We start from the raw sequence: 108260 nt of genomic DNA on the forward strand, positions 1-108260 counted from the left end.
GAACGTTTCCTGCTTCACGGCGTCGACCGCTGCGTAACCGCTTTCCACCGCCTGCACCTTGGCGCCCATGTCTTCCAACAGGGTTTGCACCAGCAACAGGTTGGCCGGGTTGTCGTCCACGCACAGCACCCGTGGCGCACGGCTGGACAACGGCTCACCGGGTTCGCTGCGCGAAGGGCGCGGGCTGATCAGGTCGGCCAGGGAGCGGCGCAACTTGCGCGTACAGGCGGGCTTGGCCTGCAGTTGGCTGTTGGGGTTGGGCACCGATTGGTTGAACAGCATCTGCTCGGTGGTCGGGCACAGCACCAGCACCTTGCAGCCCAGGTGTTCAAGGTCCCACAGGTGTTGGTTGAGGCGCTCGGGCGGAATGTCGTTGGCCGTGACGCCGAGCACCGCCAGGCTGATGGCCTGTTCGGTCTGGTGCGCACTGGTGATGCCGTTGGTCAGGCTTTCCAGGGTATTGAACGGCGTGACTTCCAGGCCGCAGTCTTCCAACTGATGTTGCAGGGCCTGGCGCGCCAGTTCGTGGTTTTCCAGCACGGCCACACGACGCCCCAATAGCGGCGCGGCGGGCAGGTCTTCGACGTCGTCACGGGTCTTGGGCAGGTTCAGGCTGATCCAGAATTCCGAACCTTCACCCGGCGTGCTGTCGACGCCGATTTCGCCGCCCATCTGCTCGATCAATCGCTTGGAAATCACCAGGCCCAAACCGGTGCCGCCGGGCTGGCGCGACAGCGAGTTGTCGGCCTGGCTGAATGCCTGGAACAGGGCGCGCACATCCTGGTTCGACAGGCCAATGCCGGTGTCTTGCACACTGATGCGCAATTGCACGCTGTCTTCCTGCTCGTCCTCGATCATGGCCCGGGCCACAATGGTGCCTTCGCGGGTGAACTTGATCGCATTACTGATCAGGTTGGTCAGGATCTGCTTGAGCCGCAGCGGGTCGCCCACCAACGCCAGGGGCGTGTCGCGGTAAACCAGGCTCACCAATTCGAGCTGCTTGGCATGGGCGGCGGGAGCGAGGATGGTCAAGGTGTCTTGCAGCAAGTCGCGCAGGTTGAAAGGCACGCTGTCGAGCACCAGCTTGCCGGCTTCAATCTTCGAGAAATCGAGGATCTCGTTAATGATGCCCAGCAAGTTATCCGCAGACTTTTCGATAGTGCCCAGGTAGTCCAACTGGCGCGGCGACAGCTCGCTTTTTTGCAACAGGTGAGTAAAGCCGAGGATGCCGTTGAGCGGCGTGCGGATTTCATGGCTCATGTTGGCCAGGAACTCCGACTTGATACGGCTGGCCTCCAGGGCTTCCTTGCGCGCCAGGTCCAGCTCGATGTTCTGGATCTCGATGGTTTCCAGGTTCTGGCGCACGTCTTCGGTGGCCTGGTCGATGCTGTGTTGCAGCTCTTCCTGGGCATTTTGCAGGGTTTCGGCCATGCGGTTGATGCCCGACGCGAGTTGGTCCAGTTCCTGGCTGCCCAAGGGTGGCAGGCGTGTCTCCAGGTTGCCGTCCTTGAGCTGGGTCACGGCTTGCTTGATCTGGCCAATCGGCGAATTGATGGTGCGGCTGATACGCAGGGCGAGGGCGGCGGTGCACATCAGGCCGATGGCGATCAGCAGCAGGCTGGCGAACAGGCTGCGATAGCCGCGCAGCAACATGCCATTGTGGGACAGCTCCACTTCGACCCAACCCAGTAGACGGTCGGCCTCATCGGGAATCAACTCGCCCGCCAGGTTGCGATGGCGGCCAAACACCGGCAGTAGATAGCGAGTGGCGTCATTGCCGGTGCGCTGCAACAGGTGCGAACTGTTGCCGGTGGGCGGCTGGTTAAGCATGGTCGGACCGGCATGGGCCAGGGACGAACGGTCGGGCGCCAGGAACGACACGGCGCGCACATCCGGCTGCTCCAGGGACTGGGTCGCGATGCGCTCCAGCAGGTCGGTGTTCTTATGGCCCAGCGCGGGTGCCACCAAGGGTGCCAATTGCTCGGCGATCATTTCGCCGCGTTGCAGCAGTTGGGTCTGCAACTCCGAGAGCTGCATCCAGGTGAAATAGCCGCCCAACAACAGCGCCATCAGGCTGGTCGGTAATAAGGTCAGCAACAGTACGCGGCCTTTTATCCCCATTCTTCTAAGCACGCCACTCTCCTGCTACCACGTTGTTATCAATGATCCACGCCGGCATCCGGCCCGCGCCACCTGCGCAGTGTAGCCATTTGCACGGTCTGGAATCTTGCAAATTAATGACATGCGGCAATCTTCGGGCCATTCGGCGCCGGGTGGCGATTGCCTGTGAACGTTTAATCTTGAATAATCAGTGATTGAGAATGACTTGCAGACGCTAATGACTCCCGTAGCAGTTGGCCTACCCAGTATCCTGACCATCGAAGACGACCCGGTGTTGGGCGCCTACGTGCACGAGCAGCTTGGCCGCAGCGGCTTCCAGGTGACCTGGTGCCAGAACGGCCAGCAGGGCCTGCAACTGGCCCGCGCCCAGGCCTTCGACCTGGTGCTGATGGACATTCTGCTGCCGGGGCTGGACGGTTTGTCGATCCTCACCCATTTGCGCCAGAGCCACGCCATGCCCGTGATCCTGATGTCGGCCCTGGGCGCTGAAGCCGACCGTATCAGCGGTTTTCGCCTGGGCGCGGACGACTATTTGCCCAAGCCGTTCAGCATGGTTGAACTGTGCGTGCGAATTGAAGCGATCCTGCGCCGCGTTGCCCTGGATCGCCGGCCCGAGCCGCCGCGCGCCTCGGTCCCTGAACATGCCCGGGTGCTGCACTTTGATGATGAACGCTGCGATGTGTCCTGCCAGGACCAGTGGGCCGGGCTCACGCGCAGCGAATACCGCCTTCTGGAAACCCTGCACCGCAATGCCGAAGAAGTCCTCAGCAAAGCCTTCCTGTATCAGCAGGTGTTGCAGCGCGGGTATGCGCCCCATGACCGCAGCCTCGACATGCATGTCAGCCAGATCCGCCGCAAGCTCAAGGCCATCGGTTACATCGAGCGTGAAGTACGCACCGTATGGGGCAAGGGCTACGTGCTGAGCGGTCACGATGAAGGGCTTTGAGCGATTGCCCGGCAGGCACTCGTTGTTCTGGAAGCTGGCCTGTCTGTTGATCGCCTTCTGTTTGCTGATGATCTGGCTCAGTTGGTCCTGGGGCCGCTACATGGAGCAGCAGAGCGCGTACCTGTCGGACAAGTCGCGGGAGATTCTCACTGGCTATGCCGCGGGTGCCGAGCTGGCGTGGAGCACTCAAGGCAGCGCCGGCGTGGACGCCTGGCTGCGGCGGATGGCCGAGCGCGAAAGCACTTGGGTGGGGGTGATCGGTAACGACCTACAGTCCCTGGGCAGCACGCCCTTGAGTGACAAGGAAAGCCAGCGCCTGACGTTTTTGCGCGGATTGGATTGGCCGGTCAGCCGGCATGTCATTGGCCTGCCCTGGATGAAGGTGCCGTTTCCGGTCGACCCTGGCGCGGGGTCGCTGGTGATCGAGCTGCCGCAGCGTTTTATGCCAGGGCGCTATCAACTGTTCTGGCGAGTGGTCACCAATGGTGTGATTCCCGGCCTGTTTACCCTGTTGCTGTGCATCGGCCTCTATCGGCTGTTGATCATGCCCCTCAATCAATTGCGCGAGCAGGCCAATGCCTGGCGTGCGGACCAACTCAATACGCGGATGTCTCGCGATGCCACCAGCCGCCAGGATGAACTGGGCGAGTTGGGCCGCGCCTTTGACCATATGTCCGAACGCTTGCAGGGCACCGTGCGTTTGCAGCAGCAGTTGCTGCGCGATATGTCCCATGAACTGCGCACACCCTTGAGCCGCCTGCGGGTGGCCTGCGACAGTGAGCAAGACCTGGCCAAGCTGCGCGAGCGCCTGGGCCGGGAAATCGACGCCATGCAGCGCCTGGTGGAAGACAGCCTGCAACTGGCGTGGCTCGACAGCGAAACAACGCCGCTGCCCCAGGAAGACATTCAGCTCCAGGCGTTATGGGACATCTTGCGCGAGAACGCGTGTTTTGAAAGCGGTTGGCCCGCATCGCGCTTGCCGTGCCTGTTACCCGCGGACAGTTGGGTACGCGGCAACCTGAATGCACTGGCCCAGGCCCTTGAAAATATCCTGCGCAACGCCATACGCCACTCGCCCACGGGCGGCAGCGTGCAACTCGACGGCTGTCGTGAAGGGGACTATTGGCATATCTGGCTGCAGGACCAGGGCGCTGGGATTGCTGAGGATGATCTGGAGCGCATCTTCGCGCCCTTTACCCGCCTGGACGGCTCGCGGCCCGGCGATGGTGGTTTCGGCCTGGGCCTGAGCATTGCCCGCAACGCCGTGCAGCGCCAGGGCGGTCGCTTATGGGCGGAAAATACCGGGCAGGGCCTGCGGGTGCATTTGCACTTGCTGGCCCGTTAGCGCTCAGCGCCTACGCAGTTTGCGTTTTTTCCACTGGTGCGCCACCCACCAGCGCCAGTACGCCATGGTCAGGCAATAGGCCAAGGCGCCCAATACTACCCCCAATACCACCGAACCCAGCAGGAACGGCTGCCAGAGTGTGCTCAACTGGCCGCTGATCCATTCCCACGTCAGGTTGTCGGGCAAGCTGCGTGGCGGCACATTCATCAACCAGGCGCCGGTCATATAGGTACAGATGAACACCACCGGCATGGTGATGGGGTTGGTCAACCACACCAGGCTGATGGCGATAGGCATATTGCCGCGCACCGAGATCGCGAGCACTGCGGCGAGCAACATCTGCAACGGAATCGGGATAAACGCCGCAAATAAACCCACCGCCATGGCGCGCGCCACGGAGTGCCGGTTCAGGTGCCAGAGGTTGGGGTCATGCAGCAGCGTGCCAAGAAACTGTAATGACTTGTGTTCCCTGATACTGCTGGGATCGGGCATGTACCGTTTGAATAAGCGCCGGGGCATATGGGTTCCAGGTCAATTCGAGGGGCAAGTATGCCCGGATTCTATAAACAGAAAATTCAGACTTTGTGACAAAACATCATAGGCGCTGTCGTTCAGCCGGCTAAGACTGAGTGGATCACGGGAAAAGGATGATCCATGAAGACAGGGATGTTGGCGTTGGCGCTGGGGTTGCTGATGTTGCGTTGGTTGCCGGCCCTGCCGCCCGGCGCCGCGTTATTGGCCATGCTGGTGTTGGCCTTGATGCTGTTGCCTTTTCGGTCCTATCCCTTGGCCTTTTTTCTGGTGGGCTTGAGCTGGGCTTGCTTCAGCGCGCAGCGGGCGTTGGATGATCGACTGCAGCCGGCCCTGGATGGGCAGACTCGTTGGGTGGAGGGGCGTGTGGTCGGTTTGCCCCAGCAGACGGTTACGGGCGTGCGCTTTGAACTGGCCGACGGCCGGTTGCGCAAGGGGCGGCTGCCCAAACGTATCCGCGTGTCCTGGCACGGCGGGCCAGTGGTGAACAGCGGCGAACGCTGGCGCCTGGCGCTGACACTCAAGCGGCCTGCGGGCCTGCTCAATTTTCATGGAGTTGACCACGAAGCCTGGCTGCTGGCCCAGCGTATCGGTGCCACTGCAACGGTAAAAGATGGTGAACGCCTCGCACCGGCCCGCAATGCCTGGCGCGATGCTGTTCGCCAGCGCGTGATGGCGGTGGATGCCCAAGGCCGCGAGGCGGGCTTGGCGGCGTTGGTATTGGGCGACGGTTCCGGCTTGGCGCCTGAGGATTGGCAGGTGTTGCAGGACACGGGCACGGTGCATCTGCTGGTGATTTCCGGGCAGCATATCGGCTTGTTGGCGGGCTTGATCTACGGCTTTGTCGCGGTATTGGCGCGCTATGGTTGCTGGCCACGAACCTGGCCGTGGCTGCCGTGGGCGTGCGGCCTGGCTTTTGGCGCAGCGTTGGGTTATGGCTTGCTGGCGGGGTTTGGCGTGCCGGTGCAGCGGGCCTGTGTGATGGTCGGCCTGGTGTTGCTGTGGCGTCTGCGTTTCCGCCATTTGGGGCTGTGGTGGCCCTTGCTGCTGGCGCTGAACGGCGTGCTGGTGCTGGAGCCCTTGGCCAGCCTGCAGGTAGGGTTCTGGTTATCGTTTGCGGCGGTCGCGGTATTGTTGCTGGCGTTCGGCGGGCGCTTGGGGCCGTGGAGCGTCTGGCAGGCGTGGACCCGGCCCCAGTGGTTGATTGCCATTGGCTTGTTTCCGGTGTTGCTGGTGTTGGGTTTGCCCATCAGCCTCAGCGCACCGGTGGCCAATCTGTTTGCCGTGCCGTGGATCAGCCTGGTGGTGCTGCCCCTGGCGCTGCTGGGCACGGCGTTGTTGTGGGTGCCGCTGGCGGGGGAAGCTGTGCTGTGGCTGGCCGGCGGCGCGCTGGACGGATTGTTCAAGGGCCTGGCGCTGCCGGCCGGGCAATTGCCGGCCCGGGTGCCGCCCGAGGTGCCGCTGGCGTATTGGCTGGTCAGCCTGATGGGCGCAGTGGTGTTACTGCTGCCCAAAGGGGTGCCGTTCCGGGTGTTGGGCTGGCCCATGTTGTTGATGGCCGTTTTCCCGCCCCGGGAGTGGGTGCCCCACGGACAGGTCGATGTGGTGCAACTGGATGTCGGCCAGGGGCAGGCACTGATCCTGCGCACCCGCCATCACACCTTGCTCTACGATGCCGGGCCGCGCTCGGGGCCTGTCGACCTCGGCGCGCGCGTCGTGTTGCCGTCGTTGAAAAAACTCGGGGTAGGGCAGTTGGACATGATGCTGCTCAGCCATGCCGACGCCGATCACGCCGGTGGTGCGGCAGCAGTGGCTCGGGGGCTGCCCGTCAAACGCGTGGTGGGCGGCGAAACCGAGGGCTTGCCAGCCTTTCTCGCCACCCAGCCCTGTACCAGCGGCGAACGATGGGAATGGGATGGTGTGTCGTTTGAACTGTGGCAGTGGGCGGGTGGGCTTGAGGGCAATCCGAGGTCGTGCGTGCTGCACGTCCAGGCCAATGGCGAACGCCTGCTGCTCACCGGCGACATTGATCGCGCTGCCGAACAGGCGTTTCTGGCATCCCCGCTGGCGGTTCCGACCGACTGGCTGCAGGCCCCGCACCATGGCAGCCGAAGTTCTTCGTCCTGGCCTTTCGTACAACGGTTGGCGCCCACCTCTGTGCTGATTTCCCGCGGTCGCAGCAATACGTTTGGCCATCCTCATCCGCAGGTCCTCGAACGCTACCAAGCACTGGGCAGCCGGGTGTATGACAGCGCCGAACAGGGCGCTGTGCGCCTGCGCCTGGGGGCGTTTGTGCCTGCGACGGTTGCGCGCAGCGAACGTCGTTTCTGGCGCGAACCGTTACCGTAATCAGGCGTTGCCAAGGTCTCGAACCGCGACAGACGGACCTGTAGCCGGTGAACCCTTCTGTTGACCCTATATGGTAAAGTGGCGCACTTTTTCGAGGGGACATTCACTGTGTGGGAATTGGTCAAATCCGGCGGCTGGATGATGTTGCCGATCATTCTGAGCTCCATCGTCGCACTCGGCATCGTCGCCGAACGCCTGTGGACCCTGCGCGCCAGTCGCGTCACCCCCGAGCACTTGCTGGGGCAGGTCTGGGGCTGGATCAAGAACAAGCAGCTCGACAAGCAAAAGCTCAAAGAGCTGCGTGCCAATTCGCCACTGGGTGAAATCCTCGCCGCCGGCCTGGCCAATTCCAAGCATGGTCGCGAGATCATGAAGGAGTGCATCGAAGAGGCGGCCGCCCGGGTTATTCATGAACTGGAACGCTACATCAACGCCCTCGGCACTATCGCCGCCATGGCGCCGTTGCTCGGTTTGCTCGGCACGGTCCTGGGCATGATCGATATCTTCAGCGCGTTCACGGGCTCGGGCATGACCACCAACGCGTCGGTATTGGCCGGGGGCATTTCCAAGGCCCTGATCACCACTGCTGCGGGCTTGATGGTGGGTATCCCTTCGGTGTTTTTCCACCGTTTCCTGCAGCGGCGCATTGATGAGCTGGTGGTCGGTATGGAACAGGAAGCCATCAAGCTGGTAGAAGTGGTGCAGGGCGACCGTGATGTAGACCTGGTCGAGGGCAAAGCGTGAAATTTCGCCGTAAGCAACGGGAAAATGTTGATATCAATCTCGCGTCGTTGATCGACGTGGTGTTTATCCTGCTGCTGTTCTTTGTCGTGACCACCACCTTCACCCGGGAAACCCAGTTGCGTGTCGACCTGCCTGAAGCGGTGAGTGGCTCGCCTGCCGAAGACCAGCAAGTCAAGCAGCTGGACATCGCTATCAGCGCCGAAGGGGTGTTTTCGGTGAATAACCAGTTGCTGGAGAAAAATGACCTTGCCAGCCTGATGGAGGCGTTGCAGAAGGAGTCTGGTGGCGACACCCAGTTGCCGCTGTCCATCAGCGCCGATGGCAAAACCCCACACCAGGCCGTGATCACCGCCATGGACGCTGCCGGCAAGCTCGGTTTCAGCCATTTGCGCATGACCACCGTCGAGGCGGCGAGCGCGCCCTGATGGCCATCTCCGACCGTTTACTCAAGGCATGGTACGAAGGTCATCCAGCACTAATGTTGCTGCGACCGCTGGAATCGTTGTATCGCCGTGTGGTTCAACGTAAGCGTGCGCGCTTCGTGGCGGGCGAGGGCGAGATTTATCAGTCGTCTGTGCCAGTGATCGTGGTGGGCAATATTACGGTGGGAGGCACCGGCAAGACGCCGTTGATCTTGTGGTTGATCGAGCACTGCCGCCGCAGCGGTTTGCGCGTAGGAGTGGTCAGTCGAGGCTACGGTGCCAAGCCGCCGCAGCTGCCGTGGCGTGTGGAGGCCGGCCACAGTGCCGAGGTGGCCGGTGATGAACCCTTGCTGATCGTGCAGCGCAGCGGTGTACCGCTGATGATCGATCCTGATCGCAGTCGTGCGGTAAAGGCACTGCTGGCCAGTGAACCCCTGGACCTGATCCTCTCCGATGATGGCCTGCAGCATTACCGCCTGGCTCGCGATCTTGAACTGGTGCTGATCGATGCCGCCCGCGGCCTCGGCAACCGCCGGTGCCTACCAGCCGGGCCGTTGCGTGAACCGGTGGATCGTCTGAAGAGTGTGGACGGGGTACTTTATAACGGTGCCGTTTCGGACCGTGAAGATGGCTTTGCCTTTCGCCTGCTGCCCACAGCGCTGGTCAACCTGCACAGCGGCGAGCGCCAGCCGGTCACCTACTTTGCGCAGGGCCAGCAGGTGCATGCGGTGGCCGGCATAGGTAACCCGCAACGTTTCTTCAATACCCTTGAAACGCTACACTGGCAGCCGCTACCCCATGCTTTTGCCGACCACGCGCCCTACAGCGCCGAGGTCTTGAATTTTACCCCGTCATTGCCGCTGGTCATGACCGAAAAGGACGCGGTGAAGTGCCGCGCCTTTGCCCAGCCCGACTGGTGGTACCTTGCGGTGGATGCGGTACCGTCGCCGGCGTTCGTCGCCTGGTTCGACATGCAGTTGATGCGTCTGCTGCCCAACCGTCTCTTGCCTTAAAACGCTTCTTTCCAGGAAACACTCATGGACACCAAACTGCTCGATATCCTCGCTTGCCCGATCTGCAAAGGCCCGCTCAAGCTCAGCGCCGACAAAACTGAGCTGATCAGCAAAGGTGCCGGCCTGGCTTACCCTATCCGTGACGGCATCCCGGTCATGCTCGAAAGCGAAGCCCGTACTCTGACCACCGATGAGCGCCTGGATAAATGACCACCGCCTTTACCGTTGTCATTCCCTCGCGCTATGCCTCGACGCGCCTGCCGGGCAAGCCGCTGCAAATGATCGGCACCAAGCCGATGATCCAGCTGGTGTGGGAACAAGCGTGCAAGAGCAGCGCCGAACGGGTGGTGGTGGCCACCGACGACCCGCGCATCATCGAGGCGTGCAAAGGTTTTGGTGCCGAAGCGGTCCTGACCCGCGAAGACCATAACTCCGGTACTGATCGCCTGGCCGAAGTCGCTACTCAGCTGGGTCTGGCACCCGACGCGATCGTAGTGAATGTGCAGGGTGACGAGCCATTGATACCGCCGAGTGTCATCGATCAGGTCGCTGCCAACCTCGCGGCCCATGGCGAGGCGCGTATGGCGACCCTGGCCGAACCGATCGAAGACATCGAGACGCTGTTCAACCCGAATGTGGTGAAAGTGGTCAGCGACATCAACGGCCTGGCACTGACGTTCAGTCGCTCCACCTTGCCGTGGGCGCGGGATGCCTTTGCCAAGAATCGCGACGTGTTGCCGGAGGGCGTGCCATATCGCCGCCATATCGGCATCTATGCCTACCGCGCCGGTTTTCTGCACGACTTCGTCAGCTGGGGCCCGTGCTGGCTGGAAAATACCGAGTCCCTGGAGCAACTGCGTGCCCTCTGGCACGGCGTGCGTATCCACGTGGGCGATGCGTTGGAAGCACCGCCAGCCGGTGTCGACACCCAGGAAGACCTCGAACGCGTCCGTCGCCTGCTGGGCGCCTGATGGAAGTTCTGTTTGTATGCCTGGGCAATATCTGCCGCTCGCCAACTGCTGAAGGTATCTTGCGCCATAAGTTGCGTGAAGCAGGCTTGGCTGGCCAGATTGAGGTGGCGTCTGCTGGCACCGGGGAATGGCATGTCGGCAACCCGCCGGACCAGCGCAGCCAACGGGCGGCGCTGGCGCGAGGTTATGATTTGTCGAGCCAGCGTGCCCAGCAGGTTTCCCGCGCGGACTTTGCCCGCTATGACCTGATCCTGGCCATGGACAGCAGCAACCTGCGCAACCTCAAGGCCATGCAGCCGGGGCAGGGCAAGGCGGAGCTGGATTTATTCCTGCGTCGCTTTGATGGCGAAGTGGACGAGGTGCCAGACCCTTACTATGAAGGTGAGCAAGGTTTCGAACGGGTCCTGGACCTGATCGAGCGCGCCTGTGACTTATTGGTGATCGAATTGAAGGGGCGGTTATGACCTTGCAAGTGCGTGCGCAGGTATCGCTCAAGCCATTCAACAGCTTTGGCATCGATGTGAGCGCGCAATTATTTGCCGAGGCCCACAGTGATGCTGACGTGCGCGCGGCCATCGCCTATGCCGCCGCACAGGCGGTGCCGTTGCTGGTGATTGGAGGCGGCAGCAATTTGCTGTTGACCCAGGATGTTCCGGCGCTGGTGTTGCGTATGGCGACACAAGGCATTCGCGTGCTGAGCGACGATGGCACGCGCGTGGTGGTCGAAGCCGAAGCGGGCGAAGCCTGGCATCCGTTTGTGCTGTGGACGCTTGAGCACGGCTTCTGCGGCCTGGAAAACCTCAGCCTGATCCCGGGCACTGTCGGCGCCGCGCCGATGCAGAACATCGGTGCCTATGGCGTAGAGATCAAGGATGTGTTTGCCGGCCTCACCGCCTTGGATCGCCAGACGGGCGAACTGCGGGACTTCAGCCTGGACGAATGCAACTTTGCCTACCGTGACAGCCTGTTCAAGCACGAAGTCGGGCGCTGGCTGATCTTGCGGGTACGCTTTTCCCTTAGCCGCGCCAGTCACCTGAAACTCGACTACGGCCCGGTGCAACAGCGTCTGGTCGCGCAGGGCATCACCCACGCCACGCCAAGCGATGTGAGCCGCGCGATCTGCAGCATTCGCCGCGAGAAACTGCCAGACCCGGCAGAGCTGGGCAATGCGGGCAGCTTCTTCAAGAATCCGCTGGTACCCCAAGCCTTGGCTGTTGAGCTGCAAAGACAGTATCCGGACCTGGTGGCCTACCCTCAGGCCGACGGCCAAATGAAACTCGCCGCCGGCTGGCTGATCGACAAAGCCGGTTGGAAGGGGTTCCGGGAGGGCGATGCGGGCGTGCACAAGCTGCAAGCGCTGGTGCTGGTCAACTACGGCACCGCCACCGGGCAGGAGATTGCCCAGCTGGCGCTACGCATCCAGCAAGATATCTTCAAGCGCTTCAAGGTCGAGCTGGAAATGGAACCCAATCAGTACTGAGCTATCGGGCCTGAAAATGAAAATGCCCCGTATCTCGCGATACGGGGCATTTTTTATTGCGTTGGCTGATCAGTCGTCGCGGCTCATGATGCCGAAGATCTGCAACAGGCTGATGAACAGGTTGTAGATCGACACATACAGGCTGATGGTCGCCATGATGTAGTTACGCTCACCGCCGTGGATGATGGCGCTGGTCTGGAACAGGATGCACACCGAGGAAAACAGCACAAAACCCGCGCTGATCGCCAATTGCAGGCCGCTGATCTGGAAGAACATGCTGGCCACCACCGCCGCCAGCAGCACGAAGAAGCCTGCGGTGATGAAACCACCCAGGAAGCTCATGTCCTTACGGCTGATCAGCACGTAGGCCGAAAGACCACCAAACACCAGGGCGGTCATGGCAAACGCCGAACTGACCACTTCAGCACCGCCGGCCATGCCCAGGTAACGGTTGAGGATCGGGCCGAGGATGAAACCCATGAAACCGGTCAAGGCAAACGCCGACACCAGGCCCCAGGCCGAGTCACGCAGCTTGTTGGTCAGGAAGAACAGACCGTAGAAGCCGATCAACACGACAAAGATATTCGGGTAGCCGACGCGCATCTGCTGGGCCACGTAAGCCATCACGCCGCTGAATGCGAGGGTAAGGGCGAGCAAGCCGTAGGTGTTGCGCAACACGCGGCTGACTTCAAGCTGCTCAGCCTGCGCGTTGCCATTCACTGCGTAATTCTGTTCGCGCATGGCGACACTCCTTCAGTTTTGAAACGTTCAGTCGCAAAGATCATAACAGACGCCTTGTAACAAGCGATGCAGAGAGTTTGACAGTGTGTTTCATTCGGGTATTATGGCGCCCGCTGACACGGGATGGGCTACTATAATCCTGTGATGCACAAGGGAAATTGGCAGAGTGGTTGAATGCACCGGTCTTGAAAACCGGCGGACGTTAATAGCGTCTCCAGGGTTCGAATCCCTGGTTTCCCGCCAAGATTTACACGAAAGCCTCGCGAAAGCGGGGCTTTTGCGTTTCTGGGGGTTGTCTCAGAAAAATCTCTACAGCCTGATCGTTTCCGCATCATTTCCGGCAGTTTCCGCAACCTAGTGCTGATCGCGGTCAGCGCGTCGGCTTCACAATCTCCCCAACACGACGGTAAACCGTTTCGGTTATCCGCTTGTCCGTATGCCCCAGCAGGCGGCTTGCATCGCCCAGATCCAGGATCTCACTGGCTGCTTTCGGGCGGATGTCACGGAACTGAAACTGTCGAATACTGGATGCAAGAACACCGTCGCCTGCCTCTCTGGCGATGGCGATTGCTTTGTCGCGAGCATCGTCAAAGCGTAACCGGAGCATGTGCTTAGTCACCTGCCTGCCGTCTTCCGTGACTATCAGGTAAGGGTTTCGCACGCCGCGGGAGCGCCTTTGCTCTATCAGCCTTGCAACCAAGGCGCCTAGGTCATTGAGTGCGCCGGCAGCGGTCAGGCGAATGCGTAGCTTCTTCGATGTCTTGCCCTGGGATACCTGCAGGAATTCGTTCACGGCGTCCGCCTCACGCATCGACAGCGTATCCGCCGGGCGCTGGGCAGTCAGGTAGGCCAGGTCCATCGCGTCACGCAGTTCCGAGGCTGCTACCGCATACACGGCGCCCCAAATTTCCTCGGTGGCGTAGAAGTCACGCGGCACCTCTTTGTTCTTGCGCACGCCGGCGGCGGGGTTGTTTTCTGTGAGCCCCCACTCCCGCGCAATGTTGTAGATGTGGGACAGCAGGGATATCTCCCTATTGGCCCGAACCTTGGCAGTCCGGCTGTCTCGGTACTGCGCGATGATCTGTGGCGAAACCGCATCAATGGGAGCGTCGTTGAAAGCCTTGCGAAGCTGTTTAAGGCTCAGCAGGTTGTCACTCTGCGTCTTGAGCTTCTTGCCTGGGATGATCTCCCGCTCGTAACGATCAAACACCTGGGTCAGCAGGGCGTTCTTCTTCGGTGCCGGCTTGCAATCAAGCTTTGCCCATTCAGCCTTGGCGATATCCAAATCACCCCCGAGCGGGATTTCCACCCGCTTCCCGTCTTCATTCCTCCCGTCGTAGTAATAGCCAACCCACTCTTTGCCACCCTTCAGCGTGCGTACGCGCCGAATCATTCGCGGCGGCAGGTCCCTGTTTGCCGCCTTTTTCGCTCGCATCTTTTTATCCTACCCGTGACAAGTCCAGCGACCAGGCTTCGGCCGCAACGTTTTCTGCTGAGGGTTTTACGCCTGCCAGCTTCATCCGGGCGTACACCCGGCCCACAACCGGCCTGCGCGCCCGGGTCAGCACGTATTTCCATCCATTCAGGTTGAGCCACGCGATCTGGCGCGAGGGGATCATATAGCCAGTGATGGCGGCGATTTCTTCTTCGGCAAGGGTTTCGCTTTGCATTTCCATGGTGTGCACCTCTATGCCTCTGGTTTGTCGAGTGAGCCCGCAGGCCGCGCTGTCTTGATGATTTGGATTGCCAGGCCGAAGGAGGTCAGCAGCCAGGCGCATGTGCCGGTGAAGGCGTAGAGCAGTGCCTCGTTGGTGCCTGTGCCAACAAGGTCAGGCCCAGCCCAGAAGAACCAGCCGAGGGTTCCTACCAGGTACAACAGGGCGCCCAGTACAGTCAGGGTGAGTTTCATAGCGAACATGGGGGGTGTCCTAGCCGCGCTGGGGCGGCGCATAGGGGATTGGAGTGATAGCTTTCTGCCTATCTTTCAAACAGGACCGAAGCGGTGTACAAAAGGGTTCAACTTAGTTCGTGATGAGGCATGGACGTGTCACACAACTTCGATGCTCCGATAGCGCACGCTTACCGGGGCCACGTGATGTTTCTCAAGTTCGACTGGCGTCGCCCGAACGACCAGAGCCCTGTTGCCGCAAAGATCATTGAGCCAGCACCCATCAATGGCTTGGGTGAGGTTGCAGCAAAGTTGGAAGGCCCTTGGCCTGACTATCCGGCAGCGCTTGATGACGCGATGGCGGCAGCTGAACGATGGATCGATAGTCAGTTGCCGTGACTTCGCTCACAGGCAGGCATGTAGGGGGATTGGGGTTAGGGGTAGTTTTTGCTGATTCGGGCGGCGATGGCTTCGAGCTCTTCGGCCATGTACCACATGTCGTTGTTGTCGCGGCGTGACACGACCAAGGAGCGCTGAACGTTGCGCCCCACGAGGATTGCGATAGCAAGGCGGACTAGGGAAGCCTCGAGCTTTCGCCGGATGAAGCCTTCGCGCAGGATCATCATCGTGGCCCCTTGTAGATGAAGACGTAGGCGAACCAGAGGGTGGCGATCATCAGTAGTCCTCCCAATTTAAGCCCTGGATGTATACGTTCGGGATTGTCACTGCCGCTTCCGGTAAGACGCTTTCTGCCTGGCCATCGCCGAAGTACCCGATTGCCGCTTGGGCCCGCTCCATTGACAGACGAGCGTGTCGCAGCTGCCAGGCTTTGCGTGCCTTGTAAGAGCGCAGTGCCAGCGCCTTGTCGGTGTAGGCGAATCGACGGCCCCAGTTGCCACCGTCTTTCAGCACGCGCTTTCTGCGCTTCTTAATCGCCTCAGCGGTCCAGCTGTATTGCGGGCCTTTGACCAGGTCGCAGGTATGGGTATCGCCAATGTAGAAACACTGCGCGGTTTCGCCGATCACCTGATAGGTGATGCAGTGCACCTCCAGGCCTTCCGGTCCAATGGTGTCGATATAGCGGTAGTGGTCCGGCCAGGCTTTTTCGATTTCTTCAGGCATGACTTCGTCCTTGCCGCCATAGCGGCTATCAAATTCATAGAGGGGAGAGGTATCGTTGCCTCCTTAGAAATGGAGGTGAGATGTGGTCGTACACGGAATTGAATACCGTTTTTGCCGTGCCTCAAGCATCGTCGAAGGTCACGATGGCTTGGCTTTAGAGTGCTGGGAAGGTGATAGAACGCAGATGTTCGAGATCTTTCGGAATGACGAAACGCTGCGCTTTGAAGTAAGCCTCTTTGAGCAAAGTGTTCCCCTAGAACTACTTGAGTACGCAGTAAAAATTGCCAGGGATAGCCTTGGAGACTTTTGCCCGTACCCGTGATGAGGTGTCCTTGCCGCTATAGCGGCTGACTTTGAAGGGGAGGGACAGCCGATAACCGTTGCTGTAACGTGACCAGCTTACAAAAACAGATTTGAAAGGAAGGCATCTGTGGATCTTTCGAAAATTTTACCGTGGCTTGCGTTGGTTTTTGGGTTTTCCGGCTGGTTTAAAGTTTTTTTAGACCATCTCTCGAATAAGCCAAAAATTGCTGGGCAAATAATTAATGTCTTTAGAGGTAGGGCCGATTTAGGCGGAGGGATTGCCACAACATTCGTCACGTACCCATACATACACAACTTACGTAAAAATTCGATGCATATACTAGATTATCGGTTGAGAGTCGAAATTGAAGGCGTATGGGTTGGAGTTGAACGGGTTTATGGTATTGAAAATGCACCATCCTTTACATTTACAACTATTGAAGGGGACCCCGTTGAGGTTCCTGAGTTTTCAAAAAAGCTTATCTACAAAAAAGACTCTCCCGTGCAACACGGTGTGCCTTTGCACGGGTGGTTGGTATTTGCCGGGGAAATAGAATTTTACGAAAAAAGGATAACGTCCTATGAGCTTACTTGTATTGATGTTAATAAAGTTGAGCATACGATAAGAACGAAAACCGATCACATGAACGATTTGCTGATGGTCCAGTTTGCCGAAATTCGTGATGCTCACATGTTTCGTCGCTGAGTCCAGGACCAAGCTGTCAGCAAGGACGCTTTTGGTTCTTCTAGCTGATTTTGAATATCACTCATAATTTCCCTCGTTACCAGATCATGGGCATCCACAACGGTCATGCCGAGCTTCTCGGCGATCAGCACTTCCAGCTTTGCGCCCTTTGAATTCTCCCAGCCGGGCATGGTGGCCACGGTGTCGCAGTCCATCAGGGCGGTAATGTCGCGGCGCATACAGTCGGTCCACGTTCCGCCTTCCGGGTTGATCTCGGCGGGGTTGGTGACTGTGTGGCCGATGGCGCGCAGGCTGGCGGTCATGCTGTGGAAGGTGGGGAAGTTCAGGCCGGGCAAGCCGCTCATGGGCCCGCTGAGATAAATTCGTTTCACGGGGAGTCCTTGCCGGGCCATGCCCGGGCGGTGGAGTGAGTTCAGTTTTCAAGCTATGGACTGGCAGCAGCGCGAGCTGAGATGATCACAATCTTTAGGGCGAGATCCGCAGTGATGGAGAGAAGAACGGTAGGGATTATTTTGGCTGCTGGATTGGCACTACTCGTTGGAAAGGGGGGGCTCGATAGCAAAAACAACCCGAACCCAGCTAGTAACCCGAGCTATGTAGCTGCCGAGACCAAGGCTGCACCTGCACCCGCTCCAGTAAGCCAGGCAGTTGAGGCTACAAAGGCAGAAGATTCAAAGTTTAGTTACGACCTTTCCAATGCCCATAGCAGTCGGAATCTCAGCAAGGCTGATCTCGCTTGGCATGCTTTAAATACCTACGGCTGGGACTGCTCAGAAGTTATCGCTGAGAAACAGCCACCCGCTGAAAAATACTCGGTGATTACTTGCTCCAGCGGGTTGAAGCTGCGGGTCTACAGGCGAAGTGATGCACATCCCATCATCCGCAACATGAAAGATGATTATGAGTGAAGCTGCCTCAGAAGGCGCCTGCCTATCCAGCGAACCACGGTGACGGCCTTGCTGTTGCCGATCGCCTTGTAGCGGGGCCCGTCCGGGCATTCGCTTGCAGGCTTTCCGCGCCAGGGGATCAGAGTGTAGTCGTCGGCCATGCCCTGGAGCCGTTCGCACTCGCGTGGAGTGGAGCGCCGAATACTGGAATTTGAGAGGATATGTGGAGTGCCGCCCGGGTCTGGTGCGTGAGCACCCGCTTGAATGGTGTGAGTGAGTTCACCAGTCAGCGCGACGTTGCGAACATCGATACCGTGCACCAGGAATGTTTCGGTTTCAATATCAAGCCGGCTGTCCTTGGCGGTGAGCGTAGCGGCTCGCTCTATAGATCCGCCCAGGCTATGCCCGCCAAATGCAGGGATGCCCCCGACCATATCGACCGCCGGCCCTTCATCGCCTTCGCAGTTCGGGCAACCGTACTGCCCTAAGGATTCGGCGTAGACATATCCACATCCACACTGGAGCGCAGGGCCGAAAGGAGCTGTTCCGGTAACATCTTGCCCCTCACCTCGGCGCGGCGCAGTATCCCTGCGCACGCCTTCTCGCTCAAAAAGTACCTCGGTGGGATCGAACTCGTCTCGAGCACTTGCGACAACGAACACACGACGGCGTCGTTGGGCCAGGCCGAAATATTGGGCGTCCAGGACCCGCCACGCGATTGTTCTTTTGGGTCCATACACACAACCAGCGTCCTGCCATTTTTTCCCTGAAGGCTGCAGCTCGCAGTCTTCCCCAGCAAGCGCGCCAAGAAAGCATCCGAAGGCGTTCCCTTTGTCGCTAAGGACGCCGGGGACGTTCTCCCAGGTAAGGATGCACTCAGGCTATCCTCTTGCGGTTCGAACATGGTCAATTGCATCTGCTAACTCCACGAGTTTGATTGTTAGTTGCCCTCGCTCACCACCGAGACCCGCTCGCATACCGGCAACGCTGAAGTCCTGACAGGGGGTTCCGCCGACCAGCGCGTCCGGCGCCGGGATCTTGCCTGCTAGCACCAGGGCGGCCAGCTTGGTCATGTCGCCGTGGTTCGGCACGTCGGAGTAGTGGTGGGCCAGGACCGCCGAGGGGAACGGCTCTATCTCGGCGAACCAGGCGGCCTTCATGCCCAGCGGGTGCCACGCTTGTGTCGCGGCCTCGATGCCGCTGCACACAGAGCCATAGGTGATTTCAGGCATGGCGTTATCCTCGCCGGCTGGCGCTGTTCAGTGATATGGGGTATTACGGGTGACCGGCATGGAGCCGGATCAAGGAGCGGATATGCCAAGCGTTGAAACATTCAGTGATGAAAGCCAAGGCCATCAGTTCGACATTGAGGTGCGACACCACACGAACGGGTTCACTTATCAGCTCAGAATTCCAGGCCTGCCGCCAATCCGACCTGGCGACCAACTGTTTGCCTCGCTGGATAAGGCCAGGCAGAACGCGCGCGAGCAAGCCTGGGGCCTTATTGACCAGCTAGTGAAATCTCAGCGGTAAGCAATGTCTCAGGACGAGGCGCGCTTGAGCTGTTCGGTAAGTTGAGTTGGAAGGCCGCGTAGCGTCAGCGTGCCGCCGGCTTCGTCGAATTCGATTTTGTCGCCCAGCAGGTGCGCCTCGAAGCTGATCGACAGGCCCTCAGCGCGACCGGTGAAGCGCCGGAATTTGTTAAGCGTCTTCTTGTCTGGCGGCAGGGACTCGGAAATCCCGTAGTCCTTCGCCCTGATGAAGTCGTAGAAGTTCTTCGGCCGGTCTTCGTCGATCAGGCTCGACAGCTCGTCGAGGGTGATCGGCTCGCCCAGCTTGGCCTGGGCCATTGAGTAGCTGACCAGCGTGTGCGTCTTCTCGCGGGCTGACTCTTCTGGCAAATCCTCGCTTTCAACAAAGTCGCTGAACGCCTTCAGCAGGGTGCGTGTTTCGCTCGGACCGTCGATGCCCTCCTGGCAGCCGATGAAGTCGCGGAAGTAATCGTTGATCTTGCGACCCTGCTTGCCCTTGATATAGGAGATGTACTGTTTCGACTGCGGGTTGCTCTTCCATTCGCTAATGTTGATGCGCGCAGCCAGGCGGATGTGGTCCAGGTCCAGGCGCTTCACCGTCATCAGTGTGAGCTCTTCGGTCATAGTCACCGCTTCGGTTTCCTGCACCAGGGCGATGACCAGGTAATCGGTCAGGCCTTGCTGGTAGTGACAGAAGAGGGCATGACCACCTGTGGTGAGGTTCGACTCTTCCATCAGCTTGGTCAGGTGTTCGACGGACGTGGTGCTGAACGACAGGAAGTCGGTGTCGCCGGCCAGATACTTGCCGAGCCAGCCGCTGAAGGGGTGGGCGCCTGATTCTTGATGGAAGAAACCCCAGCCCTTTCCGGCGGTGGTGTTGTAGCTTTCGTTGAGCTGGCTCATCAGATCGTCGCGGGCGCCGCTTTCAATCTGCTCAGTGGAAGCCAGGTAAACAGCCGCCGGGCTGCCGTCAGGCTTCTTGTCGATCTTGTGGATGACGCTATGGCGTACAGGCATTTCTTTTACCTCAGGTAAGCGCCGCCCTCCGTGACCGGTGGTGGCAATTTGGATGTGGATGTTGTTTGATTACAGCTACACAAATTCGAAAGTAGGATTGCAAGTGAAGCTCTACCACTACACGGACGCAGCGGCGGTCCAATCAATTCTCATGTACAACAAGATGCGCCTCACCGATATGCGCTATCTGAACGACTCTCAAGAGCTTCGGTATGGAGCAGATTTGGTTCAGACGGATATCAGAGAGGGAAGAGCAAAACACAGGCTAAGTGTGGATTACGCGGAGCAAGCGCATGAGCACGTGTTGCAAAAATTATCTTCACTAATTGACGCGGAATTTAACGGCCATCCTAGCTATTCCCTATCGTTCAGCGAAGAAGGTGACCTCTTGAGTCAATGGAGAGCCTACGGCGCTTACGCTATTGAAATTGATACTGAAAAATGGGGGCAGCATTTGACTCGTTGCCGCTACGGCTTGGATAAAGCTCGCGAGGTAACCTTTGCTCCGATTGTGGATGCCCTGCGCAGTGTCGGTAGAGATATACGCGATTTTGCTGGGCGTGTGGAGTTACGTGGAACTGAAGGATATATGGACCTAATCAAGATGGTTGCGATATTTAAGCATCCAGGGTTCAAAGAAGAAAAAGAGTGGAGGTTGCTTCTCGACGACCGTGCGCCCGAAGCCCGTGATACTAAATATCGCGCGAGAGGGGACATGTTGGTTCCCTATATTGAGGTAGAAATGCCTTTGGAGTGCATCACCTCTATTCAAGTAGGGCCTATGAAGTATCAAGAAATGGCGTTCCAGTCTATGAGTGAGTTTGTAGCTCAAATAGGCAGGGTTAAATCTCTTCAACAAGGGATTCGTGTTGAAAAATCAGAGACACCGTATCGTGTCGCATAAACCGTTTTGTGAGTATTGTTCGCTTTTGGATTTCTAAACGCACGCAGCCTAAAATAGCAGCGTACAAGCGAAATTCATTCTTAGGAATCCCTGACGTCAAGCATCATTGATTGCAGCTGGCCTTTGGTATAGATTTCCCGCGCCACGTTTTCGCTAATCACGATTTCGTGGCGCGGATAACTCAAGAAGGTGATCAACTCGTCGTCTGGCATCAAGTCCATCTTCATGATGGCGATCTGCAGGACTTCGCTGATGATCGGAACTTGGCCGCGCAGCCGGATACGCTCCATGGCTTGCTCGATACCCGGCCTGACCTTGTGCCGCAATTCCTTCTCCGCGACCGCCAGCCGCTTCTGCGCAGCCTTGGCCGATCGTTCCTGCACAGTCTTGGCCATGGCCTGCCTCTTCTATTCCGCTGGCCGGCGGTGCGAGCCAGGTTTGACGTTTGCGTTGCTGGATGCGGGCTATGCGGCGCATGAAGCAGTGCCCCTTAATATGCTTTTGATACTGAGCTGGTTTTGCCTAGGCTCTACAGTTTTTGAGGACGGTTAACCAAGTTAAGATCGGCTATCCGCTTACCGCTAACTACTGTTGCGGCTTCCGCGAAAGTGCAAATAGAAATATTACGGTGTTATTAAAAAATGCCTCGATATTTCGAGGTATTTGGTTCTGCTAAACTCTAATCCAGCCTGTAAAAGCTGGAGTTTGAATGTACTTTAAGCGCAAGGTTTGCCAGGCTGTAGAAAGTGGAATAGGGTCTAGCGAGCCTTCTATTGTTGCTCCCAGAGGGATTACTCCGACTGTGCCGGCTGATGAGTCCCTTTTAAAGGTGATTTCTTGACCATCACGACCAGGTTCAAGGAGCACGTTGTATCCTTCACCTGTAAGCACCTCCATAGAGTACTGCATCCTATTTTGGTCCAATGTTATGGATTTGGAAGTAACTCGATAGTTTGTTCGGAAGATCCCATTAATCGTCGCTCCGTTATGAAACGTATTTCCACCGACATCCTCTCCTGATAGAACATCTTTTAGAGTATTGCCATTGGCAGGTGGGAATTTTACACCGACGCGGTTCTGAAAGTAGCAATTAGTCACATAGATCGTCGCCCCAATGGAACTTCGAAAAGTAATTTCAAAAGTTGAATTTGAATCTGTCGCGCCAGAGTAGGTCAATTCGCTGCCGATTTTTTGAAAATTCGCAGATGCTTTCAGCCTAGTAACATGTCGATGCTGCACGCTACCCGTACTGTTTACAACGCGAAGCATTATTTCGATATCGCCCGACGCGCATAATACGAAACATCCGAAGCTGACCGGTCCATTAATCATATTTATTGGCCCCTGGGACGCCCGATAAATCGCACTTTCAGAAGGCAATGCTGGGAAGATAATCTGAGTTGAGTTTTCATATCCCGAATCAGGCATCGCTGAATCAGATAATGTCGCTATTCCCGACCAACTTGCACCGGACGTGCCTCCTTTGTTCCAGCTGTCGGAAAGGAAATTACTGCTGTCTAGAAGAAGGTTTTTAGCTGAGTTATAGTTACGCGTGATAGTTTCCATCCCACTTTTTCCGTTGACTTTGCCAGTGCCAGCGGAGGCTATCGCCTGTAGTGATAGAAAGGTGAGGCTAGTATTGTCCCCTCTAGGTAGCTCGTTGTAGTAATCTACCTGTGTAGCGAGGTTAATTGTATTGCCGGGGCCTGCGTAAAATCCCGCTCCATCTGCTCTAGTTGTGGTGCCTCCTGCAAGGACTTCGATTTCGGCATCCTTCCCATCAGCATAAATATTCCAGCCAGTGCATGACTCAATGTAACCTCTATAGACAGTTGCAAAACCGCTGTCACGCAGTCCTACCGAGATCTCGGAGCGTCGGCAGTATTCAATAGTTGAATAAATCATGTTGTTCGCACTTGTTGGGTCAACGTAAACTCCGACCTCACAAGTGGTTGGATCAATTAGCGTAGTTCCATCGCTATATCGCCCGCCAATGTGCCCGCCGTTTACTTTGTTTGCGTTGCTGCTGATGAATGCAATGCCTCTAATGGCATTATCACACCATCCCATGTTCACGACGTTTGAGTAGGAATTGTTAAATTCGACGTTATTTTGAAAACCTCCAATTTGCCCTACATCAATAGTGTTTCCGCCCGGCCCCGAGATTTTTATGCCTACCAATGGATTGCCACTAAAGCCCGGGCCCTGCATCCAGTCAATGGTGAGTCGTGCTGTACAGCTACCAACAGATACAGCGGCCCCCGATGTTTGAATACATATAAGGTGCCGGATGTGAACTCGAGATCGATTAAAGTCGAGGGATGCGGGTGGGTTAGTCCTGTATGCAGGAATTGTTAGTGGCGAGCCTACGGTTAAGGAAATATTACAATGTACCGATATTCCTGATGGTACGCATGCATCAATTATCCTCTGGACGAGCAGGCCGCACTCGGTGCCCTCTGTGACACCTCCATATTCCATTTCAACCGCACCTTCGAGCAGCCGAAGCCAGCAACCCGAACCCTGTGGATCGGTTTCGCCGGACCCTGTCATGTAGTCGAGAATGGACGACTGAGAGGTTGAAAGTGATGTGCTGGCTACAGTGGGACTGAAAACTCGAAATCCATCGTGGCTGGTTTTCAATACTTCGGAGGCCCATACCAATGTGCCTCCACCAATGCGGCGATCAGCGTGATATGAGCTAAGTAGTGCTTGTTCTCCCGGAGCCTCACCGCTGACATCGAAGATATCTTTAATCGAAACGAATTGTCGGGCGTAACCGCTCGTTCCGAACGCTGTATCTTTACCTACAATTACTTCCATATTTATAAGTCCTTCTTAGTGGTAAAAATCGCCCTGTGGCGAAGATTCGGTTGGCTAGGTGCGTAGCTATGAAACTAATCTTATTCTTACTATCCGACCAGCTGGAGGTGGTTGCTGATCATGCTGACCTCACTTGATGCGGATCGAACTGTCGCCGCGCTCCAAGTGAGCCCAAACTGGTTCGGGTAGAAGTTCGTATTCGGCGTCTTCACCTGCGGCCATCCGCTTGCGCACAGCCTCGTTGTGATCGCGGATTTCCTTGAGCTTGGCGGCGATGGCCTTTTTGTCTGGGGTGATACTTGATTTCACAGAGGTCAATTCGTCTGGAACGGCATCTTCGTTATCAACGATCACCCGCTCACTACCCATGGCCAAGGTGATGGTGAACAGCGGCCGCTTGATCGACTTAATGTTGGCGGCTTCCATGTTGCGGCGCAGGTAGTCGCTGATCTGCGACACGCTGTTGGACTTGATCCGTTTGAGTTCGGCCAGGCGCTCAATTTCGTTGTCGATGGCGGTCACGTCGCTCTCGATGTTGCGGCGCAGCATGACGATGTTGTCGGCCTTTACCTCGAAGTCGCCTTGAATCTCGTCCATGGCGTATTGCAAGGCCTCTTTCAGGCCCTCGTCATCGGTGTTGGCCATGGCCTGGAGTTCGGCGAGCTTACCGGTGAGTGCGTAGAGCTGAGTCATGCTGCTGCCTCCGTACCTTTTTCAAGGTCAACTTTGCGCTCTTCGAATGCGCGAGTGATGCGTGCAATGAAGGTAGGCTCATTGCGGCGGGTGGCTTCACGGATGTACTTCACGTTCAGAAGCTTGAGTTCGTGTGTAGTGACGGCCTTGCCGATGGTCTCGACCGCGGAAGCAAGCCACTCGACACGCTCCTGTTTTTGGCGAAGCATTTCGGCGTCTTTGTCCTCCGCCTTTTCAAGCTTGAACTCCTCGGCGATGGTGTCGACGTAGGTTGGATCGTCGAATAAGCCCATGTGAATGTCTGCGGCGAAGCCGAGTGGTTGCATACACTTGCCAATAGCGTCAGTGAGCGACTTCTTGGACACCTCCCAGTCGGTCACGATTTTTCCGCTCTGCAGGTAAACAAACGGCGTGTGGCCGTACTGCACGATGGTGCACTTCTGCCCATCTTTGCCCAGGTACCACAGCTCCACTTTCAGCGTGTGCAGCTTGGCGTTGATGCGCGGAGCATCTGGCCACTCCTTGGTAGGAGCCTGGAGCGGGGCGCCTTCGTCGTAGCGATCCTCAAGCACCGTCCAGCCCCAGCCCTCACCGCAAGGGCCGAACACTTCGGTGGCCTTATGCATCAGGTAGGTAGGTTTGATGGCGGTGCCTTTAAAGCCGCCCATGCCGGTGAAGTTCTTTGTTGCGCTTGGGTCAGTGGTATCGACTTGGTCCCAAATTCGCGTGTTTGTGGTCATGAGAGATCCTTGCCGCGACGATCGCAGCGGTGAAAAGGGGGAGGGAAATAAAGGTTGATAAACGTTCTTATTCATATTTAAGATACGTAATAACATTTCAACTTGTTGCAAGGAGCCTCACCTATGAAAGTGCTGTCCTCACTCAAAGAAGCGAAAAACCGTCACCGTGACTGCCAGATCGTAATGCGCCGTGGACGGATCTACGTGATCTGTAAATCCAATCCAAAATTCAAAGCGCGGCAGGGCAGTGCGAAAAACAAGAACAAGGGCAAAGGCTGATCAGCTCGGTTGCTGATCCTGCTGCTGAACCCGGTAGCGCAGGACCTGAAGCACTCGACCGCCGTAGCCAGGTTCTGCGAATTGCTCAACCGGTGCGCCGAAGAAGCCGCGCCGCTCGGCAAGGCTGTAGGCCTCACGAAGGTTGTGAGCGCTGATGTCTTCGAGTTGCTCGTCGATCAGGGATTTAACCGGTGCAGTACTCATTGAATCTCCTTACGCCGCCGGCTGACATCCAGTAGACGGGCGCTATACCAGTGGAATTCTTCTGCGTTGATGGCGCCCGAAGTAAAGTGTCGGACGATCAAACCCTCGGCTAGGATCTCGTCGAGCGCTGGCTTGTCTGGATCTTCAAGAGCGAAAAGCGCTTTATCGATCTCAACGTATGGGCTCACAGTTCGTTGTCCTCGGCCTGGGCGATCAGAGCGTCATCAGCCAGAGGTTTGAGTAGGCGTTCGGCAATCTCGCCGAGCTTCCCAAGTTGGTGGTCACTCTGGCCGAGCAGCTCCAATGCTTCCGACTTCACCCTTGAGCCCGCCATCCCAGCGATCAGTAAGTAGCCCAGGGCTGGAGCGTCGACGCCGCAGTCGGCAAGTCGGTTGTTGGCGTACTCATCGACAGCCAGTGCGAACTGGTAGGCCGTGACGCCTTGCTGGGGGTGCAAGTGGCGCTTGAACATCACGCTGCCACCTCTGGCCAGCTCTTCGGCTGCGTTGTACAGCCATTCGCTGCGAGCCAATTGCTGAGCGGCTTCGCTCACCGGAGGCGGTAGTTGTTCGTCGTGCTCAAACTGAGTCTTGCGTAGTGCTGACATGGTCGCCTCCAAAGTGGCGGGTTGTTCACCTGTATTCGTCAACACTCATGCCTCCCGCTGGTTGCCGATGGGCGCGGGGGAGGAGTGCTGACGGGTAGAGGCGGGATAAAGAAAGGCCAGTTGGACGCTGGCCTCTCGGATGCAGTAGTTGATTTTTGGGCGGGACCGTCAGCGCCAGAACGCCGAGAGCCCCGGTCGAGAACGCCAACGCTCACGATGGAAGCGCAAGGGACCGGTTGGCAGGCCGTCATCAGGTGGCGGTTCTGGCCGCGCATGGCTGAGCGCTGCGCCGATCAGGAACAGTAGGAGCATGGTGATCTCCGGTTGGGTTGGGTTGGGTGATGCAGATGACCGGAGCTGATCCCGGCACGACTATTAGCGGCCTTAGTGACACCGGAGTTTCACCGGGGCGAAGGTTTCAGCCGCTTATTCTTGGACTCGCCGTGGCCATCTGGGCGCTTACTCACTCTACCGGCCACGATTCCCGCGATCCCTCAGGTCTTACACTTGCCCGTCAGCCCGGGCATTCATCTGCGTGTTGCGGTGATGCAGGTGGGCGGTTATAGGCCGCAGTTTCGTCCGCATCGGAAGTCACACATAGCCGGGGTCATGCCTTACTCGCGCGGATGATCACTCTGCAAGCTGAATCAAACCCTTTCTCCCGAATGCCGGCTGGCGCTTTCGCGGTACCGTGTGACTTCCGATGCGCTCTCATAGAGAGGACCGGGCAGTTAACGACAGGCTGTCGTGTCGCTGGTTGTTCAGTCTTCCGCTTCGATCATCTTTTCGATGTCGGCGGCGGCCGGCTTTTTCCAGTTCTTGATCTGGCCTGTCCCCAGGTCAATGTTCAGGATCAGGTAGTCGCCGTAATGCTCACCAGGGAAGAAGTCCGGCACATAGCCTTCATAGCTGCCGACCTCTTCGCCCTGGGCGTCTTTCAGGCCAGCAGCGAACCCGTCGCGGACCTTGATGTGCAGGTGCAGCTCAGTCACATCCACCTGCACCGTTTTCTGCTGATTGATTTGCATGCTGCTGTCTCCGGGTTGATTTCCCGTCAGGCCTTCTTGCGAAGGCCTGCCAGTGAAAGCTTCACTCCGGCACCCTGATCGGCTCCTGGTCGATGATGGTGATTGAGCCTCGATCAGTTACCGCGACCCTGGCCGTCAAGCCTGGGTGCAGCTCCGCAAGCCTTGGGTGCGCCTTGAAGTCGGCGACCCTGCCAGTGCGATCTCCCAGGCCTAGGTAGATCACGTCACCTATTTGAATTTCGCTTCCGCGCTTCGTTGGCATTTCGTCTACTCCGTCCGATTTTCCGGATGACCCTGTCGCCAAGGTCATCGAGGAAATCTGTTCGCCGTGACCCGCTACTGGCGTCGGTCACCGGCTTGAATCAAATGTCACTCCAGCCGCGGGCCTTTCGGCTTGTTCTCCCGCTGGATAACTGTTCTTGGCGCTTTACGCTGCACGCCCGGGTCAGTTGCCAACCCTCTGAACCGTTGAGGCCGGTTCATCGCTGCCTTTGAATCTGGGCCGGTGGTGATCCGGCAAGGGGTGTCGCTAAAGAGCGTCGGGCTGTGAGGCCCTTCACAGCCCCTCGTAAGTCGCTGCGATGAGCAAACATTAACCGCCGGTTTTGTTGACGTCAATACCGGCGGTTAATTTAAATTTCCTGCGGCTGATGTATTCTTTTCTCGTTACTGTATGTATAAACAGTAATTTCGGGAGGGAAATATGAGTGCGATGCAGCAGCCTAGGCGACAGGCGAGAGCTGAGATTTCAGGCATGGAAAGGTTAAGCCTGCGGGTTTCAGAGATGATCAATCATCCAATCGCGCAGCTTCAGCGCTGGGTGAATATCCATCGCCTAGACGCGGACGGTGATCGGGAATGGGAAGAGGTATTGGGTGTGATCGCCGAGACGGACGAGCTTGAGCTGACGCTCAATGACGATGGCAGCGTAACGGTGAGGTGGGAGCAGCAGGAGGTCGCGGTAGCGGGGAGGGGAGAGGTCGAGCTTGAGTCAGAGGAAGATGTGGCACCTTTCTGACATTCGAAGATGAGCCCGCCGAGGCGACGGGCTCGCCGTTACTATTGTGCTGTCTCTTTTTGAAGACTTTCGAGAAGCTCTTCTTTCGAGGAAGATGACAGTGAGGCGCGCTGAGTTTTCAGCCGGTCTAGTAGGTAGTCATTGCTGATTTCGAACTCATCAAAAATGGTTGGCCATGTTTTAATATAGGTCTTAATTTTGTCGTCACTTGTAACAAGGCCAGGCTCACCGTACACCTGCGAAGTTTTCAGCCTGCTGTGGATAGAATAGGCTTCTTTAGAAATGTTTCGCCCTACTAAAATTAATTCAAATCTCGTAAGGTCGCTGTTAAATTCAGGGTAGTGACTTAAAATCGATGCGTACTCATCAAGTTGTTGCAGATGTTTATTGTTTAGTGAAACCCCAGGTCGTTTGATCTCGACTATCACACATCTGAAAAATTTGCGGCCCCTTGCATCGAGTTGTAATTTTTTACGAATTAAAAGTAAATCTACTTGTCGATTCGCGCCTTCGATCTCTACATCGCTGGCTAAATCCTCGATAGTAACTTCACCGATATTTTTTATTTTAGAGCGAAGGTTTTTCGCCGTGTTTGTGAATGTATCCTCTTCCGCTCCGAGAATTTCGTAAGCAGGGCCAAATAGCCAAGTGTTGCTTTCAATAACCTTTTGTAAGTCAGGAGTCTCTAGAACATCTTTGTAGTGGATGTTCATGATTTCCTTGACCTGGCCAACTGCCGACTCGCGATGCTGCAATAATTCAATCGTTTGGATGATGTTGTCGAGCTTTGTTTTCTTTAGCTGACTTGCAAGTTGGGTCATGGCTGCGGCATCCAGATTAAGTACGCTTTCGAGTACATCGAATATGCCACTATTTTCGTTTGAAACTGACAGCCTGTCTAATAATCTTATTATCAGTCTGCGCTGGGTTTTATTACCGCCGACGAATAATTTTGGCTCTCTGATTAGTACGGCTTTAACGATCTCTTTAACATGAGATAATCGCCATGTGGACTCACTATGGTTAAGGCCCTCATAAGTTGGAAAGTCACCAGCTTTTTCAAACGCGTCAATTTGCTCTTGTGCTTTACCTACAAGGAACTCTGCATAGCAATGCCTTAAGAACGCATTTAAGTCCCTAATGAGCAGCCGGAAATCTTCGGATGTCAAGAAAGAACTAAAAGGTTCGCTTAAGCTATCATCTTCTTTAACATACCGCTCAAGAAAAGAAGATTTGATAAAAACGGAAGTATAATAGTCTCTTTTTTTGTTCAGGCTGCTGTACTGCTTGTAAATCGTTTTTAACTTGCTAGATATAAAGTAAAGATAAGACTTTTCCGTGCCAGGCTTCTCATCCCATTGGACAAGATCTACATCAAATATCGCAGAATTTATTTTGATGGCTAGCGAGGTTTTCGTGTGCGATTGGGGTAGGATTTTAATGCCATTTATAGTGATTGTTTTTTCCGACATCAGCACAAGGTGCGGTCCAAATTCTTTGCTGAATTCTTTTATTAGAAAGCTGTCTGTAGGGAGGTTTTTTTCAAAGTTCGTAAGAGTAACGCATGTGCCAGACTTAAAATTTGAAAGCAGAACGTGCTGCTCATCTCGCTGAATGGTCCTACCATCAACTGCGCTTAGATTACTGCTCAGCACTAGAATCCGAGCATCGTGTCCCTCAAAGCGAGTAAACCATGTCGCACTATGACATACTTTGTGAAATGCGAGTCGACCCCGTCCTTGAGATCCATGAGAGTCGAATGAGTCCTTTTTTAATGAATCATTGAATCTGCGAAAATTTTCGTCTGGTTTATCAATGTTAATGCCAATGCCATTGTCTAAAATAGTAACAGCAAGAGTGCCGCCTATTTCTGTACTTTCAATGTCGATATGGACGGTTGTTGCTCCGGCGTCTAGACCGTTCCAAACAAGTTCAGCGAGCGCTTGCCAAGGCTCAACATTCTTAAAATGTTTAGTGATGCCGCTGTGCGTGATGGTGTTAGATCCAGAAAAATCTCGGGCGACAAAATCCATGGTCAATTGATCATCCTCAGTTTTAGCGCCCGTTTAGCGCAGTTATTTTAGCAGTTAAATTCAATGAGCATTCCACATCGGAAACTTCCGCGCCCGAATGTAGATCTCAGCTACGGCTGACCACTTAAGATCTTGGTTTGGCTTGGTCAGGGACATAGCGTCACACCGGTTGTCCGTTCCATACGTAAAGCACCCTGGCCAAGATGTGGGTGTCATCCACGCGGATCTCTTCTATGTCGTGATGCTTATTGTCAGAGATCATCTTGAAGCGCTCCTTGCCTTTCTTCTGCAAGCGCTTCACGTACAGCATCTCGTCGTGGGAGAAGAGGTAGATGCCGTCCCCGGTGAACTCACGGATCGTAATGTCGACGAGCAACGGGTCGCGGTCTTTGATCGTCGGCGCCATCGACTGGCCCCACCCAGTTATCATCTTGAGGTGGAAGTGCTCTTTGAACGTGACGCCCAGGTCGCGCAGATGCTTGGGACTGACCCTTATGTCCTGGAGCATTTCCGGATATTCGTGCGGGATCTGCCCGCCACCCATGGCTGCGCGAACGTCGTAGTGAGCAATTCGTACTTCGTCGCCCACTTGCCCAGGCCGGTAATAATCAATCTCGATCGAGCCTTCGCTACCATCCGACTCTACTGCCGCCAATAGGCGACGGCGTGAGTCATCCGAAAGCCCCTTACCCTGTTTTTCCAGCATTTTGCGCACCATATCGGCCGCTGATATGCCAGCGTCGAGAGTGGGCTCAACCGTACCGGTCAACCCGCTGATCTCATTAGCAAGGCGCTTGCTGAACCTCTCGACCGGCACATCCAGAAGGCGGGACAGCACTGCCGCAAATTTCGGATTTAGCGGATTTGTGCCATTCAGGTACATGGCCACAGCAGCGGCGGAAATATCGGCCTCTTCAGCCAGCTTCGCCTGGGTCAAACCGAGCGCATTCCTTTTCGATACGAAAAGCGCCTTAGCGGCGTCGCACTCAGCTTTCAGCTCTGGTGATAACTCTTTCTTTTTGCTCATCCGTGAAATTTAACCGTTGGTTAACTTAATTGCGTCAACCGGCGGTGTTGCTAGAATGCTAACCGGCGGTTAATATTGGGGTTGACGAAGATTGCTGAGGCAACGACATGAAAAAGACGCCACTGCCAGAACTGGTTGAGCGAATTGGTCAGTCCGCTGTCGCCAAGGGCCTTGGCGTCAGCGCACCAGCCATTTCGAAAGCCTTGAAAGCGGCCAGGGAGATCCTGGTTATCGAACACGAAGACGGGAAGTTCACTGCGGAAGAGATTCGTCCCTTTCCGTGCCAGCTCCCTCCCCAGAAGACCGCCGCGTGACATCCCTATTCGCCGTTCCATTGAAGCCAGATTAAAAGAGAGCAGCCCCTATGCAAACGTCCAGTTCCAGACACACCGTACAAACCCGTGATCAGGTACTGGTCGCCCACGCTGCAAATCAGATCGCGCGCACCAGCTTGAGCCAGGACGACTTCGCTCAGGCGTTGAGCCGCGAACTGCACCTGTCGTGCCCGGATAAGGCCATCGCCAAAGAGGTGCCGGACTTCACCGCGCTTACCTTTCAGAACGACGTGTCCGACTTTGTGAAGGCGACCGGCCGCTGGCTCAAGCGTGTTCAGCGCTGGCTGTCCGGCGATCAGGAAATGCCGTCCTGGCTGGAAGAGTCGTGGGTCAACGCCCTTGAGCCTGAGTTCCGCGACCACTGTGTGAACGAACTGGCGAGCCGCCATGGCCTCACCGGTGCCCGCCAGATGACTAGCGACCAATGCGCGAACAAGAGCTTCGGCGCGCTGATCCGGGCGCTGGGCGATGTGATCGACACCGGCAGCGAAGTGTTTGACGACCGGGTGATGTGCGAGCAAGACCTGCCGCACTTGCCCGCGTTCGCCAAGCAGTGCCGTCAGGTCGAAGCGAAGGCGGGGGAGCTGGGGCGCAAGGCTGAGCAGTTGATGAAGGACGCCCGGCCGAATTTGAAATCCATCGCCTGAATTACAGGCACAAAAAAGCCGACGGTCGAGGTCGGCTTCTTCTACAGCGGTAAGCGAGAGAAATCATGCCAAACATTGTTCCGATACACAACCCTCGGGGGTTCACCCGAATGGACAACCAGATGATGGATGGCTTGATGGCCATCGATTTGTCGGCGCGCGAGATGAAGATCGTTTTGTACGTGGCAAAGGCCACCTTGAACTTCAGCACGGGTGCCCATCGCATCCCAGCGGTCGATATCGCTAAGGCAACCCACATCCACCCCGACACGGTGTCGAAGGCAATCTCCGGCCTGCTGCGCCGTCGCGTGCTGTATCGAGAGGGTGGTGCACGCGGTGATATCGGCGTTTGCGACCCAAAAGAGTGGATCTTCGTCGTAGAGCCGAAACAGACCATATCGCCTGATTCGGCTCAAGTGGTCCGAATCGGCTCAGCCGCGAAACAGACCAAAACCGACGACTCCCTTCTTTATACAAAGAAAGAACCCCTATTAACTCTTTCTACGAAAGAGATTAATCCGCCCCAGGAGCCAGCCGAACCTCCAAAGCCTGATCGCAAGGCTCCGTTCGGCATGGCCCAGTTGCTGGCCGACAACCCGCACAGCGTTCCGGAGCAACTGCTGGCCGACTGGCTGACCCAGCGCAAGACTAAGCGCGCAGCGGTGACCTCCACCGTCTGGTCAACCGTGAACGCCCAGTTGGCCAAGTGCGCCGAGGCTGGTATCACCGCAGACGTTGCAATTACCGAAGCGCTCAATTCTGGCTGGCAGGGCTTCAAGGCGTCTTGGGTGATTAAGCGTTTGGCGGAGTCCGCACCGGTGCCGGCCCCTCAGTCGCGCCACACCGGATTTGCTGAACGCAACTATACCGATGGCCTGATCCAGCGTGAGGATGGTTCCTATGCGATCTGAGCCAATTTCTCCAGCGCCTGAACTACCGCCGGGCACCCGCGTCCAGCCCGCTGAGTGCGAGACCCACGGCCAGTACGAACAGAAGGTCTTCCCAGTACTCGGCAAAGAGCTGAGAAGTGGTTGCCCTGAGTGCAGCCGGATCATTCGCGAGAAGGCTGAAGCTGCTGAGCTGGCTAACAAGGCGATGGAGCTACGCATGGCCATGGAGCGAAAGCTCGGCGCCGCGCTGATCCCAAAACGCTTCGCCAGCAAGACCCTGGACGGGTACGTTGCTACCAGCGCCGAGCAGCGAAAAGCGCTGAACACCTGCCGCCGGTATGCCGCTGAGTTCGCGCAGATCGCCGAATCGGGCCGCTGCCTGCTCCTGCTGGGCAAGCCCGGTACCGGCAAGACACACCTGTCTGTCGCCATCGCCAACGAGATCATGGCCAAGTCCAGCGCAACTGCGGTGTACCGAACCATCGGCGCCGTCCTTCAGTCAATTCGTGCCACCTACGACCACTCCAGCGACCAGAGCGAAAGCCAAATCCTGTCGAGCCTGATCAGCCCCTCGCTGCTCATCTTGGACGAGATCGGCGTCAGCAAGGAAAAGCCCAGCGACTTCGAGCTGACCACACTTTTCGCAATCATCAACGGTCGGTACGAGCAAATGCGCCCGACTGTGATCGTCTCCAACCTTGATGCGAAGGCGCTGCCAGATGCACTCGGTGAGCGCTGCATTGATCGGTTGCGGGAGGGCGGGGTAATCGTCATCCCGTTCGAGTGGGAATCGCAGCGCGGCAAGGAGGAGGTCTGACATGACCAAGCCGGCAAAGCCTCGCCCAATGCCTGTGTACCTGGTGCTGCGCCGCCTGGTCGATCCAGCCACGGGCAAGGAGGTGGCCGCGTTCGTGCCATCCTCCGACGCCGACCGGTCGATCCTGCGCGAGCGTGAATTTAAGATGAACGCGAAGATCCGTGCCGACCTCAAGCAGCCGCGCAACCCGCGGTTCAATGGTTTGGTTCATGGCCTGGGCCGGGTGCTAAGCCAGAACATCGACCGGTTCTCTGGCAAGCAGTCACACGACGCAATCAAGGCCCTTCAACTGGAGTCGGGCGTGTACTGCGACGAGGAACTGTTCGACATTCCCGGCCTGGGCCAGCTCACCCGCAAGACACCCCGCAGCCTTTCCTACGACTCGATGGGGGAGGAGACATTCCAAGACTTTTGGCGCCAGTGCTGCGCGTACCTGGTGCTGCAGGACTGGCCAACGCTCACGGAAGAGCGCCTGACCGAAATGGCAGAGTTTGAAGCATTCAAGGAGGTTGCATGAGTCACGACAACGGATACGGAAAGCCTTGCCCTAATTGTGGCGAGCCTATGAGCAACATGCCAAGCCTGAACAAGCGCCAGTGCGCTACAGGCTGCAAAGAGAAGTTCGACTGGAAGCTGGCCCAGGGTCAGGCGCCATTGTTCGGTAACAACCGGCAGACAGCCAAGGAGGCTGTATGACCATCGAACGGAAGCCGGCCAAGTCGAAGAAATGCCGCGTAGCTACATGCAGGGCCTCATTCGTCCCAGCGAAGCCGTTTCAAACCTGGTGCTCGCCAGACTGTGCAGTGGCGACCATCCGCCAGCGACAGGATAAGCAGCGAAAGTCGTTCGCACAGCGCGAGCGCCGGGAGATCAAGGTACGCAAGGAGAAGCTGAAGACCAGAGCGGACCACCTCAAGGACACGCAGCAAGCATTCAACGCCTGGGTGCGTGCCCGTGACGCGGCACTGCCGTGTGTCAGCTGCGGCCGCCACCACCAGGGTAAGTATGACGCTGGCCATTACCGCACCGTTGGGAGCAATCCGGCCTTGCGCTTCGAGCCGATGAACTGCCATCGCCAGTGTTCGCCGTGCAATACCAGGCTTTCCGGAAACATCGTGAATTACCGCATTGAGCTGGTGAAGCGTATCGGCGCCGAGGCCGTTGACTGGCTGGAAGGTCCTCATGAGGCCAAAAAGTACACCGTGGAAGAGCTGAAGGCGATGACCGCCGAATACCGGGCAAAGACCAGAGAACTCAAGAAGGGGCAGGCAGCATGAAACTGATCAACGCAAGGCAGGTATGGACCGAAGCACAACACGAATCGAACGCGTCGATCAGCGCTGTGGCCATTGACAGGGCGGAGTCGGCACCAGTGAAGACGGGTGGGCGCATCGGCAAGCGTGACGCCCAGTTCCCAGCCATGGGCAGCGAGAAAGGGGAGGAGGCCGGGCGCTTCTCCGTGCCTGGGCAGCGAATCAGCATCAGCGAGACTCGGCGCACATCCGCTGGCAAGTCCACGGCCCGCGCTGCACACCTGGCAACCATCGGCAAAGTCCTGCGCGCTATCGGCACCCTGCCATTCCAGGAGCAACAGTTCGGGCACTACCTGTATCACCCATGCATGACGCTCGCTCACGTGCTCAACGCTGAGAAGCTGATCTGGAGTTGCGTGGACTTTTCTACCCTGACCGAAGCCAAGGAGGCGAAGGTGCATTGCCTTGTGACGATGGCCCTGCAGTCCTACAAGGTGGAGGCTCACGACGGTGCTCAGTGGGGACCCGCTCGTATCGCCGAGGGCATGCTCAAGCTCTACGGCGTCCACATAGAGCCCAAAGTATGGGATCGAGACTGGAAAGAAGCGTGGAATTTCCTGCGAGACGCCATTGAAGAAGTGGATATTCGTGTGCAGCAGCCTGTGTGGCAGGTTATTCACGCAGAAAAAGAAGAAGTAGCGGCATAAAGGTGTTGTCATGTTGGGGTTTTTGATGTACTTTCCCCATAGTGCACAAGTAACGCGAAACGCACACGAAACCTTAAACCCGACCAAGTGTCGGGTTTTTCCTTTCTGCATGGTAGATTTCCTCCGTCGTTAATTGATCAGGAGTAGAAATGGATACCTTAAGAAAAGAACGAAACAAAGCTTCGCGCGCAGCTAAGTGCTGGACCGTTTTTCACGGCATGGTAGTCATCGCAGAAGGGCTTACAGAGTCGGAGGCTGATGCATTGATAGAGCGGCGGCGTAAGGATATTGTGGATTTGGGTATCGTGCGTTAATCCAGAGTAGTGAGATTTTTCCAAGAGCCCGGCCATTAAGCCGGGTTTTTTTATGCCTGAAATTCACCTGTAGCCAGGGCAGCCCTCGGGAAGGCCTGGACGTCGATAGCCGGTAGTGCGACGTACGGACAGCACCGGCAGCCCGAGTACCTATTTAGCCTGCAGGCTGCTCAAGAATTCTTTGCAAAGATCGGACTCGGTGATCTCTCGGGCGCGCGTCGCTCGCTCTTCGATTGAAGAATCGGGTGGTCCCAGTATTTCTTTTAGGCCCCTATCGTAGATCGCAGAAATGTCCGCAAAGGTTTTCTTTATCCCGCGCTCACGCATATACATTTGGACCGCCACGGTGGCTTTGTCGACTACAGCCATGTCTGAGCGCGTGTCATGTGCATAAGCAAGTACGCACCGGTTCACTTGGAACAGGAGCTCGTCTTCAGCTTCGCTCGCATGCAAGGGAAGGGAGAAGGCGGAAAACAGTAAGGCGAAGATACTTAGTTTGGTCATTTATCTGTCCATAGAACTCTAAAAAGCTCGCCGTGGTTTATACCTCGCGCGCTGCGATTGCGCACCGATTTAGGGCCTCGACATTGATCGGGGTCTTTTAGTTTTCGGCTCCACCACACCCATTGCTCCGAGCTGGGAGTGCATTCTGAGCCGATTCAATTCCGCAGGTCACGACCTGCCGTATTCCTAACTCCCTGACGGGGAGGAACCGAGATGTCCAACATGCCAGACAAACCAGATACCTGGGCGCTTGTACTTGCGTGGCTGAGCCAGCATGCGCCGCTGCTGTATGCCGCAGCACTGTCATTCGCCATATCTGCTTTGCGAATCATCTACGGCGGCGGGACACGAAGACAGGCGGCTCTTGAAGCGCTGCTGTGCACGCTGTTCACGGCCGGAGCGTTTCCACTCCTTGAGTACTTCGGGCTACCTCAGAACCTTGCCGCTGCCCTCGGGGGCGGTATCGGATTCATCGGGGTGAAGAAGATCAGTGACCTGGCTGACCGGTTCGCAGACTTCAAGCTGCCGACCCGCAACGGCTGACCGATTAAACCAAAGGCGCCCGGTACTGCCGGCGCCAATCTATTGAGGCCGGCCCGAATGGATTACGTCCTCGGTGACCACACCTACTCAGCCAGCTACCAAGACCTCCGCGAAGAGCACGCCCGATACGTCCAGATGACTGACAAGCGCTTCCTGAAGGAATTACCAGGGGCTATGCACTTCGCGGTGTTCGTGTGTTGGTTCAAGGAGCTGCCGACAAGCCAGGTGCTTTCGGACGAGGGGATCGTTCATCAGCTGGCCCACCTGATCCATTTGAAGGGTGAGCCGGTTGTGATGCGCAGGCTTGGTGAGATCCGGGAGCTGTTCGACCAGCAGCTTCAGCTTGCAGCGTAATCCGCGCCACGTTTTCGAATGCGCCGAATCGTGGCGGGGGATTGAAGGCTGCATGGGTGCTGCTTATGTTTCGAGATTCCAAGCATGGGGGGATTCAGCCTTGCCTTTGGCCTAGGCAAATATTCAGCGCTTCGTATTTTTTATCCCGGGCTACAATTGCCTCCTCGCGCTGCGCTCCCTTTAGGGCATGCGTCCAAAAAGGCTGTACGTCGAGTCGCTCTTCGATATCTTTTATTTGCTGCCTTTCGGCCTCGCAAGGGTCCTTCTTATGAGCAAGTGCTGCGAGATTATTTTTTTCTGTATCTAATACGGCAACCCGACTTTCCGTCTCTCTCAGAATTTTTTGGTTGTAAAGGTTGGCACTTTTTTCTTCTAGTAGCTCTTTTCGAAGACTGTCGATGTCTTTTTGCAATTGGTCCTTTTGTTCGGTAAGCCTTCTGTTATCGGCTTTACTGTCGACCAGTTCTTGAGTGGTTGTCTTCAATAGGGCCTTTCTCTCACCGTCCTCAGCTGATCTGACATTCGACGACTGCCACATCGACGCAAGAGTCGTTAATAGCGCTATCGCAAAAGCGCTTCCGAGCCAGTTCAGTGCTATGGACCACCGGAAACCAGGTGGGGATTCTTGTGTCTTTTTGTTTCCCGATGCGCTGGTGCTGTGTTGCCCGTTACGTGCCATATGGACTGACTACCCGAATTATTGATTGTGGCTTATGACCATCATTGTAAAGGTCTCCTCTAGACCATTTCAAAGTTTCAGAGGGGATCATGATTAGACCGACACCTCCCTCCAAATCACTTGAGCATCAGGTTCCATCTCACTTGGCATAGGCATCATCGAGGTTGGCCTGTTAACTCTGGAGCCGAATGCGTGACGACAATTGCCTACAAAGACGGCGTGATCGCCTATGACTCCCAGGTGACTCGTGGTGATGTGATCACCTACGACGATTACGAAAAATGCCTTGAGCGCAACGGTGTGAAGTTCTTCTGCTCCGGCGCCGTCTCGGACTATCAGCGCCCGGTTGATACCTACTTCGGTGCAAAGCATGAAGGCAACATCGACGTTACGGCCATCGTGTTGGACGGTGAGCAGTTGATGCTGGTTGCCGTGGATGACGCTACGGGCCTGTGGAAGTCGCCGATCATGCTGGATCGCGCTTACGCCATTGGTAGTGGTACGCCCTACGCGTTCGCCGCAATGGACATGGGCGCCAGTGCCTATCAGGCAGTAGAGATGGCCTCCAAGCGCGACACCAGCACCGGCGGCACAATCCGCACTGTAGTGGTGGCCGAGATTCTAGAGCCAGGTAACGCGGACGTTGGTCAGGCGCATAAGCTCTAAGGATTCTTCGAGACTCTTGGTCCCGACGATTTGGTTACCTGTCCCCCCGAACTTCACGTTCATCAGCAACTCATGAGCATCCACCCGCTCAGGGGCCTCGCCTTGAATTGTTTGCGGTGCATTCATGTGCTCATAGGTCAATTCGTACTTGTGCATTATTTATCTCGGTATGGGCTAGTGGTAGGTGTGCCGCAGGTTAGTGCGGCACCAGCTTTTTACGTTGCTGCGTTCTGGATCTTCGTAGCCAAACTGGAAAGTTCGTCTAGTGCTTTCTCCAGGTTATCCACCTTGCCTGCTTGAACCTGCAGCGCTATCAGTCCGATTGCCGCTGCAACAGCATTTGCTCTAGATACGGGCGGGTTTCCTTTTACGGTTTGGATAGTGACTTTTGCGTCTTCTGCTACTGACATGTTGCGTTCCTTGCTGATGAGTTGATCCTAACCAATACCGGCAACGCGCCACTATTTCAATCCAGCCTTTAGGCTGACCTGAGACAATTTATGACAACCAAGCAACCCGACTGGGAGGCGATCGAGCGTGCCTACCGGGCCGGATTGCTTTCCATCCGAGAGATCGCCTCAACCCAAGGCATCACCCACGGCGCCATCAACAAGCGCGCCAAGCGCGATGGCTGGGAGCGAGACCTCAAGGCGAAGATCCAGGCGAAGGCCGATTCGCTGGTATCCAAACGCACGGTATCCACTGAGGTATCCACCAAACAGGCGGATACCGAAAGAGAGATCATCGAGGTAAATGCTGAGGTCATCGCCAATGTGCGGATGGCTCACCGTGGCGATATCTCGCGCGGCCGCCGGCTCACGAACAAGCTGCTGGACGAGCTGGAAGGCCTGACTGACAACCGGGAGCTGTTCGATCAATTGGGCGAGCTGATGCGCGACCCTGACGACAACGGATTCGATAAGCGTAACGAACTGTATGGCAAGGTGATTAGCCTGCCGGGCCGCTCCAAGACTATGAAGGAAATGGCCGAGACACTGAAGACGCTGATCTCCCTGGAGCGCCAGGCTTATGACCTCGACACTAAGTCAGGCAACAGCGATGCCGATGCACTCTCTAAACTGATGGACGATCTATCGAAGGAAGCCTGAAATGAAGCCCGAGCACTTGAAGCTGCTCCGGGATAAGCGCTGGCGGTTGAACAACCTGTACTTCATCACTGACAAGCAGGGCAAGAAGGTCCGCTTCCGGATGACGGACGAGCAGATCGAATACTTCGACGGGATGCATACCCGCAACATCATCCTGAAGGCCCGGCAACTCGGCTTCACCACCGAGTGCTGCATCATCCAACTCGACGCCGCACTGTTCGAGTCTGCCAAGTGCGCGCTGATCGCTCACACCCTGAACGATGCCAAGCGCCTGTTCCGGGAGAAGGTCAAGTACGCTTACGACAACCTTCCTGCTGAGATACGCGCTGCCAACCCTGCTTCTAACGATGCTGCTGGTGAGCTTGTGTTCAGCAAGGGCGGATCGCTCTACGTGTCCACATCCTTCCGGGGCGGGACTCTACGGTATCTGCACGTATCCGAGTTCGGGAAGATCTGCGCCAAGTTTCCCCACAAGGCCAGAGAGATCGTCACCGGCGCCTTCGAGGCTGTCGCTACCGATTGCTTCGTCACGATTGAATCGACGGCGGAGGGCAGGGCGGGCTACTTCTTCGACTACTCGCAGAGCGCGGAACGGCAGCAACTAGCTGGTGTGCCTCTTGGCTTGCTGGACTGGAAGTTTTTCTTCTTCTCCTGGTGGAAGAACAAGGCCTATTGGCTTGACCCGACTGACGTGGTCATACCTCAGCGCCTGACCGATTACTTCAACGAGCTGTTCGCCAAGCACGGGATCGACACTAACCCCGGCCAGCGCGCCTGGTACGCCGCCAAGGAGAAGACGCTCGGCGACGACATGAAGCGGGAATACCCGTCTCTGCCGGCTGAAGCCTTCCAGCAGTCGATTGAGGGCGCCTACTACTCCAAGCAGTTCACCAAGCTTTACGCGGCTCAACGCATTGGCGCGCTATCCGACAACAGCCATTTGCCGGTGCACACGATCTGGGATATCGGCGTCGGCGACTCCACGGCCATCTGGTTCGTTCGGATCGTCGGCGAGGAATACCACGTCATCGACTTCTACGAGAACAGCGGTGAAGGCCTGCGGCATTACATGAAGGTGCTCAAGGATCGAAAGTACACGTACGGCGATCACTGGGGCCCGCACGACATCGACAACCGTGAATTCGGCAGCGACGGCAAGACCCGGCGCGAGCTGGCCAGGGAGGGCTACGAGATCGACGGGCAAAAATACAGCCTCAAGTTCAGCGTTGTTCCAAAGCTCAGCATCGACGAGGGCATTGAGCAGGTGCGGGAGATCCTTCCGGCCTGTGCCTTCGATGAGTCCAAGTGCGAACTGGGTATTTCCTGCCTGGAGAACTACCGAAAGGAGTGGGACGACAAGCGCGGCTGCTGGAAAGACAAACCACTTCACGACTGGTCATCGCACGGCGCGGACGCCTTCCGCTACTTCGCCGTCTCGATGGGCAGGCGCAAACGCACAGGCGGAACACGCCGAATTGGAGGCTTGGCCTGATGCCAGTGCAATCGACAAACCCCGACTACGAGGCGCATATCGCTGAGTGGGAGATGATGGACGACGCGCTCGAGGGTGAGTGCGCGGTGAAGCGCAACGAGCGCAATCTGCCCAAGCCGAGCGGTATGGTTGAGGCTGAAAAGTTGGATAGCGCGGGTAATAAGTACCTCTACGAGAACTACACGAACCGGGCCCAGTACGAGCACTGGGTGCGCGACTCGCTGCGGTCGATGATGGGCCTGGTTTCGCGGTTGATTCCGGAGATCGAGCTGCCCGGCGGACTGAAGGGGCTGGAAGACAACGCAACGGCAGACGGCTTCGGCCTGAAGCAGTTGTTCTTCCGCATGGTGCGCCAGGCCATTTCCCATGGTCGGGTGCCGCTGGTGGTGAACATCGATGACCGCGGCGAGCCGTACTTCTCGACGTACGCCACGCGCAACGCGATCAACTGGGACACCGCTGACCAAGGCGGCCGGCAGGACCTGGTGCTTTCTGTGTTCCGCGAGTTCCGCAAGAAGGGCGGCGATCGCTACAGCCATGACTGTGACACGGTGTTCCGTGAGTTCTTCATGGACGGCGACGTTTGCTACACCGCTGTGCGCAATGAAGGCGGTGAGCTGGTCGAGGACGAAAAGCCGCTGGGCACCACCGGTACCGACAACCGCCTGGTTAAAGGCCTGTCGTACTTGCCGGTGATCTACTGCGGCTCGACCGACAACTCGCCGGACGTGGACGAGGTGCCGCTGCTGACCATGGCGCGGGCCGCGCTGAAGTCCTACCAGTTAAGCGCTGACTACTTCACGTCGCTGCATCAGACCAGCCACCCGCAGCCGTGGGTCTCTGGTCTGGATGAGGCGGTGGAGTTGAGCGTCACCGGCCCTTCGGCGGCATGGGATCTTGGGCCTTCCGGTTCCTGCGGCTACCTAGAGTTCCAGGGCGCCGGCATCGAAGCCGTGCGCAAGGCCATGGATGACCAGAAGAATGCCGCACTTGAGGCCGGTGCGAAGGTCATGGACGTGGGCGGCACCGAGTCGGGTGAGGCGCGCAAAACACGCCAGAACGACCAGCACGCCACGTTGCACAGCATCGTCATCACGGTGGCTGAGGCGGTCGAGCAGGGCTTGCGGTACGCAGCCGAGTGGAAGGGCTACGACCCCAAGCAGGTCAAGTTCAAGGTGAATCCTGAGTTTGTGACCCCTGTAGTTGACGCCCAGGTTCTCGCCGAGCTGCTTAAGGGCGTGATGGCCGGCACGATCAGCGCTGATACCTACTGGCAATACCTCACCACCGGTAAGTTGCCGGAGAGACCCTACGAAGACGAAGCCGAACTGATCAGCGATGAGCGCGAGTCGGCCGGCATCAACCTGGACAACGACGATGCCAACGACAAGCCTGGCGCAGGCGGACAGCCAACTGCTGGAGCAGACGACCCGCCACTCGGTAATGCTGGAGCGACTTAAGGCCGGTGAGGTCAAGAAATTCGAGAAGTACCTGCGCCAGATCGACAAGATGGTGCGGGAGCAACTCACCCGCAAGGAGCTGACCACCTACAGCCGGGACCGCCTTGAGCAGTTCCTGGCCCGGGTGGACGGCAAACTGTTGGAGATATACAAGGCCTACGGCGACCTGGTGCAGGCCGATCTAGTCGACATCGCGCTGTATGAGTCGAGCTTTGAGTCCAAAAGCCTGAGCAATGCACTCTCCATCGACGCGGTGGTACCGACCAACACGGTGATCCGCGCAGCTGTGTTCTCCTATCCGCTGCAGGTGAAGGGTATCGACGGTGGCAAGCTGTTGAAGAGCTTCGTCAGCGGCTGGACGCGCACCGAGACGATGCGCGTCACGAACACCATCCGGCTCGGCTTCGGCCAGGGCCAGACAAATGCTCAGATCATCCAGGCGATTCGCGGTACCGCGGCGCAGAACTTCACGGACGGCGTCTTGGCGGTGAGCAATCGCAATGCTGCCGCCGTGGTGCAGACGGCAATCCAGCACGTGGCCACCACGGCACGAATGGAGACGCTGAAGGCAAACAGTGACGTGGTGCTGGGCTATCGCTGGGTGTCGACGCTCGACCGCAAGACCTCGCAGCAGTGCAAGGGCCTGGACGGGATGCGCTTCGACCTAGGCAAAGGCCCGCTGCCGCCGGCGCATATCAAGTGCCGGTCAACCACGGTGCCGACCACCAGACTTTCGGAGATGTTCGCCAAGGGCGCCACACGCGCCTCGGTGGGCGACAACGGCGGGGCCCAGGTCGACGCAGGGCTGAACTATTACGAGTGGCTGGCAACGCAACCGGCGAGCTTCCAAGATCATGCCCTTGGGCCGGTCCGGGGCAAGTTGTTCCGCGATGGCGGGCTGACGCCGGAGAAGTTTGCCAAGCTGCAACTCGATAAGTCGTTCAAGCCGCTGACGCTGGCGCAGTTGAAGGATGCAGAGCCCGACATGTTCACCCGAGCAGGCGTTACACTCGGCGCTCAACCAGGTTGAGATAGCACATGCAGATCATCGTTGAGGACGGGAAGGGGAGGCCAGACGCGAATAGCTTCGTGCCGCTGGAGAAGCTGAACTTCTACCGCGACTACTACGGGTTCCGGATACCTGAAGCTGAGACTGAGCAGGTCGAATTGTTGCTGCGCGCAGCCTCCGATATCAACGGTCGCCAGTGGAAGGGTCGAAAAGCCAATCCAGAGCAGGCAATGGCCTGGCCCCGACGTGATTGCAAGATCGAATACCAGACGCTGTCCGAGACATTCGTGCCCTTTGAGCTTGAATGGGGCCAGGTGCGGCTGGCGGTCGAACTTTACGCCGCTGAGCAGGGCTTCCAGATCGAAGAGCCGACTCACTGTACCGAGCCGAACGGGCAGCGGACTCGATTGAATCGAGATACGCCAGGCCTGCGTATGCGTCCGCCGCCCTATGCGTCGAGCAGGGCGCAGCTTGCCGATTACCTAGTGAAGCGTGGACTTTCAATCGTTCGGTAGCTTGAGTCTGTCGACTTGCGCCTGATATAAGGCTCCCCTTTTTCAAGGGAGCTGAGCAATGAACTGGATGCTTGGAGTGGTGGTGCTGGTAGTTGCATGTGTTACATGCGCAAGTCTTGGGCTCACGGCTGGGATTAATCTAAATCCTGTGTCCACCGTTAAGTATGTTTGGGATTGGAATGCTGCGGGGAGCTGGGTTTCTGGCATCGGGACGTTTTTGGCGGTCATTGTCACGCTGTGGCAAGTAAGGAGACAACAGGAGCGAGAGAGGCCAAAACTAACCATACAGCAGCACTTCGAGTCGAAAACGTACACCCTGATATTGGTTTCTACTGGGCTTGTGCCTGCTACCGTTTTCGGCGCGAGCCTGTCTTATGATGACGATAAAACGCATTTAGATTTAGCGCACCATTTGTCGGAAGACTCGAAATTACCCCGGCGACTTGACCGGGGGGATGCTGTGACGATTTTAGAACTCAAGAATGTCAGCTTCTCAATGTTGGGACGAAGCATCATTAGGCCGGCTTTAAACGAGTTGGAGGCTCAGGGCGTAAAAAGTGCGGTTTACGGTGAAGGCATCAATCAGAGTTACTTTGATCGCTTGAACGCCTGCGCAGCGCGAGAAGCCAAGCTGATAGTTAAAACGGCTCACAATGCAGAGGAGTTCGCTTTTTCCAAGGAAGCATTTCAAGCACTTCTGAAATACGCGATTGATGATGAATACAAGCTAGCGCAGGAAAAATGCGAATCCTGGAAAGCTGACGCACGCGAGTTGTTGGGCATGCTTGAGGACGCTCGCAAAAGGTCAATTGTGACCATAAGTGAAGCGGAGTAAGCCTTCTCTGTAGATAAAGTGATTCAAGAGTAAACCTCGGCCATGCCGGGGTTTTTTTATGCCTGCAAAGCGGGCCGACCAAACCCAAGGGGTGCACCAAGTGGCAGATGACAACCAGATTGACCTTGAAGACCCGGCAGTTCAGACCGCCATTGCTGCAGCTGTTGAGGCTGCAACCGTAGGCCTCAAGAACAAAAACACCGAGCTGCTTGGCTCGCTCCGGACCACCAAAACTGAACTGGACGGTTTCAAATCCCAGTTCGAAGGCCTGGACATCGCAGCCGTGAAGGGCCTGCTTACCAAGGTAGGCCAGGATGAAGAGACCAAGTTGATTGCCGAGGGCAAGCTGGACGAGGTCATCACCCGACGTACCGAGCGCCTGCGCACCGACTATGACACCAAGCTGGCAGCCGAGAAGGCGCGAGCCGATAAGGCCGAGCAATTCGCTGCCAAGTACAGCGACAAGGTGCTGGCTGATTCCATTCGCGCTGCCGCCATTAAGGCCGGCGCGCTGCCTGAGGCTGGCGAGGACATCATCCTGCGCGCCCGGGGCACTTTCAAACTCAGTGAAGACGGCGAGGCGATCGCCACCGACCGTGACGGCGAGGTCGTTTACGGGAAGGACGGCAAAACCCCGCTGTCGCCGCTCGAATGGGCGGAATCGCTGCGTGAAACAGCAACACACCTGTGGCCAAGGGCTCAGGGTGCCGGGCAGACCGGTGATCAAGGTGGCAAGGCCACGAAAAAGTGGGGTGAGTACACGGAAACCGAGCGCGCTGCGATCGCCCGTGACAACCCTGAGCTCTTCAAGAAAATCCAGGCCACCAAAGGAACTTAATCCATGGCAACTACCCAACTGACCGACATCTTCGTCGGCGACTACTACGCCTCCCTGGCGCCGGTTAACAGCCCGGAAAAGACCGCTGTGTACGAGTCGGGCATTGTGACCCGCTCGCCTGTGCTGGACGCGATCGCCTCCGGCAGCCAGGGCACCGCCGAAATCAGCTACTGGCAGGATCTCAATGCTGATGAAGCCCCTAACATCAGCAACGATGACCCGAACGACCAGGGCGAAGTCGGCAAAGTTACCCAGGACAGCATGCGTGCCCGCGTTCTATACCTCAACAAAGGCTATGGCGTCACTGACCTGACCGCTGAGCTGGCGAACAGCGAGCCCCAGCAGCAGATTCGCAACCGTTTCGGCACCTACTGGACCCGCCAGTGGCAGCGTTACACCTTGGGCGCGGCTCGCGGCATCATCGCCTCGAACATCGCGAACAACGGCGGTGACATGGTCATCGACGCGGGTGCGACCATCAGTGCGAACGCCTTTCAGGATGCCGCGTTTACCGCCGGCGACGCAGCTGACCAGTTCGGCGCGATCGGCGTGCACTCCGTGGTGATGAACCAGATGGTCAAGCAGGACCTTATTGAGTACCTGCGTGACTCCGACGGCAAGATCATCCTGGCCACCTACCTCGGCAAGCCAGTGTTCATGGACGATGCCCTGGTGTATGGCGCGGGTAAGTACCTGTCTGTGTTCTTCGGCCAGGGCGCTTTCGGCTACGGCGAGGGCACGCCGAAGATGCCGGTTGAGCTGGAGCGTAAGCCTGGCGGCGGTAACGGCGGCGGTGCCGAAGTGCTGTGGGAGCGGAAGACCTACATCCTCCAGCCCGCAGGCTTCAGCTGGAAGGGCTCCGAGGCTCAGAACCTCAGCCCGACCGCGACCCAGTACGCAGCTGCTGCGAACTGGCAGCGCGTGTTCAGCCGCAAGCAGGTCCCGTTCGCCGCCGTGATCAGCGGTACCACCACGCCGTAATTCGGCCCACACAGCCTGGCGCCCGTATGGCGCCGGGATGCTTTGAGGTGACTTATGAAAGTGATCTACACGGACAAGCCGGGCAAAGAGCGCGGCGTGTGCTACCGCCTGCTGAGCGAGTTTTTCGGCGTCATCGGCTCCGCAACCGAGGTGGTCGTTGATGGCGATGCACCGGATATCTTCGATGCTTACCAGGCCGTCGGCATCAAGGTTTCCGACGGTAAGGAGCAGGAAGCCCCGGAAACCGACCCTCTGAAAATGAAGGTGCCGGAGCTGAAAGAGTGGCTCACCAGTAAAGACATCGCCTTCGAATCCACCGCACTGAAAGAAGACCTCCAGGCCTTGGTGCCGAAGGAGTAAGGACACGCACATGACCGACTTCATCACCGTTGCCGATGTTGACGCTTCGCTGGGTCCTGGCTGGGCCGGCACCGGTGATCCGGTCCTTGCTGTGACCATGGCCAACGCCTGGCTCACGGCCAAGATCAAGCGGGTTGTTCCTGATCCGGTTCCGACCGAGATCAAAACAGCCGGCGCCCAGGTCGCCAAAGAGGCGGCAGCGGGCAAGTTGTACACGGCAACGCAGAAGGAAGTGCAGAGCAAGACGGTTTCGGCGCAGTCCGGCACCTCTGTGAGCAAGACCTACGTGGCCGGATCTACTGATCAGTCGGCGGGTGTGAACTTCGCCCTAGCGCTGCTGGAGTCTTGGATCAAGCGCTCCGGCGTGATGATGCTCAAAAGGATCTGATCATGGGTATGCGTGAAGAGATCCAGGCTGAAATGGCTGAGGCGTTCGATGACCCCGAGGGCTTGGCCGACGCGGTAAAGCCAGTGGAGGGCGTACGCAAGGTTGCGGGCGAGTATGACCCTGACCTGGGCGGCGAAACGCCGGAAACCACAGTTACCTATGCTGGGCGCGGCGTTCTGGGCAGCTATCTCTCCAAGGAAATCGACGGCTCCCTCATCCAAACCACCGACAAAAAGCTGCTGGTGCTGCAGAACGAACTGTTCGTGTCTGAGGCCGGTGTGACGACAGCGGTACCGGCTTCTCCGGCCATTGGCGATATCGTCAACGGCCTGCGGGTGATGAACGTGTCCGCGGACCCTGCTGATGCGACGTGGACAGCGCAACTGAGGAAGTGAAAGACAATAGGAAACTGATACCTTTCATTTAGACTTTTCCGCTGCTTACTCAATCTGCGCGTGATTTTGAAAGCCTAATAACTAAGCATTTCGTCCAGCTTGTCTAGCGTTTCTGGATTCACCTGTCCATCCCTGAGTTCTTGCTCAAGCACAATTAAAAGTTCGATGGTTTCGTCAGAAAGTTGCAGGTCAGCAGGCATTTTACCTGTTGCAAACTTTGTTACCCATTCTGGGTGAGATTCTCTACAACTAGCCGCAACGGCATCCCGGAGGTTTTTTACGCTCTGAGTAAGATTTTTGCCCTTGGCCGTGTCAGCGAGTACTTGCTTCCTTGCGTTCTCGATATTTTTGGCTGCCTGTTCGCCAAAATTGCGTCCGTGGCTATGGATGCTAGATCGTTGAGTATGCGGCTTTTTCATAGAGAGGATTTCCTTATGCGATGGTTCTATGAGGGATTGGCCAACTTGGCTTCAGGAGTTATCAGTCGAGTCACGAGAAAGCTCAATCTGCATAACAACCCGATCTTGTATCTGCAGGTGCGGTCGTGAGCCGGGCAGGCGCCGGACAGTCCGGTAGTTTTGCGCTCAGCCTGGCCGAGTTCGCCGCCCAGACCGGCGAAGCCATCGACGCCAGTGTGCGCGAGATTATCATCGAGGTCGGCAGCAGCCTAATTCGCATGTCTCCGGTGGGTAACCCGGAGATCTGGGCGCAGAACGCAGTAGCGACCGAGTACAACAAGGCCGTCGACGACCACAACAGCGCACTGCGCAGTGATCCGGCGAATCTAACCAAGGCTGGAAGGCTCAAGAAGGGTCGCAAGCTCAACGATGGCATGGACATCAAGGCGCCCGAAAGCTACGTCGGCGGTCGTTTCCGTGCGAACTGGCACATCTCGCTCGGCGTGGTCGAAAACGTCACCTTCGACGAGGTAGACCCCAGCGGTGCCGAGACAGTCGCTGCTCTGGTCGCGGCAATGAGTGACTTCACCGCCGGCGAAATGGCCTACATCATCAACAACTTGCCCTACGCGATTCCACTGGAGTTCGGCCATTCCACCCAAGCCCCCGGGGGCATGGTTCGGGTAACCGTGGCTCGCTTCCAGCAGATCGTGATGGAGGCCATCAGGAACAACCAGGTATGAGTCACGCAATCATCGCCTCGATCTATGAGGCCAAGCTCATCGCCTGGAACGCTGCCAGGTCGGAGAAGTTGAAGATCGTCTTCGAGAACACGGCCTACACGCCGGCGTCAGGCGAGACGTATCTTCGGGCGTTCACGATTCCGGGCGACACCGCGAGCAACACGCTGGGCGGTGATCACCGGCTGTTCACCGGGGTGTTTCAGGTCAGCATCATCGCGCCGGCTGGCACCGGCAAGACCCAAACCAACCCAATTGCCGCCGAGATAACCACGCTATTCCCACTGTACGTACGCGACGTGAAAAACAGTTTAGTAGTGACCCTCATGACCCCCGTAGATGTCGGTCCGGGAATTACCGGTGACTCGACCTATACCGTGCCGCTATCGTTCACCTACCGGTCCGACACCACGCCATAACCCGCCCGTTGGGCAAATCCTGAACCCGCCATCGAGCGGGTTTTGTCATTTCTGCAAAGAGGAAAACCCATGTCTGTCTATTTCCCCAACGGGGCAACACTGGCGCTCTCCACTGGCTTTGCCGCTGCGAAGGTGATTGCGAGCATCACGAACGCAAACCCAGGTGTGGCTACCGCACTCGCCAACGGCTTCGCCAATGGTGACATCCTGCTGATCACCTCCGGATGGGAGGACATCAACGAGCGGGCCGTGCGTGTTGCCGCTGCTGCTGCCGGCGCCTTCACCCTGGAAGGTATTGACACCTCGAATACCTCGTTCTTTCCCGACGGCATCAGTGCAGGTACGGCCAAGAAGGTCACCGGCTGGGTCGCCGTTAACCAAGTGATCGGCAACTCGATGTCCGGCGGTGAGCAGCAGTACTGGACGTACGCGCCACTCGAAGCGCGCCGCGACAAGCAGATTCCAACCACCAAGAACGCGCAGGCTTTTGCCTTCCAGCTAGCCGATGATGACAGCCTGGCTTGGTACGAAGAGCTCGATAAGGCTGACCGCGAGAAGGAAGTACGCATCCTGCGTATGTCGCTGCCCAACGGCAAGACGATCTACTACGCCGGTTACGCTTCCTTCAACAAAAGCCCGACCCTGGTGCGTAACGAAGGTGCTGCAGTTGCGTTCGGCTTCACTATCAACGCCGAGATCACCGCGTATCGCGCGCCTGTTGTCACTGGCGGCGGGGCTTAATCATGGCGAAGTTCAAGATTGCCCAATCACCGACGTTCCTGGGGGCCGTGATGGTCCCGGTAGTCGGCCAGGATCCGGTGAAGGTCGGGTTCACCTTCAAATACCGAAACCGGATCGAGCTTGCAACGTTGTTTGATGAGTGGAACCAGCGGCGCAAGGACGGCCTCGATAAGTTCGGCGAAAAGCCCTCTGTGTCCGAAATCGTTGCCGTTGACACCGAAAACCAGATTCAGCAAATCAAGGATTTGGTTGTGGCTTGGGAGTTCGACGACAAATTTGACGACGAGAGCATCAAGGCGCTGGTGACTTCCTGTCAAGGCACAACCGAGGCAGTCGTAGACGCCTATCAGGATGCTTACTCCAAGGCCCGCACGGGAAACTGATACGCGCCGCCCGCGCCCTGTATGAGTCCCCGCCGGATGCCGAGCAGATCGCTGCTTTCGGCTGGGACGCAGAGGACATGGAAGAAGAGTTCGATGTTTGGCCGTGCCTTTGGCCAGCCTTCCTCTTGTTCAATCGGATGTCCACCCAGTGGCGTGCAGGTACGGGCGGCGCGATCGGTCTTGATTACAGCAGCATCCGCGACGTGGCCGGGTACCTCGGCATCAAGAAAAAGAAACTCGCTGACATCTTCCTTGACCTTCAGGTGTTGGAAGGTGAAGCCCTGCGCGTTATGGCGGAGGAAAGGGAAAACAGCCCGTAACCACGGGCACTTATTCAAGGTGAGTCGATGAACATTGCAGAACTCGGCGTCAAGATCGACTCGGCCGATGCAATCCAGGCGAAAACGAGCCTGGATGAAATGGCGAAGGCCGGCGGCCGGGCCGAGCAGTCCGCCGTTTCGCTGATGAACGAAATGCAGGCACTGGAGAAGTCGCTATCCACCAGCGCCAAAACCACACAGGACCTGGCGAAGCAGCGTGACGCGCTCGCCAAGCTGACCAAGACCGGCGCCTATGGCGAGGCTGAGGCGGCGAAGATATCGGCTCAGCTCGATAAGCAGCAGATCGCCCTGGCCAAGTCGGCCATGGATGAACAGAAGGCACTGAACAGCCTGCTTGGGGCGATTGACCCGGCCCGCGCGGCACTGGCAAAGCTGGACAACCAGGTCGAGCAGCTCGGCAAGCACCTCGACGAGGGCCGGATCAGCCAGGACCAGTACAACAGCGCCCTGGGCAAGATTGACAAGGATTATGCAAAGCTTGAAAAGACCACCACCGGCTTCGACAAGCTGCGCCTCGGTACCCGCCAGGCCCAGGAAAACGTCGTACAGCTAGGTAACGCGCTGTCGTCAGGTGACTGGGGTAGCGGCGTGCGTGCCGTGGCTCAATTGGGCGCCGGTGCTGGGGCAGGTGCTGCTGGGCTTCTCGCTATCCTGGCACCTTTGGCCCTCGCCACTGCTGCTGTGGGCGGCCTTGCCTACGCGTATCACAAAGGCAGTGAAGAGCAGGACAGCTACAACAAGTCGCTAATTCTCACTGGTAACTATGCCGGTGTCAGCGCTGGGCAACTGGGCGATATGGCGCGGCAGGTAAGCGCAACGGTCGGCACCACCGGCCAGGCCGCGGCTGTTTTGGCTATGTTGGCGGACAACGGCAAGATAGCTGGTGAGAGCTTTGCGGGTATTACGAAGGCCGCCGTGTCGATGCAGGAAGCTACCGGCAAGGCAGTGAGCGAGACGGTTTCCGAGTTCTCCAAGCTGGCCGAAGATCCAGTGAAAGCATCCGCTGCACTCAATGAGCAGTATCACTACCTGACTGCTTCGGTTTACTCCCAGATTGCAGCACTGGAGCAACAAGGAAACCATGCCGGCGCCGTAAAGCTCGCCACCGAGTCCTATGCCGACGCGATTAACGAGCGCACTCCGAAGATTTTGGAGAATCTGAGCTTCTGGGAGAAAGGGTACAACGCAGTTGCACGGGCCGCCGACAGCCTCAAGAACATCGGCCGCCCGGACATCGGCGCCGATATCGAACAGGCCCGCCGAGACCTGGCAAGTGCGCAGTCCGGCGACGTAGGTCTGTTCCAAAACAAGCAAGAGATGATTGATCTCTATCAAAACCGCTTGAATATGCTTGAGGACCAGAAGGCGGCACAGGCTGAAATTGCAAAGCTGGAAGGCGATCAGGCAAAGGCCCAACAAGCCGCCATCACCTCTATGCAAAAGGTTGACGCTCTCGCCAAGTCCTCGTGGACGAATGAGCAGAAACGCGCCGATGCACTCAAGGACTACAAAAAACAACTCGACGATATCCGCAAGGTAGCGCCGAATGATCCGCGCCTGGCCCAGGCGACGGTCGACAAGAACATCGCCAACATCAACGACAAGTTCAAGGATCCTAAAGCCGCCGGCACACAGGTTGATGTGACCAGCTTCAACAACGCCAAGAACAACCTGGCAGCTATCGCGACTGACTACAAAAACTATCAGAAGGAACTGGACGCAGCGCAGAAGGCCGGGCTTGTGTCGGATGCTGACTATCTGGTTCGACGCCAAGCGCTAATCGGTAACGAACGCGACCAAGTGACGGCGGCTTACGAGTCCGAAATTGCGGCACTGGAAGCCGCCAAGGGCAAGAAGACAACCTCGGCTGCGCAAAGCATCCAGCTGGACCAGAAGATCGCTGACGCGCGTGCAGGGATGGCCAAGGCGCAGAAGGACGCTGATAGCCAGCTTGAAGTACTGGCTACCAACGAGACGGGGCGACTCGCCAAGCAGGAGCGGGCGATCAGTTCGTACGTGCAGGCGCTGGGGCAGCAACAGCGGGCCTTGGAGCTTGCCGGGCAGCGTGCCGTATTGGGCGTCGGCCAGGGTGACCGACAGAATGCACTGAGTGGGCAGTTGAACAGCCAGCAAGACAGGTTTGCTCAACAGTCGCTGGAACTGGAAAACCAGCGATCCGACCCGTCGCGGAACATGTCGGAGGAAGAGTTCAAGCGTAAGTCGCAGGCGCTCGCAGACGCGAACAAGGCCGCCACTGACCAGATCCGGCAGAACTATGCGGATGTGGAGAGCGCCCAGGGCGATTGGACGAAGGGCGCTACATCGGCCTGGGCCAACTACTTAGATTCGGCGCAGAACGTGGCAGGGCAGACCAAAAGCCTGTTCGGCAACGCGTTCAGTTCGATGGAGGACTCAATCGTCAACTTCGCCATGACCGGGAAGCTCTCGTTTGCAGACTTCACCAAGTCGATTCTGGCGGATATGGCGCGCATTGCTACTCGGCAAGCAGCCTCTGGGCTTCTCGGCTCACTTGTAGGGCTCGGTATATCTGCCGCTGGCTCGTACTTCGGCGGCGGGGCTACCACGTCAGCAGGCTCGACAGCGGCAGGGTACAGCCCTGATGTATTGGCGGGCTGGTCTGGCGTGACCCAGGCCAATGGCGGCGCCTGGTCGGGCGGCGTACAGATGTTCGCCGATGGCGGCGCATTCACGAACTCCATCGTCAGCAAGCCTACGGCTTTCGGCATGGCCAACGGTAAAACCGGTGTAATGGGGGAGGCTGGGGAAGAGGCGATCATGCCGCTGACCCGGACGTCGAGCGGCAAGCTGGGCGTTATGGCGATGGGCGGCGGCGGGGCCGGTGGCACGCAGATCAATGTCGAGGTGCATATCGATGGTGACGGTAACGCCTCGTCAACCGCTGACGCCCCTGGCTATGACCTATTCGGCAAGGAACTAGCGACCTTCGTAGAGCAGAAGTATCAAGAACTGCGCTCGAAGGATATGCGCCAGGGCGGCGTCATCAACAAAGCAATCAAGGGGCGATGATGGCAATCGAACGATTCACCTGGGCGACGGAAAAAGGCGCGGAGGGCGATATCGTCCAGCGCGTCCGTACCAAGCAGTTTGGCGATGGATACGCCCAGTCGGCGGAAGATGGCATTAACAACCGGTCGCAGTCTTGGCCGGTGACCTTTACGGGGCTGAAGCCGCGCATCAAGGACATCATGGCATTCCTCGACCGCCACAAAGGGGCGAAGGGCTTCCTCTGGGAGCCGCCCCTGGGCGAGCTGGGCCTCTACAAGTGCAACGGCTACAAGCCAGTGCACCGCGGGGGACAGGTCTACGCCATCACCGCCACCTTCGAACAAACCTTTCATCCCTGAGACCTACCCATGGCATTGATCACGGACATCCAGAAACTGGAGCCCGGCGGCGAGATTCGCCTGTTTGAAATCGACGGGACTGAATACGGCGCGGATTACCTGCGCTTCCACGGGCACGCCATTCCGCATACGCCCGAGGAGCTGCTTGCCTACGAGCATTCAGAAGATGAATTGCCCGCTAAATCGATCTGGTGGCAGGGCGCAGAATACGCGGCCTGGCCGGTGCAGATTGATGGCATCAGTTCCAGTAGTGACGGCACCGCCTCTCGCCCCACGTTCGCCGCCGGCAACATCAATGGCCGAGTGACTGCCCTGTGCCTGGCCTTCGAGGACCTGCTGAAATTCAAGCTGACGGTGCGCGAGACGCTGGCGCAGTACCTGGATGCGGCGAACTTCCCCGACGGTAACCCAACTGCAGATCCGGCTCAGGAGGCTCTGGAGATCTGGTACATCGACCAGAAAACCAGCGAAGACGGCGAGGCGGTGGTCTGGGAGCTTTCTTCCCCGGGCGAGATCGACAACCACGGGCTGCCCGGGCGCCAGATGACGACGTTTTGCCACTGGGCCATGACGAACGGATATCGCGGGGCAGATTGCGGGTACACCGGCGCGGCCATGTTCGATGACGAGGACAATCTCACGGATGATCCAGCGCTGGATCAGTGCAAGGGCTGCCTGTCGTCCTGCAAGTTGCGCTTCGGCGAGAACAACGAACTCTCCTTCGGTGGATTCCCCGCCGTTTCCCTGATAGCACGGAGTTGACCATGCGCAAGCACATCATTGCGGACATCCAGGCGCACGCGGCGGCCGAGTATCCGCGCGAATGCTGCGGCTTGTTGCTTGCCATGGGTCGTGCGCAGAAGTACTTCCCCTGCACGAACATCGCCACGGAGCCAAGCGAAGAGTTCCGCCTCGACCCCGAGGACTACGCTGCGGCGGAAGACCTGGGCGAGGTGATCGGCATTGTTCACTCGCACCCGGACGCTACCAGCAGGCCGTCACCGCATGACTTGGCGATGTGCGAGGCCACGGCCTTGCCCTGGCACATTCTGTCCTGGCCAGAGGGCGACATGCGCACGATCACGCCCACGGGCAGTACGCCGCTGCTCAAGCGTCCGTTTGTGCATGGTGCCTGGGACTGCTGGCAGGTCTGCGCCGACTGGTATCTGCGTGAGTGGGGGCTGGAGTTCGAAGCATTCCAGCGCACCGACGGTTGGTGGGAGCGCGCGGAGAACGCAAGCCTGTACGAGCAGCAATACGAGGCAGCCGGGTTTGTGCGCGTCGACCGACCGCAGCGGGGCGACATGATCGTCATGCAGGTTGGTCGCACCGTTCACCCGAACCACGCTGGCATATACCTTGGCACCGATCCGTCGCTCTCTGGTGAGGACTCAGGTGTGTTCGGTCCAGGGCCGTTCCTGTTGCACCACCTGTACGGCAGGCCGTCGGAAATTATCGTCTTCGGCGGACCTTGGCATGACCGAACACGCCTGATCCTCAGGCATAAAGACGCAAAACAACCAATATGACGCGGCATGGCCGCAGGAGTGGGTATGCAGAAGATCGATCAGTTCAGCCCGGCAATCGCTTGGCGCTCAATGCTGGGGAGCAAGCCAAATCGCGATCCGGTAGAGGTTGATGTTCAAGATGGGCGCGCTGAGTATTTGCTCAGCGGCCCGTATAATCTTTCCGAGGGCGGTAAAATCGAAGTTGTCGGTGGCAAGCTTCTTTTTACAGGCAGCAGAATGAAGATCAGTTGATGTGATGGAAGGCCCTATCGAAAGCGCCGTCGCCGAAGTAGTTGAGATCATCAGCCAAGATCAGCGCATACCCTGAGCCCACGCTTTTTAGCGCGTCGTAGATTGTCCCGAAATCAGACTCTGACAAAAAGGTGATGACACCGCACCCGACTTCAACACCTTTGTAGGCGAATTTCTCCGCTACAGGGATGTAGTCTTCTTTCGAGGTGACGATGATGTAGGGGAAGATGGTTTGTCCTTCGTTCACATTGACCTCCAGGTCATAAACGCGCCGATATTGGCGCTATCCCAGTCCTTGGGCTTGCAGGCGTAGGACTGGGGAACCCTGTGATTTTAAACCTGCGCTTTGAATTGAATGATCATATGAAATCACCGACTTCGTAACTGAGTATTTTTCTGTTCTCTATCTTCGGTATTTGTCAGTCAAGAATTTCAGCAGTAGCGGGTCGTGAGTTTTACACTCTTTTGTTAGTGGGATTGTTTTATAACATGGCTTAGGGTTTTCTTCGGAAATTAACTTGGTCGAGGAGATTTCTTTTACATTCGCAAGTTGAGCTTTTTCCTGTTTTACTGTGCTGTATAGGGCAATGCCGATTGCCGCGCACACCAATAAATAAAAGCCACCAGCAACAGTGAGTAGCGCGTATTTTCTAATTTTTCTGTAGCCCGGCTCTCCCAGTTTTACAGTTTCCCAAGTCTGTTTCAATAAGGGGGCAGCCGTGTTTCTGATAGCTCCACATCCGTCCAAGGCACCTGCGTAGTCACCATCATTGAAGCAGTCTCTGGATAACCTTAAGGCATCCATTAACTTTGATTCGAGTCCATTCGGTTTCTTTATGTGATCTGGGTTAAGGCGAAGATGGATTTTCGACATATTCTCAATGCACTGAGAAAATAATAGTTCAGATTTTTCAATCCATTTTACCTCAAGATCGTATTCGCTAACATCTGGCCATTTATACTGCCGTAGATCCATAAAGGTCTCTTCGTGTTTGGCCAATACTTGAATTGCGGCAGTAAATGATGCTACCTCCTCTCTTAAACCATCAGTCCACGCCAACCGAAACTCCGAGACTTTGTTTTCTTTGGCACTTACTAGATTCACATAAGAGAAAAACCCAGCCAACAATGCGGCAACGATTGCGCCTAGTGCTACATAAACCGTAGGTGGTATAGAAAATAAATCCATTTATCAAATCCATTAGAATTCTGGAGGGAATATTTAGGTGGCATAATGCTATCTTTTGATTGCAAATTTCGCTACTGGCATTCCATCCACGCTGGATGCCTGGACAGGCTTCTTTCAAGGAGGTGTTTGGTCGGTTCGATCTTGTGATGGCGTAGTGCTAGAGTGCGTTCAAAATCACAGGAGTTGAAAGATGGTGCGCACGGTAGCTATTTTGATAGGTTTCGCTTTTTTGGCTGGCTGCGCTAACACGCAGGAGGTCGACGCTTGGCGTGCGGAAGCCCAGCGAACAACGCCAGTATGCACGAGCGAAAATCAGTGCCAGGTGATGTGGTCGGCAGCGCGCGGCTGGGTTCTGGGTCATGCGGGAACCAAGATTCAAAACTACGGGTCTGATTATTTCGACACATACAATCCTATGCCGAACAGCCCAGCCTTGGCCGCGCAGATTTCTAAGGATGCCCTGGGTTCTGGCAAACACAAGATCAGCGCAAAGCTCTGGTGCGACAATATGTTCGGTTGCCAGCCGAACGCATGGCAGGCGTTATTGGATTTCAACCGGACGGTGAATCTGGCGGGCGCGGGTCAATGACCCGATTGACGGGGAGGGGCTAGGTATGCGGATTTTGATAGCGGCGGTAGCGGTGGCGATGCTGGCGGGGTGTGCCTCATCGGCGATATCGGTTAGGGATGCGAAGCCGGTCCCCACGGATGAGCTTTACGCCTTTCAGTCAAAGCCCTCGGGTGAAAGCGGAAAAGTCACAGTTGTTCGCGACTCCGGCGCAGTTGGCTCGGGCTGCGATATCGTGGTGTATGTAGATGGACGTAAAGCGGCGAAAATAGGTACGGGTCAACGGGCTACCTTCCTCCTTCCCCCTGGCTCACCGAGCCTCGGCGCGGGTCTAGCCGGTTCTGGTCTATGTGCTGGCGCGGCCATTCGTACCATCGCAGCAACCGTGCAACCTGGAAAGGAGAGCATCTACAGGATTAGCGGCGATATTGGCGGTTTCTACATTGGCCCTTATGTCGACTACAACTGAAAGCGAAATAGATGAAGCCGCCCCCGGGCGGTTTTTTTACGCCAGGAGAAAGCCATGCAGGCCTCAGCAATCAATTACCAGCCAATGACAACCATCCGCTTGCACGGGCAACTCCGGCAGTTCGGGAAGTCGTTCAGGCTCGCCGTAAAGTCGCCGGCCGAAGCCATTAAGGCGCTTTGCGTCCAGATCCCTGGTTTTGAGCGCTTTCTGTCGAACGCTAAGTCGCGCGGGCTAGAGTTCGCAGTCTTTCGCGACAAACGAAACATCGGAGAAAAGGAACTGAGCTATAACGGTGCCGGTGACATCCGAATTGCCCCGGTGGTAGTGGGTAGCAAGCGCGGCGGCATTCTTCAAACTATCGTCGGCGCGATCTTGATTGTTGTGGGTGTGATTTTCTCTGCCACTCCTTTCGGTACGCCGCTCATCGGCGCTGGCATCGGCCTTGTCGCTGGCGGCGTTATCCAGATGCTCAGCCCGCAGGCCGGCGGACTCAAGACCAGCGCGGCCCCAGAGAATACCCCTGGCTACGCCTTCGGTAGCGCCAAGAACACCACGGCGTCGGGCAACCCGGTACCGCTCTGCTACGGCAAACGCCGTGTCGGCGGGGCGATCATTAGCGCTGCCATTTACGCCGAAGACCAGATGTAGCAATGACCGGAGCAAGCTACTGGTCACTTGAAGTTAGTGTGTGTGCGACTATTCGAATCTCGTTTTTTCTATTTCTCCGTGTTTGCTCTGTAGGTAAATTGTGTAGGGCAAAATGAGGGTGTCTGCAATTCCAGACAGCCCCATATCTAGCAAAATTAATGACGCAGATGGGTATCCGTCAAACCCGGTGCTCTGACGCGGCGCTGCATCGAGTGTGCAGTAATCAAAAACGGCACCGCTGTAGATTCTCGGTACGGAATCGCAGTTCGAACTCCAACGAGCCAGCTTGTTGCTCGCGACGGTGTCGTCTCGGAAAGTGGTGTTGATGGTTCCACAGCCTGTAGCTGATATCGCCGCTACCAGCACCAAAGCGTTTTTGAGCTTCATCATATTGGCTCCTTACCAGAAAAGTTTGAGGTTAACCGAAGCCGCGATATCGCGGTTTTTTATTGCCTGGAGAAAAGCATGGGCGCAGCACGCAAGATTGACATCCACGGCGCCAAGGGCGGCGAAGAGAAGCCCAAAACGCCGACAGAAGCCCCGGACAGTCTGCGCTCGGTCGCCATCGCCAAAATGCTGATCGCCGTGGGCGAGGGTGAATTCGAAGGGACGCCAACGGCCAGGGACATCTACCTCGACAATACTCCGCTGCAAGACCCTCAGGGCAACATGAACTTCCCAAACGTGAAGTGGGAGTGGCGCACCGGGGCCGTGGACCAGACCTATATTCAGGGCATCCCATCGGTAGAGAACGAGACCACCATCAGCAGCGAGCTGCGCAGCGGCACCCCATGGGTTAGGGCGATCAACAATACCCAGCTTTCCGCTGTGCGTGTGCGGTTTGCCTGGCCCGCACTCCAGTCGGTGGACGCCCGGGGCAACATCAACGGGTACCGGATTGAATACAAGGTTGAGCTGGCCACTGATGGTGGTGCCTATCAGCAGGTACTGAGCGAGGCTGTCGACGGCAAGACCACCAGCGTGTACGAGCGCACACGCCGTATCGATTTACCCAAAGCCACGACTGGCTGGTTGATGCGCATCACCCGCATCACACCAAACCAGAACAACAACAAAATCTCTGACACCATGCAGATCGCCGGCTTCACTGAAGTGATCGACGCGAAGATCCGTTACCCAAATACGGCGCTACTCTACATCGAGTTCTCAGCCGAGCAGTTCCGAAGCATCCCGGCCGTGACGGTCGAGACTAAGCTAAAGAAGATGCAGGTGCCGAGCAACTACGACCCTGTGTCACGCACTTACTCCGGTGTTTGGGACGGCACGTTCAAGCAGGCCTGGACCGACAATCCTGCCTGGATGACATACGACATTACCACCGCTGACCGATTCGGTCTTGGCCGTCGCATCAAGCCGTGGATGGTGGATAAGTGGGAGCTGTACCGAATCTCTCAATACTGCGACCAACTGGTGCCGGACGGGAAGGGTGGCCAGGAGCCGCGCTTCATCTGCAACTTGAACCTGCAGAGCAAAGCCGATGCCTGGTCACTGCTGCGTGACATCTCTGCGATCTACCGAGGCATGACCTACTGGGCCCAGGGGCAGGTGTTTACCCTGTCGGATATGCCGCGCGCTACGGACTTCGACTTTGCCTACACGCGGGCAAACGTCATCGACGGCAAGTTCACCTATTCCAGCGCATCGGAGCGCACCCGCTACACCCGTGCGCTGGTCAGCTACGACAACCCGCTGAACAACTACGACACGGACGTCACCGCAGTGACAGACCAGAAGCTGCAGCGGCGCTACGGTGACAACCCGCTGGAGATCAGCGCTATCGGCTGCACCCGCGAGTCCGAGGCCCAGCGCCGCGGTAAGTGGGCGTTGCTGACTAACTCCAAGGACCGGGCCGTAACGTTCAAGGTCGGCTTGGACGGCCGTATTCCGCTGCCTGGTTACGTGATCCCAATTGCTGACGAGCTGCTGGCTGGCCGCGCCATCGGCGGGCGTATCTCAGCGGTAAACGGCAAGGTTATCACCCTGGACCACGACACCCAGGCCAAGCCCGGCGACCGGCTGATCCTCAACCTGCCTGACGGAAAGTGTGAGGGGCGCACTGTGCACCTGGTCAGCGGACGGCAGGTCACGGTAACCGTGGCTTACTCTGTAACGCCTGAGCCTGAACTGGTGTGGGCACTGGATGCTGACGATCTGGCTGTCCCGCTTTACCGGGTGGTCAGCGTGGCCCGGCCAGAGGCTGGCGTGTTCGAAATCTCGGCGGTGCAGTACGACCCAAGTAAATTTGCGCACATCGACACAGGCGCTCGCCTGGAAGAGCGCCCGATCAGCGTTATCCCGATCACTGTGGTACCACCGCCGGCCAGCGTCACGCTGACGTCGAGCTATGCGGTGAACCAGGGTATCGCCATCAGCACCATGAACATCTCGTGGCATGCTGTTGCTGGCGCAGTCGCGTATGACGTGGAGTGGCGCAAGGACAGCGGCAACTGGATCAAGGTGCAGCGTACTGGCTCGACGAGCGTCGATGTCACCGGCATTTACTCAGGCGCCTATCTGGCCCGGGTGCGTTCGGTAAGCGCGTTCGAAATTTCGTCGATCTGGAAAAGCTCCAACCTGACCAACCTTGAAGGCAAGACGGGCCTACCGCCGGCGGTGTCATTCCTGACCACCACCAGCCTGATCTATGGCATCGGCATTCAATGGGGATTCCCACCAGGTGCCGAGGACACCCAACGGACGGAACTCTGGTACAGCCAGTCGCCCGACTTGACGACGGCGGTCAAGCTGAGCGACTTCAGCTACCCGCAGGCCTCGCACGAGATGCACAGCCTGTTGGCCGGCGCGAGCCTGTTCTTCTGGGCGCGCCTGGTTGACCGGACTGGCAACGTCGGGCCGTTCTTCCCTGTGCCCGGCGCCGTCAACGGCCAGGCCAGCAGCAAGCAGAGCGATTATGAGGCGTACTACGCCGAGAAGATCGGTAAGGGCGCCCTGTACCAGAGCCTGCGCGAAGAGATCGAGCTGATCACCGGCGACGGCCCTGGCTCAGTAAATGAACGCCTCGAGGAAGCCAAGCAGGAGCTGGAGGATCTGATCAAGCAGGTAAGCGATGCCCTCGCTTATGACCCGGCAAAGCCCTATCTGAAGGGCGACATCGTGCGGCTTGATCAACGTCTCTACCAAGCGAAAGGCCCTGTGCCTGTGGGAGTAACACCGCCCGACGCCACGTACTGGATTGATATCGGCACCATCCTTGAGACCACTAATGCGCTTGTGTCCCAGGTGCAGATCATCGAAACCAAGATCGAGGAAATCGACGGCAAGGTGTTGGCCACCGCCACTTCAGTTGAGGCGTTGCGCTCAGCTGCCCGTGGTGACGACGGCGCCGGCGATCTGGCCGACGCCATCAAAGGCTGGACTTCGACGGCAGATCTGGCGGTCGAGCGTAAAACCCGAGTCAGCGAAAACGATGCGATGGCTCAGCAACTGCTTACCCTGGGTGCCCAGGTAGGCGACAACAAGTCGTCGCTGACTGTCCTGGAACAGGTTGTTGCATCGAACCGCGAGACGTCTGCAGCGCAGATCACCAAGCTGAATAGCGATCTGTCTGCGGTCGATCAAAAGGCAACCGGTACCGCTCAGGCGCTCACCAGCCTCGACACAAAAGTCACCAACCTAGACGGGAAGATCACATCCCAGGCGTCCAGCAATGAGGCGCTGCGTGCTTCCGTTCGTGGGGACGATGGCTCTGGTGATCTGGCCGGCGCGATCAAGGCGTGGGAGTCAACGGCCAGCTTTGCAGCCGAGAAGGTTGTGCAGGCAAGTGCAAACGAGGCTTTGGCCAAGACTACGGAAACGCTGCAGTCGAGCATCGGCCAGACCAGCGCGTCAGTGCAAACGGTAAGCGAAACGGTGGTTGGGCTCGACAACAGAGTTTCTGCCCAGGTCACGCTCCAGGCTCAAACCATCGTAGATGGGCGGCGAGTAACTACAGGCTTGGCTTTCGGTTCAAACGGGTCGCAGTCGGAGTTCCTGATCATGGCTCAACGGATGGCAGTCGTGAACGAGATCGACGGCAAGGTTATTCCGATGTTCGTCATTGAAAACGGCCAGGCCGTATTCAACACCGCGATCATCAGCAAGGCGGTCATTCAGGAAATTGTTCTAGGGATGGTATTGCGGTCGCCGGCAGTGGACTCGCTTGGGCGTCCACTTCTGGAAATCAATATTCCTGCCGGCACGTTCACATTGAGAAGCGCGGGCACTGGTGGTTCATCGTTGCTCAACAACGACGGATTGACGGTGTTTGATGCGGGCGGGGTCGATCGCGTATCGGTCGGGAGGCTTTCGGTATGATTTTCGGTATGCGGATCAAGGGGCCTACAGGCGTTGTGGAACTTGATGAAACGTCATTCACAATGAGGGTGGTTTATTCTGAAATAATCGCCCCTCAAACTTGGGGGGCAAAGTTTATAGATATAGCGATTCCTGGAATTACTCCTCAAAACGCCGCCGCTTTTCCTACGCCAATACAGGCAGTCAATTCGATGTTCGACGCGCAGGTAGAGCCAGAAATTCTTAACGGAGTTGTGCGGGTGTGGAGAACTATTAAAGGCGATCCATACAATACCTCCGCCATAACAATTACAAGACAGCGTCTGACAGTGGTGAGGTTTAAATGATATGGCGGAATCCTATGGGCTAGTGTTCAAGGCAGGAGACGATAATCGAGTAGTAATTGATTCGGAATATTCGAGACTCGTTGTTATGTACAAGGGGAGGTATGTAGGTACCGAGGAAAATGGAAATTCCTCATCTACGTATTTCCCGTCACCAATTACCACGCAAGAGCAGCCACTTGTTTTCATTCGGCCCGATAGTGCAAACGGCATCATCGGGATGAGCAACCTTGAAATATTTGGATCTGCGGGCAACTGGACGGGCTTCAGGGTCCGTATTTTCAATATGTATACGATCAAGCCAGTAGGGCGATGGTTCGTTGCTGGCTACGTGGCCCAGCCATTAGCCACTTTTGGCGTGCGGCTGCGTGATGCAAGCCGCAAAACGATTTTCGATTCAGGCACACCTGCCGCCCAGTTTGTCAGGGCTAGCAATACTTGGACTTATGCCGGGAGCGGCACTACCGGGCAAGGCGTATCAATAACGTACTTTAATTCACAGTTCAATCTGAATGAAGACGAGTACATGCTCATAAATAATTTATGCATGCAAGCGGTAACAATTGCCTCAGGTACGGCTAACCGCCAGATTGCAGCTATGTGGAACTATCCAAGCAGAATTCTTACTCTCGGGATGATTGGGGTACAGAACGCTATTGTCACAGGCGTAACTGTGATGGTTGGAAGGATCACTCAGTAGCATCGGGCGGCATGTTCAATATCAACTAACAAATTTTGGGGAAACCTATGTCATCTTGGTTCGCAGAAGGAACGGTTACAGTCAATAACGGAAATGCCGTTGTAACCGGCGTCGGCACGAAGTTTTCTAACTGCCGATCCGGCGACATGTTTGTCGGTCCAGATAACGGTATCTATCAGGTGATCAACCCATCCAGCGATACATCCGTCTCTATCTCGCCAGCCTACCGTGGCGCCACCTCAGCGGGCGCTGCTTATGGCATCGTGCCTGTGAACGGCTATCCAAAAGCCTTGGCTGATGCGGTCAACCTGATGGTTCAGCAGTGGGGCGCTACGTTGGCCGGCCTGGGCACTGTATCGACCGAGAACGTTGTGCCAATTTCAAAGGGTGGCACGGGGGACACTACGGCAACTGGTGCGCGGGGTAAGCTTGGTCTTGGCAGCGCTGCTACATTGACTGCTGGATCCGCCTCGGGAAATGTGATGTTGATGGGGGATCGCGGCTCTCAAACGGTGGCCAGTTTGAATACGTGGGGTAATTCCTTTCAGCTCTGGAACGCGAATACTGCCGGTGCTCCTGCCCAAGCATCGGGAACCGTTATCAATGCGGCATTTCCGGAAGGTAATTTTGGGTCGCAAATCATCATGTCTTTCAGTGGCAAGATGTGGTTCCGATCCGGAGACTACGCCAATGCCTCCACTCGAGAGGTCTACCACACTGGCAATACTACTCGTGGATCTGGTGGTGCGCTTTCTGCTGCCTCGCCAATTATGCGGATTGCTTGTGTCGCTACTAGTGAGCGTCGCGACCTTCAGGAAGAGACGTTTGCCCCGGCTGGTGACTGGGGCGTAGTTAACAGCGAGGCACGAGGCGTCACGGTACAACGCATGGGTGTGGGTGAGTACAAGATTGCTGGAAGTCTCGGCCTGGCTCTTGAGGGCTGGCGTACACATGACCCGAGCTCGCCCGACGGGGGGCGAATGCTGGGTATCACTGACAGCCACCAAGATGAAGACGGCACCGTCACGGTACGTCTGTTCAAGCAGCGCTGGACGCTGACGGAAGATGGCGAAATGCTTTCAGGACGCGGTGCGCCAATGGATGTTCCGCTGAATAGCTGGATTGACGTGCGGCTTGAAATGCCCAAGGCGGAAGTTCCACCACCCATTGCCTCAACCGAAGAATAGTAGCCCGCCAATTGAGCGGGCTTTTTTACGCCTGGAGAAATGCATGCCGACCATCGAAACCCGCGGGGTACGCAACAACAACCCCGGCAACATCGATTACAACCCGGCCAACCAGTGGCAGGGCCAGCTCAAGCCAGACCCAGCTATTGAGAAGCGCTTTGCACGGTTCGATACGCCTGAGAATGGTATCCGTGCCCTGGGCAAGCTGCTGCTGACTTATCAGCGCAAGCACGGACTGAAAACTGTTAAGGCGATCATCAGCCGGTGGGCGCCGTCGGTAGAGAACGACACCGCGGCGTATGTTCGGGCCGTTGAAGCGAACACCGGCACGCGGCCTGGCGCCGAGATCGACCTGGGCCATCCTGTGGTTATGACTGACTTCGTCAAAGCGATCATCCATCACGAAAACGCAGGGTATGCCTACCCTGATGTTGTGTTGGCCGAAGGCGTGCGGCGGGCACTGGCATGACGCCGGTACAGAAGCTGGCCGGCCTGGCGGTGCTGATCCTGCTGCTGATGGCTGGTGCCGCGGGCGTTACCTGGCAGGTTCAAGACTGGCGCATGGGCGAAAAGCTGGCTGAGCAGGAGGGCCTGCACAAGAATGACCTGGCCGCGATCAGCAGCGCCGCCGCCGCCCAAGCCCGCGCCGAGCAGGACAAGCGCCTGGCAACTGAGCAGGCCCTGGCCGCATCCGATCAACAGTACACCCGAGAATTATCCGATGCCCAACGCAACCAAGCTCGCCTGCGTGACCAGCTTGCTACTGCTGATGTCCGGCTGTCAGTCCTCCTTGCCGAGGATCCAGCCAGTAGCTGCAACGTGCCTACCACCACCGGCGCCGTCGGCGTGGTTCATGCAGCCCGTCGAGCCCAACTTGACCCAGCGCATGCGCAACGAATTATTGCCATCACCGACGACGGGGATCAAGGACTGATAGCGCTGCGAGCGTGTCAGGCGTACGTTAAAGAGATCGTGCACTGATCTAGAAAACCAACGCTTTATTGAAATTCCCTAACAATGTATGCTGCCATAAAAAGCAGATGTTAGTTAGGGCTCTCAACGCTTCGAATTAGGAAAATCTACTCAAGTGGAAATAATAAGTGTATTTGCTGCGCTGGTGGTTTTGGCGGTGTCTTTGCTGTCGACTAAATTGATTGAAAATAAGCTTGTTGCTCCTTCTTTTCATGGTCGATTTCTGACTATTGATGGTTTAAGAGGGTATCTGGCTGTTTTTGTTTTTCTTCATCATTCATGCATTTGGTATTACTATTTGCAGTCCGGCATCTGGGCGCTGCCGCCGTCTAAGCTTTTTGTGCATTTTGGACAAATTGGCGTCGCCTTGTTTTTTATGATTACGGGGTTTTTATTTTTTAATCAAATTCTAGATGGCCGAGTTAGGAAGATCGATTGGGCGCGCTTGTATCTCTCTCGTCTTCTAAGGCTGGCGCCTCTATACTTTTTATCTACTGCTATCTTGTTTGTGATTGTATGGGTTCTCACTAAGGATCTCCCGCCGCAACCACTTTCTCAGATTGCTATATCGGCGTTAAAATGGCTCGGTTTCACAATGTTGGGTGCGGCAGATTTAAATGGGCTCCCTTCAACATGGATAATTAACGCTGGTGTTACATGGACGCTACCCTACGAATGGTTTTTTTACCTATTTTTGCCAATTGTTGCAGCTTTGATGGGGTGTAAGCCACCAGTAAAGTACTTCTTGCTTACTGCTTTCGCAGTTTATGTTCTTAGCAGCTACGGTTACGATAAAAGTTTTGGGTGGCTTTTCTTTGGGGGGATGCTAGCTTCTTTACTTGTACGCCACAGTTTTTTTATAAGATTTGCGAATTCAAAAGCCGTTTCGTTGAGTATGGTATTGATGCTGGTCTTTGTTGTTTCTAACTATTCGACGATTTACAGTGATGTAATTCCTAGATTTTTGCTAGTTATTGTGTTTTGCTTTGTTGGTGGCGGAAATAGCTTGTTTGGTATTCTCAGTCTTAAAGTTTCACGCGCTTTGGGAGAGATGGCTTACGGGATATACCTGCTGCATGGTATTTTGTTGTTTTCGGTATTTACTTTTTTATTGGGGTTTGAGCGGGCGAGGCAGTTGTCCCCATTACAATTCTGGGGTGTTATTTCGTTGCTTACTCCGATTTTGATAGTTGTGTGCGGGTTTACTTTCAGATTTATCGAAAAGCCTTTCATGAATAAGGTTAATGTTTTTACCGGCTGGTTTAGAGCAAAGAAGAGGTTTTTTTCGGGAGCTGAAAAAGCTGCATGAAGTTGGACGCTTTTCCAAGCTGATATTTTTAATGGTTATCTGGTGGCTTCTAGATCTTAGTGCATCCAAGGCAGGTTGAGGTGCCTTCACCGACGTTCATGGTGAGGTATCTCGACTACTGTGTGTGCATAGTAATCGAGGTGACCGTGATGCGAATTTAGGCGACGAGCTGCAGCCCCGTCTGACGATCAGTCAGGCGCCATGAGGACGGCCAGGGTCAGCTTGATGAACTCCTCGTTATCGTCGATAGCTTGAAGAGCGCCGCGAACATTTTCTGCTACCTCGGCGGAGCCACGCTGCTCCACCCAGTTGGACAATTCCAGGATGGACGCTTCGAGGGCTAGCTGGTTTTCGTAGAGCTTAGAAAGCAGGGAAGGGAGTAGATCTGAATTCGGCATCGGTGTTCCTCCGGAGAGTGAACAGAGTAGTAGCGGGTGTGTTTTTTGGGTAGTTTTGTTCGGTCGGCAGGACGCCGGAAGAGGGAGTAAATCATTTCCGCAACTGTACATACGCCCCTTGAACTGCGGGGCTTACAGCCCACTAAAAATTGACCAAGTGCGGAAATGTTTAATAGCTAAGCTATTGATTTTTAAAGTTAACTCGGCAGTCTTGAAAACCGGCGGACGTTAATAGCGTCTCCAGGGTTCGAATCCCTGGTTTCCCGCCAAGATTTACACGAAAGCCTCGCGAAAGCGGGGCTTTTGCGTTTCTGGGGTTTGGTTATACCGGGCTATTTAGGCAGTTGGTCTAACTCGAAAGGCCAGGAACACCGGCCCGAATGGGAAGGTACTGACTTCCAGCTCATCCAGTGGATTGAGCGTGTGCGTGCGGCTTCCAGCGTTGCTGTAGATCACGTGGCTGCTGGATACGGCAATGTTGATCTTGCCGGCGGCTGCCTGGATTAGATTCACCTTGAACCCTTCAATCACCTCATCACCGATTGTCAGCGTGACATCTGTATCGCTGATGACCAGCATCGACTTGCCTGAATCCGACATGGTCAAGGGCCTGCTGCCGGTGATAGAAACATTGGTGTGCACATGTCCGCCAGTGTGGTAACTGACCATTCTCGGATCAGCGAAGACCCGGGCGAAGGAGCCGACATAATTCACACTGGCGCGCATGTCGTCGAATTGCTCAACCACGTATGTACCAATGCTGCCGGAAACTTCCCCATTGGGGTCCAGAACCCATTTGCGTCCTACCATCAACCCGATCTGGGTATTGGCACGTACACCAGCACGCATTTCTTCCAGAAAGAGCTGGCTGATCTGGCCACCGCCTTTGCCCTGGACATAGGTAAATCGTGCAATGGAATGGCTGTCGCCAGTGGGGCTGCCCTGGGCAGTATCGACCTTGTAGTCGACAAAGTCTGCCGAGACGATGGTGGTCGTGGTGTTGGCGTTTGGCGCCCAGGTAAAATCCAGGACCCTGCCGGTTTTGACCTGCTCTAGAGAGGTGGTGGCTTGTGATGTAGTCGTAGAGCCTGACTGCTTCAAATCGTCATTCATGATACTCATCCGTAAGTGAAGTCGAGGGTCGAAAGTACACGAAGCAAATGACCGCCGTCATCACAGCACTTTTTCTACAAGACTATGCTGTCTTACTGGATCCGTATGGAGCTGTCATCGTGCACGTGCCCTCGCACTGCGTATTCATTACTAAGCACAGTACGGAGCTTTTAGCTTGACTGATTTATTCCTCTCCACGGCAGCCATGGCCTGCCTCATGATTTCAAGCTTGTTTGTTAGGTGAACGTCGAAACTTCTAAAACAGTGCCCTGTCCCAGCTTTCATACCGATGTTTAAGTGCAACCTGCGAAAGCGGCTGAAAAGTCAGCGAGATGGAGTCATTCGAATGAAAATACTGAGCCTTTCGATGCTAGCGGGTGCCTCCATGATGCTAGTCTCTGAAGGCGTTTGGGCTGAGCAATATCTGCCCGAGATTGCCAGCAAAGCGCCTTACAAAAAAGCCTACGCAGAGATGCTCAGTTATCCGGACTGGGTCAGTAAAGCTCAGGGCACAGCGTCGCCAGTCGAGACGGTTTCGGCGGATGGTAAGCGCTTTACGGTAGGCCACATGTGCAAGGCACATGATTGTGCAGACAATCAGCTAATCGTGGTCTTTAACGCAGATGGAACAAAGTCCTGGGGGCTACTCGCGACGCGTCCAGCCGAGGGAGAGGCATTCAGTAAGCAATTGCTGGGTGATCCCGACAGTGTCGTTCAGGGCCTACTGAATAAGTCGTTTGCTGACAACAATCCCGAAGATTGATGACCGGTGTCGCTCTGCTGCGGCAAACGGTGGGTGGGGAGAACGACCATCAGATAAGACATAGCGAACAGCCAGCTTGTTATGGTTATCGTGGATGTTAAAGTCGCACAAATTTTTTGAGGGAACGATATGCGAGGCTTAATCGGAGCATTACTGCTTGCTGCTCTTGGTGGGTGCTCCACATCGCCTATATCTGCCGACATCGCAGACCCTGTGCCATCCACAAGAATGTATGCCTTTACGGAAAAGAACGCGGCTCAGTTGGTGGTGACTAGAGACTCGGGCATCTACGGAGCTGAAGTCCGTTTTATTTTGCATATTGATGGAAAACCGGCTGCCGAGTTTCACCCTGGGGAGGTTGCCAGGTTTGGGCTGGCCCCTGGCAAGCATATTCTTGGTGTCTCGAAATACATGCTTTTCGGCACCTCAAGAATCATCGAATCAGAAATTGATATGAAGCCGGGAGACCTTGTTCGCCGCAGAATTTCTCAGCACGGCAGCAGTTTTTCTTTCACCCCGACTGCCTACTAAACGCCATTCGTCTAACGCCCGGCACTCTCAATCCCGATGCAGCCTCTCAATCCTAAGCGCGGATATCCCGAGCCTATAAACGGAGTGCCAGCATGGAAATCAACGAGAAAGCCCCAGGCAACATTTCCCAGCAAGCGGTTACCCGGGGCACCGATAACGAGACCGGCCATGACCCGCGGCGTGACGAGGACAATATCCCGCTGCCGCCGGATGACGAGGCGCCTCTTGAAGAAGATATGTCGGATTTAGATGCGGCCGATTCAGTAGCTACTGAGCATCCCAAGACCTGAAGGCGTTCAGGCCAAAGAGCCCGGCCCTGTGCCGGGCTTTGTCTGCTGGCCCCCTTGGTCTCGTTCACCTCCTTGTGGCTGTAAGCCGATGCTGATCCGACCCGCACCGCTGCACTTTTTTCCATTTTGCTGATCTACCTCTGTCCCGGCCACCCGACTCCCGCGTGCGGCCCACAGAATCAGACCCGGTGCCGATGGATCGAACGTTTACGATTTTTACCACCCGATGGCCGCTGTTGCTGGCTGCGATGTTCGCGCTGTGTGCAGTGGGTTGCAGCCAACAACAGGGCCGCGATATCGCCAGGCAGTTCAGCGACGGCAAGCCCGATGAGTTCTTCCAGACCAGCGTCGACCGCATGGCCACGCTGGGGATGCGTGACAACCTGCAAAGCCTCTACCTGCTGATGAGCAAGCTCTACCTGCGCAACCCCAACCAGTGGCGTCAATCGGGGTATCCGGATGCGGTGACCGCCGCCCGGAAAATCCGCCAGGCCATCGAAAATCGCCAACCCTTGCCCGCACTGGGTGACCGGCGTGACCTGGCTGCCCTGAGCTATTCCTTGAGCCCCGACTTTCGCGGCGACCGCGTCGGCGCGTTCATCTATGCGATTGGCAGCATGCTCGTGACCGCTCACGGCGGGCGCACGCAGTTCTATGTGACCGACTCGATCAACCCGCAGTTTGTCAGCAATGCCGCGCGCAATATCGAAAAGGCCACCTGGCTGCTCAGCCAGCGTCAGGATGCCAACGGCGTGTTGCTGTTATTTTCCAACGAAATCTCGGAGGAGGGCAGTAACCTCAGTTTTGCCGTTGAGTTCGGCAAGATCGTCGCGCGGTTGGACCTGCTGACCCAAATCCTCGATGAGCGCTACCGGCGCATTGGCCTCAATTACGCACAAAGCCTGTTGCTGATGAATTTCCTGCCGGTGCAGTAAGGCCCATCGCATCGACCAATCGGTGCGGTGTTTCCCTTTCCGCTGTAGGAAGCGGCCTATCTTGTCTCCGGCGGCTTGAAAGGCTGGCCTGCGGGCAATAGCCTCGGATTTTTCTTAAACACGAGGCCCTCCCTTGGGTAAACGAAAAACGGTTTGGCCCACGGATCGCGAAATACGCTTGCGGTTTATCCTCTATGCGGTAATTGACGCCGCGACCGCCCAGGGCGTGTCTGCCGAGTTATTGCTGCCGGCGCATAAGTTATTGCGTGACTCGCCCACGGAAGACCAGTTGCGCGACACCTTGGGGGCGATTCTCGCCACTGACGAAATGTATGGCTTTCGCTTTCCGCCGGGGTCGGATGCAGATGATCTGATGCGGACATTGGCAACTGCCGATGGTTAAACTGATTCACCCCTGTTTTTGATACGCCCCTGTCCGTCATTAAGGAGTGACTCGAGGGGCATACCTGCCTTCCCATCACTGTTCGCGTGGTGGGCTCGGCCCGGCACGTTCCCGGATTCCAAGGACCTGCTCCCAATGCTGCTGCGCCACCCCCCGTTTATTTTTGCCGCCTTGACCCTCAGTTCGCTGGTACAGGCCGAAGGCCTGCAATTGGCGCCGGTTGAAGTCACTACGGCTGAGGCCAGTGCCGCAGAAATCGCCCAGGCGCAGCTCAAAAGCGTGCCCGGCGGCACCAATTACATCGATATGGACAGCGTGCAACAGGGACGGGTCAGCACCAACGAGGATGTCTTCAAGTACCAGGCTGGTGTTTACGCCAAGGCGGCCAATAACGAAGGGGTGAAGGTGTCCATTCGTGGCTCGGGCCTGAACCGCGCCCCCGGTGCCCATGCCTCCGGCCTGTATGAAATGTTCGACGGCCTGCCGCTTACCGGCCCAGGCGGCACGCCCTATGAGCTCAAGGACCCGCTGTGGCAAAGCCGGGTAGAGGTGCTGCGTGGCGCCAACGGGTTCGATCAGGGTGCATTGGCCTTGGGCGGTGCGGTCAACTACGTTACCCGCACCGGCTTGGACGCGCCCAAGCTGCAAGTGCGCTATGAGGTCGGCAGTCGCGGCTATGCCCAACGCGAAGTCAGTTCCGGGCAGGTGCTGGGGGACGCCGACTATTACATCAGCCTCACCGATTCGGAGTCCGACGGTTATCAGCACCAGAGCGCTGGTACCGGCAAGGGCATCGCCGCCAACTTTGGCTATCGCTTTAACCCGGACCTGGAAACGCGCTTCTACTTGCGTTATCGCGAAACCACCAACGATTCTCCCGGCAGACTCACGCGTGACCAGATCAGCCATGATCCGCGTGCCGCCAACAGCCTCAACGCCGCCCGCGATTCAAAACGCCTGCAACCGGGCTCTACCTGGATTGCCAACAAGACCACCTTGCGGTTGGACGATAACGCTCGGGTCGAGGTCGGGCTGGCCTATCACGATTACCCCATGGACCTGCGCGAAGGCACCAACCGCCTCAAAGTTGCCTACACCGATATCAGCGGCACCCTGAATTACATCCGGCAGGACAGCCTGTTCGGCCATGCCAGCACCACCACTCTCGGCCTGCGTACTACCCAGGCGATGCCGAACAATGGCGCGTCGGAATACGTGCGCATCCCTGCGGGCAATACTGCCATTTATGCCCCCGGCACCAACACCCGCGACTACAGCTACCTGGGCTCCGATACTGTGCTGCATGTAGGCAACGAGCTGGAACTGGTGGAGGATCTGTGGCTGACCACCGGCCTTGCCGCCATCTATACGCGCCGCGAAACCCAGGTCACTTACCCTGACGGCCAGGCACCGCTCAGTCAGCATGATTGGGATTACGCGCCGCGCATTGGCCTGCGTTACGACTTCACCCCGCAGCTGCAGATTTACGGCAACCTGAGCCGCTCGGTGGAGCCACCGCACGCGTGGTCGATGATCTGGGGCTCGAACAAATACTTTGGCCCGGGCAGTGGGGCAGCCACGGGGTTGCAGCGCGAAGGCGTGAAGCTGCGTAATCAGACCGCCACCACCCTGGAAGTCGGCGGGCGCGGTGAAGCCTGGCTCGGCCAGTGGGACCTGGCGCTCTATCGCTCGGAAGTTCGCCACGAGCTGCTTTCTGTAGAGACCCAGGCCCAGACTGCCACCAGCAACGCTATCATCGCCGAATCCAACGCCAGCCCCACCGTGCACCAGGGCGTGGAACTGAGCCTGCTCAGCCCGCTGTGGGACGGCGGCGGCAGCGGTAAGCTCGAGCTGCGCCAGGCCTACACCTTCAGCGACTTCCACTACCGCGACGACGAGCGTTTCGGCGACAACACCTTGCCCGGCATTCCCAAGCACTATTACCAGGCGCAACTGCGCTACAGCCACCCGACGGGTTTCTACACCAGCCTCAATACCGAGCATGCATCACGGGTAGCGGTGGACTACGCCAATTCCTACTACGCGGCGGCCTACACCACCCTCGGCGCTACCTTCGGCTACGACGCGCCCCAGCAGGACTGGCAAGCCTGGGTCGACCTGCGCAACCTCACCAACCGCCGTTACACCAACACCGTCACGCCGGGCTACGACGACAAAGGCATGGACGCTGCACGTTCAACCCCCGCTGACGGGCGGGGTATCTACACCGGCGTTTCCTGGAGCTGGCGTTAAATCAACCTTCGTGTTGGCGCAGGCGCTTGTACAGGGTGTTGCGACTCACCCCCAGCTCTCGCGCCAGGTGGGAAATATTCCCGCCCACGGCTTCCAGGCGCTGGCTCAGGTCGAGACTTTCATCCAGGTGTTCAGGTTTAGACAGCGGCACTGTCGCCTGCAAATCCACAAAAAAATCATCGGGCAGGTGCTCTGCGCGGATCGGCTGCTCCTCGGCCATTGCCAACGCCACCTGCAACACGCTGCTCACCTGGCGTAAATTCCCCGGCCACGGGTGTTGCTCGAATAGCCTCAGCACCTCGGCGCTCAGCCCGGCCCATTGCGTCGGTTCGCGGTGTTGCTGCCACAGTAGCTGGAATAGCGCCTGCTTGTCGGTACGCTCGCGCAATGGCGGCAATTCCAGGGTCAGGCCCCCGATGCGGTAGTACAAGTCCTCGCGAAAGCGTCCGGCCTGTACCAGTTCGCGCAGAGCGCGGTTGGTCGCCGAGATGATGCGCAAGTCCACCGGGAACACCTCGCTGCTGCCCACCGGTTGCACACAGCGCTCCTGCAATACTCGTAACAGGCGGGCCTGGGTGGGCAGCGGCATATCGCCAATCTCGTCGAGAAACAGCGTGCCCTTGTCCGCCTTGCGGATCAGGCCGATGCTGCCTTTCTGGTTGGCGCCGGTGAAGGCGCCTTTTTCGTAGCCGAACAGTTCCGATTCCACCAGCTCTGCGGGGATCGCTGCACAGTTCACCGCGATCAACGCCTGTCGGCTGCGGGAACTGGCCTGGTGCAGGGCTTTGACGAACACCTCTTTGCCTACGCCGGTCTCGCCATGGATCAACAGCGGAATGTCCTTCTCCAACAGGCGCTCGGCCTGGCGCACGGCTTTTTCCACGCGCACATCGCCAAAATGTAGGGTCTGAAGGTTGATCGACGTCGGTGCTGGCGGCGGTTGGCTGAACAGCCGGGCCTGCACCGGCATCTGTTTGGGCCGCTTCAACAGGCACTGGAACCGATTGCGTCCCGCCGCCTGCAAGGCGAAGGGCAGCCCTTCCGGTTGGTTGAGCAACTCCAGCAGCGAGACCTTGAACAGGCTGTCGATCATCACCCGCGACAGGCTGATGCCCAGCAGATTATCTGCGCGCCGATTGGCCGAAAGCACCTGGCCGCTTTCATCAAAGATCAACAGGCCGGCCCATTGGCTGTCTAGGTTGCTCAAGCCGGTGTTGAAGGTCAGTTGGAAGTGTTCGCCGCGAAACAGGTTGAGGATCAGCCGATTCTCCACGGTCTGGCTCATCATCTTGACCATGCCCAGGGTGTGGGAGGGCGGCAGGTAACTGTCGCTGGACACATCCAGCACGGCGATGATTTCGCGCTGGGCATCGAAAATCGGCGCCGCGGAGCCGGTCATGAAGCGGTTGGCCTTCAGGAAGTGTTCATCGTGTTCAATATGCACGGCCTGGGCGCAGGCCAGTGCGGTGCCGATGGCATTGGTGCCACTGGCGCGTTCCATCCAACTGGCGCCGGGGCTGAAGCCACGGGCCAGCCTGGGTTCGATAAACCGCTGGGTGCCCCACGACGTCAGGACCTGGCCCTGATTGTCGGCCAGCATGATCAGGCAGTTGGAGTTGCTGAGGATATTTTCGTAGTAGGGCAGCACTTCCTGATGAGTGGTCTGCACAAGTGAATGCTGGCTTTCCAGGAGATGGCGAATGCCCTCGGCGGGCAGTTGGTCAAAGCTGGGGGTGCTCTGGTGATCCAGGCCGTAGGCGCGGCAACGGCGCCAGGATTCCTGGATAAGGGTGTCGTGGGTCAAGGGTTCGGCCATCGTGCGACCTTCATTTTTATTGTTATTGCATATCTAACTGAAGAAACCGATTCAAACTGTGGGAGCGGGCTTGCTCGCGAATACGGTGTATCAGTCGACCGATGATTGACTGACCCACCGCATTCGCGAGCAAGCCCGCTCCCACATTTACCCTGTGTTGGTCATGAGAGTGTTGTTCACAACTGTTCATTGTCAACCCCGGCAGTGTTCAATTGTTCAGCCGGATTGTTCACTCCCGAACATCACCATTCGACCATCTCCTTACACATCAAGCGCTTGCGGTATTGGCACGAAACTCGCTCTGACAACGGACCAGATTCATTCCAATAATAAAAAGGTCGTGTCATGTCATTGACCCTGGAACATGTCTCCCGCGTTGTCGACGGCCAAACCTGGATCGACGACGCCAACCTGCGGTTCGAAGCCGGTTCTTTCAACGTCCTGCTCGGTCGCACCCTATCCGGCAAGACCAGCCTGATGCGCCTGATGGCCGGCCTGGACAAGCCCGACAGCGGCCGCATCCTGATGAACGGCGTGGATGTCACGCAAAAGCCGGTGCGCCTGCGCAATGTGTCGATGGTCTACCAGCAGTTCATCAACTACCCGACCATGACCGTGTTCGAGAACATCGCCTCGCCGTTGCGCCAGGCCGGTGTGTCCCAGGAGGTGATCCAGAGCAAGGTGCTGGAAACCGCCAAGATGCTGCGCATCGAGAAATTCCTGCAGCGCCACCCCCTGGAATTGTCCGGTGGCCAGCAGCAACGCACCGCCATGGCCCGCGCCCTGGTGAAAGACGCTGAACTGATTCTGTTCGATGAGCCGCTGGTCAACCTGGACTACAAACTGCGCGAAGAGCTGCGTCAGGAAATGCGCGAACTGTTCAAGGCGCGCCACACCATCGCGATATATGCCACCACCGAGCCCAACGAGGCCCTGGCCTTGGGTGGCACCACCACCATTCTTCATGAGGGGCGGGTGATCCAAAGCGGCAAGGCCGCCGAGGTCTACCACCAGCCGCAAACTGTCCTCGCCGCTGAGCTGTTCTCCGAGCCGCCGATCAACCTGATGCCAGGGCGCATCAGCGGCAACGAAGTGAGTTTCGCCAACTTCGTGCATTTCCCACTCAATGTTGACCTGCGTCCTATCGGCGAAGGCGAGTTCCGCTTTGGCGTGCGCCCCAGCCATATCAGCCTGGTACCCAGTAATGATGATGACCTGGAGCTGGCGGTGACCGTGGAAGTCGCCGAGATCAGCGGCTCGGAAACCTTTCTGCATGTGCGCAGTGAGCACTTCCTGCTGGTGCTGCACCTGCCGGGGGTGCATGAATACGATGTCGACGCGCCGATCCGTGTGTATATCCCCACCCATAAACTGTTTGTGTTCGATGGTCAGGGCCGCTTGGTCCAGGCCCCCGGACGCCGTGTCGCGAGGGTTGCCTGATGGCCGAGATCCATTTGCGCAACCTGGCCCATAGCTATAGTCCTACACCCACAGGGCCAGAAGATTACGCCATTCGTGAAATGAATCATGTGTGGGAGCAGGGCGGTGCCTACGCCTTGCTCGGGCCGTCGGGCTGCGGCAAGTCCACGCTGCTCAATATCATTTCCGGCCTGCTCAGCCCGTCCGAAGGCCAGGTGCTGTTCGATACCCAAGTGGTCAACGATCTCACCCCAGAGAAACGCAATATCGCCCAGGTGTTCCAGTTCCCGGTGGTGTACGACACCATGACGGTGTTCGACAACCTGGCGTTCCCGCTGCGCAACCAGGGCATGGCCGAAGCGAAAATTCACAGCAAGGTGCAGGAAATCGCCGAAGTCCTCGACCTGCAAAACCTGCTGAGCAAAAAAGCCCGCAACCTCACCGCCGACGAAAAACAGAAAGTCTCCATGGGCCGTGGCCTGGTGCGCGATGACGTGTCGGCGATCCTGTTCGACGAGCCGCTGACGGTGATCGACCCGCACCTGAAGTGGAAACTACGGCGCAAGCTCAAGCAGATTCACGAGCAGTTCAATATCACCATGGTCTACGTCACCCACGATCAGCTGGAAGCCTCCACGTTCGCCGACAAGATCGCGGTGATGTACGGCGGGCAGATCGTGCAGTTCGGTACGCCGCGTGAATTGTTCGAGCGGCCCAGCCACACCTTTGTCGGTTACTTCATCGGTAGCCCTGGGATGAATCTGATCGAGGTGCAGGCCAAGGCTGGCGGTGTAGGGTTCGCCAATACCCTGTTGCCGCTGTCCGAAGCGATGCAGCAACGTCTCGAAACCACCGACTACAAAAAGCTCCAGGTCGGCATTCGTCCGGAATTTATCCACGTATGGGACGAGTACAACCCTGACGCCCTGCAAGCCGACGTCGTACATGTGGAAGACCTGGGCACCTACAAGATCATGACCCTCAACCTCGACGGCGCCACCCTCAAGGTGCGCCTGGCCGAGGACAAGCCGGTGCCGGAAGGCAAGGCTTCCATCAGCTTCCCGACGCAATGGCTGATGCTCTACGCCGACGATTACCTGCTGGAGGTGGCGCCATGAACAAAGTGCAGAACAACAAGGCCTGGTGGCTGGTGTTGCCGGTGTTCCTGCTGGTGGCGTTCAGTGCGGTGATCCCGATGATGACCGTGGTCAACTATTCGGTGCAGGACATTTTCGACCAATCCAGCCGCTATTTCGTCGGAGCCGACTGGTACAAGCAGGTGCTACTCGACCCGCGCCTGCACGACTCGCTGCTGCGCCAGTTCATCTACTCGGCCTGCGTGCTGTTGATCGAGATCCCACTGGGCATCGCCATCGCCCTGACCATGCCCACCAAGGGCCGCTGGTCCTCGCTGGTGCTGATCATCCTCGCCATTCCCTTGCTGATTCCGTGGAACGTGGTCGGCACTATCTGGCAGATTTTTGGCCGTGCCGACATCGGCCTGCTGGGCTCGACCCTCAACGCCCTGGGCATCAGCTACAACTACGCTGCCAACACCATGGACGCCTGGGTCACCGTACTGGTGATGGATGTGTGGCATTGGACCTCGCTGGTAGCGCTGCTGTGCTACTCAGGTTTAAGGGCCATTCCGGACGTGTACTACCAGGCTGCGCGGATTGATCGTGCATCGGCCTGGGCGGTGTTCCGACATATCCAGTTGCCGAAGATGAAAAGCGTGCTGCTGATCGCGGTGATGCTGCGCTTCATGGACAGCTTCATGATCTACACCGAACCCTTCGTGCTCACCGGCGGCGGGCCGGGTAATGCCACCACTTTCCTGAGCCAGACGCTTACCCAGATGGCCGTCGGCCAATTCGACCTGGGCCCGGCGGCGGCGTTTTCCCTGGTGTACTTCCTGATCATCCTGTTGGTGTCCTGGCTGTTCTACACCGCCATGACCCATTCCGACGCCAACCGCTGAGGCCGCCAACATGAGCAAGCGCAAGCTGATTCCACTACTCGTTTACATCCTGTTCCTGCTGGTGCCGATCTACTGGCTGCTGAACATGTCCTTCAAGAGCAACACCGAAATCCTCGGCGGCCTGACCCTGTTTCCGCAGGATTTCACCCTGGCCAACTACAAGGTGATCTTCACCGACCCGAGCTGGTACACCGGCTACCTCAACTCGCTGTACTACGTGAGCCTGAACACCGTGATCTCCCTGAGCGTGGCGTTACCAGCGGCGTATGCGTTCTCGCGCTATCGCTTCCTGGGTGACAAGCACCTGTTCTTCTGGCTGCTGACCAACCGCATGGCGCCGCCGGCAGTGTTCCTGCTGCCGTTCTTCCAGCTGTATTCATCCATTGGCCTGTTCGACACGCACATCGCCGTGGCCCTGGCCCATTGCCTGTTCAACGTGCCGTTGGCGGTATGGATCCTTGAAGGCTTCATGTCCGGCGTACCCAAGGAAATCGACGAAACCGCCTACATCGATGGCTATAGTTTTCCCAAGTTCTTCGTGAAGATTTTTATCCCGCTGATTGGCTCCGGTATCGGCGTCACGGCGTTTTTCTGTTTCATGTTTTCCTGGGTCGAACTGCTGCTGGCGCGCACGCTCACCTCGGTCAACGCCAAGCCCATCGCAGCGGTGATGACCCGCACGGTGTCGGCGTCCGGCATTGATTGGGGCGTGCTGGCAGCGGCGGGGGTGTTGACCATCCTGCCGGGCATGCTGGTGATCTGGTTTGTACGCAACCACGTGGCCAAGGGCTTTGCCCTGGGCCGGGTCTAGAGGAGTCGATGATGGAATGGATGGCCTGGACCACCCCCACTGCGCTGTTCTTTGGCGGCATTGCCCTGATTCTGGCGGGCATGACCACTTGGGAATTACGTTCGCCGAGTATCCCGCGGCGCGGTTTGCTGCCGATCAGCACCACCCGTGGGGATCGCTTGTTTATCGGTCTTCTCGGTAGCGCCTACCTGCATTTGCTGGTCATTGGCGTTACCGACTGGAGTATCTGGGTGGCGTCCGCGCTCTCCCTTGTTTGGCTGTTGAGTGTGATGCGTTGGGGCTAGCAAGCTCGCTCCTGCAAGCCCCGTTTGAAACTAACCTGGAGGTCTCTATGTTGAATAAAAACAATAAGCTGCGACATAGCATTTCATTGGCCGCCGTACTGGCCCTCAGTGGTTTGAGCGCTTCGGCCTGGGCTGATGCGTATGAAGATGCCGCGAAAAAATGGATCGGCAGCGAGTTCAAACCCTCGACCCTTACCGAAGCCCAGCAGTTGGAGGAGTTGAAGTGGTTTATCAAGGCGTCGGAGCCGTTCCGTGGGATGAAGATCAACGTGGTGTCGGAAACCCTCACCACCCACGAGTACGAATCCAAGGTGCTGGCCAAGGCCTTCAGTGAAATCACCGGCATCAAGCTGACCCACGACCTGCTGCAGGAAGGCGACGTGGTGGAGAAGCTGCAAACCCAGATGCAATCCGACAAGAATATCTATGACGGCTGGGTCAACGATTCCGACTTGATCGGTACGCACTTTCGCTACGGCAAGACCGAGTCCATCACCGACCTGATGGCCAACGAAGGTAAGGATTTCACCTCGCCCACCCTGGACCTCAAGGACTTTATCGGCCTGTCTTTCACCACCGCGCCGGACGGCAAGATCTACCAGTTGCCCGACCAGCAGTTCGCCAACCTCTACTGGTTCCGCGCCGACTGGTTCGAGCGGCCGGAGCTGAAGGCCAAGTTCAAGGAGAAATACGGCTACGACCTGGGCGTGCCGGTGAACTGGTCGGCTTATGAAGACATCGCCAAGTTCTTCAGCGAAGACGTCAAGGAAATCGACGGCAAGCGCATTTATGGGCACATGGACTACGGCAAGAAAGACCCGTCCCTGGGATGGCGTTTCACCGATGCCTGGTTCTCCATGGCCGGCGGCGGCGACAAAGGCTTGCCCAACGGCTTGCCGGTGGACGAGTGGGGCATCCGTGTAGAGGATTGCCACCCGGTGGGCTCCAGCGTCACCCGCGGCGGCGACACCAACGGCCCGGCGGCGGTATTCGCCACGCAGAAATACGTGGACTGGATGAAAGCCTACGCGCCACCGGAAGCGGCGGGCATGACCTTCTCCGAATCCGGCCCGGTGCCGTCCCAGGGCAACATCGCCCAGCAGATCTTCTGGTACACCGCGTTTACCGCCGACATGGTCAAGCCGGGCCTGCCGGTGGTGAATGCCGATGGTACGCCGAAATGGCGCATGGCACCGTCCCCAGTCGGGCCGTATTGGGAAAAGGGCATGAAGAAGGGCTATCAGGACGTAGGTTCCTGGACCTTCCTCAAGTCCACGCCCGAAAAGCAGAAACTCGCGGCCTGGCTCTACGCGCAATTCGTGACCTCAAAAACCGTGTCGCTGAAGAAAACCATCGTTGGCCTGACGCCGATTCGTGAGTCCGATATCAACTCCCAGGCCATGACCGACATGGCGCCCAAACTCGGTGGCCTGGTGGAGTTCTACCGCAGCCCGGCCCGCACCGAGTGGTCCCCGACGGGCACCAACGTGCCGGACTACCCGCGCCTGGCGCAACTGTGGTGGAGCAACATCGCCGCAGCGGCCAGCGGCGAGAAAACCCCGCAACAGGCGCTGGACAACCTGGCCAAGGAGCAGGATGCGATCATGACGCGCCTGGAACGCTCAAAGGTGCAACCGGTGTGCGGCCCGAAAATGAACCCCGAGCGTGACGCGCAATACTGGTTTGACCAGCCGGGCGCGCCGAAGCCGAAACTGGCCAACGAGAAGCCCAAGGGCGAAACCGTGAACTACAACGACCTGCTCAAGCAGTGGGAGGCGGCACGTAAGTAATTTCGCTGAATGAGCTGAACACAACGGCACGCTTGCGTGCCGTTGTTTTTTTTTGTGGGTGAGCCACCTGCATTTCATCTGGTGCTCCGAGACAGCTTGCTAGCTTGGGACTAAACTGCTGAGCATTCATACAGGAGGTCATCTTATGGGTGTTCCACTTTCCCCAATTGTTTCCGAATTTGAAACCGAGGAGCAGGCGAATAGTCATGATCTTTGGTTTCGCGCCAAAGTCGAAAAAAGCTTGGCCAACCCCGGACCCGGTGTACCCCATGACGAAGTCATGGCGAGGGTCGAGGCGATTATCCTTGAAGCAGAACGCAAGCAGTGGGCCAAAGCCTGATGTTAAGCGTTGTTTGGCTTGATGAGGCTATCAGCGACCTGATTGACATCGTTACTTTCATTGCAGAAGAGAATCCTGGGGCGGCGCGACGTATCAAGACACGTCTTGAAGGTGCGCCTCTGCCACTGACCGAGCATCCTTACCTGTATCCGAACGGCCGTGTGCCCGGTACGCGGGAGGTCGTCGTTCACCCCAATTACGTCCTAGTGTATCGAGTAACAGCAGAGCGCATCGAGATAGTCAACGTGTTGCACGCTCGGCAAGAGTATCCCTGATTTTCTCCTCCTATCGCGTGAGGCACGATTTGGTGACCCAATGTCCCCATCGCAATAGCACCGCGACCGCTTGTCCCCACGTTAACAATCCAATCTGAATTTTCCGCACATCTCAAGGTTCTGCATCTTAGAAGCGCATGTTTTCAAGCGCTATTGCAGGGCCACCTTGTGGGAGGCCCGTTGTAACGGACTTTGCGGAAACTGCCATCATGACACTCCTCACAGCGCTGTCAGGCCAGCCGGCCTCTCTCACCGATTCGGCCCAGGGCCGCCATCAACAGGTGTACCAACAGCTGTATGGCGAAACCCGAGACGCCACCGAACTGGCGCGTGAATACCTGCACGATCAATTGGCCCTGGTAGAGGCCACCGACTGCGACTTGCCAGAGGCGCCCGAACAGCTGATGGCCTGGGTCGAGCAACGCTGCGCCGAGGTGGCCCAGGCCTATGCCGACTATCTTGAGCAGCGCCGGCAAGGTGGGCCACGGCGGTATTTCCAGAACAAGGCCCATGCGTTGTACTTTCTGCAGCGCGTGGCACCCACTAAACAGGTCGACGGCGCCTGGCTCTATGGCTTGCTGCGCTATTGGCAAGACCAGCGCTTCGACGGCCTGCTCACCACTTACCTGGAAGAATTGGGCGACGGTGAAGCTGCGCAGAACCATGTGGTGATCTACCGCAAGTTGCTCAGCGAGCACGATGCCGACAGCGACGCCGGCCTTGAGGATGACCATTACCTGCAAGGCGCGCTGCAACTGGCGCTTGGCGTGTGCGCCGACGAGTTCCTGCCGGAGGTCATTGGCTTCAACCTGGGTTACGAGCAACTGCCGCTGCACCTGTTGATCACCGCCTATGAACTCAGTGAGCTAGGCATCGACCCTTATTACTTCACGCTGCATGTCACCATCGACAACGCCAGCAGTGGCCACGCGTGCAAAGCTGCACAATCGGTGCTGAACCTGTTGCCGCTGGGCGAGGGCAGGGCAGACTTCTATCGCCGTGTGGCGGCAGGCTACCGTCTGAATGATTTGGGCCTGGGAACCACGTCTATCATCAAACACTTCAACTTGCAGGACGAGGTTGTGGCGATGCTTGAGCGCAAGCGCGCCTTCGGCCAGCACATGCATTCGGACTATTGCCGCTTTGAAGGGCAGACCGTCAACCAATGGCTGGCCCGGCCTGGGCAGATCGGCGCTTTCCTCAAGGCCCTCGAAGACAAAGGCTGGATCAAGCACAACCAGGACCCCACCAACAGTCGCTTCTGGCAATTGATCGAGGGCGCTGGCGCCGCGATGTTCGGAGTGTTCAGCGGTTTTGAAAAACAACTGATCCATGACTGGATTGCGGGTGAATGGGTTGCCAGCGAACGCGTGCCGCCCGTGCGGCCGGGACGCGGCAGCCGGTTTTCCCGCGAGCAGCATCGTCCAGCGGACCCGGATACCCAGGCTTTGGCGGAGTCATTGTGCAACTTGCCCGATGAGCAACAGCTCAATGCACTGATCCCGTGGCTGTCGGCACGCCGTCATTGCACGCCTGCCGGGCTGTATGCCACTCGCCGCTTTATCCAACTGCGTGCGCGCCTGCGCTAAGGAATGTGCCTATGTCTGCGCAACAACTGGCTGATCGTGCCTTGTTGAATCTGGGCCGGGGGTTGAAGGAGGGTGGTTATCGCTTTATCACGCCAACGCCCTTGACCCATGAGCGTGTCTATCGGCGGCTGGCGACGCCCCTGGCAATGACGCTGCGCGATGTGTTCGGTTGGTCGATGCCGTTCGATCAAGGCCTGCTGCCCGAGGCCCTGCGTGAAGAATTGCAGCAAGCGGATGTGATCGAAAAGCACGGCGCGCTATGGCGCAGCGCAGTGCGATGGTCGAGCCTCGACGAGCTGCTGTTCGCCCATTCGCCTTATCCCACCGACCAGGCGGACGCGGTGTTTTTCGGCCCCGATAGCTATCGCTTTGCCCAGGTAATCGAAGCTTACCTGCAACAACGTTTCGAGCCGCTCAAGCGCGCCGTGGACATCGGCTGTGGCGCCGGTGTCGGCGCGCTGGTGATTGCCCAAGCCCGGCATGACGCCCAGGTGCTGGCGGTGGATATCAACCCCCGTGCCCTGCGCATGACCGCGGTGAATGCCGAGCTGGCCGCGCTGAATAACGTCAGCGTGTACCACAGTGACGTGCTGGCCAGTGTGGAGGGCGAATTCGACCTGATCGTCGCCAACCCGCCGTACATGAAAGATGACCGCCAGCGCGCCTATCGCCATGGCGGCGGCGCCTTGGGGGAGCAGTTGTCGCTGCGCATCGTCAGTGAGTCCATCGGGCGCCTGGCCCTGGGCGGTAGCCTGCTGCTGTATACCGGGGTGGCGATGGTGGCCGGCAGCGACCCTTTCCTGGAGGCGGTCAAGCCACTGCTAGGCAGCGACGCCTACGGCTGGACCTACCGCGAACTGGACCCGGACGTTTTCGGTGAAGAACTGGAAAAGCCCGGCTATGAGCAGGTGGAGCGCATCGCCGTGGTCGCACTGACTGTCACCCGATTGCGCTGAATACCCGATGCTCACCTTTGGCATTGAAGAGGAATACTTCATCACCGACCTGCACAGCCGCCAGATGGTCGGCGAGCCCTCGGCGGCGGTGCTGGCAGCCTGCCGCGAAGCGATTGGCGCAGGCTTCTCGTTTGAGATGTTCCAGGGCCAGATCGAGGCGGCCTCTCCGGTGTTCACCTCCAGCGCCGAAGCGGCGGACTACTTCCGAGCAGTACGCCGCAACCTGGCGCAATCCCTGGCTGAGTTCGGCCTCGGTGTGGTGTGCGCCGGCAGCCACCCCCTGGCCGATTGGCGTGGTCAACAGCCGACCGATCAGGCGCATTTCCGGCAACTGTTCGACGATATTCAATATGTAGCGCGGCGCAGTGTGTTGTGCGGGCTGCATGTGCATGTGCAGGTGCCTCAAACGCTGGACCGTATCGCGGTGATGAACCAGGTGTCGCCGTGGCTGCCGTTGTTGTTGCTGCTCAGTTGCTCATCGCCTTTCTGGGACGGCGCGCCCAGCGGCTTCATGAGCTACCGCCAGGCCGCGTGCGACGAGTGGCCCCGCATGGGCGTGCCGGAGCACTTTAGCGACTGGACCGAGTACCTGCGCTACCTGGCCCTTTTGCAGCGCATCGGCGCGATCAAGGCCGATGGCAATGGCTGGTGGGGCATTCGCCCGGCGGCGCGTTACCCCACCCTGGAACTGCGCATGACCGACGCCTGCCCACGGCTGGCGGACGCCTTGGCCCTCGCCACGCTGTTTCGGGTGATGGTTACCCATGCCTGCGCGATGCAGCGCCCTGGAGCCAGGTTCAGTGCCGAGGCGCGCTGGCTGCTCAAGGAGAATCGCTGGCAGGCCAAGCGTTATGGGGCCGCTGGTACCTTTGCGTTGGACGACACCGGCACCCTGGGCAGCGCTGAGCAATGGCTGCAATACGCCCGACAGACCTTTGCCGCCACCGCAGAGGCGATGGGCGAGCCGCTGTTGTTCGATACCTTGGATGCCTTGCTGCAACGCGGCAACAGCGCGACTGAGCAGTTGCGCTGGCACGCCCAGGCCCAGGCCAGCGGCGCCGATGCAATTGCCAGCGTGCGCCAGGTAGTCGACCTGCTGTTGGCCCAGACGCGCGGCGACCATTGATCGGGTGTCGCTCTACGTCGAAGGAACACTGAGGGGCTGCTCTGTCCTTAATTAGTAACCCCTCAACGGCAGGAGCGCAGAGCATGCGAGCGATGACTTACCAGGGCGCACACAAGGTGCAGGTGGATACCGTGCCCGATCCGATCATTGAACAACCCGACGACATTATTTTGCGGGTCACCGCCACCGCGATCTGTGGCTCGGACCTGCACCTGTACCGGGGCAAGATCCCGACCGTGGAGCACGGCGATATCTTCGGCCATGAGTTCATGGGCATCGTCGAAGAAACCGGCCCGGCCGTTACTGCCGTGCAACCCGGCGACCGTGTGGTGATTCCGTTTGTGATTGCCTGTGGCGATTGTTTCTTCTGCCAGCTCCAGCAATTCGCCGCTTGCGAAACCACCAACGATGGGCGCGGTGCGATCCTGAATAAAAAAGCCATCCCGCCGGGTGCTGCGCTGTTCGGCTACAGCCGTCTGTATGGCGGCATTCCCGGCGGCCAGGCGGAGTGGGTGCGGGTGCCCAAGGCCAACACCGGGCCGTTCAAGGTGCCCGGCACCCTGGCGGATGAGAAGGTGCTGTTCCTCTCCGATATCCTGCCCACCGCCTGGCAGGCAGTGACCAATGCCGGCATTGGCAAAGGCTCTAGTGTGGCGATTTATGGCGCCGGGCCGGTGGGCCTGCTCAGTGCGGCTTGCGCACAAATGTTGGGCGCCGAGCAGATCTTCATGGTCGACGACCATCCGTATCGTTTGGCCTATGCGCAGAAAATGTACGGTGTGATCCCGATCAACTTCGAAGAAGACGAGGACCCGGCGGACACCATCATCCGCCAGACCGCCGGCATGCGCGGCGTCGATGGTGTGGTGGACGCGGTGGGTTTCGAGGCCAAGGGCAGCACTACAGAAACCCTGCTCACTGCCCTCAAGATCGAAGGTAGCAGCGGCAAGGCGCTGCGCCAGTGCATCGCCGCCGTGCGTCGCGGTGGCGTGGTCAGTGTCGCCGGGGTGTATGCCGGGTTTATCCATGGCTTCATGTTCGGCGATGCCTTCGACAAGGGGCTGACCTTCAAGATGGGCCAGACCCATGTGCAGCGGTTCTTACCGGAGTTGTTGGAGCACATCGAGCTGGGGCATCTGCACCCGGAGGCGATCATCACTCACCGGCTGCCCCTGGAGCAGGCGGCGCGGGGGTATGAGCTGTTTGATAAAGCCGAAGAGGAATGCCGCAAGGTGATCCTGCTACCGGGTGGGAGCGACCGGCCGCTGACCGAGCCAGTGGACGAACTGACCCCTGAGTTGCGCGTACAAGGTGTTCCCGGGTTCTAGGCCAATAACCGGAAAAATGTGGGAGCTGGTTTGCCTGCTATAGCGGTGGTTCAGTTGAATATTCAGTGACTGACGCGCTGCCTTCGCGGGCAAGCCCGCTCCCGCAGGGGATCTGTGCCGGACGCTGATTTTGTGGGCGATGCATGACCAATGTGGGAGCTGGCTTGCCTGCGAAGGCGGTGTGACAGTCACTGCATCTGTGACTGCACTACCGCTATAGCAGGCAAGCCAGCTCTCACATGGATTTTCTTTGCTTTGACAGTGGTGTTTCCCACATTAACCGGTGTCAGGCTGCGGCTTGCGGCTGGATGCGCAATTGGCCTTCGACATCCTTGACCAACCCACTGGCGACAAACAGCGGCGCCAGGCGTTTGTGCAACTGTGGCTCGACAAACTCGTTGACCGTATCCAGCCCCAACGTACCACTGAGCGGCAGCTCGGCCTTGGTGTACGACAACCATGCCTTCTTCAACGCCATCAACACATCACTGCCCGCCGTCGAAGCGAAGCGACGGTGCAGGGGCTTGGTGTCGAAGGTGAAGGTGTGTTGGAACTCATAACCGCTTTCATCGCCGCCGTTGGCCGTGCAGCGCACGCAGGTGCAAGTGCCGTCGCCGAAGGCGCTGCGCAGGTAGGCGTTGAAGTCCACCACGGGCTTGAGTGACAGGCGCTTATCAACCTCGAACAGGTCCCCGGTCATTTTTTCGTCAGTGTTCAACGTCCATTTCCTCGCAGTCGGTTGCTGTGTTTCAAAGCGCGGCACAATACCAGCCGAGCGTGGGTTTGGGGATTATTTGCGTCGTGGGAGGGTCAGCGGAAGAATTCACCGGGGGTGGAATCAAACTGCTGACGAAATGCATTGATAAAGGCTGAGGTCGATTCATAGCCACACCCCAATGCCACATCCGTCACCCGCTCGCCTTGTTCCAGGGCGGGCAGGGCGCTCAACAGGCGCAGGCGCTGGCGCCATGCGCGAAACGTCAGCCCGGTGTCACTCAGGAACACCCGACTCAGGGTCTTTTCACTCACCTCCAGCTTTCGGCTCCACTCGCCCAACGTCGTCTGCTGCTCGGGATGCAGGTTGAGGCTGCGGTAGATCTGTCGCAGCCGTGGGTCGTGAGGCAGTGGCAACATCAAATCCACCTGGGGTGCGGCGGCGAGTTGATCGAGCAGTACCTGAGCCAGGCGCCCGTCCGGCCCGTCCTCGGTATATTCCACCGGCAATTGGCTGAAGTTGCGGATCAGCTCGCGTAGCAAACTGCTCACCTCCAGCACCTGGCAACGCTCGGCGGCCCAGGCGGTGACGCTGCAATCGAGGTATAAGCTGCGCATTTCCGTATGGGGTGAACTGAACACCCGATGGGGCATGCCGGCCGGAATCCACACCGCGCGCTGCGGTGGTGCGACGAAACGGCCAACGCTGGTCTGGATCTCCAGCACTCCGGAAATCGCGTAGGACAGCTGCACCCACGGGTGGCTGTGGCGTCGCGTCAGCGCACGGTTGGGCAAGGATTCAGTACGCCCGTACACCGGCCTCGGCAGGCTGGAAAGCCCTGGGACACTGCGGCGAACGGCTTTTTCATGTCCTTTAGGCGGCATTTACTGGCTCATTGGCGTTAGTCGGTAACAGGTGGTTACGTTAGAGTCGTCGCGACGCTCTTGGCAACCCCTGGAAGAATTGCTTATGACCCGGCCCCGGTTTCTCCCCGACAACTTCACCCTCACTCTGATCGCCACGGTGATCCTCGCTTCACTGCTGCCCGCCAGCGGCCAGACCGCCGTGGCGTTCGGCTGGGTCACCAACCTGGCCATCGCGCTGCTTTTTTTCCTCCACGGCGCCAAGCTGTCGCGCAAGGCTATCGTCGCCGGTGCCGGCCACTGGCGTTTGCATTTGCTGGTGTTCAGCCTGACCTTCGTACTATTTCCGTTGTTGGGCCTGGCGCTCAAGCCAGTGCTGTCGCCGTTGATCGGCAACGAGCTGTACATGGGCATGCTCTACCTCTGCGCCTTGCCGGCCACTGTGCAATCGGCGATTGCCTTTACCTCCCTGGCCCGCGGCAACATCCCGGCGGCCATCTGCAGCGCGGCGGCGTCCAGCCTGTTCGGCATCTTCCTGACGCCGCTGCTGGTAGCGCTGCTGCTCAACGTGCATGGGGATGGCGGCTCCACAGTCGATGCGATTGTCAAAATCAGCGTGCAGTTGTTGCTGCCGTTCATTGCCGGGCAGATTGCCAGCCGATGGATCGGTGGCTGGGTCGGGCGTAACAAAGCCTGGCTGAAATTCGTCGACCAGGGCTCGATTCTGCTCGTGGTCTACGGGGCTTTCAGCGAGGCGGTCAACGAAGGCATCTGGCACCAGATCCCGCTGTGGGAGTTGGGCGGCTTGGTGGTGGCTTGCTGCGTGCTGCTGGCCCTGGTATTGGTGGCGTCTACGCTGCTGGGCAAGGCGTTTGGCTTTAACCAGGAAGACCGCATCACCATCTTGTTCTGTGGTTCGAAGAAAAGCCTGGCGACCGGCGTGCCGATGGCGCAGGTGCTGTTTGCCGGGGCGAGCATGGGCGTGTTGATTTTGCCGTTGATGCTGTTTCACCAGATCCAGTTGATGGTCTGCGCGGCGTTGGCCCAACGCTATGCCCAGCGGCCGGAGAGCATCCCCGAGTTAATGGGGCAGGTGGATCCGTGATGCACCTCTCATTCGCGGGTAAATAAGCTCAAGTTAACCGGCGTGACGACGACTTACTTCTTAACTAACCCAAGAAGGAGTGTCGGCATGAACGTTCGTCGTGTAGCGGTAATGACTGGCCTTCTGGGGCTGTGGGCAAGTACCTGCGGCGCCGCACAAACCGTGGGGCAGGGCACCATCAGGTTCAGCGGCGCCATTGTCGAGTCAGGGTGTGCGACAAATGCGCGCAGCGGTTCGGTGATGGAACTGCGCGGCTGTGCCCAATCCAGTCGTGGCAGCCGAATCGAGGTGCGCAGTGTGGCGCCGGTTGTCAGTGTCGATGCACCCCATGTGCGGCTGGTGGCGGACAGCGGCAAGGGGCGCTATTACGATCAGCGTTATGTGTTGGTAGACAGCGCCGGCAAGCTCATCCAGTCAGGCAACTACATCATTACCATGACTTCGCCGTAGGCCGCCGGGCGACGATCCGCAGCAACAGCGGTGCGAGAAACCTATAGAATGCTCGGCGGCGGCGCTTGTCCTGGGTGGCCGCTTGATCACCGTCAGAGTACCGCGCCCGTCAATGAGCCTTTCAGCCGCAACCCCACAAGCCAATTGGCAACCGGTCATCGCCCTTGCGCTGGCCGCGTTTGTGTTCAATACCACAGAATTTGTCCCCGTCGGGCTGCTCAGCGCCATTGGTGCCAGCTTTGATATGCCCGTGGCCAGCGTCGGCCTGATGCTCACCATTTATGCGTGGATCGTGTCGCTGACCTCGCTGCCGGTGATGCTGCTGACCCGCAACGTCGAACGGCGCAAATTGTTGATTGTGCTGTTCGGTCTGTTTATCGCCAGCCATATCCTCTCCAGCGTCGCCACCAGCTTCGGCTTGCTGATGGTCAGTCGGGTCGGCATCGCCCTGGCCCATGCGTTGTTCTGGTCGATCACGGCTTCGCTGGCTGTACGCTTGGCGCCAGAGGGCAAGCAGGTGCAGGCCCTTGGCTTGCTGGCCACCGGCACATCCCTGGCGATGGTGTTGGGCATTCCCTTGGGCCGCCTGTTGGGCGAGGCCATGGGCTGGCGCACTACCTTCCTGGTGATCGCCGCGTTCGCCGCCGCCCTGGTGTTCTGGCTGGGGCGCACCTTGCCGCTGCTGCCCAGCCAGAACTCCGGCTCCCTGCGCAGTCTGCCGCTGCTGTTCAAGCGTCCTGCGCTGGTGGCGCTCTATGTGCTGACCGCAATGACCGTTACCGCGCAATTCACCGCCTACAGCTACATCGAACCCTTCGTCGAAGGCGTCGCCGGCCTGGGCGGCAGTGCCGTGACCCTGATCCTGCTGGTGTTCGGTGGTGCTGGCATCATCGGCTCGTTGTTGTTCAGCCTGGTGCATCGCCTCAACCCCCACCTGTTCGTGATCGGCGCAGTGTCTATCCTCGCCGCGTGCCTGGCGCTGATGCTGCCGTTGAGCGGCGCCGAGTCTTACCTGGTGGGGCTGAGTATTTTCTGGGGCATGGCGATCATGGGCTTTGGCCTGGCCATGCAGTCCAAGGTGCTGGTGCTGGCACCGGATGCCACGGATGTGGCCATGGCGATGTTTTCCGGGATCTACAACATCGGCATCGGCGGCGGCGCGTTGATGGGCAGCTGGGTCGGCAGCCACTTCGGCTTCGCCTGGATCGGCGCGGCGGGCGGTTTGCTGGCGGGGTTGGCGTTGGTGGGGTATTGCCTGGCGATTCGGCGGTTTGGGCTGGGTGGTGCCCCGATGCCAAGCTGATCGCCCCGTATCCACCGGATAACTGCAGACTTAATGTGGGAGCTGGCTTGCCTGCGATGGCGGTGTGTCAGCCACTGCATTTGTTGCTGCGCGACCGCTTTCGCAGGCAAGCCAGCTCCCACATTTGATCTTCACTGCCTTGAGCAACGCGTTCGCTTAACTGACTGTCCTACGCCACCGGAATCAATGGATCCGCCGCCGCCAGTGCCACTGCTCTATCCGCCGCCGGTGGGTAGATCCACACGCTATTGATCTGCTGTTTGAGTTCCTTGGCTTCCTGGCCCACCAGCTTGAGCTGACGGTCCCAGCCTTCGGTGTACACCGCGCCCCAAGCGCCGAGGTCGAGGCAGGTCACGTATTTGGGTTGGCTGTAGGCCATGGGGGCCACGCCGATCAGATCGGCGGCGACGTTGTTGCCGGCGTAGCGGCCCAGGGCGATGGCGTGCTGGCAGGACATGGCAGCGAAGTTGCCCAGCGCGTCTGTGGCGGCGTAGGCCACGTCCCCGGCGGCGAAGATGGCAGCCTGGCCCTTGACCTTGAGGTGGGCGTCCACGTGCAGGCGGCCCTGGGGATCGCGGGTGCCCTCAACCTGTTCGGTCAGCGGGTTGGCGCGAAAGCCGATGGTCCAGATCACGGTGCTTGATTCAATCCGCTGCCCATCTGCCAGGGTCACGCCACCGGCATCCACCGAGGCGACCGAGGTGTTCAGTACCCATTCAATCCCCAGCTCGCGGCTGGCTTCGATGATCGAGGGGCGTATGCCGTCGCCCATCGACGCGGCAATCTGCGGCCCGCGGTCGACCACGATCACACGGATGTTGGCCGTTTCACCCAGCGCCGCACGCAGGCGCGCCGGCATTTCGGTGGCGGTCTCGATACCGGTGAAGCCGCCGCCGGCCACCACCACGGTATTGCGGGCCGGGCTGTCGGGCAGGTTTTTCAGGGCGTTGATATGGGCTTCAAGGTGCGCGGCGTCTTCGATCTGATCCACATCGAACACTTGCTCGATGCCGTCCATGCCGGGGCGGTTCAAGCGGCTGCCGGCGGCCACTACCAGGCGATCGTAGGCGAGGGTGGACGGGATGCCGGCCGCGTTGCGGTAGGTCACTTGCTTATTAGTGGCGTCGATGCTGTCGGCAGCGCCTTGCACAAAGGTCACGCCCACAGCGTCGAACAGCGCATCAAGCGGGGCCAGCATGGTATGTACATCGCGCTCGTAGAACCGCGGGCGGATACGCAGCTCCGCTTGGGGGGCGAGCAGGCTGATGCGCACATCGTTGCGGTCGTGTTTATCCAGTAGCCGAGCCGCGCTCAAGGCGCTCCACACGCCACCGAACCCGGCGCCAATGATCAGAATGTGTTGTTTCATGGGGTTGCTCCAGAGACCAGATAAGCCGCAAGGCATTGCCGGATCACTGTAAAAGCAGCAGGGCCTGTCCGAAAGGACATATAACCCTGGATGACTGCCACCTCTGCCGGCCTAGCGGGAAAAGCGCTCGCGGTAGTCGCGCGGTGAGATGGCCAGGTGGCGGTGGAAGGTGCAGCGCATGTTTTCTTCGTCGCCAAACCCGCACAGCCCGGCGATCTGCTCGATGCTGCGCTGTGAGTCTTCAAGCATGCGGCGCGCCGCTTCCATGCGAAACAGCTCAATGGCCTTGGCCGGGGTGCGACCGGTTTTTTGCTTATAGACCCGGGCAAAATTGCGTGGGCTCATATGGCTCTGCGCGGCCAAGCGTTCGACGCTGAGGTCACTGTCGCGCAGGTTGTCGCTGATCCAGGCATGCAGCGCATCAAAGCCGGCGCTGTCGGCGGTTTGCGCTTGCAGCACCTGGCTGAACTGCGCCTGGCCACCCGGGCGCTTGAGGAACACCACCAGTTCGCGTGCCACTTGCAGCGCCACTTCGCGCCCGCAGTCGGCCTCCACCAGCGCGAGCGCCAGGTCGATCCCGGCACTGACGCCCGCCGAGGTCCACACCTGGCCCTGCTGCACGAAGATCGCGTCCACGTCCACCTCGATGCTCGGGAAGCGTTGCTTGAGCAGCTCGCACATGGCCCAATGCGTCGCCGCGCGGCGACCCTCCAGCAAGCCCGCCAACGCCAGCAAAAACGTGCCGCTGCACACCGACGCGGTACGTCGCGCCTGACCGGAGGCGTTGCGCAGCCAGTCCACCAGCGCAGTATTGTCCAGCATGGCTTGCTCAATGGCGGGCGCGCCGGGTACCACCAGGGTGTCGATGGTGGCTGGGTCCAACTGCGCTAAAGCCACAGTGTCGACGCTCAAGCCTTCGGCGGTTGGCATCAGCCCGCCCGCCAGGCTGGCATTGTGCAGCACATAACCTTGCAAACCGCGTTCGTCCATGGCCTTGGTGGCGGCCCAGAACACCGTTTGCGCGCCGGTCAGGTCGAGCAAACCCATCTGCGGATACGTCAGGAACACCAAGGTGCGCGGTTGGGCCAATGGGGAGAGTAGGGTCATACGCTGGCCAGTTGCTCGATCTGGCTCAAGGTGCGCAAGTGTGCACCCATGCCCCTGGTAAATGGCTTGAGTTGTTCAACTTTGGACGTCATGACAGTGGTCTCCGGTAAAGGGGCAGGGCGCTGTTTTACCATGCCCCCCAGACAGTTTAAGCAGTCGCGCAGCGTTTGGTCTTGGTTGAATACTGTTTTGGCCAGGCCCTTCTGCAAACGTCGGTCAGGATTCACCGTTCTGATCGCCTCTGTTTGTTACTATCGCCATCCCGTCAACCGGAGTCGCCGCCCTATGCAACACCAGTGGGATGAAATGCACCGCACCCGCAAGCCCACGTTCGTCCTGTGTGGCGAGCCCCAGGGGGATGTGCTCAATCTCTATGTTCACGGTTACTCGGCGTTCTTCAACCGCCAGCAACTGGGCAACTTCAAGCAGCAGTTGGCGGGTATCGAAGGTTCGACCAACTTGATGCTGTTCTGGCCGGCGGGGCATTTTCTGGAAAACCTGTTTGCACCGTTCAAGGACGTGCTCGCCTCGCTGCTCGGCGGTGGCGGCCTGGGCGCGGCGACGGTGGGCGTGGGCAAGGCTATTGCCTATTTTCTCGACCATTACAAAAGTGTCGAGGCACGGGTGGATGAAGTGGCCAAGACCTTGTTGCCCGAACTGGCCGGCTACCTGCACAACCAGGCGCTGCCGGTGCGGCGCATCAACCTGATCGGCCATTCCCTGGGCGCACGCATTCTGGTCAAGAGCCTGCTGGCCAGCCCCGAGATCGCTCGCGAACTGCCGTTGAATAACCTGTTGTTGATGGGTGGGGCGATCTGTACCTCGAGCCCCTGGGACGAGGTGTCGGCGCCGCTGAAGGGGCGGTTGATCAACTGCCATTCCAGCAAGGACTGGGCGCTGGCCATGAAGCCCGATACCGAGCGTTGCATCGGCCGCTATGCGATTGACGTGACGCCCGCGCTCAAGGCCAAGGTCACCAATGTGCACCTGGCCAGCTTCGATCATGCCGCCTATTGGCCGCAGTTGAAGACGGTGGTGCAGTACACCGATTTGCTGCAGGAACGGCGCGGCATGATCCGTGTGGACTCGCGCAGCAGTGACGTGCGGTTTGCCGAAGCAGACGTGGACCTGTACCCGGCGTTGGTGCAAGCGCGGCCGGAGGAGCTGAAGTTTCTTGCCGAACTGATGGCGCAAAAGCGCAGTGCCGCGATTGATGCCAGTGTGCGTGAGCCGTTGAAACTGGCCATTGAATTGCAGCGCATGGGCGGTGATAGCTTTATGAACCTGGCCCGTGGCCATGGCGTGGGCTATCGCCAGATTGCCGAAGATGTGGCGCAACGCCTGGGCATCAAGTTCGACCAACCACTTGAGCATGTGGCGCTTGCCGAGATCGAAGGGCAGGTCGCAGAAACACTGATCGAGCAGTACAAGGACAAACTCAGCCGCGCTGATCGTCAGGCGTTCGAGGCCGAGCTCAAGGCGGCGGCACAAAAAGAGCAGGGGTTGTTCAACCGCTTGGATGTGGGCCGTTCGGCTACCGCAGCCTTGAGCGGCACGGCGTTGGCCGGGCTGACCGGGTTTATCCTGCGGCGCGGTGCGGCCACGGCGATTCCGGTAGTGGGCCAGGCGCTGGCTGCGGCGATGTTGCTGGTCAGCGGCGTTCGGGCGTTTTCCGGCCCGGCGTATTCGATCACCACCTTGGCGGTACTGGTGGTCGGCGTGATCCGCCAACGCATGGAGCGCGAGGCGCTCAACCAGGAACTGGAGCTGGTGGTGCAAGTGGTGGAAGCGTTTGACCTGCCGCGAGACACGGTGATGCGCACCGTCGCCACCGACTGATAAGCTGCTGCCCAAGTCTTGTGTATTTGCCTGGAATACCGCGTGAAATTCAGCCTGCCGAAAATCGCCACCGCCCCGTTCTGCCCGCCGGAAGTGGCCGGCTCTGTCGCTGTTGATCCCAAGGCCTCGTTTTTTAAACGGGTGCTGATGTTCGCTGGCCCCGGCCTGTTGATCTCCATCGGCTATATGGACCCCGGCAACTGGGCAACGGCCATTGAGGCCGGTTCACGCTACGGCTATAGCCTGTTGTTTGTGGTGCTGCTGGCCAGCCTGGCGGGGATGGCGGTGCAATGCCTGTGTTCGCGGCTGGGCATCGCCACTGGCAAGGACCTGGCGCAACTGTGTCGTGAGCGCTACAGCCAGCGCTCTGCTCGTACCCAGTGGGTGTTGGCGGAAATCTCCATCATCGCCACAGACCTTGCCGAAGTGCTCGGCTGCGCCCTGGCGTTTCACCTGTTGCTGGGCGTGTCGCTGACCACCGGCATTGTCATCACTGCATTCGACACGCTGTTGATCCTGGCCCTGCAAAATCGCGGTTTTCGGCGCCTGGAAGCGATCATGCTAGCGCTGGTCGCCACCATCGGCGTGTGCTTTTTCATCGAACTGGTGCTGATCAAACCCTACTGGCCCGACGTGCTCAGCGGGTTCACCCCGTCACTGTCGGCCATCAGCGATGCGGCGCCGTTGTACCTGGCCATCGGCATCCTCGGCGCCACGGTCATGCCCCATAACCTCTACCTGCACACCTCTATCGTGCAGACCCGCCTGATCGGCAAGGACCTGGCGAGCAAGCAGGATGCAGTCAAGCTGGCGCGTATCGATACCATCGGCTCCCTGGCCTTGGCGCTGTTGGTCAACGCCGCGATCCTGGTGCTAGCCGCAGCGGCCTTCTACAAGACCGGCCATACCGATGTGGTGGAAATCCAGGACGCCTATCACCTGCTCGACCCCTTGGTCGGCGGTGCTTTCGCCAGCATCCTGTTCGGTATCGCCTTGCTGGCTTCGGGCCAGAGTTCGACCTTTACCGGCACCATCGCCGGGCAAGTGATTATGGAGGGTTACCTCAACCTGCGCATACCCTGCTGGCAGCGCCGCCTGATTACCCGTGGGCTGGCGCTGATCCCGGCGTTTCTCGGGGTATGGCTGATGGGTGACGATGCTATCGGCAAGCTGCTGATTCTCAGCCAGGTGGTACTGAGCCTGCAATTGCCCTTTGCGTTGTACCCGTTGATCCGCATGACCGGCGACAAGCAATTGATGGGGCCGTTCGTCAACCGGTTGCCCACGCGGCTGCTGGCGTGGTTTCTGTTCGCGGTGATCAGTGGGGCGAATGCGTGGTTGATCGGGCAGTGGTTGTTCTGAGCCAGGGTTGAGTCATGTGCTCTTTTTCTCAACCCGGCCTTCGAACAGTTTGCGCTCCGTCAGGGGGCGGTCACACTCACCGATCCCAATACGGCACCGTCCCAAAACACTCCACGAAATAGTCGATCACCGTGCGCACCTTCAGCGACAGCCTGCGGCTGCCCGGCCACAACGCAGCGATCTGTTGGGGCTCCAGGGTTGTCGCGACCTCGTACTCACTCAGCACCGCCTGCAAGGTACCGGCGCGCAGGCTTTCGCCAATCAGCCAGGAAGGAAACACCACCAGGCCCAGGCCTTGTTCGGCGGCGTGGGTGAGGGTGTCGGCGTGGTTGCCGGTGATGGGGCCGCTGACGCTGTAGGCAGTCCAGTTGCCTTGGCCGCGGCGGAAGAACCAGCGCTGCTGACCGGTGATGCCTTTGTAGGCCAGGCAATGGTGGTGGGCCAGTTCGTCAGGGTGGCGCGGCGTGCCATGTTGGGCCAGGTAAGCAGGGCTGGCCGCGATGCGAAAGCGTTGCGGCGCGAAGATGCGCGCCTGCATGCCCGAGTCATTGAGCACGCCAATACGAAACAGCAGGTCGGTGCCATCTTGCAGCGGGTCGACGAAGGTGTCGGTTTGCTGGATATCCAACTGCAACTTCGGGTAGCGCCGGCACAGCGCTCCCAGCCAGGGTGCAAGGTGGCGCTGGCCGAACACCATGGGCGCGTTGATGCGCACCAGGCCGCTGGGCTCGCTGTCTTGCTCCTGCAGGGCCTGGTTCGCCGTCTCCAATTGCTCCAGTAGCAAGCGTGCGTGGCGGCCCAGCAGGCGGCCGGCTTCGGTGGGGCTGACGGCACGCGTATGGCGGTAGAGCAATTGCTGGCCGACGGCCTGTTCCATCAGTTGAATCTGCCGCGAAATGGAGGAGGGCGCCAGGCTTTCGCGGCGGGCCACTTCGGAAAAGCTGCCCTGGTCCAGCACGGCCACAAACAGGCGTAGCGCCTTGAAACTCAGTTCATTCAAGCCCTGCATCATCTCTCCAGGCTGTGCGTTTTGCGCAAAGGTGTTGTCCGCATACTCCCATTTATCGCACAGCGCGACCACCGGATAATGCGCGCCATGTTTTTCCTTTTTTGATACACGGGTGATGTATGCAGGCACGTTCTACCGAAGGCCTGGCGCAGGCCAGGCCGAGCAACAACCTTTTACGGCTGCTGCTGTTGCCGTTGGTGATTCTGGCGGGCATGGGCCTGTCGGTGGAGGCCGGGTTGCTCGGGCCATTGGGCGCGCAGGTCGGGCATTTGTGGGCGACGTTGAGCATCTTTGGCGTTGGCACGGCGATTCTGTTTTTACTGCTGCTGTTCAGCGGCCCGCAAAAGGGCCCGGCATTCACGCAGCTGCCGCGCTGGCAGTTGATCGTCGGGTTTCTGGGGCCGATGTATGTAGTGGTGTTGACCCTGGCTACACCGCACATCGGCATCGCGATGACCATGATCGCGATTCTCTCGGGCCAGGTGGGCAAGAGTGTGTTGATCGACCACTTCGGCTGGTTCGGCACCGCGCGCAAACGGGTCAATGGCGAGCGCTGGATCGCGTTGGCGTTGATTGTGGCGGCACTGGTTCTGATTGCACGAGGCTAAGGCGATGAATCTGTTTATGTTGTTGGTGATGGTGATTGCGGCGGGGGCGGTGCTGAGTGTGCAGGCCGCTATCAATGGGCGTCTGGGCCAGACTGTGGGAGTGTTGCGCAGCAGTCTGTTGACTTTCGCGGTGGGCGCGCTGACCACGGCGTTGTTGATATTTTTCTTCGAGCCGGCCCAGGCCGTCAGCCTGCTGGAGGTGCCAAAGTGGCAATTGACCGGTGCCCTGTTTGGCGTGGTGTACATGATGGTGATGGTCGGCGCGGTGCCGGTGGTCGGTACGGCCGTCGCCACGGTGGCCGTGATTGTCGGGCAACTGGGCATGGGCATGTTGATCGACAACTTTGGCTGGCTGGGCAACCCGGCGATCGAGCTGTCGGGCAGTCGTATCCTCGCGATGCTGTTGCTCGCCCTGGCGTTGGTGTTCATGTACCGCAGTAATAGGCGCCGGGCCGACTGACGGCGCTGAACCATGCTTGCTTGCCCAGGGTCACTGCTTAAGGTGCGGCGCTCGCCGCATCGGACGACCATGAACAAGGAGTCTGACCATGCCAGATCAAACCTGTGCTTGCCCTCACTGCAAATGTGTCCTGGGCGCTGACGCAATAATGAAAGACGGCAAGGGCTATTGCTGCCAGGGCTGTGCCGAGCACCATGCTCACGGTGAACCCTGCGCGGCGGCGACGGGATGCGAATGCGCCAAGTCGGCCCACGGTTGACAGGATTGACCTGCAGGCCCGGGCACCCGGTGCCTGCAGGATGAGTAAAAACAGTTCGCTTGCCGGCGACCAGTCTTTACCATGGTCGCCCGTCCTTGTTTGATGTGTACCGCCATGGCCCTGGCCGCGCCCCCCGACCTTAGTGATCACGCCGTTCCCGTGCAGCCGTTGGCGCGTACCTACCCGCGTGGGTTGTACGTAGAACCGCACAGCCACGATTGGGGCCAGTTGCTCTACGCCATGAGCGGTGTGATGTGGGTCGAGACGCCCCGCGAAGCCCTGGTAGTGCCGCCCCAGCGTGCAGTGTGGTTGCCGCCGGGGGTGGAGCACGGGATCCGTGTGGTCTCCGATTTGCAGATGCGCAATATCTACCTGCGCCCGGCGTTGGCGGCGACGCTGGACAGCCAGGTGCAGGTCATCGAAGTGGGCCGCTTGTTGCGGGAGTTGATCGTGACCTTGGTCGAGCAGGGTGATCACGGTGATGCGGTTTACTATGACGCTGTGGTGGGCCTGGCTCTGTTGGAGTTGCAACGCGCACGGCGCTCGCCTATTCGCATCGCCATGCCGGTGGCGGCGGATCGTCGGCTGATCAATGCGTGCCAGGCGGTCATGGCTGCGCCTTCCCTGGACATCCCGTTCGAACAGCACGCCGAGGCAGCGGGCGCCAGCGTGCGCACCCTGGCGCGGCTGTTCCAGCAGCACCTGGGCATGGGGTTTGCCCAGTGGCGCCGTCAGGTGCAGTTGGCCACGGCGGCTGCGGAGTTGATCCAAGGCCAGTCGGTGAGCGGCATAGCGCGCACCCTGGGTTACTCGCCCAGCAGCTTCAGCGACATGTTCCGACGCGAATTGGGCGTGTCGCCGTCGCAGTACCGGAGTTGGCCGAAATCCTGAAGCACTTGGCCGATACCCACGGTAGGTGCGCCCTAGACTGAGCCCATCAATCCACCGGGCGCAGCCTTCATGAGCTATTTGATTTCCTTGGCCATCGGCCTGTTTGTCGGCGTGATCTACGGCGCGCTGGACTTCCGCTCGCCTGCACCGCCCGCTATCGCACTGGTCGGCCTGATGGGCATGCTGCTCGGCGAAAAGCTCTGGCCCATGGTGCGGCAGTTGGTCAGTGGTTGGTTGTCCTGATCCCTTTTCCCTTCCACGGATGCCCTCTATGAACGCACTGCAATTTACCGACACCGGCGACCTCGCCCACCTGCGCCTGGTGGAGGTGCCCATGCCGGTACCGTCTGCCGACGAAGTGTTGGTCAAGGTCAACGCGGCGGGCCTGAACCCCAGCGACGTCAAAAACGTGCTTGGCCGTTTCCCCTACACCACGCTGCCACGCATCCCTGGGCGTGACTTCGCAGGCGTGGTGGTGGAAGGCCCGCAGGCATTGCTCGGCCAGGAGGTTTGGGGCACCGGTCGTGACCTGGGGTTTTTCGCTGACGGTTCCCATGCCCAATACCTGCGCGTGTCAGCCAAGGGCGTAGCGCACAAACCCACGCACTTGAGCTTTGCCCAGGCGGCCAGCCTCGGTGTGCCCTTTACCACCGCCTGGGACGCCCTGGAGCGCAGCGGCGTTGGCAAGGGCACGCGCTTGCTGGTGATCGGCGCCAACGGCGCGGTCGGCAGTGCGGCGTTGGCGCTGGCGAAGATACGCGGTGCGCAGGTATTGGCGGCCGTGCGCAAGGCCGATCAGCTCGAGTTGTTACAGGCCCAAGGGCTGGAGGCGATTGCCTTGGGCAAGCCGGAGGAACTGGGCGCGCAAGTGCAGGCCGTGTTCAATGGCGGCGCCGACGTGATCTTTGACACTACCGGTTTCTGGCTGCCCGCCGCGGTGGCGGGGCTGGCACCGTTCGGCCGCATCGCCATCATCGCCGCCCCGGTTGACGGCCACGTGCAGTTACCGGCCCTGGCGCTGTACCGTAAGGGCGGGTCGGTGGTGGGGATCAACTCTTTGCTCTATAGCTGCGAACAATGCGCGGTGATGCTGGAGGCGTTTGGGCGCTTCTTTGATGAAGGCCTGTTGCCGCTGCCTACGGGGTTGCGTGAAGTGGCGTTGGTGGAGGGTGTTCAGTGCTATGCAGAAGTGAACAACGACAGCCCAGACAAAATCATTTTCCTGCCCTGATGGGATAGAAATGTGGGAGCGGGCTTGCTCGCGAATGCGGTGCATCAGTCACCTATATATCGACTGACACTCTGCATTCGCGAGCAAGCCCGCTCCCACAGTGTTGATCTTTATTCGGTTTCGGGAACGCCTTTTTCCCACGCCGACCAGTTCTTCACAATCGCCTGGACCAACGGGTTGCCCGTGCGGTACAGGTTTTCCAGCGCCGGTACAAACCCACCCTGATCGGCATACTTGAGCAGGTTGTCCACTTCGCTGTAGCCAGGGTAAGGCCGGTCAAAGTCAGAGCCTGCGCGCACCACGGCCAGACGCTGGATATCCACCAAGCCTTCGCGGCTGGCGCGCAGCAGCGCTTCGTAGGTGGAGTTGTCCTCCTGTTGGGTGGTGCAGTATTCGCCTTTGTTGTCGGTGAGCAACTGGGTCCAGACTTCGGCACGTTCGCTCAACCGCGTGCCGGAAAACCAAGTGTTGCCCGCCAGGGTGTCGCAGCGGGTGACTTGCGGCGGCTGGTTGGCCGGGGCGGCGGGGTAGTGTTTGCGCCAGGCGGCGGACTCTGTGCTTTCTGTCAGCTCCACCTTGTGCGACAAGGCAAACGCCTTGGCTTGCAGCTTTTGGTTGAGCTCAAACACTTCGGTCTTGTAGTCCAGCGGAGGTTTTTCGTTGGGCCCCTTGGTGTTGATCCCGATATAGCCCGTCGGCCAGTCCTTGGGTGCATCCCGTGAATCCAGCTCCCACTGCGTGCCGAACTCCACCAGGTAATGGGCCCAGGCGGCGGTACCGATGGTGCCGTGCTTGGGGTTGATGCCGGCGATCCCGGCGATCAGGAAGTAGCTCTGGCGCAGGTCGAACTTGGGCGACAAGGCCAGGGCCAGGGTAGATGCGGCAGCGTTGGTCTGGCCCATGCCGGTCACCAGCAGGCACACGTCCTGGTTGTTGCAGCGAATCACTGGATATTCGGCGGACAAGCCTGGAACGCGTACTTCTTGTTTAAGTTCGAGGCGGTCGATCCAGGTTTGCGCCTCGGGGGCAAACATGGTGATCAGCATCACCTTGGGTTTGATCGGTGCTGGGCTATCCGCCAGCACCATGTGGGGCAATAGGGCCAGGCCGAAGGCCAGCGAGACACGGGTCAATGCGTTCATCTACAGCTCCTTGATCAGAATTGATAGCCCACGCCGGCGTAGTAACCCCAGCCGTCTGAGCGTGCGCGGAAGTTGCCTTCGCCGAAATTCAACTCGCTGCCGTCCTCCCAGTTGCCGCCGTTGTGAAAGTAACGGCCGACCAGGGTAAAGCGCAGATGGGTAAACGAGTACAGCAACACGTTGGTGGCCACCAGGGAATTGGCGGTGCGCGCCGGGTTGTCCTTGTGCAGGTCCGAGCCGAAATCGTAGTTGGTGAAACCGATGTAGGTCAGCGAGGCGCCGTTGTCGAACTTGCCGATGGGCACGATGTACTTCATCTGCGCTCGGTAGCCGTCCCAGGAATACTCATTGCTGGCGCCGTAGTTTTCCCACTGGTAGCGCCCGTAGAAATTGGCCGACAGGTTGACCCTCGAATGGGTGTCGATATCGGTACCCAGGCCGCTGTACAGGGTGTTGGCGCGGTTTTCCTTGCGGCTGCCGTGGTCGTAGATCCAGTCAAAGGCCACATACCATTCCTTGAATGGGCCAATTGCCAGGCTGCGTCCTGCGAGGTAGTCGATGGAGATCCGCGGTTCATGCTCCATGAACACCGGCGAGCCATGGTCCCACACACCTTTGTCATTACTGTTACCGATGGTGAGGATCTTCGGTACATCGATATAGCCGTACAACTCAAAGGGGCCCTTGCGCCCGAAGTACTCGTATTCCAGGTAGACGTCATCTTGAGGCTTGGGGCCGAAACTGATGTCTTTGCTGCCGATCAGCGTGAGGTCCTGGTTGAACCACTCGGACAGATACACGCCTTTTTTCGCCGGGGGGTTGGCTTCAGGGCTGAGGGTTTCGCCCTGTGCTGAGTCATCCACGGGCTTTTCCTGCGCCAAAATGGGTGCACTGAGTACTCCCGTAACGGCGGCCAGTAGCAACGAAACGCCAAGACCGGCACGAGGCTTTGAGGTGGGTTGCATTGAAAGTCCTTATTCTTACGCGGTTTAAACCCGATTCGACGGGGAGGAGTGAACTTGGCGGTCAAGTTCGTTCCGCAAACGTTTGCACAGGTTGTACCAACTTGGGTCAATGGCTTGAACTGTTTAGAAAAAAGAGCAATTAGCCGACGCTTTGGTCAGGAAAACACTGGGATTGATGTCATCCCGCAGAGGCGATGGGGCTGAACATCGGCAATCCGGCCTGCCGCCGGTACTCACTCGGCGTCTGGTGCATTTCGATACGAAAGTGGCGATTGAAATTCGACAGGTTGGCGTAACCCACCTCAAAGCAGATGTCCGCCACTGACATCTGGCTGTGCAACAGCAAGCGGCAGGCACGCTGCACGCGGAACTTGCGCATCAGGTCGATAAAGCCGTGGCCGGTGTTGCGTTTGAAAAACCGCGAAAAGCCAGGTTCGCTCATGTCCAGCTGCCGGGCGATGTCCGACAGGCGTACATCGCCGGTCAGTTCCCGCATCAGGTAGTCAAGCGCCTTGTTGATACGTTCGGCGCTGCGCGCATCCAGGGTCGGTGCGTAGCACGGGCTGGCCAGGGTCTTGGCCTGTGAGGGCGGGGCGTTCTTCAGCGTATCGAGCAGTTGCAGAAATAGGGTCAGGCGTTGCAGACCATGGGCATTGCCGATGGCCTCCATCAGCCTGGCGGCGTGTGTGGCGGTTGCTCCGGTGAATTCGAGGCCGCGTCGCGCCTGTTCAAACAACGCCTGTAACTCGCCCAGTTCCGGCAGGGTGGTGCGCAGAGCGAGCAGGGCGGCGCCGTCGAATTGGAGCACCACATCACGCCCGTGCAGGTATTCGCCGGGGGCCAGGTCGCCGATCCAGTCGTGAGGCAGGTCAGGGCCGATCAGTGCGACATGCCCGGCGCTGAACGCACCGATATAGTCGCCCGCCACCAGCTTGCCGCTGCCTTGGCGGATCAGGTGGATTTCGAATTCAGGGTGGTGGTTCCAGCGTGCCAGTTCATAGGGATAGTCATGTTCGAACCAGCGAAAACCATGTTCCGGTTCGGTCAGGATCACCTCAAGCTCCGCAGGGCGATGCTCGAACAGGGTGGCGGGGCTGACGGGCATGATGCTGCCTCTTGTGGTGGTGCAATTTTCCCAAAATACCCGCACTGGCAATCGGTGCGCTAGCCCCGGTTTCACCTGAGGCTGATACTTTTTTGATCCTGTGCCTCAGGTTAAAAAAGTATCAGCCGCGCATTCGCCAGCCGTTTGTGAGGCGGCAGGCCAAGCTGCTGTAATCGAGGCTCAACAACAAAGGTCGGCAAGCTGTTCTCGGCGGTGTTCACCGGCTACCGGCAATAACCTTCACAGGAGCCCCCATGAAACGACTCGAAAGTAAAAGCGCGCTGATCACCGGATCGGCGCGAGGCATTGGCCGTGCGTTCGCCCAAGCCTACATCGCTGAAGGCGCCACCGTGGCCATCGCCGACATCAACCTGCAACAGGCCCAGGCCACCGCCGCCGAACTGGGGCCCCAGGCTTACGCCGTGGCGATGGACGTCACCGACCAGGCCTCCATCGACGCGGCGATCGCCACAGTGGTGAGCCACGCTGGCAAGCTCGATATCCTGATCAACAACGCCGCCCTGTTCGACCTGGCCCCCATCGTCGACATCACCCGCGACAGCTTTGAACGGCTGTTCTCGATCAACGTCGCCGGCACCCTGTTCACCCTGCAGGCCGCAGCCCGACAGATGATCAGCCAAGGGCATGGCGGCAAGATCATCAACATGGCCAGCCAGGCCGGGCGGCGAGGCGAGCCGTTGGTGGCAGTTTATTGTGCGAGCAAGGCGGCGGTGATCAGCCTGACGCAATCGGCGGGGTTGAACCTGATCAAGCAGGGCATCAATGTCAATGCCATCGCCCCCGGTGTGGTGGACGGCGAGCATTGGGACGCAGTGGATGCGTTGTTCGCCAGGCATGAAGGGCTGGCGCCTGGCGAGAAGAAAAAGCGCGTAGGGGATGAGGTGCCGTTTGGGCGGATGGGCACGGCTGAAGACCTGACCGGCATGGCGATCTTCCTGGCGTCGACGGACGCCGACTATGTGGTGGCCCAGACCTATAACGTCGATGGCGGCAATTGGATGAACTAGCGGTTGACGCTGATCCAACTGTGGGAGCTGGCTTGCCTGCGATAGCGTTGGTGGATTCACTCGCCTCATCGCAGGCAAGCCAGCTCCCACCTTTGAACTTCAGCGTTCTGGAGAATAGGGTAAGTCAGCAACGCATCGATCCCCGCAGTAAACTGTTCCATACTTCAAGATTTCTACGCTCGCCCGGAGGCGGTCGTACGTGCAGACCACCCGAGAACGACCATGAGCCTTTCGAAAGCTGCCATCGCTTCATTCGACGTCGACGCCCAGAAGAGCTTCACGCCTTTGTGTCCCAACGAGTTGCCAGTGGCCGGTGGCGATGGCATTGGTGCCGAACTCAATTACATGGCCAGTCTCGCCGGCCACCGCATCGGCAGCAAGGACGCCCACACCCCCCACGCACCCTGGGTGGTCGGGCAGCACAGCGAGATGCTGCAACCCACCGGCCTGGCCCATGCCGATGTGACCTGGGTCAGCCACTGCGTGCCCGGCACCGAAGGGTTCACCCTGCTCGATGAGTTGCCCACCCCCTATGACTACGACTACTTCATCTGGAAAGGGGTCGAGCCCGACCTGCACCCCTACGGCGCCTGTTACCACGACCTGCACCACAAA

130 protein-coding genes, 1 tRNA gene and 1 pseudogene (2 of these 132 cut by a window edge) are annotated in these 108260 nt (G+C 58.2%); 92 read left to right on the forward strand and 40 right to left on the reverse strand.

The features are described from left to right. Positions 1–2133: the 5' portion of a response regulator gene (locus BT199_RS04065; RefSeq protein WP_019816717.1), read on the reverse strand. It extends 621 nt beyond the left edge of the window; 2133 of the gene's 2754 nt are visible here — the first part of the coding sequence; it begins with the start codon at positions 2131–2133; the stop codon falls past the left edge of the window. 205 nt (positions 2134–2338) lie between these two features. On the opposite strand from BT199_RS04065, the gene BT199_RS04070 reads away from it, so the two are divergent. Together BT199_RS04070 and BT199_RS04075 are read left to right on the forward strand one after the other, a co-directional pair. Further along, positions 2339–3067, forward strand: coding sequence for a response regulator transcription factor (locus tag BT199_RS04070; RefSeq protein WP_038450508.1), 729 nt, complete (start codon positions 2339–2341; stop codon positions 3065–3067). Then, complete coding sequence (locus BT199_RS04075) at positions 3054–4412, forward strand: sensor histidine kinase (RefSeq protein WP_072433936.1); 1359 nt, start codon at positions 3054–3056, stop codon at positions 4410–4412. Before BT199_RS04070 ends, BT199_RS04075 begins: the two co-directional genes overlap by 14 nt. Positions 4413–4415: 3 nt before the next feature. Here the strand turns inward: BT199_RS04075 and BT199_RS04080 are convergent, their stop codons facing one another. After that, positions 4416–4931 carry a DUF2062 domain-containing protein gene (locus tag BT199_RS04080; protein WP_003192045.1) on the reverse strand — a complete coding sequence of 172 codons (516 nt, stop codon included), beginning with the start codon at positions 4929–4931 and terminating at the stop codon, positions 4416–4418. 135 nt (positions 4932–5066) lie between these two features. Here BT199_RS04080 and BT199_RS04085 point away from each other — a divergent pair, with 135 nt between their 5' ends. The 8 genes from BT199_RS04085 (at position 5067) to murB (ending at position 11922) form a co-directional block, all read left to right on the forward strand. Beyond that, the gene (locus tag BT199_RS04085; RefSeq protein ID WP_256575926.1) at positions 5067–7292 is read left to right on the forward strand and encodes a DNA internalization-related competence protein ComEC/Rec2; all 2226 of its coding nucleotides are present in this window, start codon (positions 5067–5069) and stop codon (positions 7290–7292) included. Between the two features lie 108 nt (positions 7293–7400). Then, on the forward strand, positions 7401–8036 hold the full coding sequence (locus tag BT199_RS04090; protein WP_003192043.1) for a MotA/TolQ/ExbB proton channel family protein: 636 nt from the start codon (positions 7401–7403) through the stop codon (positions 8034–8036). After that, complete coding sequence (locus BT199_RS04095; RefSeq protein WP_060766997.1) at positions 8033–8461, forward strand: ExbD/TolR family protein; 429 nt, start codon at positions 8033–8035, stop codon at positions 8459–8461. The genes BT199_RS04090 and BT199_RS04095 overlap by 4 nt, the downstream gene beginning before the upstream one ends. Continuing rightward, the gene (lpxK, locus tag BT199_RS04100; RefSeq protein WP_032902859.1) at positions 8461–9471 is read left to right on the forward strand and encodes a tetraacyldisaccharide 4'-kinase; all 1011 of its coding nucleotides are present in this window, start codon (positions 8461–8463) and stop codon (positions 9469–9471) included. Before BT199_RS04095 ends, lpxK begins: the two co-directional genes overlap by 1 nt. 24 nt (positions 9472–9495) lie before the next feature. Next, complete coding sequence (locus tag BT199_RS04105; RefSeq protein ID WP_003174668.1) at positions 9496–9681, forward strand: Trm112 family protein; 186 nt, start codon at positions 9496–9498, stop codon at positions 9679–9681. After that, entirely contained in the window at positions 9678–10442 is a 765-nt protein-coding gene (kdsB, locus tag BT199_RS04110) for a 3-deoxy-manno-octulosonate cytidylyltransferase (protein WP_032902860.1), read from the forward strand. Before BT199_RS04105 ends, kdsB begins: the two co-directional genes overlap by 4 nt. After that, positions 10442–10906 carry a low molecular weight protein-tyrosine-phosphatase gene (locus BT199_RS04115; RefSeq protein ID WP_014718874.1) on the forward strand — a complete coding sequence of 155 codons (465 nt, stop codon included), beginning with the start codon at positions 10442–10444 and terminating at the stop codon, positions 10904–10906. Before kdsB ends, BT199_RS04115 begins: the two co-directional genes overlap by 1 nt. Further along, entirely contained in the window at positions 10903–11922 is a 1020-nt protein-coding gene (gene murB, locus BT199_RS04120; protein WP_072433939.1) for a UDP-N-acetylmuramate dehydrogenase, read from the forward strand. The genes BT199_RS04115 and murB overlap by 4 nt, the downstream gene beginning before the upstream one ends. A gap of 69 nt (positions 11923–11991) precedes the next feature. On the opposite strand, the gene BT199_RS04125 is transcribed toward murB, so the two are convergent. Further along, a complete protein-coding gene (locus BT199_RS04125) occupies positions 11992–12663 on the reverse strand; it encodes a Bax inhibitor-1/YccA family protein (RefSeq protein WP_003192030.1) in 672 nt (223 codons plus the stop codon). Positions 12664–12815: 152 nt separating this feature from the next. Here BT199_RS04125 and BT199_RS04130 point away from each other — a divergent pair. After that, a tRNA-Ser gene (locus BT199_RS04130) sits at positions 12816–12906 on the forward strand. Positions 12907–13033: 127 nt separating this feature from the next. Here BT199_RS04130 and BT199_RS04135 read toward each other — a convergent pair. The 3 genes from BT199_RS04135 to BT199_RS04145 are packed head-to-tail and all read right to left on the reverse strand — an operon-like array spanning position 13034 to position 14581. Continuing rightward, positions 13034–14098, reverse strand: coding sequence for a tyrosine-type recombinase/integrase (locus tag BT199_RS04135; protein ID WP_072433940.1), 1065 nt, complete (start codon positions 14096–14098; stop codon positions 13034–13036). 4 nt (positions 14099–14102) lie between these two features. Further along, positions 14103–14339: a DUF4224 domain-containing protein gene (locus BT199_RS04140; RefSeq protein WP_032872120.1), complete on the reverse strand. Its 237-nt coding sequence runs from the start codon at positions 14337–14339 to the stop codon at positions 14103–14105. Positions 14340–14350: 11 nt separating this feature from the next. Further along, positions 14351–14581, reverse strand: coding sequence for a hypothetical protein (locus BT199_RS04145; protein ID WP_072433942.1), 231 nt, complete (start codon positions 14579–14581; stop codon positions 14351–14353). A gap of 177 nt (positions 14582–14758) precedes the next feature. On the opposite strand from BT199_RS04145, the gene BT199_RS04150 reads away from it, so the two are divergent. After that, positions 14759–14950: a hypothetical protein gene (locus tag BT199_RS04150; protein WP_238346546.1), complete on the forward strand. Its 192-nt coding sequence runs from the start codon at positions 14759–14761 to the stop codon at positions 14948–14950. A gap of 35 nt (positions 14951–14985) precedes the next feature. On the opposite strand, the gene BT199_RS04155 is transcribed toward BT199_RS04150, so the two are convergent. After that, a complete protein-coding gene (locus BT199_RS04155; protein ID WP_072434116.1) occupies positions 14986–15174 on the reverse strand; it encodes a hypothetical protein in 189 nt (62 codons plus the stop codon). A 52-nt stretch (positions 15175–15226) separates the two neighbouring features. Further along, the gene (locus tag BT199_RS04160; RefSeq protein ID WP_072433943.1) at positions 15227–15673 is read right to left on the reverse strand and encodes a hypothetical protein; all 447 of its coding nucleotides are present in this window, start codon (positions 15671–15673) and stop codon (positions 15227–15229) included. 430 nt (positions 15674–16103) lie between these two features. Here BT199_RS04160 and BT199_RS04170 point away from each other — a divergent pair, with 430 nt between their 5' ends. Continuing rightward, positions 16104–16682, forward strand: a complete 579-nt coding sequence (locus BT199_RS04170) for a hypothetical protein (RefSeq protein ID WP_072433945.1) — start codon at positions 16104–16106, stop codon at positions 16680–16682. Here the strand turns inward: BT199_RS04170 and BT199_RS04175 are convergent. After that, on the reverse strand, positions 16664–17053 hold the full coding sequence (locus tag BT199_RS04175; RefSeq protein WP_083535066.1) for a DUF4406 domain-containing protein: 390 nt from the start codon (positions 17051–17053) through the stop codon (positions 16664–16666). The genes BT199_RS04170 and BT199_RS04175 overlap by 19 nt on opposite strands. An 81-nt stretch (positions 17054–17134) precedes the next feature. Here BT199_RS04175 and BT199_RS26735 point away from each other — a divergent pair, with 81 nt between their 5' ends. Continuing rightward, positions 17135–17590 (forward strand): hypothetical protein, encoded by a 456-nt coding sequence (locus tag BT199_RS26735; protein ID WP_139271595.1) that lies wholly within the window; start codon positions 17135–17137, stop codon positions 17588–17590. Here the strand turns inward: BT199_RS26735 and BT199_RS04180 are convergent. Further along, positions 17581–18801, reverse strand: a pseudogene (locus BT199_RS04180) (DNA cytosine methyltransferase). The gene BT199_RS26735 and the pseudogene BT199_RS04180 sit on opposite strands and share 10 nt — an antisense overlap. Before the next feature lie 82 nt (positions 18802–18883). Here BT199_RS04180 and BT199_RS04185 point away from each other — a divergent pair. After that, positions 18884–19102 carry a hypothetical protein gene (locus BT199_RS04185; protein WP_072433947.1) on the forward strand — a complete coding sequence of 73 codons (219 nt, stop codon included), beginning with the start codon at positions 18884–18886 and terminating at the stop codon, positions 19100–19102. 8 nt (positions 19103–19110) lie between these two features. On the opposite strand, the gene yejK is transcribed toward BT199_RS04185, so the two are convergent. After that, positions 19111–20118 (reverse strand): nucleoid-associated protein YejK, encoded by a 1008-nt coding sequence (gene yejK / locus BT199_RS04190; protein WP_072433949.1) that lies wholly within the window; start codon positions 20116–20118, stop codon positions 19111–19113. Positions 20119–20221: 103 nt separating this feature from the next. Between yejK and BT199_RS04195 the strand changes: the two genes are divergently transcribed. After that, complete coding sequence (locus BT199_RS04195) at positions 20222–21022, forward strand: DUF2971 domain-containing protein (protein WP_139271596.1); 801 nt, start codon at positions 20222–20224, stop codon at positions 21020–21022. Between the two features lie 80 nt (positions 21023–21102). On the opposite strand, the gene BT199_RS04200 is transcribed toward BT199_RS04195, so the two are convergent. From BT199_RS04200 to BT199_RS04210, 4 genes are all read right to left on the reverse strand, one after another. Further along, positions 21103–21417: a hypothetical protein gene (locus tag BT199_RS04200; protein WP_072433953.1), complete on the reverse strand. Its 315-nt coding sequence runs from the start codon at positions 21415–21417 to the stop codon at positions 21103–21105. 277 nt (positions 21418–21694) lie between these two features. After that, positions 21695–23845, reverse strand: coding sequence for a hypothetical protein (locus BT199_RS26740; protein WP_139271597.1), 2151 nt, complete (start codon positions 23843–23845; stop codon positions 21695–21697). Between the two features lie 129 nt (positions 23846–23974). Further along, complete coding sequence (locus BT199_RS04205; protein ID WP_072433955.1) at positions 23975–24538, reverse strand: siphovirus Gp157 family protein; 564 nt, start codon at positions 24536–24538, stop codon at positions 23975–23977. Beyond that, positions 24535–25278 carry a hypothetical protein gene (locus BT199_RS04210; RefSeq protein ID WP_072433957.1) on the reverse strand — a complete coding sequence of 248 codons (744 nt, stop codon included), beginning with the start codon at positions 25276–25278 and terminating at the stop codon, positions 24535–24537. Before BT199_RS04210 ends, BT199_RS04205 begins: the two co-directional genes overlap by 4 nt. A gap of 123 nt (positions 25279–25401) precedes the next feature. On the opposite strand from BT199_RS04210, the gene ykgO reads away from it, so the two are divergent. Further along, positions 25402–25557: a type B 50S ribosomal protein L36 gene (gene ykgO, locus BT199_RS04215; protein WP_019816741.1), complete on the forward strand. Its 156-nt coding sequence runs from the start codon at positions 25402–25404 to the stop codon at positions 25555–25557. On the opposite strand, the gene BT199_RS04220 is transcribed toward ykgO, so the two are convergent. The 5 genes from BT199_RS04220 to BT199_RS04235 all read right to left on the reverse strand — a co-directional run bounded on the left by BT199_RS04220 (position 25558) and on the right by BT199_RS04235 (position 27396). Beyond that, positions 25558–25761 (reverse strand): hypothetical protein, encoded by a 204-nt coding sequence (locus BT199_RS04220; protein ID WP_072433958.1) that lies wholly within the window; start codon positions 25759–25761, stop codon positions 25558–25560. Continuing rightward, positions 25758–25949 carry a hypothetical protein gene (locus tag BT199_RS04225; RefSeq protein WP_034136250.1) on the reverse strand — a complete coding sequence of 64 codons (192 nt, stop codon included), beginning with the start codon at positions 25947–25949 and terminating at the stop codon, positions 25758–25760. The genes BT199_RS04220 and BT199_RS04225 overlap by 4 nt, the downstream gene beginning before the upstream one ends. After that, positions 25946–26368: a hypothetical protein gene (locus BT199_RS04230; RefSeq protein ID WP_072433959.1), complete on the reverse strand. Its 423-nt coding sequence runs from the start codon at positions 26366–26368 to the stop codon at positions 25946–25948. Before BT199_RS04230 ends, BT199_RS04225 begins: the two co-directional genes overlap by 4 nt. Positions 26369–26536: 168 nt before the next feature. Further along, positions 26537–26680 (reverse strand): hypothetical protein, encoded by a 144-nt coding sequence (locus BT199_RS27180; protein WP_175556189.1) that lies wholly within the window; start codon positions 26678–26680, stop codon positions 26537–26539. Between the two features lie 449 nt (positions 26681–27129). Beyond that, the gene (locus BT199_RS04235; protein WP_072433960.1) at positions 27130–27396 is read right to left on the reverse strand and encodes a hypothetical protein; all 267 of its coding nucleotides are present in this window, start codon (positions 27394–27396) and stop codon (positions 27130–27132) included. A 703-nt stretch (positions 27397–28099) separates the two neighbouring features. Between BT199_RS04235 and BT199_RS04245 the strand changes: the two genes are divergently transcribed. Further along, positions 28100–28414 (forward strand): DUF1654 domain-containing protein, encoded by a 315-nt coding sequence (locus BT199_RS04245; RefSeq protein WP_072433962.1) that lies wholly within the window; start codon positions 28100–28102, stop codon positions 28412–28414. A 41-nt stretch (positions 28415–28455) separates the two neighbouring features. On the opposite strand, the gene BT199_RS04250 is transcribed toward BT199_RS04245, so the two are convergent. Continuing rightward, positions 28456–30447, reverse strand: coding sequence for an ATP-binding protein (locus BT199_RS04250; RefSeq protein ID WP_072433963.1), 1992 nt, complete (start codon positions 30445–30447; stop codon positions 28456–28458). Positions 30448–30607: 160 nt separating this feature from the next. Further along, the gene (locus tag BT199_RS04255) at positions 30608–31474 is read right to left on the reverse strand and encodes a LexA family transcriptional regulator (RefSeq protein ID WP_072433964.1); all 867 of its coding nucleotides are present in this window, start codon (positions 31472–31474) and stop codon (positions 30608–30610) included. 107 nt (positions 31475–31581) lie between these two features. On the opposite strand from BT199_RS04255, the gene BT199_RS04260 reads away from it, so the two are divergent. From BT199_RS04260 to BT199_RS27185, 9 genes are all read left to right on the forward strand, one after another. Continuing rightward, positions 31582–31788: a Cro/CI family transcriptional regulator gene (locus BT199_RS04260; protein WP_072433965.1), complete on the forward strand. Its 207-nt coding sequence runs from the start codon at positions 31582–31584 to the stop codon at positions 31786–31788. Between the two features lie 50 nt (positions 31789–31838). Beyond that, positions 31839–32456 (forward strand): hypothetical protein, encoded by a 618-nt coding sequence (locus tag BT199_RS04265; protein WP_072433966.1) that lies wholly within the window; start codon positions 31839–31841, stop codon positions 32454–32456. Between the two features lie 65 nt (positions 32457–32521). Next, complete coding sequence (locus BT199_RS04270) at positions 32522–33367, forward strand: replication protein (protein ID WP_072433967.1); 846 nt, start codon at positions 32522–32524, stop codon at positions 33365–33367. Continuing rightward, positions 33357–34163, forward strand: coding sequence for an ATP-binding protein (locus tag BT199_RS04275; RefSeq protein WP_072433968.1), 807 nt, complete (start codon positions 33357–33359; stop codon positions 34161–34163). The genes BT199_RS04270 and BT199_RS04275 overlap by 11 nt, the downstream gene beginning before the upstream one ends. 1 nt (position 34164) lies before the next feature. After that, the gene (locus BT199_RS04280) at positions 34165–34680 is read left to right on the forward strand and encodes a hypothetical protein (protein ID WP_072433969.1); all 516 of its coding nucleotides are present in this window, start codon (positions 34165–34167) and stop codon (positions 34678–34680) included. A gap of 47 nt (positions 34681–34727) precedes the next feature. Then, positions 34728–34859 carry a hypothetical protein gene (locus BT199_RS27365; RefSeq protein WP_256575927.1) on the forward strand — a complete coding sequence of 44 codons (132 nt, stop codon included), beginning with the start codon at positions 34728–34730 and terminating at the stop codon, positions 34857–34859. Then, positions 34856–35440, forward strand: coding sequence for a recombination protein NinG (locus BT199_RS04290; RefSeq protein WP_072433971.1), 585 nt, complete (start codon positions 34856–34858; stop codon positions 35438–35440). Before BT199_RS27365 ends, BT199_RS04290 begins: the two co-directional genes overlap by 4 nt. Beyond that, positions 35437–36123 carry a hypothetical protein gene (locus tag BT199_RS04295; protein ID WP_072433972.1) on the forward strand — a complete coding sequence of 229 codons (687 nt, stop codon included), beginning with the start codon at positions 35437–35439 and terminating at the stop codon, positions 36121–36123. Before BT199_RS04290 ends, BT199_RS04295 begins: the two co-directional genes overlap by 4 nt. Positions 36124–36272: 149 nt before the next feature. Next, entirely contained in the window at positions 36273–36437 is a 165-nt protein-coding gene (locus BT199_RS27185) for a hypothetical protein (RefSeq protein ID WP_175556190.1), read from the forward strand. Positions 36438–36587: 150 nt separating this feature from the next. Here BT199_RS27185 and BT199_RS04300 read toward each other — a convergent pair whose 3' ends face one another. Beyond that, positions 36588–36941: a hypothetical protein gene (locus BT199_RS04300; RefSeq protein WP_072433973.1), complete on the reverse strand. Its 354-nt coding sequence runs from the start codon at positions 36939–36941 to the stop codon at positions 36588–36590. Between the two features lie 213 nt (positions 36942–37154). Between BT199_RS04300 and BT199_RS04305 the strand changes: the two genes are divergently transcribed. Both BT199_RS04305 and BT199_RS04310 read left to right on the forward strand, forming a co-directional pair. Next, positions 37155–37484: a phage holin, lambda family gene (locus BT199_RS04305; RefSeq protein ID WP_014717899.1), complete on the forward strand. Its 330-nt coding sequence runs from the start codon at positions 37155–37157 to the stop codon at positions 37482–37484. Between the two features lie 57 nt (positions 37485–37541). Next, positions 37542–37838, forward strand: a complete 297-nt coding sequence (locus BT199_RS04310; RefSeq protein ID WP_072433974.1) for a hypothetical protein — start codon at positions 37542–37544, stop codon at positions 37836–37838. Positions 37839–37932: 94 nt separating this feature from the next. On the opposite strand, the gene BT199_RS04315 is transcribed toward BT199_RS04310, so the two are convergent. Continuing rightward, positions 37933–38322: a hypothetical protein gene (locus BT199_RS04315; protein ID WP_139271598.1), complete on the reverse strand. Its 390-nt coding sequence runs from the start codon at positions 38320–38322 to the stop codon at positions 37933–37935. Between the two features lie 387 nt (positions 38323–38709). Between BT199_RS04315 and BT199_RS04320 the strand changes: the two genes are divergently transcribed. Beyond that, positions 38710–39183, forward strand: coding sequence for an Ntn hydrolase family protein (locus BT199_RS04320; RefSeq protein WP_072433976.1), 474 nt, complete (start codon positions 38710–38712; stop codon positions 39181–39183). A gap of 215 nt (positions 39184–39398) precedes the next feature. On the opposite strand, the gene BT199_RS04325 is transcribed toward BT199_RS04320, so the two are convergent. After that, on the reverse strand, positions 39399–39593 hold the full coding sequence (locus BT199_RS04325; RefSeq protein WP_072433977.1) for a hypothetical protein: 195 nt from the start codon (positions 39591–39593) through the stop codon (positions 39399–39401). Between the two features lie 90 nt (positions 39594–39683). Here BT199_RS04325 and BT199_RS04330 point away from each other — a divergent pair, with 90 nt between their 5' ends. The 11 genes from BT199_RS04330 (at position 39684) to BT199_RS04380 (ending at position 48565) form a co-directional block, all read left to right on the forward strand. Continuing rightward, positions 39684–40292, forward strand: coding sequence for a hypothetical protein (locus BT199_RS04330; protein ID WP_072433978.1), 609 nt, complete (start codon positions 39684–39686; stop codon positions 40290–40292). A gap of 1 nt (position 40293) precedes the next feature. Beyond that, positions 40294–41784 carry a terminase large subunit gene (locus BT199_RS04335; RefSeq protein ID WP_072433979.1) on the forward strand — a complete coding sequence of 497 codons (1491 nt, stop codon included), beginning with the start codon at positions 40294–40296 and terminating at the stop codon, positions 41782–41784. Next, positions 41784–43244, forward strand: a complete 1461-nt coding sequence (locus BT199_RS04340) for a DUF4055 domain-containing protein (protein ID WP_072433980.1) — start codon at positions 41784–41786, stop codon at positions 43242–43244. The genes BT199_RS04335 and BT199_RS04340 overlap by 1 nt, the downstream gene beginning before the upstream one ends. Beyond that, positions 43162–44274 carry a minor capsid protein gene (locus BT199_RS04345; RefSeq protein WP_175556191.1) on the forward strand — a complete coding sequence of 371 codons (1113 nt, stop codon included), beginning with the start codon at positions 43162–43164 and terminating at the stop codon, positions 44272–44274. Before BT199_RS04340 ends, BT199_RS04345 begins: the two co-directional genes overlap by 83 nt. A gap of 8 nt (positions 44275–44282) precedes the next feature. Continuing rightward, positions 44283–44768, forward strand: a complete 486-nt coding sequence (locus BT199_RS04350) for a DnaT-like ssDNA-binding protein (RefSeq protein ID WP_072433982.1) — start codon at positions 44283–44285, stop codon at positions 44766–44768. Between the two features lie 58 nt (positions 44769–44826). After that, entirely contained in the window at positions 44827–45603 is a 777-nt protein-coding gene (locus BT199_RS04355; protein WP_072433983.1) for a hypothetical protein, read from the forward strand. Positions 45604–45703: 100 nt separating this feature from the next. Next, positions 45704–46441, forward strand: coding sequence for a hypothetical protein (locus BT199_RS04360; RefSeq protein WP_072434117.1), 738 nt, complete (start codon positions 45704–45706; stop codon positions 46439–46441). Between the two features lie 3 nt (positions 46442–46444). Continuing rightward, positions 46445–47422, forward strand: a complete 978-nt coding sequence (locus BT199_RS04365; protein WP_072433984.1) for a major capsid protein — start codon at positions 46445–46447, stop codon at positions 47420–47422. 54 nt (positions 47423–47476) lie between these two features. Continuing rightward, positions 47477–47782 (forward strand): HeH/LEM domain-containing protein, encoded by a 306-nt coding sequence (locus BT199_RS04370; RefSeq protein ID WP_072433985.1) that lies wholly within the window; start codon positions 47477–47479, stop codon positions 47780–47782. Positions 47783–47792: 10 nt separating this feature from the next. Then, positions 47793–48170: a hypothetical protein gene (locus BT199_RS04375; protein WP_072433986.1), complete on the forward strand. Its 378-nt coding sequence runs from the start codon at positions 47793–47795 to the stop codon at positions 48168–48170. Between the two features lie 2 nt (positions 48171–48172). After that, complete coding sequence (locus BT199_RS04380) at positions 48173–48565, forward strand: hypothetical protein (RefSeq protein ID WP_072433987.1); 393 nt, start codon at positions 48173–48175, stop codon at positions 48563–48565. A gap of 74 nt (positions 48566–48639) precedes the next feature. On the opposite strand, the gene BT199_RS04385 is transcribed toward BT199_RS04380, so the two are convergent. After that, on the reverse strand, positions 48640–48984 hold the full coding sequence (locus tag BT199_RS04385; RefSeq protein ID WP_072433988.1) for a hypothetical protein: 345 nt from the start codon (positions 48982–48984) through the stop codon (positions 48640–48642). Between the two features lie 125 nt (positions 48985–49109). On the opposite strand from BT199_RS04385, the gene BT199_RS04390 reads away from it, so the two are divergent. The 10 genes from BT199_RS04390 to BT199_RS04435 all read left to right on the forward strand — a co-directional run bounded on the left by BT199_RS04390 (position 49110) and on the right by BT199_RS04435 (position 56733). After that, the gene (locus BT199_RS04390) at positions 49110–49706 is read left to right on the forward strand and encodes a hypothetical protein (protein WP_072433989.1); all 597 of its coding nucleotides are present in this window, start codon (positions 49110–49112) and stop codon (positions 49704–49706) included. Further along, positions 49703–50122, forward strand: coding sequence for a phage tail terminator-like protein (locus BT199_RS04395; RefSeq protein WP_072433990.1), 420 nt, complete (start codon positions 49703–49705; stop codon positions 50120–50122). The genes BT199_RS04390 and BT199_RS04395 overlap by 4 nt, the downstream gene beginning before the upstream one ends. A 69-nt stretch (positions 50123–50191) precedes the next feature. Continuing rightward, the gene (locus BT199_RS04400; RefSeq protein ID WP_072433991.1) at positions 50192–50863 is read left to right on the forward strand and encodes a phage tail protein; all 672 of its coding nucleotides are present in this window, start codon (positions 50192–50194) and stop codon (positions 50861–50863) included. 2 nt (positions 50864–50865) lie between these two features. Further along, positions 50866–51246, forward strand: a complete 381-nt coding sequence (locus BT199_RS04405) for a phage tail assembly chaperone (RefSeq protein ID WP_072433992.1) — start codon at positions 50866–50868, stop codon at positions 51244–51246. 47 nt (positions 51247–51293) lie between these two features. Beyond that, positions 51294–51566 carry a DUF1799 domain-containing protein gene (locus BT199_RS04410; protein ID WP_371914245.1) on the forward strand — a complete coding sequence of 91 codons (273 nt, stop codon included), beginning with the start codon at positions 51294–51296 and terminating at the stop codon, positions 51564–51566. Positions 51567–51593: 27 nt separating this feature from the next. Then, on the forward strand, positions 51594–54635 hold the full coding sequence (locus BT199_RS04415) for a phage tail tape measure protein (protein ID WP_072433994.1): 3042 nt from the start codon (positions 51594–51596) through the stop codon (positions 54633–54635). Next, positions 54635–54973 (forward strand): phage tail protein, encoded by a 339-nt coding sequence (locus tag BT199_RS04420; RefSeq protein ID WP_072433995.1) that lies wholly within the window; start codon positions 54635–54637, stop codon positions 54971–54973. Before BT199_RS04415 ends, BT199_RS04420 begins: the two co-directional genes overlap by 1 nt. Before the next feature lie 9 nt (positions 54974–54982). Next, complete coding sequence (locus BT199_RS04425) at positions 54983–55735, forward strand: phage minor tail protein L (protein WP_072433996.1); 753 nt, start codon at positions 54983–54985, stop codon at positions 55733–55735. Positions 55736–55737: 2 nt separating this feature from the next. Continuing rightward, complete coding sequence (locus BT199_RS04430; protein ID WP_072433997.1) at positions 55738–56502, forward strand: C40 family peptidase; 765 nt, start codon at positions 55738–55740, stop codon at positions 56500–56502. Positions 56503–56526: 24 nt separating this feature from the next. Continuing rightward, on the forward strand, positions 56527–56733 hold the full coding sequence (locus tag BT199_RS04435; protein WP_072433998.1) for a hypothetical protein: 207 nt from the start codon (positions 56527–56529) through the stop codon (positions 56731–56733). Here the strand turns inward: BT199_RS04435 and BT199_RS04440 are convergent. Together BT199_RS04440 and BT199_RS04445 are read right to left on the reverse strand one after the other, a co-directional pair. Then, complete coding sequence (locus tag BT199_RS04440) at positions 56726–56980, reverse strand: hypothetical protein (RefSeq protein ID WP_072433999.1); 255 nt, start codon at positions 56978–56980, stop codon at positions 56726–56728. The two genes, BT199_RS04435 and BT199_RS04440, sit on opposite strands and share 8 nt — an antisense overlap. Positions 56981–57136: 156 nt before the next feature. Next, positions 57137–57922, reverse strand: a complete 786-nt coding sequence (locus tag BT199_RS04445; RefSeq protein WP_072434000.1) for a hypothetical protein — start codon at positions 57920–57922, stop codon at positions 57137–57139. A 190-nt stretch (positions 57923–58112) separates the two neighbouring features. Here BT199_RS04445 and BT199_RS04450 point away from each other — a divergent pair, with 190 nt between their 5' ends. The 3 genes from BT199_RS04450 to BT199_RS04460 are packed head-to-tail and all read left to right on the forward strand — an operon-like array spanning position 58113 to position 59607. Continuing rightward, positions 58113–58511 (forward strand): hypothetical protein, encoded by a 399-nt coding sequence (locus tag BT199_RS04450; RefSeq protein WP_083535065.1) that lies wholly within the window; start codon positions 58113–58115, stop codon positions 58509–58511. Positions 58512–58536: 25 nt separating this feature from the next. Continuing rightward, entirely contained in the window at positions 58537–58959 is a 423-nt protein-coding gene (locus BT199_RS04455; RefSeq protein WP_072434001.1) for a hypothetical protein, read from the forward strand. Between the two features lie 54 nt (positions 58960–59013). Further along, complete coding sequence (locus BT199_RS04460; RefSeq protein ID WP_053256723.1) at positions 59014–59607, forward strand: tail assembly protein; 594 nt, start codon at positions 59014–59016, stop codon at positions 59605–59607. Between the two features lie 48 nt (positions 59608–59655). Here the strand turns inward: BT199_RS04460 and BT199_RS04465 are convergent, their stop codons facing one another. Then, the gene (locus tag BT199_RS04465; protein WP_072434002.1) at positions 59656–59997 is read right to left on the reverse strand and encodes a YceK/YidQ family lipoprotein; all 342 of its coding nucleotides are present in this window, start codon (positions 59995–59997) and stop codon (positions 59656–59658) included. Positions 59998–60072: 75 nt separating this feature from the next. On the opposite strand from BT199_RS04465, the gene BT199_RS04470 reads away from it, so the two are divergent. The 7 genes from BT199_RS04470 (at position 60073) to BT199_RS04500 (ending at position 68433) form a co-directional block, all read left to right on the forward strand. Then, positions 60073–63942, forward strand: a complete 3870-nt coding sequence (locus tag BT199_RS04470) for a TipJ family phage tail tip protein (protein WP_072434003.1) — start codon at positions 60073–60075, stop codon at positions 63940–63942. After that, positions 63939–64268, forward strand: coding sequence for a hypothetical protein (locus BT199_RS04475; protein ID WP_072434004.1), 330 nt, complete (start codon positions 63939–63941; stop codon positions 64266–64268). Before BT199_RS04470 ends, BT199_RS04475 begins: the two co-directional genes overlap by 4 nt. Position 64269: 1 nt before the next feature. After that, the gene (locus BT199_RS04480) at positions 64270–64965 is read left to right on the forward strand and encodes a hypothetical protein (protein ID WP_072434005.1); all 696 of its coding nucleotides are present in this window, start codon (positions 64270–64272) and stop codon (positions 64963–64965) included. A 47-nt stretch (positions 64966–65012) separates the two neighbouring features. Further along, positions 65013–66152 carry a phage tail fiber protein gene (locus BT199_RS27190; protein ID WP_175556192.1) on the forward strand — a complete coding sequence of 380 codons (1140 nt, stop codon included), beginning with the start codon at positions 65013–65015 and terminating at the stop codon, positions 66150–66152. A gap of 43 nt (positions 66153–66195) precedes the next feature. Then, the gene (locus BT199_RS04490) at positions 66196–66621 is read left to right on the forward strand and encodes a structural protein (RefSeq protein ID WP_072434006.1); all 426 of its coding nucleotides are present in this window, start codon (positions 66196–66198) and stop codon (positions 66619–66621) included. Further along, positions 66618–67133, forward strand: a complete 516-nt coding sequence (locus BT199_RS04495) for a lysis system i-spanin subunit Rz (RefSeq protein WP_072434007.1) — start codon at positions 66618–66620, stop codon at positions 67131–67133. The genes BT199_RS04490 and BT199_RS04495 overlap by 4 nt, the downstream gene beginning before the upstream one ends. 106 nt (positions 67134–67239) lie before the next feature. Then, positions 67240–68433, forward strand: a complete 1194-nt coding sequence (locus tag BT199_RS04500) for an acyltransferase family protein (protein WP_072434008.1) — start codon at positions 67240–67242, stop codon at positions 68431–68433. Positions 68434–68621: 188 nt separating this feature from the next. Here BT199_RS04500 and BT199_RS04505 read toward each other — a convergent pair whose 3' ends face one another. Both BT199_RS04505 and BT199_RS04510 read right to left on the reverse strand, forming a co-directional pair. Continuing rightward, positions 68622–68831: a hypothetical protein gene (locus tag BT199_RS04505; RefSeq protein ID WP_072434009.1), complete on the reverse strand. Its 210-nt coding sequence runs from the start codon at positions 68829–68831 to the stop codon at positions 68622–68624. Positions 68832–69167: 336 nt separating this feature from the next. Then, entirely contained in the window at positions 69168–69944 is a 777-nt protein-coding gene (locus BT199_RS04510; RefSeq protein ID WP_072434010.1) for a hypothetical protein, read from the reverse strand. 346 nt (positions 69945–70290) lie between these two features. Here BT199_RS04510 and BT199_RS04515 point away from each other — a divergent pair, with 346 nt between their 5' ends. The 6 genes from BT199_RS04515 (at position 70291) to BT199_RS04540 (ending at position 75119) form a co-directional block, all read left to right on the forward strand. Then, positions 70291–70707: an Ivy family c-type lysozyme inhibitor gene (locus tag BT199_RS04515; RefSeq protein WP_014718872.1), complete on the forward strand. Its 417-nt coding sequence runs from the start codon at positions 70291–70293 to the stop codon at positions 70705–70707. Between the two features lie 129 nt (positions 70708–70836). After that, positions 70837–71238, forward strand: a complete 402-nt coding sequence (locus tag BT199_RS04520; protein ID WP_014718871.1) for a hypothetical protein — start codon at positions 70837–70839, stop codon at positions 71236–71238. Positions 71239–71330: 92 nt separating this feature from the next. Next, on the forward strand, positions 71331–71528 hold the full coding sequence (locus BT199_RS04525) for a hypothetical protein (protein WP_072434011.1): 198 nt from the start codon (positions 71331–71333) through the stop codon (positions 71526–71528). A 194-nt stretch (positions 71529–71722) separates the two neighbouring features. Next, a complete protein-coding gene (locus tag BT199_RS04530) occupies positions 71723–72463 on the forward strand; it encodes a hypothetical protein (protein WP_032902865.1) in 741 nt (246 codons plus the stop codon). Between the two features lie 133 nt (positions 72464–72596). Beyond that, positions 72597–72866 carry a hypothetical protein gene (locus BT199_RS04535; RefSeq protein WP_019816804.1) on the forward strand — a complete coding sequence of 90 codons (270 nt, stop codon included), beginning with the start codon at positions 72597–72599 and terminating at the stop codon, positions 72864–72866. A gap of 135 nt (positions 72867–73001) precedes the next feature. After that, positions 73002–75119, forward strand: a complete 2118-nt coding sequence (locus BT199_RS04540) for a TonB-dependent receptor family protein (protein ID WP_072434012.1) — start codon at positions 73002–73004, stop codon at positions 75117–75119. A gap of 1 nt (position 75120) precedes the next feature. Here BT199_RS04540 and BT199_RS04545 read toward each other — a convergent pair whose 3' ends face one another. Next, complete coding sequence (locus BT199_RS04545) at positions 75121–76935, reverse strand: sigma-54-dependent Fis family transcriptional regulator (protein WP_072434013.1); 1815 nt, start codon at positions 76933–76935, stop codon at positions 75121–75123. Between the two features lie 345 nt (positions 76936–77280). On the opposite strand from BT199_RS04545, the gene BT199_RS04550 reads away from it, so the two are divergent. From BT199_RS04550 to BT199_RS04605, 12 genes are all read left to right on the forward strand, one after another. Beyond that, the gene (locus tag BT199_RS04550) at positions 77281–78375 is read left to right on the forward strand and encodes an ABC transporter ATP-binding protein (RefSeq protein WP_014718865.1); all 1095 of its coding nucleotides are present in this window, start codon (positions 77281–77283) and stop codon (positions 78373–78375) included. Further along, positions 78375–79472, forward strand: coding sequence for an ABC transporter ATP-binding protein (locus tag BT199_RS04555; RefSeq protein WP_072434014.1), 1098 nt, complete (start codon positions 78375–78377; stop codon positions 79470–79472). Before BT199_RS04550 ends, BT199_RS04555 begins: the two co-directional genes overlap by 1 nt. Further along, positions 79469–80335, forward strand: a complete 867-nt coding sequence (locus BT199_RS04560; protein ID WP_003192014.1) for a carbohydrate ABC transporter permease — start codon at positions 79469–79471, stop codon at positions 80333–80335. The genes BT199_RS04555 and BT199_RS04560 overlap by 4 nt, the downstream gene beginning before the upstream one ends. 10 nt (positions 80336–80345) lie before the next feature. After that, positions 80346–81146, forward strand: a complete 801-nt coding sequence (locus BT199_RS04565) for a carbohydrate ABC transporter permease (protein ID WP_003192012.1) — start codon at positions 80346–80348, stop codon at positions 81144–81146. 11 nt (positions 81147–81157) lie between these two features. Beyond that, positions 81158–81430 (forward strand): DUF2160 domain-containing protein, encoded by a 273-nt coding sequence (locus tag BT199_RS04570; RefSeq protein WP_014718862.1) that lies wholly within the window; start codon positions 81158–81160, stop codon positions 81428–81430. Positions 81431–81477: 47 nt separating this feature from the next. Next, positions 81478–83220, forward strand: a complete 1743-nt coding sequence (locus tag BT199_RS04575; RefSeq protein ID WP_003192009.1) for an ABC transporter substrate-binding protein — start codon at positions 81478–81480, stop codon at positions 83218–83220. 145 nt (positions 83221–83365) lie between these two features. Next, a complete protein-coding gene (locus BT199_RS04580; RefSeq protein ID WP_014718861.1) occupies positions 83366–83560 on the forward strand; it encodes a type II toxin-antitoxin system RelB family antitoxin in 195 nt (64 codons plus the stop codon). Next, positions 83560–83835 carry a type II toxin-antitoxin system RelE/ParE family toxin gene (locus tag BT199_RS04585; RefSeq protein WP_019816805.1) on the forward strand — a complete coding sequence of 92 codons (276 nt, stop codon included), beginning with the start codon at positions 83560–83562 and terminating at the stop codon, positions 83833–83835. The genes BT199_RS04580 and BT199_RS04585 overlap by 1 nt, the downstream gene beginning before the upstream one ends. Before the next feature lie 209 nt (positions 83836–84044). Beyond that, positions 84045–85424: an iron-containing redox enzyme family protein gene (locus BT199_RS04590; RefSeq protein WP_072434015.1), complete on the forward strand. Its 1380-nt coding sequence runs from the start codon at positions 84045–84047 to the stop codon at positions 85422–85424. 11 nt (positions 85425–85435) lie between these two features. Next, on the forward strand, positions 85436–86380 hold the full coding sequence (locus BT199_RS04595) for a N5-glutamine methyltransferase family protein (protein ID WP_014718859.1): 945 nt from the start codon (positions 85436–85438) through the stop codon (positions 86378–86380). A 7-nt stretch (positions 86381–86387) separates the two neighbouring features. Further along, positions 86388–87506 carry a carboxylate-amine ligase gene (locus BT199_RS04600; protein WP_072434016.1) on the forward strand — a complete coding sequence of 373 codons (1119 nt, stop codon included), beginning with the start codon at positions 86388–86390 and terminating at the stop codon, positions 87504–87506. 83 nt (positions 87507–87589) lie between these two features. After that, positions 87590–88834, forward strand: a complete 1245-nt coding sequence (locus BT199_RS04605; RefSeq protein WP_014718857.1) for a zinc-dependent alcohol dehydrogenase — start codon at positions 87590–87592, stop codon at positions 88832–88834. Positions 88835–89120: 286 nt separating this feature from the next. Here BT199_RS04605 and BT199_RS04610 read toward each other — a convergent pair whose 3' ends face one another. Together BT199_RS04610 and BT199_RS04615 are read right to left on the reverse strand one after the other, a co-directional pair. Beyond that, positions 89121–89552 carry a hypothetical protein gene (locus tag BT199_RS04610; RefSeq protein WP_072434017.1) on the reverse strand — a complete coding sequence of 144 codons (432 nt, stop codon included), beginning with the start codon at positions 89550–89552 and terminating at the stop codon, positions 89121–89123. Between the two features lie 92 nt (positions 89553–89644). Next, positions 89645–90433, reverse strand: coding sequence for an AraC family transcriptional regulator (locus tag BT199_RS04615; RefSeq protein WP_014718855.1), 789 nt, complete (start codon positions 90431–90433; stop codon positions 89645–89647). An 85-nt stretch (positions 90434–90518) separates the two neighbouring features. Here BT199_RS04615 and BT199_RS04620 point away from each other — a divergent pair, with 85 nt between their 5' ends. The 3 genes from BT199_RS04620 to BT199_RS04630 all read left to right on the forward strand — a co-directional run bounded on the left by BT199_RS04620 (position 90519) and on the right by BT199_RS04630 (position 93270). Beyond that, positions 90519–91517, forward strand: coding sequence for a bile acid:sodium symporter family protein (locus BT199_RS04620; RefSeq protein WP_019816810.1), 999 nt, complete (start codon positions 90519–90521; stop codon positions 91515–91517). Positions 91518–91604: 87 nt separating this feature from the next. Then, positions 91605–91967 carry a type 1 fimbrial protein gene (locus BT199_RS04625; RefSeq protein ID WP_014718853.1) on the forward strand — a complete coding sequence of 121 codons (363 nt, stop codon included), beginning with the start codon at positions 91605–91607 and terminating at the stop codon, positions 91965–91967. A gap of 112 nt (positions 91968–92079) precedes the next feature. Next, entirely contained in the window at positions 92080–93270 is a 1191-nt protein-coding gene (locus BT199_RS04630) for a sugar transporter (protein WP_038450480.1), read from the forward strand. A gap of 169 nt (positions 93271–93439) precedes the next feature. On the opposite strand, the gene BT199_RS04635 is transcribed toward BT199_RS04630, so the two are convergent. Both BT199_RS04635 and BT199_RS04640 read right to left on the reverse strand, forming a co-directional pair. Further along, a complete protein-coding gene (locus tag BT199_RS04635) occupies positions 93440–94639 on the reverse strand; it encodes an NAD(P)/FAD-dependent oxidoreductase (protein ID WP_072434018.1) in 1200 nt (399 codons plus the stop codon). A gap of 111 nt (positions 94640–94750) precedes the next feature. Continuing rightward, positions 94751–95746, reverse strand: a complete 996-nt coding sequence (locus BT199_RS04640; protein WP_072434019.1) for a GlxA family transcriptional regulator — start codon at positions 95744–95746, stop codon at positions 94751–94753. A gap of 285 nt (positions 95747–96031) precedes the next feature. Between BT199_RS04640 and BT199_RS04650 the strand changes: the two genes are divergently transcribed. Both BT199_RS04650 and BT199_RS04655 read left to right on the forward strand, forming a co-directional pair. Continuing rightward, positions 96032–97585, forward strand: a complete 1554-nt coding sequence (locus BT199_RS04650) for a DUF726 domain-containing protein (RefSeq protein WP_072434020.1) — start codon at positions 96032–96034, stop codon at positions 97583–97585. Positions 97586–97627: 42 nt separating this feature from the next. Continuing rightward, positions 97628–98947 (forward strand): Nramp family divalent metal transporter, encoded by a 1320-nt coding sequence (locus BT199_RS04655; RefSeq protein WP_003191984.1) that lies wholly within the window; start codon positions 97628–97630, stop codon positions 98945–98947. Between the two features lie 76 nt (positions 98948–99023). Here the strand turns inward: BT199_RS04655 and BT199_RS04660 are convergent, their stop codons facing one another. After that, complete coding sequence (locus BT199_RS04660; RefSeq protein WP_072434021.1) at positions 99024–99956, reverse strand: LysR family transcriptional regulator; 933 nt, start codon at positions 99954–99956, stop codon at positions 99024–99026. A 119-nt stretch (positions 99957–100075) separates the two neighbouring features. Here BT199_RS04660 and BT199_RS04665 point away from each other — a divergent pair, with 119 nt between their 5' ends. The 6 genes from BT199_RS04665 to BT199_RS04690 all read left to right on the forward strand — a co-directional run bounded on the left by BT199_RS04665 (position 100076) and on the right by BT199_RS04690 (position 103405). After that, complete coding sequence (locus BT199_RS04665) at positions 100076–100564, forward strand: DMT family transporter (RefSeq protein WP_072434022.1); 489 nt, start codon at positions 100076–100078, stop codon at positions 100562–100564. Between the two features lie 4 nt (positions 100565–100568). After that, a complete protein-coding gene (locus BT199_RS04670; protein WP_072434023.1) occupies positions 100569–101024 on the forward strand; it encodes a DMT family transporter in 456 nt (151 codons plus the stop codon). A gap of 88 nt (positions 101025–101112) precedes the next feature. Beyond that, positions 101113–101283 carry a putative metallothionein gene (locus BT199_RS04675; protein ID WP_019816816.1) on the forward strand — a complete coding sequence of 57 codons (171 nt, stop codon included), beginning with the start codon at positions 101113–101115 and terminating at the stop codon, positions 101281–101283. 114 nt (positions 101284–101397) lie between these two features. Further along, complete coding sequence (locus tag BT199_RS04680) at positions 101398–102174, forward strand: AraC family transcriptional regulator (protein WP_019816817.1); 777 nt, start codon at positions 101398–101400, stop codon at positions 102172–102174. Between the two features lie 69 nt (positions 102175–102243). Continuing rightward, on the forward strand, positions 102244–102417 hold the full coding sequence (locus tag BT199_RS04685; protein WP_072434024.1) for a DUF1427 family protein: 174 nt from the start codon (positions 102244–102246) through the stop codon (positions 102415–102417). Positions 102418–102445: 28 nt separating this feature from the next. Continuing rightward, positions 102446–103405: a quinone oxidoreductase family protein gene (locus tag BT199_RS04690; protein ID WP_072434025.1), complete on the forward strand. Its 960-nt coding sequence runs from the start codon at positions 102446–102448 to the stop codon at positions 103403–103405. Between the two features lie 110 nt (positions 103406–103515). Here BT199_RS04690 and BT199_RS04695 read toward each other — a convergent pair whose 3' ends face one another. The 3 genes from BT199_RS04695 to BT199_RS04705 form a co-directional block, all read right to left on the reverse strand. Then, positions 103516–104547 carry a purine-nucleoside phosphorylase gene (locus BT199_RS04695; RefSeq protein WP_014718841.1) on the reverse strand — a complete coding sequence of 344 codons (1032 nt, stop codon included), beginning with the start codon at positions 104545–104547 and terminating at the stop codon, positions 103516–103518. Between the two features lie 14 nt (positions 104548–104561). After that, positions 104562–105512 carry a nucleoside-specific channel-forming protein Tsx gene (locus BT199_RS04700; protein ID WP_072434026.1) on the reverse strand — a complete coding sequence of 317 codons (951 nt, stop codon included), beginning with the start codon at positions 105510–105512 and terminating at the stop codon, positions 104562–104564. Between the two features lie 178 nt (positions 105513–105690). After that, positions 105691–106617: an AraC family transcriptional regulator gene (locus BT199_RS04705; RefSeq protein ID WP_020303065.1), complete on the reverse strand. Its 927-nt coding sequence runs from the start codon at positions 106615–106617 to the stop codon at positions 105691–105693. Positions 106618–106871: 254 nt separating this feature from the next. Here BT199_RS04705 and BT199_RS04710 point away from each other — a divergent pair, with 254 nt between their 5' ends. Both BT199_RS04710 and BT199_RS04715 read left to right on the forward strand, forming a co-directional pair. Further along, positions 106872–107645 carry an L-iditol 2-dehydrogenase gene (locus BT199_RS04710; protein ID WP_014718837.1) on the forward strand — a complete coding sequence of 258 codons (774 nt, stop codon included), beginning with the start codon at positions 106872–106874 and terminating at the stop codon, positions 107643–107645. Between the two features lie 222 nt (positions 107646–107867). Continuing rightward, positions 107868–108260, forward strand: the 5' portion of a protein-coding gene (locus BT199_RS04715; protein WP_072434027.1) for an isochorismatase family protein. 255 nt of this gene lie beyond the right edge of the window; the window shows 393 of its 648 coding nt (coding positions 1–393); it begins with the start codon at positions 107868–107870; its stop codon lies beyond the right edge, outside the window.

It is taken from the genome of Pseudomonas sp. NFR02, assembly GCF_900119375.1.
Lineage (GTDB): Bacteria > Pseudomonadota > Gammaproteobacteria > Pseudomonadales > Pseudomonadaceae > Aquipseudomonas > Aquipseudomonas paracarnis.

Bases quoted from the DNA above. Each gene is read 5' to 3' on its own strand.
- BT199_RS04070 (WP_038450508.1), top strand. From the start codon at position 2,339: ATGACTCCCGTAGCAGTTGGCCTACCCAGTATCCTGACCATCGAAGAC.
- BT199_RS04075 (WP_072433936.1), top strand. From the start codon at position 3,054: ATGAAGGGCTTTGAGCGATTGCCCGGCAGGCACTCGTTGTTCTGGAAG.
- BT199_RS04080 (WP_003192045.1), bottom strand. From the start codon at position 4,931: ATGCCCCGGCGCTTATTCAAACGGTACATGCCCGATCCCAGCAGTATC.
- BT199_RS04085 (WP_256575926.1), top strand. From the start codon at position 5,067: ATGAAGACAGGGATGTTGGCGTTGGCGCTGGGGTTGCTGATGTTGCGT.
- lpxK (WP_032902859.1), top strand. From the start codon at position 8,461: ATGGCCATCTCCGACCGTTTACTCAAGGCATGGTACGAAGGTCATCCA.
- BT199_RS04105 (WP_003174668.1), top strand. From the start codon at position 9,496: ATGGACACCAAACTGCTCGATATCCTCGCTTGCCCGATCTGCAAAGGC.
- kdsB (WP_032902860.1), top strand. From the start codon at position 9,678: ATGACCACCGCCTTTACCGTTGTCATTCCCTCGCGCTATGCCTCGACG.
- BT199_RS04115 (WP_014718874.1), top strand. From the start codon at position 10,442: ATGGAAGTTCTGTTTGTATGCCTGGGCAATATCTGCCGCTCGCCAACT.
- murB (WP_072433939.1), top strand. From the start codon at position 10,903: ATGACCTTGCAAGTGCGTGCGCAGGTATCGCTCAAGCCATTCAACAGC.
- BT199_RS04125 (WP_003192030.1), bottom strand. From the start codon at position 12,663: ATGCGCGAACAGAATTACGCAGTGAATGGCAACGCGCAGGCTGAGCAG.
- BT199_RS04135 (WP_072433940.1), bottom strand. From the start codon at position 14,098: ATGCGAGCGAAAAAGGCGGCAAACAGGGACCTGCCGCCGCGAATGATT.
- BT199_RS04140 (WP_032872120.1), bottom strand. From the start codon at position 14,339: ATGGAAATGCAAAGCGAAACCCTTGCCGAAGAAGAAATCGCCGCCATC.
- BT199_RS04145 (WP_072433942.1), bottom strand. From the start codon at position 14,581: ATGTTCGCTATGAAACTCACCCTGACTGTACTGGGCGCCCTGTTGTAC.
- BT199_RS04150 (WP_238346546.1), top strand. From the start codon at position 14,759: ATGTTTCTCAAGTTCGACTGGCGTCGCCCGAACGACCAGAGCCCTGTT.
- BT199_RS04155 (WP_072434116.1), bottom strand. From the start codon at position 15,174: ATGATCCTGCGCGAAGGCTTCATCCGGCGAAAGCTCGAGGCTTCCCTA.
- BT199_RS04160 (WP_072433943.1), bottom strand. From the start codon at position 15,673: ATGCCTGAAGAAATCGAAAAAGCCTGGCCGGACCACTACCGCTATATC.
- BT199_RS26735 (WP_139271595.1), top strand. From the start codon at position 17,135: ATGATCACAATCTTTAGGGCGAGATCCGCAGTGATGGAGAGAAGAACG.
- BT199_RS04185 (WP_072433947.1), top strand. From the start codon at position 18,884: ATGCCAAGCGTTGAAACATTCAGTGATGAAAGCCAAGGCCATCAGTTC.
- yejK (WP_072433949.1), bottom strand. From the start codon at position 20,118: ATGCCTGTACGCCATAGCGTCATCCACAAGATCGACAAGAAGCCTGAC.
- BT199_RS04200 (WP_072433953.1), bottom strand. From the start codon at position 21,417: ATGGCCAAGACTGTGCAGGAACGATCGGCCAAGGCTGCGCAGAAGCGG.
- BT199_RS26740 (WP_139271597.1), bottom strand. From the start codon at position 23,845: ATGGAAGTAATTGTAGGTAAAGATACAGCGTTCGGAACGAGCGGTTAC.
- BT199_RS04205 (WP_072433955.1), bottom strand. From the start codon at position 24,538: ATGACTCAGCTCTACGCACTCACCGGTAAGCTCGCCGAACTCCAGGCC.
- BT199_RS04210 (WP_072433957.1), bottom strand. From the start codon at position 25,278: ATGACCACAAACACGCGAATTTGGGACCAAGTCGATACCACTGACCCA.
- ykgO (WP_019816741.1), top strand. From the start codon at position 25,402: ATGAAAGTGCTGTCCTCACTCAAAGAAGCGAAAAACCGTCACCGTGAC.
- BT199_RS04220 (WP_072433958.1), bottom strand. From the start codon at position 25,761: ATGAGTACTGCACCGGTTAAATCCCTGATCGACGAGCAACTCGAAGAC.
- BT199_RS04230 (WP_072433959.1), bottom strand. From the start codon at position 26,368: ATGTCAGCACTACGCAAGACTCAGTTTGAGCACGACGAACAACTACCG.
- BT199_RS27180 (WP_175556189.1), bottom strand. From the start codon at position 26,680: ATGCTCCTACTGTTCCTGATCGGCGCAGCGCTCAGCCATGCGCGGCCA.
- BT199_RS04235 (WP_072433960.1), bottom strand. From the start codon at position 27,396: ATGCAAATCAATCAGCAGAAAACGGTGCAGGTGGATGTGACTGAGCTG.
- BT199_RS04245 (WP_072433962.1), top strand. From the start codon at position 28,100: ATGAGTGCGATGCAGCAGCCTAGGCGACAGGCGAGAGCTGAGATTTCA.
- BT199_RS04250 (WP_072433963.1), bottom strand. From the start codon at position 30,447: ATGGATTTTGTCGCCCGAGATTTTTCTGGATCTAACACCATCACGCAC.
- BT199_RS04255 (WP_072433964.1), bottom strand. From the start codon at position 31,474: ATGAGCAAAAAGAAAGAGTTATCACCAGAGCTGAAAGCTGAGTGCGAC.
- BT199_RS04260 (WP_072433965.1), top strand. From the start codon at position 31,582: ATGAAAAAGACGCCACTGCCAGAACTGGTTGAGCGAATTGGTCAGTCC.
- BT199_RS04265 (WP_072433966.1), top strand. From the start codon at position 31,839: ATGCAAACGTCCAGTTCCAGACACACCGTACAAACCCGTGATCAGGTA.
- BT199_RS04270 (WP_072433967.1), top strand. From the start codon at position 32,522: ATGCCAAACATTGTTCCGATACACAACCCTCGGGGGTTCACCCGAATG.
- BT199_RS04275 (WP_072433968.1), top strand. From the start codon at position 33,357: ATGCGATCTGAGCCAATTTCTCCAGCGCCTGAACTACCGCCGGGCACC.
- BT199_RS04280 (WP_072433969.1), top strand. From the start codon at position 34,165: ATGACCAAGCCGGCAAAGCCTCGCCCAATGCCTGTGTACCTGGTGCTG.
- BT199_RS27365 (WP_256575927.1), top strand. From the start codon at position 34,728: ATGAGCAACATGCCAAGCCTGAACAAGCGCCAGTGCGCTACAGGCTGC.
- BT199_RS04290 (WP_072433971.1), top strand. From the start codon at position 34,856: ATGACCATCGAACGGAAGCCGGCCAAGTCGAAGAAATGCCGCGTAGCT.
- BT199_RS04295 (WP_072433972.1), top strand. From the start codon at position 35,437: ATGAAACTGATCAACGCAAGGCAGGTATGGACCGAAGCACAACACGAA.
- BT199_RS27185 (WP_175556190.1), top strand. From the start codon at position 36,273: ATGGATACCTTAAGAAAAGAACGAAACAAAGCTTCGCGCGCAGCTAAG.
- BT199_RS04300 (WP_072433973.1), bottom strand. From the start codon at position 36,941: ATGACCAAACTAAGTATCTTCGCCTTACTGTTTTCCGCCTTCTCCCTT.
- BT199_RS04305 (WP_014717899.1), top strand. From the start codon at position 37,155: ATGTCCAACATGCCAGACAAACCAGATACCTGGGCGCTTGTACTTGCG.
- BT199_RS04310 (WP_072433974.1), top strand. From the start codon at position 37,542: ATGGATTACGTCCTCGGTGACCACACCTACTCAGCCAGCTACCAAGAC.
- BT199_RS04325 (WP_072433977.1), bottom strand. From the start codon at position 39,593: ATGTCAGTAGCAGAAGACGCAAAAGTCACTATCCAAACCGTAAAAGGA.
- BT199_RS04330 (WP_072433978.1), top strand. From the start codon at position 39,684: ATGACAACCAAGCAACCCGACTGGGAGGCGATCGAGCGTGCCTACCGG.
- BT199_RS04335 (WP_072433979.1), top strand. From the start codon at position 40,294: ATGAAGCCCGAGCACTTGAAGCTGCTCCGGGATAAGCGCTGGCGGTTG.
- BT199_RS04340 (WP_072433980.1), top strand. From the start codon at position 41,784: ATGCCAGTGCAATCGACAAACCCCGACTACGAGGCGCATATCGCTGAG.
- BT199_RS04345 (WP_175556191.1), top strand. From the start codon at position 43,162: ATGCCAACGACAAGCCTGGCGCAGGCGGACAGCCAACTGCTGGAGCAG.
- BT199_RS04350 (WP_072433982.1), top strand. From the start codon at position 44,283: ATGCAGATCATCGTTGAGGACGGGAAGGGGAGGCCAGACGCGAATAGC.
- BT199_RS04355 (WP_072433983.1), top strand. From the start codon at position 44,827: ATGAACTGGATGCTTGGAGTGGTGGTGCTGGTAGTTGCATGTGTTACA.
- BT199_RS04365 (WP_072433984.1), top strand. From the start codon at position 46,445: ATGGCAACTACCCAACTGACCGACATCTTCGTCGGCGACTACTACGCC.
- BT199_RS04370 (WP_072433985.1), top strand. From the start codon at position 47,477: ATGAAAGTGATCTACACGGACAAGCCGGGCAAAGAGCGCGGCGTGTGC.
- BT199_RS04375 (WP_072433986.1), top strand. From the start codon at position 47,793: ATGACCGACTTCATCACCGTTGCCGATGTTGACGCTTCGCTGGGTCCT.
- BT199_RS04380 (WP_072433987.1), top strand. From the start codon at position 48,173: ATGGGTATGCGTGAAGAGATCCAGGCTGAAATGGCTGAGGCGTTCGAT.
- BT199_RS04385 (WP_072433988.1), bottom strand. From the start codon at position 48,984: ATGAAAAAGCCGCATACTCAACGATCTAGCATCCATAGCCACGGACGC.
- BT199_RS04395 (WP_072433990.1), top strand. From the start codon at position 49,703: ATGAGTCACGCAATCATCGCCTCGATCTATGAGGCCAAGCTCATCGCC.
- BT199_RS04400 (WP_072433991.1), top strand. From the start codon at position 50,192: ATGTCTGTCTATTTCCCCAACGGGGCAACACTGGCGCTCTCCACTGGC.
- BT199_RS04405 (WP_072433992.1), top strand. From the start codon at position 50,866: ATGGCGAAGTTCAAGATTGCCCAATCACCGACGTTCCTGGGGGCCGTG.
- BT199_RS04415 (WP_072433994.1), top strand. From the start codon at position 51,594: ATGAACATTGCAGAACTCGGCGTCAAGATCGACTCGGCCGATGCAATC.
- BT199_RS04420 (WP_072433995.1), top strand. From the start codon at position 54,635: ATGGCAATCGAACGATTCACCTGGGCGACGGAAAAAGGCGCGGAGGGC.
- BT199_RS04425 (WP_072433996.1), top strand. From the start codon at position 54,983: ATGGCATTGATCACGGACATCCAGAAACTGGAGCCCGGCGGCGAGATT.
- BT199_RS04430 (WP_072433997.1), top strand. From the start codon at position 55,738: ATGCGCAAGCACATCATTGCGGACATCCAGGCGCACGCGGCGGCCGAG.
- BT199_RS04435 (WP_072433998.1), top strand. From the start codon at position 56,527: ATGCAGAAGATCGATCAGTTCAGCCCGGCAATCGCTTGGCGCTCAATG.
- BT199_RS04445 (WP_072434000.1), bottom strand. From the start codon at position 57,922: ATGGATTTATTTTCTATACCACCTACGGTTTATGTAGCACTAGGCGCA.
- BT199_RS04450 (WP_083535065.1), top strand. From the start codon at position 58,113: ATGGTGCGCACGGTAGCTATTTTGATAGGTTTCGCTTTTTTGGCTGGC.
- BT199_RS04455 (WP_072434001.1), top strand. From the start codon at position 58,537: ATGCGGATTTTGATAGCGGCGGTAGCGGTGGCGATGCTGGCGGGGTGT.
- BT199_RS04460 (WP_053256723.1), top strand. From the start codon at position 59,014: ATGCAGGCCTCAGCAATCAATTACCAGCCAATGACAACCATCCGCTTG.
- BT199_RS04465 (WP_072434002.1), bottom strand. From the start codon at position 59,997: ATGATGAAGCTCAAAAACGCTTTGGTGCTGGTAGCGGCGATATCAGCT.
- BT199_RS04470 (WP_072434003.1), top strand. From the start codon at position 60,073: ATGGGCGCAGCACGCAAGATTGACATCCACGGCGCCAAGGGCGGCGAA.
- BT199_RS04475 (WP_072434004.1), top strand. From the start codon at position 63,939: ATGATTTTCGGTATGCGGATCAAGGGGCCTACAGGCGTTGTGGAACTT.
- BT199_RS04480 (WP_072434005.1), top strand. From the start codon at position 64,270: ATGGCGGAATCCTATGGGCTAGTGTTCAAGGCAGGAGACGATAATCGA.
- BT199_RS27190 (WP_175556192.1), top strand. From the start codon at position 65,013: ATGTCATCTTGGTTCGCAGAAGGAACGGTTACAGTCAATAACGGAAAT.
- BT199_RS04490 (WP_072434006.1), top strand. From the start codon at position 66,196: ATGCCGACCATCGAAACCCGCGGGGTACGCAACAACAACCCCGGCAAC.
- BT199_RS04495 (WP_072434007.1), top strand. From the start codon at position 66,618: ATGACGCCGGTACAGAAGCTGGCCGGCCTGGCGGTGCTGATCCTGCTG.
- BT199_RS04505 (WP_072434009.1), bottom strand. From the start codon at position 68,831: ATGCCGAATTCAGATCTACTCCCTTCCCTGCTTTCTAAGCTCTACGAA.
- BT199_RS04510 (WP_072434010.1), bottom strand. From the start codon at position 69,944: ATGAATGACGATTTGAAGCAGTCAGGCTCTACGACTACATCACAAGCC.
- BT199_RS04515 (WP_014718872.1), top strand. From the start codon at position 70,291: ATGAAAATACTGAGCCTTTCGATGCTAGCGGGTGCCTCCATGATGCTA.
- BT199_RS04520 (WP_014718871.1), top strand. From the start codon at position 70,837: ATGCGAGGCTTAATCGGAGCATTACTGCTTGCTGCTCTTGGTGGGTGC.
- BT199_RS04525 (WP_072434011.1), top strand. From the start codon at position 71,331: ATGGAAATCAACGAGAAAGCCCCAGGCAACATTTCCCAGCAAGCGGTT.
- BT199_RS04530 (WP_032902865.1), top strand. From the start codon at position 71,723: ATGGATCGAACGTTTACGATTTTTACCACCCGATGGCCGCTGTTGCTG.
- BT199_RS04540 (WP_072434012.1), top strand. From the start codon at position 73,002: ATGCTGCTGCGCCACCCCCCGTTTATTTTTGCCGCCTTGACCCTCAGT.
- BT199_RS04545 (WP_072434013.1), bottom strand. From the start codon at position 76,935: ATGGCCGAACCCTTGACCCACGACACCCTTATCCAGGAATCCTGGCGC.
- BT199_RS04550 (WP_014718865.1), top strand. From the start codon at position 77,281: ATGTCATTGACCCTGGAACATGTCTCCCGCGTTGTCGACGGCCAAACC.
- BT199_RS04555 (WP_072434014.1), top strand. From the start codon at position 78,375: ATGGCCGAGATCCATTTGCGCAACCTGGCCCATAGCTATAGTCCTACA.
- BT199_RS04560 (WP_003192014.1), top strand. From the start codon at position 79,469: ATGAACAAAGTGCAGAACAACAAGGCCTGGTGGCTGGTGTTGCCGGTG.
- BT199_RS04565 (WP_003192012.1), top strand. From the start codon at position 80,346: ATGAGCAAGCGCAAGCTGATTCCACTACTCGTTTACATCCTGTTCCTG.
- BT199_RS04570 (WP_014718862.1), top strand. From the start codon at position 81,158: ATGGAATGGATGGCCTGGACCACCCCCACTGCGCTGTTCTTTGGCGGC.
- BT199_RS04575 (WP_003192009.1), top strand. From the start codon at position 81,478: ATGTTGAATAAAAACAATAAGCTGCGACATAGCATTTCATTGGCCGCC.
- BT199_RS04580 (WP_014718861.1), top strand. From the start codon at position 83,366: ATGGGTGTTCCACTTTCCCCAATTGTTTCCGAATTTGAAACCGAGGAG.
- BT199_RS04585 (WP_019816805.1), top strand. From the start codon at position 83,560: ATGTTAAGCGTTGTTTGGCTTGATGAGGCTATCAGCGACCTGATTGAC.
- BT199_RS04590 (WP_072434015.1), top strand. From the start codon at position 84,045: ATGACACTCCTCACAGCGCTGTCAGGCCAGCCGGCCTCTCTCACCGAT.
- BT199_RS04595 (WP_014718859.1), top strand. From the start codon at position 85,436: ATGTCTGCGCAACAACTGGCTGATCGTGCCTTGTTGAATCTGGGCCGG.
- BT199_RS04600 (WP_072434016.1), top strand. From the start codon at position 86,388: ATGCTCACCTTTGGCATTGAAGAGGAATACTTCATCACCGACCTGCAC.
- BT199_RS04605 (WP_014718857.1), top strand. From the start codon at position 87,590: ATGCGAGCGATGACTTACCAGGGCGCACACAAGGTGCAGGTGGATACC.
- BT199_RS04615 (WP_014718855.1), bottom strand. From the start codon at position 90,433: ATGCCGCCTAAAGGACATGAAAAAGCCGTTCGCCGCAGTGTCCCAGGG.
- BT199_RS04620 (WP_019816810.1), top strand. From the start codon at position 90,519: ATGACCCGGCCCCGGTTTCTCCCCGACAACTTCACCCTCACTCTGATC.
- BT199_RS04625 (WP_014718853.1), top strand. From the start codon at position 91,605: ATGAACGTTCGTCGTGTAGCGGTAATGACTGGCCTTCTGGGGCTGTGG.
- BT199_RS04630 (WP_038450480.1), top strand. From the start codon at position 92,080: ATGAGCCTTTCAGCCGCAACCCCACAAGCCAATTGGCAACCGGTCATC.
- BT199_RS04635 (WP_072434018.1), bottom strand. From the start codon at position 94,639: ATGAAACAACACATTCTGATCATTGGCGCCGGGTTCGGTGGCGTGTGG.
- BT199_RS04640 (WP_072434019.1), bottom strand. From the start codon at position 95,746: ATGACCCTACTCTCCCCATTGGCCCAACCGCGCACCTTGGTGTTCCTG.
- BT199_RS04650 (WP_072434020.1), top strand. From the start codon at position 96,032: ATGCAACACCAGTGGGATGAAATGCACCGCACCCGCAAGCCCACGTTC.
- BT199_RS04660 (WP_072434021.1), bottom strand. From the start codon at position 99,956: ATGCAGGGCTTGAATGAACTGAGTTTCAAGGCGCTACGCCTGTTTGTG.
- BT199_RS04665 (WP_072434022.1), top strand. From the start codon at position 100,076: ATGCAGGCACGTTCTACCGAAGGCCTGGCGCAGGCCAGGCCGAGCAAC.
- BT199_RS04670 (WP_072434023.1), top strand. From the start codon at position 100,569: ATGAATCTGTTTATGTTGTTGGTGATGGTGATTGCGGCGGGGGCGGTG.
- BT199_RS04675 (WP_019816816.1), top strand. From the start codon at position 101,113: ATGCCAGATCAAACCTGTGCTTGCCCTCACTGCAAATGTGTCCTGGGC.
- BT199_RS04680 (WP_019816817.1), top strand. From the start codon at position 101,398: ATGGCCCTGGCCGCGCCCCCCGACCTTAGTGATCACGCCGTTCCCGTG.
- BT199_RS04685 (WP_072434024.1), top strand. From the start codon at position 102,244: ATGAGCTATTTGATTTCCTTGGCCATCGGCCTGTTTGTCGGCGTGATC.
- BT199_RS04690 (WP_072434025.1), top strand. From the start codon at position 102,446: ATGAACGCACTGCAATTTACCGACACCGGCGACCTCGCCCACCTGCGC.
- BT199_RS04695 (WP_014718841.1), bottom strand. From the start codon at position 104,547: ATGAACGCATTGACCCGTGTCTCGCTGGCCTTCGGCCTGGCCCTATTG.
- BT199_RS04700 (WP_072434026.1), bottom strand. From the start codon at position 105,512: ATGCAACCCACCTCAAAGCCTCGTGCCGGTCTTGGCGTTTCGTTGCTA.
- BT199_RS04705 (WP_020303065.1), bottom strand. From the start codon at position 106,617: ATGCCCGTCAGCCCCGCCACCCTGTTCGAGCATCGCCCTGCGGAGCTT.
- BT199_RS04710 (WP_014718837.1), top strand. From the start codon at position 106,872: ATGAAACGACTCGAAAGTAAAAGCGCGCTGATCACCGGATCGGCGCGA.